The organism is Collinsella aerofaciens, from assembly GCF_009876115.1.
Lineage (GTDB): Bacteria > Actinomycetota > Coriobacteriia > Coriobacteriales > Coriobacteriaceae > Collinsella > Collinsella aerofaciens_N.
Genome location: NZ_WWSY01000009.1, coordinates 1 through 89,661 on the forward strand (window position 1 = coordinate 1; position 89,661 = coordinate 89,661).

General features: G+C 60.4%; 75 protein-coding genes, 7 tRNA genes, 1 pseudogene and 1 riboswitch. Of the genes and pseudogenes, 16 read left to right on the top strand and 67 right to left on the bottom strand.

Going from position 1 to position 89,661, the window contains the following annotated elements; genetic code table 11:
* Positions 1–116: 116 nt before the first annotated feature.
* The 12 genes from rpsJ to GT571_RS06045 form a co-directional block, all read right to left on the bottom strand.
* Positions 117–425 (bottom strand): 30S ribosomal protein S10, encoded by a 309-nt coding sequence (gene rpsJ, locus GT571_RS05990; protein ID WP_022094184.1) that lies wholly within the window; start codon positions 423–425, stop codon positions 117–119.
* 60 nt (positions 426–485) lie between these two features.
* Entirely contained in the window at positions 486–2,585 is a 2,100-nt protein-coding gene (gene fusA, locus GT571_RS05995) for an elongation factor G (protein ID WP_022094183.1), read from the bottom strand.
* 19 nt (positions 2,586–2,604) lie between these two features.
* Positions 2,605–3,078, bottom strand: coding sequence for a 30S ribosomal protein S7 (gene rpsG, locus GT571_RS06000; protein ID WP_006235013.1), 474 nt, complete (start codon positions 3,076–3,078; stop codon positions 2,605–2,607).
* A 73-nt stretch (positions 3,079–3,151) separates the two neighbouring features.
* Positions 3,152–3,529, bottom strand: a complete 378-nt coding sequence (rpsL, locus tag GT571_RS06005; protein ID WP_006235012.1) for a 30S ribosomal protein S12 — start codon at positions 3,527–3,529, stop codon at positions 3,152–3,154.
* A gap of 543 nt (positions 3,530–4,072) precedes the next feature.
* Positions 4,073–5,149, bottom strand: a complete 1,077-nt coding sequence (locus GT571_RS06010; protein ID WP_161156073.1) for a DUF4179 domain-containing protein — start codon at positions 5,147–5,149, stop codon at positions 4,073–4,075.
* Entirely contained in the window at positions 5,100–5,618 is a 519-nt protein-coding gene (locus tag GT571_RS06015; protein ID WP_192934655.1) for an RNA polymerase sigma factor, read from the bottom strand. Before GT571_RS06015 ends, GT571_RS06010 begins: the two co-directional genes overlap by 50 nt.
* Positions 5,619–5,928: 310 nt before the next feature.
* Positions 5,929–10,407, bottom strand: coding sequence for a DNA-directed RNA polymerase subunit beta' (locus GT571_RS06020; protein ID WP_338400645.1), 4,479 nt, complete (start codon positions 10,405–10,407; stop codon positions 5,929–5,931).
* 6 nt (positions 10,408–10,413) lie between these two features.
* Positions 10,414–13,905, bottom strand: coding sequence for a DNA-directed RNA polymerase subunit beta (rpoB, locus tag GT571_RS06025; RefSeq protein WP_199584270.1), 3,492 nt, complete (start codon positions 13,903–13,905; stop codon positions 10,414–10,416).
* A gap of 287 nt (positions 13,906–14,192) precedes the next feature.
* On the bottom strand, positions 14,193–15,101 hold the full coding sequence (locus GT571_RS06030; RefSeq protein WP_089572499.1) for a UTP--glucose-1-phosphate uridylyltransferase: 909 nt from the start codon (positions 15,099–15,101) through the stop codon (positions 14,193–14,195).
* 313 nt (positions 15,102–15,414) lie between these two features.
* The gene (rplL, locus tag GT571_RS06035) at positions 15,415–15,792 is read right to left on the bottom strand and encodes a 50S ribosomal protein L7/L12 (RefSeq protein WP_006235005.1); all 378 of its coding nucleotides are present in this window, start codon (positions 15,790–15,792) and stop codon (positions 15,415–15,417) included.
* Positions 15,793–15,894: 102 nt separating this feature from the next.
* Positions 15,895–16,416 (bottom strand): 50S ribosomal protein L10, encoded by a 522-nt coding sequence (gene rplJ / locus GT571_RS06040; protein ID WP_161156078.1) that lies wholly within the window; start codon positions 16,414–16,416, stop codon positions 15,895–15,897.
* Positions 16,417–16,923: 507 nt separating this feature from the next.
* Positions 16,924–18,060, bottom strand: coding sequence for a pyridoxal phosphate-dependent aminotransferase (locus GT571_RS06045; protein WP_161156080.1), 1,137 nt, complete (start codon positions 18,058–18,060; stop codon positions 16,924–16,926).
* A gap of 93 nt (positions 18,061–18,153) precedes the next feature.
* Between GT571_RS06045 and GT571_RS06050 the strand changes: the two genes are divergently transcribed.
* Complete coding sequence (locus GT571_RS06050; RefSeq protein WP_161156081.1) at positions 18,154–18,816, top strand: hypothetical protein; 663 nt, start codon at positions 18,154–18,156, stop codon at positions 18,814–18,816.
* Between the two features lies 1 nt (position 18,817).
* On the opposite strand, the gene GT571_RS06055 is transcribed toward GT571_RS06050, so the two are convergent.
* From GT571_RS06055 to GT571_RS06080, 6 genes are all read right to left on the bottom strand, one after another.
* Entirely contained in the window at positions 18,818–19,381 is a 564-nt protein-coding gene (locus tag GT571_RS06055; RefSeq protein WP_161156083.1) for a DNA-deoxyinosine glycosylase, read from the bottom strand.
* A 3-nt stretch (positions 19,382–19,384) separates the two neighbouring features.
* Positions 19,385–20,761, bottom strand: coding sequence for an alpha-amylase family glycosyl hydrolase (locus GT571_RS06060; RefSeq protein WP_161156085.1), 1,377 nt, complete (start codon positions 20,759–20,761; stop codon positions 19,385–19,387).
* A gap of 153 nt (positions 20,762–20,914) precedes the next feature.
* A complete protein-coding gene (locus tag GT571_RS06065; protein WP_161156087.1) occupies positions 20,915–22,111 on the bottom strand; it encodes an MFS transporter in 1,197 nt (398 codons plus the stop codon).
* Between the two features lie 124 nt (positions 22,112–22,235).
* The gene (feoB, locus tag GT571_RS06070; protein ID WP_161156089.1) at positions 22,236–24,596 is read right to left on the bottom strand and encodes a ferrous iron transport protein B; all 2,361 of its coding nucleotides are present in this window, start codon (positions 24,594–24,596) and stop codon (positions 22,236–22,238) included.
* 121 nt (positions 24,597–24,717) lie between these two features.
* Positions 24,718–25,038, bottom strand: coding sequence for a hypothetical protein (locus GT571_RS06075; protein ID WP_117786142.1), 321 nt, complete (start codon positions 25,036–25,038; stop codon positions 24,718–24,720).
* A gap of 47 nt (positions 25,039–25,085) precedes the next feature.
* Positions 25,086–25,985, bottom strand: coding sequence for an alpha/beta hydrolase (locus tag GT571_RS06080; RefSeq protein WP_161156091.1), 900 nt, complete (start codon positions 25,983–25,985; stop codon positions 25,086–25,088).
* 243 nt (positions 25,986–26,228) lie between these two features.
* Between GT571_RS06080 and GT571_RS06085 the strand changes: the two genes are divergently transcribed.
* The 6 genes from GT571_RS06085 to GT571_RS06110 all read left to right on the top strand — a co-directional run bounded on the left by GT571_RS06085 (position 26,229) and on the right by GT571_RS06110 (position 32,468).
* Complete coding sequence (locus GT571_RS06085) at positions 26,229–26,792, top strand: PTS sugar transporter subunit IIA (protein WP_229057941.1); 564 nt, start codon at positions 26,229–26,231, stop codon at positions 26,790–26,792.
* Positions 26,793–26,973: 181 nt separating this feature from the next.
* A complete protein-coding gene (asnS, locus tag GT571_RS06090) occupies positions 26,974–28,377 on the top strand; it encodes an asparagine--tRNA ligase (RefSeq protein WP_117862239.1) in 1,404 nt (467 codons plus the stop codon).
* Positions 28,378–28,626: 249 nt separating this feature from the next.
* On the top strand, positions 28,627–29,412 hold the full coding sequence (locus tag GT571_RS06095; RefSeq protein ID WP_161156093.1) for a hypothetical protein: 786 nt from the start codon (positions 28,627–28,629) through the stop codon (positions 29,410–29,412).
* A 160-nt stretch (positions 29,413–29,572) separates the two neighbouring features.
* Entirely contained in the window at positions 29,573–30,553 is a 981-nt protein-coding gene (locus GT571_RS06100; protein WP_161156095.1) for an ABC transporter substrate-binding protein, read from the top strand.
* A 204-nt stretch (positions 30,554–30,757) separates the two neighbouring features.
* On the top strand, positions 30,758–31,681 hold the full coding sequence (locus GT571_RS06105) for an ABC transporter permease (RefSeq protein ID WP_022093886.1): 924 nt from the start codon (positions 30,758–30,760) through the stop codon (positions 31,679–31,681).
* The gene (locus GT571_RS06110) at positions 31,674–32,468 is read left to right on the top strand and encodes an ABC transporter ATP-binding protein (protein WP_089572513.1); all 795 of its coding nucleotides are present in this window, start codon (positions 31,674–31,676) and stop codon (positions 32,466–32,468) included. The genes GT571_RS06105 and GT571_RS06110 overlap by 8 nt, the downstream gene beginning before the upstream one ends.
* Before the next feature lie 2 nt (positions 32,469–32,470).
* Here GT571_RS06110 and GT571_RS06115 read toward each other — a convergent pair whose 3' ends face one another.
* A complete protein-coding gene (locus GT571_RS06115) occupies positions 32,471–32,626 on the bottom strand; it encodes a hypothetical protein (RefSeq protein ID WP_161156097.1) in 156 nt (51 codons plus the stop codon).
* Between the two features lie 176 nt (positions 32,627–32,802).
* On the opposite strand from GT571_RS06115, the gene GT571_RS06120 reads away from it, so the two are divergent.
* The 5 genes from GT571_RS06120 to GT571_RS06140 all read left to right on the top strand — a co-directional run bounded on the left by GT571_RS06120 (position 32,803) and on the right by GT571_RS06140 (position 38,198).
* Positions 32,803–33,570 (top strand): mechanosensitive ion channel family protein, encoded by a 768-nt coding sequence (locus GT571_RS06120; RefSeq protein WP_117635370.1) that lies wholly within the window; start codon positions 32,803–32,805, stop codon positions 33,568–33,570.
* Between the two features lie 94 nt (positions 33,571–33,664).
* Complete coding sequence (locus GT571_RS06125) at positions 33,665–35,587, top strand: BMP family ABC transporter substrate-binding protein (protein ID WP_161156099.1); 1,923 nt, start codon at positions 33,665–33,667, stop codon at positions 35,585–35,587.
* Complete coding sequence (locus tag GT571_RS06130) at positions 35,584–36,294, top strand: metallophosphoesterase family protein (RefSeq protein ID WP_117639531.1); 711 nt, start codon at positions 35,584–35,586, stop codon at positions 36,292–36,294. Before GT571_RS06125 ends, GT571_RS06130 begins: the two co-directional genes overlap by 4 nt.
* Before the next feature lie 232 nt (positions 36,295–36,526).
* Positions 36,527–37,087, top strand: a complete 561-nt coding sequence (locus GT571_RS06135; protein ID WP_161156101.1) for an RNA polymerase sigma factor — start codon at positions 36,527–36,529, stop codon at positions 37,085–37,087.
* Positions 37,068–38,198 carry a DUF4179 domain-containing protein gene (locus tag GT571_RS06140; RefSeq protein WP_117635373.1) on the top strand — a complete coding sequence of 377 codons (1,131 nt, stop codon included), beginning with the start codon at positions 37,068–37,070 and terminating at the stop codon, positions 38,196–38,198. The genes GT571_RS06135 and GT571_RS06140 overlap by 20 nt, the downstream gene beginning before the upstream one ends.
* 351 nt (positions 38,199–38,549) lie before the next feature.
* Here the strand turns inward: GT571_RS06140 and GT571_RS06145 are convergent, their stop codons facing one another.
* The 19 genes and pseudogenes from GT571_RS06145 to disA all read right to left on the bottom strand — a co-directional run bounded on the left by GT571_RS06145 (position 38,550) and on the right by disA (position 51,082).
* Positions 38,550–39,200 carry an isocitrate/isopropylmalate family dehydrogenase gene (locus GT571_RS06145; protein ID WP_233502585.1) on the bottom strand — a complete coding sequence of 217 codons (651 nt, stop codon included), beginning with the start codon at positions 39,198–39,200 and terminating at the stop codon, positions 38,550–38,552.
* A pseudogene (locus tag GT571_RS06150) lies at positions 39,124–39,690 on the bottom strand (hypothetical protein). The gene GT571_RS06145 and the pseudogene GT571_RS06150 overlap by 77 nt, the downstream one beginning before the upstream one ends.
* Before the next feature lie 463 nt (positions 39,691–40,153).
* Positions 40,154–40,861 (bottom strand): 50S ribosomal protein L1, encoded by a 708-nt coding sequence (gene rplA, locus GT571_RS06155; protein ID WP_089572518.1) that lies wholly within the window; start codon positions 40,859–40,861, stop codon positions 40,154–40,156.
* Between the two features lie 117 nt (positions 40,862–40,978).
* Positions 40,979–41,407, bottom strand: a complete 429-nt coding sequence (gene rplK, locus GT571_RS06160) for a 50S ribosomal protein L11 (protein ID WP_022093893.1) — start codon at positions 41,405–41,407, stop codon at positions 40,979–40,981.
* A 120-nt stretch (positions 41,408–41,527) separates the two neighbouring features.
* Positions 41,528–42,064 carry a transcription termination/antitermination protein NusG gene (gene nusG / locus GT571_RS06165; RefSeq protein ID WP_006234984.1) on the bottom strand — a complete coding sequence of 179 codons (537 nt, stop codon included), beginning with the start codon at positions 42,062–42,064 and terminating at the stop codon, positions 41,528–41,530.
* 3 nt (positions 42,065–42,067) lie between these two features.
* Complete coding sequence (gene secE / locus GT571_RS06170) at positions 42,068–42,406, bottom strand: preprotein translocase subunit SecE (protein ID WP_006234983.1); 339 nt, start codon at positions 42,404–42,406, stop codon at positions 42,068–42,070.
* A gap of 76 nt (positions 42,407–42,482) precedes the next feature.
* A tRNA-Trp gene (locus GT571_RS06175) sits at positions 42,483–42,558 on the bottom strand.
* Positions 42,559–42,571: 13 nt separating this feature from the next.
* A complete protein-coding gene (gene rpmG, locus GT571_RS06180; RefSeq protein ID WP_022093895.1) occupies positions 42,572–42,721 on the bottom strand; it encodes a 50S ribosomal protein L33 in 150 nt (49 codons plus the stop codon).
* A 279-nt stretch (positions 42,722–43,000) separates the two neighbouring features.
* Positions 43,001–44,191: an elongation factor Tu gene (gene tuf, locus GT571_RS06185; protein WP_117563790.1), complete on the bottom strand. Its 1,191-nt coding sequence runs from the start codon at positions 44,189–44,191 to the stop codon at positions 43,001–43,003.
* Between the two features lie 96 nt (positions 44,192–44,287).
* Positions 44,288–44,364 (bottom strand) — tRNA-Met (locus GT571_RS06190).
* Between the two features lie 3 nt (positions 44,365–44,367).
* Positions 44,368–44,443, bottom strand: a tRNA-Thr gene (locus GT571_RS06195).
* A gap of 10 nt (positions 44,444–44,453) precedes the next feature.
* Positions 44,454–44,535 (bottom strand) — tRNA-Tyr (locus GT571_RS06200).
* A 763-nt stretch (positions 44,536–45,298) separates the two neighbouring features.
* Positions 45,299–45,373: transfer RNA gene (locus tag GT571_RS06205), tRNA-Thr, on the bottom strand.
* 224 nt (positions 45,374–45,597) lie between these two features.
* Positions 45,598–46,275 carry an NYN domain-containing protein gene (locus tag GT571_RS06210; protein ID WP_006234978.1) on the bottom strand — a complete coding sequence of 226 codons (678 nt, stop codon included), beginning with the start codon at positions 46,273–46,275 and terminating at the stop codon, positions 45,598–45,600.
* Positions 46,276–46,278: 3 nt separating this feature from the next.
* A complete protein-coding gene (gene rlmB, locus GT571_RS06215) occupies positions 46,279–47,193 on the bottom strand; it encodes a 23S rRNA (guanosine(2251)-2'-O)-methyltransferase RlmB (RefSeq protein WP_161156103.1) in 915 nt (304 codons plus the stop codon).
* 166 nt (positions 47,194–47,359) lie between these two features.
* A complete protein-coding gene (gene cysS / locus GT571_RS06220) occupies positions 47,360–48,826 on the bottom strand; it encodes a cysteine--tRNA ligase (RefSeq protein WP_161156105.1) in 1,467 nt (488 codons plus the stop codon).
* 3 nt (positions 48,827–48,829) lie between these two features.
* Positions 48,830–49,324 (bottom strand): 2-C-methyl-D-erythritol 2,4-cyclodiphosphate synthase, encoded by a 495-nt coding sequence (gene ispF, locus GT571_RS06225; protein WP_006234975.1) that lies wholly within the window; start codon positions 49,322–49,324, stop codon positions 48,830–48,832.
* Entirely contained in the window at positions 49,314–50,042 is a 729-nt protein-coding gene (ispD, locus tag GT571_RS06230) for a 2-C-methyl-D-erythritol 4-phosphate cytidylyltransferase (protein WP_117655051.1), read from the bottom strand. The genes ispF and ispD overlap by 11 nt, the downstream gene beginning before the upstream one ends.
* Complete coding sequence (disA, locus tag GT571_RS06235) at positions 50,042–51,082, bottom strand: DNA integrity scanning diadenylate cyclase DisA (protein WP_006234973.1); 1,041 nt, start codon at positions 51,080–51,082, stop codon at positions 50,042–50,044. The genes ispD and disA overlap by 1 nt, the downstream gene beginning before the upstream one ends.
* A 374-nt stretch (positions 51,083–51,456) precedes the next feature.
* Here disA and GT571_RS06240 point away from each other — a divergent pair, with 374 nt between their 5' ends.
* From GT571_RS06240 to GT571_RS06250, 3 genes are all read left to right on the top strand, one after another.
* Positions 51,457–52,035 (top strand): manganese efflux pump MntP, encoded by a 579-nt coding sequence (locus tag GT571_RS06240; RefSeq protein WP_118094805.1) that lies wholly within the window; start codon positions 51,457–51,459, stop codon positions 52,033–52,035.
* Between the two features lie 127 nt (positions 52,036–52,162).
* On the top strand, positions 52,163–52,594 hold the full coding sequence (locus GT571_RS06245; RefSeq protein WP_158567717.1) for a helix-turn-helix domain-containing protein: 432 nt from the start codon (positions 52,163–52,165) through the stop codon (positions 52,592–52,594).
* A complete protein-coding gene (locus GT571_RS06250; protein WP_161156107.1) occupies positions 52,595–53,899 on the top strand; it encodes a type II toxin-antitoxin system HipA family toxin in 1,305 nt (434 codons plus the stop codon).
* Between the two features lie 125 nt (positions 53,900–54,024).
* Here the strand turns inward: GT571_RS06250 and GT571_RS06255 are convergent, their stop codons facing one another.
* The 19 genes from GT571_RS06255 to asnB form a co-directional block, all read right to left on the bottom strand.
* On the bottom strand, positions 54,025–55,482 hold the full coding sequence (locus tag GT571_RS06255) for an aminoacyl-histidine dipeptidase (protein ID WP_161156109.1): 1,458 nt from the start codon (positions 55,480–55,482) through the stop codon (positions 54,025–54,027).
* 213 nt (positions 55,483–55,695) lie between these two features.
* Positions 55,696–58,338, bottom strand: a complete 2,643-nt coding sequence (locus GT571_RS06260) for an ATP-dependent Clp protease ATP-binding subunit (protein ID WP_161156111.1) — start codon at positions 58,336–58,338, stop codon at positions 55,696–55,698.
* Between the two features lie 197 nt (positions 58,339–58,535).
* The gene (locus GT571_RS06265) at positions 58,536–59,225 is read right to left on the bottom strand and encodes a TetR/AcrR family transcriptional regulator (RefSeq protein WP_161156114.1); all 690 of its coding nucleotides are present in this window, start codon (positions 59,223–59,225) and stop codon (positions 58,536–58,538) included.
* Positions 59,209–63,648: an acyl-CoA dehydratase activase gene (locus GT571_RS06270; RefSeq protein WP_117876645.1), complete on the bottom strand. Its 4,440-nt coding sequence runs from the start codon at positions 63,646–63,648 to the stop codon at positions 59,209–59,211. Before GT571_RS06270 ends, GT571_RS06265 begins: the two co-directional genes overlap by 17 nt.
* 281 nt (positions 63,649–63,929) lie before the next feature.
* Positions 63,930–64,478, bottom strand: a complete 549-nt coding sequence (locus GT571_RS06275; protein WP_161156116.1) for a DUF2798 domain-containing protein — start codon at positions 64,476–64,478, stop codon at positions 63,930–63,932.
* Positions 64,479–64,789: 311 nt separating this feature from the next.
* Positions 64,790–66,358: a threonine/serine exporter family protein gene (locus tag GT571_RS06280; protein ID WP_225093848.1), complete on the bottom strand. Its 1,569-nt coding sequence runs from the start codon at positions 66,356–66,358 to the stop codon at positions 64,790–64,792.
* A 304-nt stretch (positions 66,359–66,662) separates the two neighbouring features.
* A complete protein-coding gene (gene lysS / locus GT571_RS06285; protein WP_161156120.1) occupies positions 66,663–68,627 on the bottom strand; it encodes a lysine--tRNA ligase in 1,965 nt (654 codons plus the stop codon).
* Between the two features lie 79 nt (positions 68,628–68,706).
* The gene (gene greA, locus GT571_RS06290) at positions 68,707–69,177 is read right to left on the bottom strand and encodes a transcription elongation factor GreA (protein ID WP_006234960.1); all 471 of its coding nucleotides are present in this window, start codon (positions 69,175–69,177) and stop codon (positions 68,707–68,709) included.
* A 106-nt stretch (positions 69,178–69,283) separates the two neighbouring features.
* A complete protein-coding gene (gene tatA, locus GT571_RS06295; protein ID WP_022094895.1) occupies positions 69,284–69,559 on the bottom strand; it encodes a twin-arginine translocase TatA/TatE family subunit in 276 nt (91 codons plus the stop codon).
* A 112-nt stretch (positions 69,560–69,671) separates the two neighbouring features.
* Positions 69,672–69,748, bottom strand: a tRNA-Pro gene (locus tag GT571_RS06300).
* Between the two features lie 49 nt (positions 69,749–69,797).
* Positions 69,798–70,694 carry a 4-(cytidine 5'-diphospho)-2-C-methyl-D-erythritol kinase gene (gene ispE / locus GT571_RS06305; protein ID WP_161156122.1) on the bottom strand — a complete coding sequence of 299 codons (897 nt, stop codon included), beginning with the start codon at positions 70,692–70,694 and terminating at the stop codon, positions 69,798–69,800.
* A gap of 2 nt (positions 70,695–70,696) precedes the next feature.
* A complete protein-coding gene (locus GT571_RS06310) occupies positions 70,697–70,993 on the bottom strand; it encodes a Veg family protein (RefSeq protein ID WP_006234957.1) in 297 nt (98 codons plus the stop codon).
* A 114-nt stretch (positions 70,994–71,107) separates the two neighbouring features.
* A complete protein-coding gene (gene dtd / locus GT571_RS06315) occupies positions 71,108–71,554 on the bottom strand; it encodes a D-aminoacyl-tRNA deacylase (RefSeq protein WP_138339581.1) in 447 nt (148 codons plus the stop codon).
* Positions 71,555–71,557: 3 nt separating this feature from the next.
* On the bottom strand, positions 71,558–72,199 hold the full coding sequence (rdgB, locus tag GT571_RS06320; RefSeq protein ID WP_138339580.1) for an RdgB/HAM1 family non-canonical purine NTP pyrophosphatase: 642 nt from the start codon (positions 72,197–72,199) through the stop codon (positions 71,558–71,560).
* 141 nt (positions 72,200–72,340) lie between these two features.
* Positions 72,341–73,066: a ribonuclease PH gene (rph, locus tag GT571_RS06325; protein WP_138339579.1), complete on the bottom strand. Its 726-nt coding sequence runs from the start codon at positions 73,064–73,066 to the stop codon at positions 72,341–72,343.
* A gap of 54 nt (positions 73,067–73,120) precedes the next feature.
* Positions 73,121–74,005 carry a glutamate racemase gene (murI, locus tag GT571_RS06330; RefSeq protein ID WP_117778584.1) on the bottom strand — a complete coding sequence of 295 codons (885 nt, stop codon included), beginning with the start codon at positions 74,003–74,005 and terminating at the stop codon, positions 73,121–73,123.
* A gap of 52 nt (positions 74,006–74,057) precedes the next feature.
* Positions 74,058–74,969 carry an HAD family hydrolase gene (locus tag GT571_RS06335; protein WP_161156124.1) on the bottom strand — a complete coding sequence of 304 codons (912 nt, stop codon included), beginning with the start codon at positions 74,967–74,969 and terminating at the stop codon, positions 74,058–74,060.
* 108 nt (positions 74,970–75,077) lie between these two features.
* Positions 75,078–76,640: a Mur ligase family protein gene (locus tag GT571_RS06340; protein ID WP_161156126.1), complete on the bottom strand. Its 1,563-nt coding sequence runs from the start codon at positions 76,638–76,640 to the stop codon at positions 75,078–75,080.
* A gap of 112 nt (positions 76,641–76,752) precedes the next feature.
* Entirely contained in the window at positions 76,753–78,633 is a 1,881-nt protein-coding gene (gene asnB / locus GT571_RS06345) for an asparagine synthase (glutamine-hydrolyzing) (RefSeq protein ID WP_117563808.1), read from the bottom strand.
* 187 nt (positions 78,634–78,820) lie between these two features.
* On the opposite strand from asnB, the gene GT571_RS06350 reads away from it, so the two are divergent.
* A tRNA-Val gene (locus tag GT571_RS06350) sits at positions 78,821–78,896 on the top strand.
* 798 nt (positions 78,897–79,694) lie between these two features.
* Here GT571_RS06350 and GT571_RS06355 read toward each other — a convergent pair.
* The 10 genes from GT571_RS06355 to GT571_RS10005 form a co-directional block, all read right to left on the bottom strand.
* On the bottom strand, positions 79,695–80,978 hold the full coding sequence (locus GT571_RS06355; protein ID WP_117635956.1) for an aminotransferase class III-fold pyridoxal phosphate-dependent enzyme: 1,284 nt from the start codon (positions 80,976–80,978) through the stop codon (positions 79,695–79,697).
* 69 nt (positions 80,979–81,047) lie between these two features.
* On the bottom strand, positions 81,048–82,028 hold the full coding sequence (gene argB, locus GT571_RS06360) for an acetylglutamate kinase (RefSeq protein WP_117583122.1): 981 nt from the start codon (positions 82,026–82,028) through the stop codon (positions 81,048–81,050).
* A gap of 81 nt (positions 82,029–82,109) precedes the next feature.
* Positions 82,110–83,378: a bifunctional glutamate N-acetyltransferase/amino-acid acetyltransferase ArgJ gene (argJ, locus tag GT571_RS06365; RefSeq protein ID WP_192934656.1), complete on the bottom strand. Its 1,269-nt coding sequence runs from the start codon at positions 83,376–83,378 to the stop codon at positions 82,110–82,112.
* 134 nt (positions 83,379–83,512) lie between these two features.
* A complete protein-coding gene (gene argC / locus GT571_RS06370; RefSeq protein WP_161156128.1) occupies positions 83,513–84,583 on the bottom strand; it encodes an N-acetyl-gamma-glutamyl-phosphate reductase in 1,071 nt (356 codons plus the stop codon).
* A 257-nt stretch (positions 84,584–84,840) separates the two neighbouring features.
* Positions 84,841–85,251: a pyridoxamine 5'-phosphate oxidase family protein gene (locus tag GT571_RS06375; protein ID WP_161156130.1), complete on the bottom strand. Its 411-nt coding sequence runs from the start codon at positions 85,249–85,251 to the stop codon at positions 84,841–84,843.
* Between the two features lie 51 nt (positions 85,252–85,302).
* Entirely contained in the window at positions 85,303–85,749 is a 447-nt protein-coding gene (locus GT571_RS06380) for a pyridoxamine 5'-phosphate oxidase family protein (RefSeq protein WP_161156132.1), read from the bottom strand.
* A 30-nt stretch (positions 85,750–85,779) separates the two neighbouring features.
* Complete coding sequence (locus GT571_RS06385) at positions 85,780–86,580, bottom strand: energy-coupling factor transporter transmembrane component T family protein (protein WP_161156134.1); 801 nt, start codon at positions 86,578–86,580, stop codon at positions 85,780–85,782.
* Entirely contained in the window at positions 86,580–88,484 is a 1,905-nt protein-coding gene (locus GT571_RS06390) for an energy-coupling factor transporter ATPase (RefSeq protein ID WP_161156136.1), read from the bottom strand. The genes GT571_RS06385 and GT571_RS06390 overlap by 1 nt, the downstream gene beginning before the upstream one ends.
* On the bottom strand, positions 88,481–89,071 hold the full coding sequence (locus GT571_RS06395) for an ECF transporter S component (protein WP_055252299.1): 591 nt from the start codon (positions 89,069–89,071) through the stop codon (positions 88,481–88,483). The genes GT571_RS06390 and GT571_RS06395 overlap by 4 nt, the downstream gene beginning before the upstream one ends.
* A gap of 5 nt (positions 89,072–89,076) precedes the next feature.
* Positions 89,077–89,269, bottom strand: a riboswitch (FMN riboswitch).
* A partial coding sequence (locus GT571_RS10005; protein ID WP_204987204.1) for a hypothetical protein occupies positions 89,229–89,661 on the bottom strand: 433 nt, incomplete at its 5' end. Its footprint overlaps the riboswitch before it by 41 nt.

Genomic DNA, 89,661 nt, shown 5'->3' on the forward strand with positions numbered 1-89,661 from the left:
TCCCGACGTCGTACAAAGCGTTTCCAGCCATAAAAAAGCCTCCCATTTCTTGTGTCCAAGAAATGGGAGGCAGTTCATAATGGCAGCGGGGCTCTGTAAGCTATGAGCGATATCGCTTAGAGCTTGATGTCGATGTCGACGCCAGCGGGGAGGTCGAGACGCATGAGCGAATCAACGGTGCCCGAGGTGGGGTCGAGGATGTCGATGAGGCGCTTGTGGGTGCGCATCTCGAACTGCTCACGGGAGTCCTTGTTCACGTGCGGCGAGCGGATAACCGTGTACAGGTTGCGCTCGGTGGGCAGGGGGACAGGACCGGAAACGCGAGCACCGGTCTTCTGAGCGGTCTCGACGATGAGCTTCGCGGACTGATCGACGACCTCGTGATCATAGCCCTTGAGGCGAATGCGGATCTTCTGGGTAGCCAACTTAAACCTCCAAAGAGTGCGAGAGATGTTCTCGCGGATTACGTAACAGGGAGCTCGAACTTAGGCGTTCTTGCTCATGACCTCGTCCACGATGGACTTGGGCGCGGGCTCATAAGAGTCGAACTGCATCGTGTAGGATGCACGGCCCTGGGTCTGGGAGCGAAGGTCGGTAGCGTAACCGAACATCTCGCCCAGCGGCACCTTGGCGCGGATGAGCTTGCTGTTCTTGCGATCCTCCATGCCCTCGATCTTGCCGCGGCGACCGGAGAGGTTGCCCATGACGTCGCCCATGTACTGCTCGGGGGTCTCGACCTCGACAGCCATGATCGGCTCGAGCAGCTGCGGGTCGGACTTCTTGAGGGCGTCCTTGATAGCCATGGAACCGGCGATCTTGAAGGCGGCCTCGGAGGAGTCGACCTCGTGGTAAGAACCGTCGAACAGGGTGACCTTAACGTCGAGGACCGGGAAGCCGGCGATAACACCGGTGTTCAGGGCCTCCTGGATGCCCTTGTCGATGGACGGGATGTACTCCTTGGGCACGACGCCGCCGACGATAGCGTTGACGAACTCGTAGCCGAAGCCCTCCTCCATCTTCTCGAGCTTGATGACGGCGTGGCCGTACTGACCGCGACCGCCGGACTGACGGACGAACTTGCCCTCAGCCTTCTCGACGTCGTGACCGGCGGTCTCGCGGTAGGCAACCTGGGGCTTACCGACGTTAGCGTCAACCTTGAACTCGCGGAGCAGACGGTCGACGATGATCTCGAGGTGCAGCTCGCCCATGCCGGCGATGATGGTCTGGCCGGTCTCGTGGTTGGTGGACACCTGGAAGGTCGGGTCCTCCTCGGCGAGCTTGGTCAGAGCCAGGGACATCTTGTCCTGCTCGGCCTTGGTCTTGGGCTCGATGGCAACGTCAATAACGGGCTTAGCGAACTCGATCTTCTCGAGGACGATCTCCTTGCCCTCGGCGCACAGGGTGTCACCGGTGGTGGAGTTCTTGAAGCCGACGCAAGCGACGATGTCGCCGGCGGCAGCGTCGTCACGGTCGATACGCTCGGCGGCGTTCATCTCGAGGATGCGGCCGAGGCGCTCGCGCTGACCGTTGGAAGCGTTGACCACGTAAGAGCCGGACTCGGCGCGGCCGGAGTAAACGCGGACATAGGTGAGCTTACCGACGAACGGGTCGGTCATGATCTTGAAGACCAGGCCGGAGAAGGGCTCGTCGAAGGAAGGATGACGCTGAATCTCCTCGCCGGTGTCCGGATCGGTACCGGTGACGGCCTCAACGTCGAGCGGGCTGGGCAGGTAGTCGACGACAGCGTCGAGCAGCTCCTGAACGCCCTTGTTCTTGTAGGCGGAACCCACGAAGACGAGGTTGAGCTCGTTGGCCAGAACGCCCTTGCGCAGAGCAGCCTTGAGCTCCTCGACGGTGAAGTCCTCCTCCATGAGGATCTTCTCCATGAGCTCGTCGTCAAAGCTGGCAGCAGCGTCAAGGAGCTCCTCGCGCTTGGTGGCAGCGATGTCGGCAAACTCAGCCGGGATCTCGTCCATCGGCTCGGGGTAGGTCATACCCTTCTCGTCGGCCTTGAAGTCCCATGCGGTCATGGTGACCAGGTCGATAACGCCCCAGAAGTTGTCCTCGGCGCCCATCGGGACCTGAGCGGCCACGGCGTTAGCGTCGAGACGATCCTTCATGGTCTCGATAGCGTTGAAGAAGTCAGCGCCCACGCGGTCATACTTGTTGATGAAGGCGATGCGAGGGACGTTGAAGGTAGAAGCCTGACGCCAAACGGTCTCAGACTGGGGCTGAACGCCGGCAACGGCGTCGAAGACGGCGACAGCGCCATCGAGGACGCGCAGGCAGCGCTCGACCTCGGCGGTGAAGTCAACGTGGCCCGGGGTGTCGATGATCTGGATGCGGTAGTCCTTACCGTCCTTGTTCCAGAAGCACGTGGTAGCAGCGGAGGTAATGGTTACGCCGCGCTCCTGCTCCTGAACCATCCAGTCCATGGTGGCAGCACCCTCATGGACCTCACCGATCTTGTGGGTCTTACCGGTGTAGTAAAGAATACGCTCGGTCGTGGTGGTCTTACCGGCATCGATGTGAGCCATGATGCCGATGTTACGGGTATCGGAAAGCTTGTACTTAGGCTTAGCCATGTTAGTTCCTTACCTTAACTTACCAACGATAGTGAGAGAACGCGCGGTTGGCCTCGGCCATCTTGAAGACGTCCTCACGCTTCTTGACGGAAGCGCCCAGGCCGTTGGAGGCGTCGAGGATCTCGTTGGCGAGACGCTCGGCCATGGTCTTCTCCTTGCGAGCGCGGGAGAAGTTGACGATCCAGCGGATACCCAGAGCGGTGGAACGACGGGAGTTGACCTCCATCGGGACCTGATAGGTAGCGCCACCGACACGCTTGGGCTTAACCTCGAGCGTGGGCTTGACGTTGTCCATAGCCTTCTTGAAGGTAGCGAGAGCGTCGCCACCCTCGGACTTCTCGGCAACGATCTCGAAAGCGGTGTAAACGATGCGCTCAGCGGTGGCCTTCTTGCCGTCAAGAAGGACCTTGTTGATGAGCTGAGTCACCAGGCGGTTGTTGTAAACGGCGTCAGGCTGAACCTCACGACGATTAGCTGCTGCACGACGCGGCATGTGAAATCTCCTTAAGTGTCTACCGTGCGGCCCTTAGGCGGCACACGGCGAAAGTATCAAAACGTTATCTGGCTTATTTAGCCTTGGGGCGCTTAGCACCGTACTTGGAACGGGCCTGCATACGGTTCTGGACCGGAGCAGCGTCGTAGGCGCCACGGATGACGTGATAACGGACACCAGGGAGGTCACGGACACGACCGCCGCGGACGAGCACGATGGAGTGCTCCTGCAGGTTGTGGCCCTCACCCGGGATGTAAGCAGTAACTTCGATGCCGTTGACAAGGCGAACACGGGCAACCTTACGAAGAGCCGAGTTCGGCTTCTTGGGGCTCGTGGTGAAGACGCGGGTGCACACGCCGCGCTTCTGGGAGTTGTGCTGCAGAGCAGCGTTCTTGGACTTCTTGGGCACGGAACGACGGCCCTGGCGAACCAGCTGGTTAATAGTAGGCAAAGCGTACTCCTTCTCGAATGATTCCAGCTTTCTGTAAAGTGCAACGGCTTGAATCGAGGGGTCAGCATCCCCCTACGAAACACGCAGTTCGATAGGATACGTGGCGTTAGCTGTGCCGTCAACAGACCACGCCGCCGGGCGTATCCCAAAAATGGCACATTTCCGCAAAGCCTACACAAAAGGAATCCCCTCCTGTGCGCGGTGGCGGATTCCCGGCCCGGACGGCGCGGGGGTTAAGTTTGCTGCTCTACAGTCCTGGCTCGCACGGAGAGCACATTAAGTGCTCTCCGGCTCGTGCGGAACTCGCGACAAACTTAACCCCGCGCCGTCCGGGCCGGGAATCCGACGTGCTCGTCGGGGCAACGTTACCTGCCAAAAAGGGACAGGTTTATTTTGGTCGGTTTTATCTGGGAAAACGCCGCTCTTCACGGTGATCCGCATCCATTTGCCACGTTCTTCCGATAATCAGACAAATAGCGTTCAATCTAACCATCCATATAACGCAAAATAGACCGCTTCCCCTCTTGGGAAGCGGCCTAGACCTTACGAATAGACGATAGTAAAGGGTACTTTCGTTTCGGTCTCCCCCGTTGATGTGTACCTCGTGCCCTCAAGGGTTACCGAGACCACTTGATCGACATTGATCAGTTTTGTCGGAACCCAGATGTTCTCTCCGCTATTGCGTGCCATCGAAACATAGAAATTGTACGCCCCTGCGTCGTCATCTTCGATAATCTGCTCTGACCCATCCTTGTAGCTGACGGTCAGTTTATGATCAACTGCTTCATAGCCCAGATCATCGATGTGCGTCTGGATGGAAAACGGGCTGATCTCGAGAGGCGAGTCGTCGGAGCGGAGCTCCTTTGTATCGACGTGCGCTCCGACGTTAAACTCTGGCGTCGATACCTCGATCACCTTCGCATCCTCACCTTTGCCCTCCGTCCAACTGATATTCCAGGTGACCGCATGTCGTAAATCTCGATCGCGATTCCAAGATGCAAAGTACATCGTGCCGTTAATGACCGTGTCGCTTGATGTGTCTTTATCAATGGTGCAGCGTGTATCAGCCCATTCCTCGCCGAAGTTCATGCTGGGTGTACTGACGCCCCCTTCTTCTTCACCATAGAGAACAAGTTCGCCAAGCTCTGCCGCCGGCTTGTAGTAGTTAACGCCATTCGGATTGGACAATGTAAACGTCACAGCACCGCAACCGTTTTTATCGATAGCCATATCATGAATGTCGAGTGTGTAGCCGTTGCCCTCGACGGACAGATTGACCTTCTGTACTGAACCCTCCAAGCTTTGGGGCGCGATACCATCACCAAACTCTCTGGTGTAGGTATATTTCGTCCCCGACGAGCCGCCATTTGTCCAGGTAACGGACTCTCCGTTGCCATGGTTTCCCCAGGCAGAGGCAAAATAACTGGAATTGACGACGGCGTAGGCGACCCCTCCGGTCGCCAGCACTCCGGCAAGACATCCGATCACGGCAACATACAGAGGCTTCGCGTGGCCCTTTCGATGAAGCGGCTCACCCGCAGCAGCATCAATAACACGGTCGGCAAGATCGCTATCGGCTTGGATGGACTCGAAGGCCTGCTTGATTTGATTGGATTTCACGGTCGCCCTCCTCTAGGATGAATTTGAGCTTCGATCGACCACGAGCTAAACGCGTTCGAACGGTCGCGGCTGGCACATGCAGCAACTCGGCAATCTCTGAAGTCGAGAAGCCCAGATAGTAATAGAGCACGATGGGAACACGGAATCGCTCCGGAAGTCGCATAACGTCTGATAGGACCGCCTTGGTCTCCTCCTGCGCCGTCGAAAGCGAATCGGCCAGGTTCTCAATATCCTCCACACGCCTCCACGGCTTTCGAAAGAGAGATTTGCATTCATTGATCGTGACCCGGATAAGCCATCGACGAAGATGCTCCCAGCCTTCAAAATGCGTATCGCTTTTGAGCAACTTAAGAAAGACGTCTTGTGCAACATCGTCGGCATCGGCGCGATCGCGCAGGTACGTCAACGCGATTCGAAACACGACATCCCGGTGATCTTCGACCGCCAGTCTAAATGCTTGTTCTTCCATAATCACCTCCCGGTGACGTTAATGGTTCTCGATGAGGCCCTCACCATAGATACGCTCTTGCCGGACTAAATGTTTCAAATTCAAGCAGGAAAAACCTACCAAAATTAATCCGTCCCTTTTTGGCAAGGGATCAACGGAACGCAACAGGTTGAGCATACGCAAGCGAGCGGCCCCCAGAGCGTACAAGGTGGCATGAAAAAGGCAGGGCATTGACCTTTTGGTCATGCCCTGCCTTTTGAATGACAGATTGTAGCTCTGGGGGCCGCGCAGCGACGGAGGTTGCCGCCGTTCGTTAGAACGGCGGAACTAGTTACTCCTCGTCGTTGTCCTTGGCCTCTTCGGCGTCGTCGGTGTCCACGAGCTGGTTGAGCAGCTCGTCGAGGGAAGCCATGTCCTCGTTGATGGCACCGTTGGCAGGAGCCTTTTTGTCGTCGATCGGGGCGCCCAGGAGCTCCTCGTCGGCGTCGGCGTGATGCGACGGCGTGGCGGAGGTGCCCAGCAGGATGTCGTCCGGACCGTCGGGGCTAAAGACCATCTGCAGCAGCTGCGAGAGGTCTTCCTCGTCGGCAACGTCGTCGTTGTTCTCGAGGATGTAGAGCAGGTCGTGGGCCTCCAGGCCGTCACGGAGCTCCTCGATCGCCTTGGCACCGATGCCATCGATGCGCAGCAGATCCTCCTCGGACTTGCCGACCAGGTCGCCGACCGTCTCGATGCCGATCTCACTGAACTTGTTGGTCCAGCGCTGCGACACGCCCAGGTCGTCGAACAGGTACAGGCGAGCCTTCTCGGCGGAGATGGTGTGGCCGTTGCGGGTGAACGACCCGTCAGCACCGCCGAACTCGTCGTAGCCGGCCCAATCGAGCTGCTGCGGGAGCTGCTCGTCCAGGTCCTTGAGCTCCACAGGAGCCCACTCGGGCAGCGACTTGGCGTTGGGCGAAGCCGGGCCGTCGATGTCGACATAGCCGTCGGCCGTGCGATACGTCAGCTTGGCGTTGGCGTACGGCTTGAGGCCAGTACCAGCCGGGATCTTCTTACCGACGATGACGTTGGACTTAAGGTCGAGCAGGTGGTCGACCTTGCCCTCGATGGCAGCCTCGGTAAGGACGCCGGCGGTGCGGATGAACGAAGCGCTCGACAGCCAGGAGTCGATGTTGGACGCGACCTTGAGCGTACCCAGGATGACGGGCTCGGCCACGGGAGCCTGACCGCCCAGACGGGCAACGCGCTCGACCTCGTCGGCGAACTCGTAGCGGTCGACGTACTGACCAAGCAGGTACTTGGAGTCGCCGGGGTTGGTGATCTGAACGCGACGCAGCATCTGACGTGCGAGTACCTCGATGTGCTTGTCGTTCAGGTCGACGCCCTGGCTGGTGTAGACGTCCTTGACGCTCTCGACGAAGGTGTGCATCGTCGACTCGATGTCGGTCAGCTTGCGCAGGTTGCGGAAGTTGACGAAGCCCTTGGTGATCTGGTCGCCGGCGCGAACCTCGCAGCCGTCCTCGATCTCGGGCATGAAGCGCACCGAAGCGGGGACGCGACGCTCGTCAAGGACACGGGTGTGATCCTCGGAGTCGGTGAGCGTCAGCACGTACTCGGACTTCTCGGGCTTAATCGAGAGGTGACCGGAGTACGGAGCCAGCTCGGCCTCGCGACCCAGAATCTTCTCGTTGACGTTGCCGACGATATCGAACATACGGCTGACCGTAGGCAGACCCTGCGTAATATCGTCGACGCCAGCGACGCCGCCGGAGTGAATGGTACGCATCGTAAGCTGCGTACCGGGCTCGCCGATGGACTGGGCGGCAATAATGCCGACTGCGGTACCGATAGCGACCGGACGACGGGTGGAAAGATCCCAGCCGTAGCACTTCTGGCACACGCCGTACTTGGAGCGGCAGGTGAGCAGCGCGCGGAGCTTAACCTTCTTGAGGCCCGCATCGACCATCTTCTGGATGTCGGCGACCTTCTCGATGTAGCCGTCCTGCTCAAAGAGCACGGTGCCATCGGGAGCCACGACGTCCTCGATGAAGCAACGGCCGACGAGGTCGGTGTTGAGGTCGGTGGTGCCGGGGATGATGAGGTTGTAGGTGACGCCCTCGTGCGTACCGCAGTCCTCCTCGCGGACGATGACGTCCTGGGCCACGTCGACCAGACGACGGGTCAGGTAACCAGAGTCCGAGGTGTGGGATGCGGTATCGACCAGGCCCTTACGGGCGCCGTAGGTCGAAATGAAGTACTCGAGCGGCAGCAGGCCCTCGCGGAAGTTCGCCTTAATGGGAAGGTCGATCGTCTCGCCGGACATGTCTGCCATCAGGCCACGCATGCCGCCGAGCTGACGCAGCTGGGTCTTAGAACCACGGGCGCCGGAGTCGGCCATCATGTACAGCGGGTTCTCCTCGTCGAACATGTCGAGCATGAGCGCTGCAACCTTATCGGTACAAGCGGTCCACTCGTTAACGACTTCGATGTGGCGCTCCGTCTCGTTGATGAAGCCCTCCTCGAAGTACTCGTTGATCTGGTCGACGTTGGCCTGGGCGCGGTCGAGCAGCTCCTGCTTCTCGGCAGGGATGAGAGCGTCCCACACCGAGATGGTGAGGCCGGCGCGGGTAGCGTAGTGGAAGCCGGAGTACTTGATGGCGTCGAGGATCGGGCCGACCTTGGCCTCGGGGTAACGATCGCAGCAGTCCGCAACCAGCTTGGCCACGTCGCCCTTGACCATCTTGTAGTTCATGAACTCGTAGTCTTCGGGCAGGCACTGACGGTTGAAGATAATGCGGCCGATAGAGGTCTCGAAGCGAGCGGTCTTGTTGCCGGTGACGTCGTAGTCGACGAACTCGTTCTTGCCGTTCTTGACGCGGAAGATACGGGTGCCGTCCTCGTTGATGACGTTGGCATCGGCAGCTGACACGCGAACCTGGATCTTGGCCTGCATGTCGACCTCGGAACGGCAGTCATAGGCGTGCAGCGCGTCGTCGAAGCTGGCGAACACGTGGTTCTCGCCCGGCAGACCGTCGCGGACCTGGGTCAGGTAGTACACACCGATGATCATATCCTGCGAGGGGATGTTGACCGGCTTGCCGGATGCCGGCGAGCGCAGGTTGTTCGCAGAGAGCATGAGCACGCGAGCCTCGGCCTGAGCCTGGCTGGACAGCGGCACGTGGACAGACATCTGGTCGCCGTCGAAGTCGGCGTTGAAGGGCGAGCAGACCAGCGGGTGCAGGTGGATAGCCTTGCCCTCGACCAGCACCGGCTCAAAGGCCTGGATGGACAGACGGTGCAGGGTCGGTGCGCGGTTGAGCAGCACGACGCGGCCGTCGATGACCTCTTCGAGGATGTCCCACACAAAGGTGGCACCGCGGTCGATAGCGCGCTTGGCGCCCTTGATGTTCTCGACCTTGCCAAGCTCGACCAGGCGCTTCATGACGAAGGGCTTGAAGAGCTCCAGCGCCATGGTCTTGGGCAGACCGCACTGGTGCAGCAGCAGCTTGGGGTCGGTAACGATTACCGAACGGCCGGAATAGTCGACACGCTTACCCAGCAGGTTCTGACGGAAGCGACCCTGCTTGCCCTTGAGGGCCTCGGCGAGCGACTTGAGCGGGCGACCGCCACGGCCAGAGACCGGGCGACCACGACGGCCGTTGTCGAACAGGGCGTCCACGGACTCCTGGAGCATGCGCTTCTCGTTGTTCACGATGATCGCAGGGGCGTCCAGGTCGAGCAGGCGCTTGAGTCGGTTGTTACGGTTGATCACGCGACGGTACAGGTCGTTGAGGTCGGACGCGGCGAAGCGGCCGCCGTCGAGCTGGACCATCGGGCGCAGATCGGGCGGAATGACCGGGATGACGTCCAGGATCATGTTCGCGGGGCTGTTGCCGCCCTTCAGGAAGGCGTCAACGACCTCGAGGCGCTTAACGGCCTTCTCGCGCTTCTGCTTCTGGGAGTCCTCGTCGGCGATGATGGCCTTGAGCTTCTCGGCCTCGGAGGGGAGGTCGATGGCAGCGAGCAGGTCGCGGACGGCCTCGGCACCCATGCCACCCTTGAAGTACATGGAGTAGTAGCGGGTCATCTCGCGGAACAGCGGCTCATCGGAGATGAGGTCGCGCTCGGTGAGCTTCATGAAGGCGTTGAAGGCGTCCGTACGGAGCTGCTTCTCGTCCTTGCACTCTTCCTCGATGTCAACGATGCCAGAGGCGATCTCCTCGGGGGTCAGCGGCTCCTCGTCAGAGAACTCGTCAAAGTTCTCGGGGTCGCCCTGCTCCTTGAGGGACTCGATCTGGCGGGCGCACTCGGCATCGATCTCTTCCAGATCGGCGGCGAGCTCCTCGCGCAGGTCGTCGGCGTCGGCCTCGCGGGCCTCATAGTCGACCTCGGTGATGATGTAGCTGGCAAAGTACAGAACCTTCTCGAGGTCCTTGGACTTGATGTCGAGCATACGGCTCATCGGGAAGCTCGTGGGGCTCTTGAAGTACCAGATGTGGGACACGGGAGCGGCGAGCTCGATGTGACCCATGCGGTCGCGACGCACCTTGGCCGAGGTGACCTCGACGCCGCAGCGCTCGCAGACGATGCCCTTAAAGCGGATGCCCTTGTACTTGCCGCAGGAGCACTCCCAGTCCTTGGCGGGACCGAAGATCTTCTCGCAGAACAGGCCGTCCTTCTCGGGCTTGAGGGTACGGTAATTGATGGTCTCCGGCTTCTTGACCTCACCGTGCGACCAGGAACGGATCTGGTCGGCGGAGGCAAGGGAGATCTTTACCGAGTCAAAATCAGTAGCTTCGAAATCTGCCACAGTCAACTACTCCTTATCAGTGGTCGTGGCGGCGACAGCCTCGGGTGCCTCGGCGGTCTCGGCATCCTCGGCCTCGACGTCGGCGTCAACGCCGGCGAGCGCAGCCAGGTCGTCGAGAGCGGAGGTCTCCTCGGCGGTCACAGGGGCGGAGGCGTCCTCGTCGGCATCGTGCATGGGCTCGATGTCCAGTGCGAGGGAGCGGATCTCCTTGACGAGAACCTTGAAGGACTCGGGGATACCCGGGACAGGAACGTTCTCGCCCTTGACGATGGACTCGTAGGTCTTGACGCGGCCCACGGTATCGTCGGACTTGACGGTCAGGATCTCCTGCAGGACGTTGGAAGCACCGTAAGCGTACAGTGCCCAAACTTCCATCTCGCCGAAGCGCTGGCCGCCGAACTGAGCCTTGCCGCCCAGAGGCTGCTGGGTAACCAGGCTGTAAGGGCCGGTCGAACGAGCGTGGATCTTGTCGTCGACCATGTGGCCGAGCTTGAGGATGTAGGACGTACCCACGGTAATGGGCTCGCGGAACTCCTCGCCGGTGCGGCCGTCGAACAGACGGGTCTTGCCGCGCTCGTCAAGCTGGGTGACGAACTCGGGGCGCATGTGATCGCCAAAGGCAGCGGTGGCCTTGTTGAGCATGTTCTTGTTGGCACGACGGATGACCTCGGCGATCTCGTCCTCCTTGGCGCCGTCGAAGACGGGCGTCGCGGTGAAGAACGGACCGGGGACGTACTTGTCGGAGTCGGCCTGCTCGGTATCCCAACCGCAGGCGGCAGCCCAGCCAAGGTGGCACTCGAGCAGCTGGCCGACGTTCATACGCGAAGGAACGCCCAGCGGGTTGAGGATAACGTCGATCGGGGTACCGTCAGCCATGTAGGGCATGTCCTCGACCGGCAGAACGTTACAGATAACACCCTTGTTGCCGTGGCGGCCGGCGATCTTATCGCCCTGCTGGATCTTACGACGCTGGGCGACGTAGACGCGCACCTGCTCGTTGACGCCGGGGGCCAGGTCGTCGCCGTTCTCGCGGCTAAAGCGGACGACGTCGATGACGCGGCCGTAAGCGCCGTGAGGCATCTTAAGGGAGGTATCGCGGACATCGTGGGCCTTGGCACCGAAGATGGCGCGCAGCAGGCGCTCCTCGGCGGTCAGAGCGCTCTCGCCCTTAGGCGTGACCTTGCCGACCAGGATGTCGCCAGGGCCGACCTCGGCGCCGATGCGGATGATGCCGTCCTCGTCGAGGTTGGCAAGCATGTCCTCGGAGAGGTTCGGGATCTCGCGGGTGATCTCCTCGGGGCCGAGCTTGGTGTCGCGGGCGTCGATCTCGTGACGGGTAATGTTGATGGTCGTCAGCAGGTCCTCGGCCACCAGGCGCTCGGACACGACGATACCGTCCTCGTAGTTAAAGCCTTCCCACGGCATGTAGGCCACGGTGAGGTTCTGGCCCAGTGCGAGCTCGCCGTGATCGGTCGAAGGACCGTCGGCCAGAGGCTCGCCCTGCTCAACGGTGTCACCGACGCGCACGAGCGGACGGTGGTTGATGCAGGTGGACTGGTTGGAGCGCTGGTACTTGGCCAGGTGATACTCGTCCATGCCGCCGGCATGCTTAACGATGATCTTGGCGGCGTCGGCAAAGATGACCTCGCCGGCGTTCTTGGCCAAGGTGACCTCGCCGGAGTCCAGAGCGGCGCGACGCTCCATGCCGGTACCGACATAGGGAGCGGCGGGGTGAACCAGCGGCACGGCCTGACGCTGCATGTTAGCGCCCATCAGCGTACGCTTGGCGTCGTCGTGCTCAAGGAACGGGATCAGCGTGGCTGCGACGGAGAGCATCTGACGCGGCGAGACGTCCATGTAGTCGACGTCCTCGACGGGCACGTCGGCGGGAGCGCCGAAGGAGCCGTCGAAGTCGCGAGTACGGGCGATCACGGCGTGCGGACGGACGATCTTGCCCTCAGCATCGGTCGTGATGAACTCGTTGGTCTTGGGATCGAGCGGCGTGTTGGCCGGCGCGATGACGTGCTTCTCTTCCTCGTCAGCGGTCATCCAGTCGATCTGGTCGGTGGCAACGCCGTTCTCGACACGACGGAACGGGGCCTCGATGAAGCCATACTCGTTGACGCGGGCGTAGAGGGCGAGCGAGCCGATCAGGCCGATGTTGGGGCCTTCGGGGGTCTCGATCGGGCACATGCGGCTGTAGTGCGAGTTGTGAACGTCGCGGACGGCCGTCGGCACGTTGGTGCGGCGGCTGGAGCCGGACTTGTGGCCGGCAAGACCACCAGGGCCGAGTGCGGACAGACGGCGCTTGTGGGTCAGACCGGTCAGGGGGTTCGCCTGGTCCATGAACTGCGAGAGCTGCGAGGAACCGAAGAACTCCTTGATGGAGGCCACGATCGGGCGGATGTTGATGAGCGACTGCGGGGTGATCTCGTCGATGTCCTGGGAGCTCATGCGCTCACGGACGACGCGCTCCATACGGCTCATGCCGATACGGAACTGGTTGGCGACGAGCTCGCCGACGGTACGGATGCGGCGGTTGCCGAAGTGGTCGATGTCGTCGACCTTGAAACCCTGCTCGCCGGCAGCGAGGGACAGGAGGTAGCGCAGCGTCGCGACGATATCCTCGTCGGTGAGCACCGTGACCTCTTCCTCGGTGGTGAGGTTGAGCTTCTTGTTGACCTTGTAACGACCGACGCGGGCCAGGTCGTAGCGCTGCGGGTTGAAGAGCAGACCCTCGAGCAGGCTGCGGGAAGCGTCCACGGTGGGAGGCTCGCCCGGGCGCAGGCGACGGTAGATCTCGATGAGGGCGTCCTCGCGAGTGAGGGCGGTGTCGCGCTCCAGGGTGCGCTTGATCACATCGGAGTTGCCGAGCAGCTCGATGATGTCGTCGTTGGTGACGGCGATGCCAAGGGCGCGCAGGAACATCGTGGCGCTCTGCTTGCGCTTACGGTCGATAGAGACCATGAGCTGGTCGCGCTTGTCGACCTCAAACTCAAGCCAGGCACCGCGGGACGGGATAATCTGGGCCTTGTAGATCTGCTTGCCCGAATCCATCTCGGAGCTGTAGTACACGCCCGGGGAGCGGACGAGCTGCGAGACGACGATACGCTCGGTACCGTTGATGATGAAGGTGCCCTGATCGGTCATCATGGGGAAGTCGCCCATGAAGACGAGCTGCTCCTTGATCTCGCCGGTCTCCTTGTTGGTGAGACGGACGTCGGTCAGAAGCGGAGCCTGATAGGTCATATCCTTCTCGCGGCACTCCTCGACGGTGTGCGCGGGGTCGCCGAACTGATGCTCGCCGAAGGTAACCTCGAGAACATGGTTCTGACTCTGGATGGGGCTGGATTCCTTGAACGCCTCACGAAGGCCCTCGTCCTTAAAACGCTCAAAGGATTCCCTCTGAACAGAGATAAGGTTGGGGAGCTCCATGGCCTCCGGGATTTTCCCGAAGCTGACGCGCTTGCGCTCAGTGGCAGTGTATGCGTAGGTCACCAGGTTTTTCCTCCTTCACGGAAATGCTCGGTGGGTTGGCGAGGCATAGCTTCGCCAGTTATCGCAACCTAATAGTTTATCAGGTACCGACCGTTGGGCAAGAAAAGCCTTGACGCGATTGAGTTTTTGGAGTAGCAAAGTTTTTCGACAGAAAATGCGCAGGTAGATAGGTGTACATCGAACACCTGTTCATATATTTTCTGTGAACAGAGAGCCGACAATCGCAGCTCTTATAAAAAACGGGTGCAGACCGAAGTCTGCACCCGTAAATGTCGATGCTCGAAGGCTTATTTGCGCATCAAGCCGCCGCGCTCGTCGATGGCGTCCCAGAAGGCGCTGGCAAAGCGAGGATCGCTTGCGGCCATGAGGGCGTTGGTGGCCATCCAGCCAGACGGGGTGCCGGTGTCGTAGCCCGAAAGCGGGTCGATGACGACAGCGTACATGGCCTCACGATCGAGCGAACGTGCCATGGCGTCGGTCAGCTGGATCTCGCCGCCCTTGCCAGCCTGCTGATCGGCGAGCAGGTCCATGACCAGCGGGCTCAGCAGGTAACGGCCGACGATGTACAGGTTGGACGGAGCCGCCTCGGGAGCAGGCTTCTCGACCAGACCGCCGATGCGCCAGACAGCGCCCGGCTCGGCATCGGCAACGCCCTCGGCGCCCTCGAGCGAACCGACGCGCTCGCCGGCGATAACGCCGTAGCGACTGACTTCCTCGGGCGAGCAAGCAGCGACGGCGATAACCGAAGCGCCACCGTGCTCCTTGGAAACGGCGAGCATCTTGTCGCAGATGTCGCGGTTAGGCACAACGTAGTCGCCCAGAAGAACCAGGAAGTTCTCCCCTGCCACGGCGTCGGCAGCAGAGCGGATAGCATGGCCGAGGCCCTTGGGCTCGTACTGATAGCGGAAGTCGACCGGCATACCGCCAGCGTGGGCGACGGCATCGGCATAGGCGTTCTTGCCGCGCTCGCGCAGCAGGTTCTCGAGCGAGCGATCGGGCTGGAAGTAGCTCAGCAGCTCGGGCTTACCAGGAGAGGTAACGATGATGGCATCGTCGACCTCCTCGGGGTCGAGTGCCTCCTCGACGACATACTGAATGACCGGCTTGTCGAGCACCGGCAGCATCTCTTTGGGCGTGCACTTAGTGCCAGGCAGAAAACGCGTGCCAAGACCGGCGGCGGGGATGATTGCCTTCATGTTATTCAAGGATCCTTTCGCAGGCGCAGAATGCGCCCTATGCGTGCGGCACAGCGGCCGCAGACCAAATTGCGATACCGAAGTATCTTACCGCCGGAGACATACGTCGCCGTAAGGCAAACGCAATTCTTCAGCAGGTCAACGCAAATTATTGCTCGAATGGTGCAATTTTACGCCCCAGCGGTAACGGGATTGGCATGACGAAGACAGCGGTGTTCTGCGTGCCGAGCAATGGAAATGAGGGGCCAAAACAAAAAAGACGGGGCTCGCAATGCGAACCCCGTCTGTAAAGAAATCTGACGAGAAAGCCTGATTACTTGAGGGTGACAGCAGCGCCAGCAGCCTCGAGCTTCTCCTTGGCAGCCTCGGCGTCCTCCTTCTTGGCACCCTCGAGAACAGCCTTGGGAGCGCCCTCGACGACCTCCTTGGCCTCCTTCAGGCCAAGGTTGGTGAGCTCACGGACGGCCTTGATGACCTGGATCTTGTTGTCGCCGAAGCCCTCGAGCACGACGTCAAACTCGGTCTTCTCCTCGGCCTCAGCAGCGCCAGCAGCAGGAGCGGCGACAACAGCGGCAGGAGCAGCGGCGGAAACGCCGAAGGTGTCCTCGATAGCCTTGACGAGCTCGGAAGCCTCGAGAAGGGTCATTTCCTTAAGAGCATCGATGATCTCATCGGTGGTAAGCTTAGCCATTTCTAAGTCCTTTCGGTTTCCGTGTCTGTGCACGGAGATCAGTTAAAACACGGCGCGAATGCGCCAGGGGTGCGGCGTTGCCGCCGCGGGTGAAAACAGCGACTAGGCTGCCTTCTGCTCGGAAACCTGCTGGATCGAACGAGCGAGACCAGAGGAAACGCCGTTGACGCAGACAGCGATGTCGCGAGCGAAACCGGAGATGAGACCGGCGATCTGGCCGAGAAGCTGATCCTTGGTGGGCAGCTCGGCGATAGCCTTAACATCATCAGCGGAAACGACCTTGCCGTCGGAGATACCGCCCTTGATCTCAAGGACGCCCTTGGACTGAGCGGAGAAGTCCTTAAGGGCCTTAGCGGCCTCGACCGGCTCGGACTCGTAGAACACATAAGCGACGGGGCCGGCGAGGATCTCGTCGAGCTCGGGCTGCTCCTGGTTCTTGAGAGCGATCTTGACCAGGTTGTTCTTGTAGACCTTCATCTCGGCGCCGCACTCGCGAAGCTGATGACGCAGCTCCTGAGCCTGCTTAACCGTCAGACCGTTGTAGTTGACGACGAACAGACCGGCGTTCTCGGCGATACGGGACTCGATCTCTGCAACCTTGTCGATTTTGTACTGCTGGGGCATGAATTACACCTCCTCGAATTCTTTCCGGGCACGGTCCGCCACAAGGACGTGACGGGGGCATGTCCAAAAAGAAAGCCCCCGCGCTGCATGAGCGACGGGGGCGAGAAGACATATCTACTCGACCACCTCGGCTGGCGGGATGTCCCATTAAGCTCGCAGGCAAAGCCCGTTTGCGCCGGCTGTCTCTGGCAGCGGATTCGTGCGTGAACCGAAAGTATTATGGCGGGGACCCCGGCGTCGGTCAACGGAAAACCGGGCTGCACACAATTCCACCATCCGGCATGCGCCGCCGAAGGGCAGGCGCAAGGTTTCCGCTCGGTCAGGTCCTGGGCTCGCTCGGAAAGCACATTAAGTGCTTTCCGGCTCGTGCGGAATCTACGGAAACCTTGCGCCTGCCCTTCGGCGGCGCGTGCCTGCGTCAACTATGGGACAGCCCGGGTTTCTGTTGAGCGACGCCCCCACGCATAACCCTTATGTCGGTGGGCTGATGTGTTGCGTCCCTGATGGCTATAGGGTTGAGACGAAGGTGGATAGGCGGTGGAGGCCTTCGTCCAGGTTTTCGTCGGAGACGCAGTAGCTTAGGCGGATGTGGCCTTCGGTGCCGAAACAGTCGCCCGGGACTAGAGCTACGTTTGCCTCTTTGATGGCTTTGATGCAGAAGTCTTCGCTTGTTAGGCCAAACTTTTTGATGCTCGGGAAAGCGTAGAAGGCTCCTGCGGGCTCTACTGCGTCGAGGCCCATGGCGTTTAAGGCTGCGAGCACGCGTTTGCGGCGGGCTCGGTAGACTTCGAGCATGGGGGTGGGGTCGACGGTGAGGGCTCGCTTTGCGGCGTCCATCTCAAATGAAACGGCGCTCGATACTAGGTATTGGTGGGCCTTTGCGATCTCGGCGATGACGGGGGCTGCGGCAGCGAGCCAGCCCAAGCGCCAGCCGGTCATGGCCCAGGGCTTGGAGAAGCTCTCGATGATCACCGTCTGCTCGCGCAGCTCCGGGTGTCGCTGGGCAAAGCGCTCGTAGCCGTCCACATAGACGAGGCGGTTGTATACGTCGTCGCAGACTACGTAGATACCCGCCTGCTCCGTTACGCGCGCCACGGCGTCGAGCGATGCCGCGTTGAGAATGCAGCCCGTGGGATTGTTGGGCGAGCAGATAACGATGGCCTTGGTCGCCGGGGTTACGCAGGCACGAAGCACGTCCTCGTCAATCTGAAATTGCGCGGGCTCCGTATCCAAAAAGACTGCTTTGGCGTGATTGGCTACGACGATGCTCTCGTACAGGCCAAAGGCCGGCGTGGGGATAATGACCTCGTCGCCGGGGTTGAGCATAGCCATGAATGTTGCCGACAGGGCCTCGGTCGCGCCGTCGGTCAGGATGACCTCATCGGTGGAAAACGCCAGGCCCGCGTCGCCCATATATGCGGACAGCGCCTCGCGCAGGGCAGGGCGGCCGTTGTTGGGCGGATAATGCGTGTCACCGCGGTCCAGCGCGGAGGTCACCTCGGCGCTAATCACGTCGGGCGTGGAAAAATCAGGCTCGCCGAGCGCAAGCGCAATACATCCCGGATGCTGGGCGGCGAGCGCGTTGATTCGGCGGATGCCGGAGGGCTTGAGCGTGGCAAGCGAGGTATTCATGGGCAGGCGCATGGCGTTCCTTTCGTAAGGGTTGCACTAGGATAGCGCGGCGAGGCACCGCCAGACGGTGTAACCTAAACGGAAACGGACTGGAAAGGAGATGACATGGAGGCGATCGCACGCGGCGATAAACCCAAAACGCTGCAGACCATTGCATATATCAGTATTCCCGAGAGCGCCGATCTTGAGTTTTTGCTCTGGGACCTGCAGGATGCCATCGCCGCCTATGCCCGACTTTCTGGTACTTCGCTCCCCCGTCTGGTCGCCCTGGGGACGGATGATGGCGGCAGCGTTGCGGACGGCATTGTATTCGCTGTTGAGAATGCGCTCAATAACGAGGCGATGAGCGTCGTTGAGCGGGCGCTTGATTGCCTTGGGGGCACGGAAGCGCGCGTCTATGTCGTTGTTCAAGCCGGCTGCGGGAGTCCCGAGCGGGCGCACACGGTCGTTGGCCATCTGCGCGAAGCGTGCGAGCGTCGGGGGTTGTCGTGGTGCGGTGGCATTGTCGTCTGCACCGGCACCGGCATCGCAGCGCTTTGCCGCTCCCCACGCATGGGCCTCTTGCGCCGACCGTTTTCCGAAGCCATGGACAAGCTCGTGGGTGCGGTGCGTATGGGTTGCTCGGTTGAGCATGCGCAGCGACTCGGCGGCGGCAGTGCCGAGGACGTCGACACCAATGGCATGGTTTTTGCCGAGCCAGCCGTGCCGGCGCCAATCTGGCAAGCCGTTATAAAACGCCTTGGCGCTCACGCTCAATCAAATATTTAAACTAACGAGCGCCCCAATCAACGGCATCGCGCCAGCGCTCAACAAGGCGTTCCAGGCGCCATGCCGCATTGGCGGGACTTGTCGACGGCAGAACGATAGCCGGCAGCCCTGTGCGCTCTTGCAGGTAGCGCTTGTAGAGCCGCCCTGCTGTGCCGCCGTTACATATCACCTGTTCAATGGGAGCTGCACCGGTAATGCGCTCGACATGCGCCGGAACGACGTTTTTGATGCTCGCGTCGCTTGAGCCCTTGATGTCACAGCTCTCGATCACGTCCCACAGGGCCACACCGCCGTTGAGCAGCATAGCCCGCTTGGCAGCAACCGAGGCGTCGAGCGTCGCGGACTCGCCGCTCGCCAAAGAGTCTCCCTCGTTGGGCGGCACGGACGCACCAAGGCACGCGGCCATCACGCGCCAAAAGCGGTTCTGGGGATTACCGTAATAGAAGGCGTTGGCGCGCGAGAGCACCGAGGGAAACGAGCCCAACACCAAAACGCGCGAGCGCTCGTCAAACACGGGCTCAAACCCATGCTCAATATGTTGATAGCCCTCGTCGGACGCAGCCATGGCCTAGGCCCTCAACAGATAGCGCACCTCGTAGGGTGCAAGCTCAAGGGTACCCGTCAGCTCGACCGTGGACGCATCGTCAACAAGCAGGTCGACGAAGGAGCCGTTGAGTTCGCCGGCTCCAAAGGTGTAGGGCTCGTTCACGGCATTGACCGCCACGAGCACCGTCGCGTCGTCGCAGGCGCGCTCGAACAGCAGCTGCTTGTTCTGAATCACCACGTTGCGATAGGCACCGTAGTTGAGGGCACGAGCCGCCGCGTCGTTTGCCGAGCGCAGGTGCGCGAGCTGCTTGATGAAGGCCGTCAGCTCGTTGGGCGCAGGCTCATCGAGCGCAGGACGCAGCGCCCAATCGCCATCGGAACCGCCCTTTTCGCCGGCAATCCCCCACTCGCTGCCATAGTAGACGCACGGAATGCCCGGCATGCCAAACAGCATGCCATAGGCGGGGCGCAGGCAGGACTTGTCGGTAAGGATGCTCGCCAGGCGCGGCACATCGTGATTGTCGACAAACGACAGCAGATGCTTGCCGCGATAAATGCACCACGGGTCACCGCCAAACTGGCGATGCAGCGAGTGGGCAATCTCGAACATGTTGACCGAGTTAAAGCTGGAGTACAAGCCCTTGTAGCACTCGTAGTTGGTGCAGGAGTCGAGCATCTCGTCGTTGACGATCTGGTTGTAGTCGCCGTGGAGCGTCTCGCCGATCAGCACAAAGTCGGGCTTGAGCTCACGGGTAAAGGCGTGCAGGCGGCGCATGAAGTCGCGGTCGAGCATATAGGCAACGTCCAAGCGCAGGCCGTCGACGCCAAAGACCTCGGCCCAGCGACGCACGGACTCGAGCAGGTAATCGACCACGGCGGGGTTTTGCAGGTTGAGCTTCACAAGCTCAAAATGGCCCTCCCAGCCCTCGTACCAAAAGCCGTCGCCGTAGCACGAGTCGCCGTCAAAGCTGATGTGGAACCAATCCTTGTACGGCGAATCCCACTTGCGCTCCTGCACATCGCGGAAGGCCCAAAAGCCGCGACCGACGTGGTTGAAGACGGCATCGAGCATCACACGGATGCCATGGGCGTGCAGCGTCTCGCACACGGCGGTAAAATCGGCATCCCCACCCAGACGACGGTCGATATGGCGCAGACTGCGCGTGTCGTAACCGTGGCTATCAGACTCGAGCGGCGGGTTAATGAGCACAGCACCGATGCCGAGCTCTTGCAGGTAGTCGGCCCATTGGGCGATTTTCATAATCGGAGCATCGGGGTTGGGCGCGGCGTTGGCGGCCTGGGCGAGCTCATCCTCGGCAACGGGCGCGGCGTTTTCGCGCGGGGCTCCGCAAAAGCCCAGCGGATAGATCTGATAGAACGTCGTCTCGTATGCCCACATAGCAACCTCCCGGTAAGCTCAACACAACGACATCCATTGTATGCCCGGCTTGTATCCTCTTCCCCAAAATAAGTTGCGGTGGAATAGTTCCTGCTTGGGCCTTCAGAGGCCTTAAACAGGAACTATTCCACCGCAACTGATAAGGGGATGTGGTTAGGCAACGGGTTTGGCACGGCGGATGGCCGGGAACAGCACCGTGATGGCAAGGATGACGCCCACGACTGCAATCGCCCCGCCCGCGAAGCCGATCCAAGCGATGCCGGGACCCGAAACCACGGCGCCGCCGATTGCGGTGCCCGTGCCGATACCGAGATTAAACAGGCCCGAGAAGATCGACATGGCGACGGCCGATGAATCCGCCGGCGTGTACTTGATGAGCTCGGCCTGAAACGCCACGTTAAAGGCCGTGGCGCAGCAGCCCCACAGCGCGCAAACGGTAAGCACTGCCGCGAGCGACGATGCAACCGGACCCATGAGCAGCAGGGCCACCGGCACGCCGGAGAGCGTAACTGCGAGAAACGGGAACCGGTGCCCGTCGAACAGACGGCCGAACAGCCAGCTTCCGAGCAGACCAGAGCAGCCGAACGCCGTCAGCGTCATAGTGATGGCGCCCGCGTCGACGTGCGCGACCTGTGCCAGGAACGGCTCGATATAGCTGTAACCCGCATAATAGCCGGTCGCCATAAAGACCGTGACCGCGTAGAGCGCGATCAGGAACGGGTTCTTGAGCAGCACGGGCAGCTGTTTGACGGTAAAGCGCTCACCCGCCGGCATGGCCGGGAACACCGCTGCCTGGTACACCACCGCGACGGCAGAAAAAGCCCCGACCACGGCAAACGTCATGCGCCAGCCCACGGCCAGGCCGATGGCGCGGCCGATCGGCAGGCCAAAGATCTGCGCGATGGACGAGCCCGTGGCGATCATGCTGATGGCGAGCGCTCCGTGGCGGGTGTCGACGAGGCGCGAAGCCATGATCGAGGCGACCGACCAGAACACGGCGTGCGCACAGGCGACCACCAGGCGCGCGCAGACCAGGATGGGATATGTCGGTGCCACAGCGGACAGGAACTGGCCGAGCGAGAACACGGCAAGCACGCCGAGCAGCATACGCTTGAACTCAAAGCGCGAGGCAAACACCATGAGCGGCAGCGACAGCAGCATGACGCCCCAGGCATAGACCGAGATCATGATGCCGGCTTGGGACTCGGTAAGCGAGAACGACGCGGCAATGTCGGTCAACAGGCCAATGGGCATGAACTCCGACGTGTTGAATACGAACGCGCAACAGGCGAGCCCGATAAGCGGGAGCCACTGCTTGAGTGAGATGCCATCTTGCCTTGCCTGAGTCATGTAGGAAACCTCTCCGATTGTCTTGAGCGGTGGGCGATTATATAGCAACGGCCCCGCATCCGTCAGCAACAGATGCGGGGCCGCAATCAACTCAATACACAGAGGTGGCGACGTCAATTAATAGCTAAGCCAACCCCAGCAATATGCCCGCCGAATGCACGACAAACGCCACGATCCAGGCGACCGTCACCTGAAACGCGAACACGGCAACGGCATAGCGCGCGCCCAGCTCACTCTTGACGGCGCCGATTGCCGCTACGCAGGGCGGGTACAGCAGCGTAAAGACCAGGAACACGTAAGCGGTAAACGGCGAAAACATGGTCGACAGTGCCGCGGGCGAGGTCGCGCCCAAAAGCACCGTGAGGGTCGAGATGACACTCTCCTTGGCGATAAGTCCGGTGACGAGCGCCGTGGATGCTCGCCAATCGCCAAACCCAAGCGGCGCCAGCGCCGGCGCGATGATGCTGCCGAGACCCGCAAGCAGGCTTTGCGACTGATCGGCGACCACATTAAAGCGAATGTCGAACGTCTGAAGGAACCAGATGACCACGGTAGCGGCAAAGATAATGGTAAAGGCCTTGGTAATAAAGTCCTTGGCCTTATCCCATGCCAGCATCACCGTCGTCTTGACGCTCGGCAGACGGTAATTGGGAAGCTCCATGATAAACGGCACCGGGTCGCCCTTAAATGCCGTGCGGTTGAGCACCAAAGCCGCGATGCAACCGATCGCAATGCCAATCAGATAGAGCGAGACCATGGCGGGAACCGTCGCCTGTGGGAAAAACGCCCCGCACAGCAGACCGTAGACCGGCAACTTGGCCGAACAGCTCATAAACGGCGTGAGCATGACCGTCATCTTGCGGTCGTGCTCGGATGGGAGCGTACGGGTCGACATGATAGCCGGCACGGTGCAGCCAAAACCGACGAGCATGGGCACGAAGCTGCGGCCCGACAGGCCAAAGCGACGCAGTACCTTATCCATGACAAAGGCAACGCGCGCCATGTAGCCCGAGTCTTCCAGAATGGAGAGGAACAAGAAGAGCACGACGATAATCGGCAGGAAGGTCAGCACGCTGCCCACGCCCGTAAGCACGCCGTCGACAGCCAGCGAGCGCACCACGTCGTTGGTGCCGAACGCCTTGAGACCCGCATCGGCCGAGGCGATGATGGCAGCGATGCCGTCCTCCATAAGTCCCTGCAACGCCGCGCCGATCACGCCAAACGTCAGCCAAAAGACGAGGCCCATGATCACCAGGAACGCCGGAATGGCTGTGTAACGACCTGTCAGGATGCGGTCAATCTTGACGGAGCGCACGTGCTCGCGGCTCTCGTGCGGCTTTACGACGCAGCGCCCGCACACGTCGCCGATAAAGCTAAAGCGCATATCGGCCAGCGCAGATAGACGGTCGGTGCCGGCCTCGCCCTCCATCTGGGTAATGATGTGCTCGATGGCGTCAAGCTCGTTTCGATCCAGATGAAGTGCCTCGGTCACCAGCTCGTCGCCCTCAACCAGCTTGGTCGCCGCAAAACGCACGGGAATGTGCGCCGTCGCGGCATGGTCCTCGATCAGGTTGGCAATGCCGTGGATGCAGCGATGCAGTGCACCGCCGTCTGGACCATCGGGCGCACAGAAGTCCAGGCGACCGGGGCGCTCACGGAACCGCGCCACGTGCAAGGCATGATCCACCAACTCGCCAATGCCCTCGTTGCGGGCAGCGCTAATGGGAACAACAGGCACGCCCAGCAGACTCTCGAGCAGGTTGACGTCTACGGCACCACCATTGGCGGTCACCTCGTCCATCATGTTGAGCGCGATGACCATGGGGCGGTCGAGCTCCATGAGCTGCAGTGTCAGGTACAGGTTACGCTCGATGTTGGTGGCGTCGATGATGTCGATGATGGCGTCGGGGTCTTCGTCCAAGATGAATTGGCGGCTGACGATTTCTTCGCCCGTGTACGGCGACAACGAGTAAATACCGGGCAAGTCGGTAACGCTCGCCTCGGGGTGGTTACGGATAGTGCCGTCCTTGCGGTCGACCGTCACGCCGGGAAAGTTACCGACATGCTGGTTGGAGCCCGTCAGCTGGTTGAATAACGTGGTCTTGCCGCAGTTTTGGTTGCCGGCGAGGGCAAAGTGCAGCGGCGCGCCCTCGGGCACGGCCGTCTTTGCCGCACGGGGCGAATACGTCCCCTCGCCCAGGGCCGGATGCTCCGTCGTGCCGATTGCGGCGTTAGCGCGCGGACCCGTATCGGTGTCGTGAATACCCACAAGCTCGATGCGAGCGGCATCGTCCTTGCGCAGTGTCAACTCGTAGCCACGCAGGCGGATCTCGAGCGGGTCGCCCATGGGGGCGTACTTCATCATGGTGACTTCGGTGCCCGGCGTTAGGCCCATGTCCAAAATATGCTGTCGGAGTGCCTGATCGTCCGATGCCACCGATGCGACAACGGCGTCCTTTCCAATCTCGAGTGTATCGAGCTTCACGCGCTCATCCTTTCGTTAGACGCGGTTAACCGTTTACCGGGGCTAACCAACTCGTAACGACAAATGATAGCGCTCTGAACTATTTTATAAAGTCAAATACCGATGTTTACCTGCGCAAACTTTATGCGGTGCGCCCCGAAAGCTCTTTGCGCATACCGCTCAGCGAGATCGAAATGGAACCCGACCGCGCGGTAGCAGTGAGTCGATCACCCTCAACCGACCCCGTGCATGTAAAGGGCGCCTTGCCCATCAAGACGTGGGAGATAGTACCCGAGAGCTCAAAGAAATCGCACTCAGCGCGGGCACCCGAGAGAGCGATATTGAGACCCCTGACGTTTAGTACTGCCCTGAGCGCGCCGTTCACCCCATGTGAAAACGTCACCTCGCCGCGCTTGCTCCCCACCGGCGTCTGGGCCAAAACCACATACGTACCCTCAAGCATGGCTCCTCCTCTAAGCAGACTTTTTGAAACGGGCAAGTAGTCTACTTTTACATATGGCGCTCCAGGAAACGGAAGGCCAGGCGGATCCAAGGACGGACTGCCACCTGCTTGTCCTCGTTGTCGACCGCGGTGTTGGCGTTGCCGAGCGAAAGGCCGTGACCGCCCTGGTCAAAGACGTGCATCTCGCAAGCGACGCCCTCCTCGGCCATGCGCTGCGCAAACGGATAGACCTGTGCGATCGGCGCTGTCTTGTCGTCGGACACGCCCCACACAAAGGTCGGCGGCATCTGGCGCGAAACATGCGTGGTAGGGCAAATGTCGGTCAGGTGCTCATCGGTCGCCTCGCCGCCCGTCACCATCGACAGATAGTCGTTGAGCAAATCGCGCCCTGTCTTGCCACCCGTCTTGGGCACGCGCAGGTCGATGCGCGGGTCACGCGTCTGCATATCGCGCACATAGGCAAGGTCGAGCAACGGATAGCCCAGCACCACGGCGTCGGGACGAATGTCGTCCGGACGCGCCCCGGCAAGTGCCGCGAAGGGGCCGGTCTTCCACTGCGTTGCCAGCGAGGCGCAAATCATGCCGCCAGCAGAAAAGCCCACGACGCACACGCGCTTGGGATCGACATGCCACTCGTCGGCATTCGCACGCACCGTGGCGACCATCTTGGCAAGATCTGCCTGGGGGTGCGGAAAGCTCACGTCACCCGTAGAACTTGTGACATAGTTGAGCACAAAGGCCTGGTAACCGTGATCCAAAAACGCAAACGCCACGGGATCCTGCTCATGCGGAGCGATATGCGTAAACGCACCTCCGCCGCAGATAATCACGGCAGGGCGGCGGCCATTCGGCTTATCGGGCAGCGGCTCGGCACCCAAATACGTAAACGTCGCCGGATACTCCTCGGTCGGCTCCTCGCCCCACAGCGCATGGTTCTCGACAATCATATGTGCTCCCTTCGCGCAGATTATGCGCCCTTGTTTTTCGCGTCTAAGCGTACCCCACTTGAGCCCGTGGCGAAGAAACACTCCAGCAATAAGTTTCCCTTCAACTGATATATCACATAATCCCAGTTCAGAGGTATCGTTGAGCAGCGTAAAATAGGGGCGTTGACCAAGCCGCGAAACACATATGAAACGTTTCCGGCAAACCAAGCGCGCGATATGCGCCTATTTAAGTTGGAGGCAACTATGGGTCTGCTCGATTCGCTTAAGTCCACCTTCACCTCGACGGGCGAGGCATCCGTTCCGCCCGCAGCAAGCTTCGCCACCCGCGAAGGCGTCATCTACGCCCCCGTCAACGGCGTGCTCGTCAACCTCGATGAGGTTCCCGATGAGACCATCGCCTCGGGTATGCTCGGTCAGGGCTACGGCATCGAGCCCATTACCGGCACCATCTATGCGCCCGCCAACGGCCGCATCGGCGCCACCACCGTCACCAACCACTCCATCGGCATGATCACCGAGGACGGTCTTCGCGTGTTCATCCATGTTGGCCTGGGCACCGTGGAAATGAACGGCAAAGGTTTTGCCCGCTTTGTCGAGATGGGTGACACGGTCAAGGCAGGCCAGCCGCTCATCAGTTTCGACCGCGAGGCCATCAAGGCCGCCGGTCACGAGGACATCGTGACCGTCATCGTCTCCGAGCTCGATCGTCTTAAGAGCATCGACCATGTCGGCGAGTCCGGCACGCTTATCGGCGGCAACCCGCTCGTCAAGCTGGGCGACCCGCTGCTGGTAGCCAAGACCAAGTAGCCAGGCCCCGCGCCACACAGCCAAAAGGCACCTCGTCAAGCGCCCGCGACCATTTGGCCGCAGGCGCTTTTCGTTTGAAAAACCATCCCGCCAATGCCTTATCCGTATAGCCCAAATGAGCCGAGCTGCTAGAATATCGAACTGTATGGATAACTATCATTCAACCGTTATGGGAGGATACGTGAACCGCACCAAAATCGCGCAGCTTTACGCCGATGCCGAGTCGCTTGGCGGCCAGACCGTCACCGTCGCCGGCTGGGTCAAGTCCATCCGCGACATGAAGAACTTTGGCTTTGTTACGCTCAACGACGGCAGCTGCTTCCGCGACCTGCAGGTCGTCATGAACCGCGAGGCACTCGACAACTACGACGAGATCGCCCATCAAAACGTCTCGGCCGCACTCATTTGCACCGGCACCGTCAAGCTGACCCCCGATGCGCCCCAGCCTTTCGAGCTTTCTGCCACCTCCATTGAGGTCGAGGGCGTCAGCGCCCCGGATTACCCGCTGCAGAAGAAGCGCGCAACCGTCGAGTTCCTGCGCACCCAGCAGCACCTGCGCCCGCGCACCAACCTGTTCCGCGCCGTGTTCCGCATCCGTTCTGTCGCGGCTGCCGCCATCCACCGCTTCTTCCAGGAGCAGGGCTTTGTCTACGTCAACACCCCCATCATCACCACGAGTGACTGCGAGGGCGCCGGCGAGATGTTCCGCGTGACCACGCTCGACCCCAAAAATCCGCCCCTCACCGAGTCCGGCGAGGTCGACTGGAGCCAGGACTTCTTTGGCAAGCACGCGAGCCTTACCGTGTCCGGCCAGCTCAATGCCGAGAACTTTGCCATGGCCTTTGGCGACGTGTACACCTTTGGCCCCACCTTCCGCGCCGAAAACTCCAACACCACGCGCCACGCCGCCGAGTTTTGGATGATCGAGCCCGAGATGGCCTTTGCCGACCTGAACGACTACATGGATAACGCCGAGGCCATGCTCAAGTACGTCCTTAAGGACGTTATGGCCACCTGCCCCGACGAGCTCAATATGCTCAACAAGTTTGTGGACAAGGGCCTGATCGAGCGCCTGGACCATGTGGCAAACTCCGACTTTGCCCGCGTTACCTACACCGAGGCCGTCGAAATCCTGGAGCAGGCCGTCGCCGCCGGTCACAAGTTTGACTATCCCGTGAGCTGGGGCATCGACCTGCAGACCGAGCACGAGCGCTTCCTGACCGAGGAGCACTTTAAGCGACCGACTTTTGTGACCGACTACCCGGCCGAGATCAAGGCGTTCTACATGCGCATGAACGAGGACGGCAAGACCGTCGCCGCCGCCGACTGCCTGGTGCCGGGCATCGGCGAGATTATCGGCGGCTCCCAGCGCGAGGAGCGCCTGGATCTGCTCGAGGCCCGCATCAAGGATCTGGGCATGAATCCCGAGCAGTACAAGTACTACCTTGACCTGCGCCGCTACGGTTCCTGCAAGCACGCCGGCTACGGTCTGGGCTTCGAGCGCTTGGTGATGTACCTCACCGGCGTGGGCAACATCCGCGACGTCCTGCCGCACCCGCGCACCGTGGGCAACGCCGACTTCTAATCGCCACAGCGCCACCAAACGCGTTCCAGCGCATCACGCCAGCGCCTCTCGGCAAGCCGAGGGGCGCTTTTTTCAACAGCATCCGTCAAGCTTTTGGCAAGTTTTTGGTCAGTTGGGCAGGGCTGTTGAAAACTCGACCCGCCGCTTGCCGACGGCCACCGACCGCCCAGAGTGCTCTGCGCCCCTGGGAAAGCCCCGCGTCCTAGGCTCCATACCGTCGCCACCCAAAACGGAAAGGACGTGGGCGCCATGACCGAAACCGCTGTTGAAACTTACGAGACCACGACGAGGGGCGCCGCCTCGATGGCAGCCTATCGCGCCGTTCGCATCCTGCAACTATTAAGCGAAAACACCGGCGAGGACAAGGCCATGCTTTCCGATGAGTTGATCCGGCGCCTCGCCCATCCCGACGACCCCGCCCGCATGCCCATCTCGGCGGCGCGGCGCAGCATCTACACCGCCATCTCCGCACTTCGCCATGCCGGATACGAAATTGAGTACAAGCGCTGCGTGGGCTATCGACTCTTGACCCGTCCGCTCACCGACGAAGAGATCATCCGGCTCCACGGCATGGTCATGCGCAACCGCTCCACGCCCATCGCCATTCGAAAGAGCATGGCGCAGCACCTGGTCGCCATGGCGAGTGCCGACGTTCGCGGCTACCTCGATGCACCCGAGCCTGCTCCAAGCGCAGGCGACAAATCCACCAAGGCCACACGCACGCCCGTCAAGCGCATCGATGCCTGCGAGCTCATCGAGCAGGCCATCGACCACGGAACCACGGTGAGTTTTGATATTTCGAGTGTCACGGCACGCGGAGAGGTCGAAGTGGCACGGATGACACTCCGGCCCTTTGCCATCAAGCAACGAGACGGCATCTCGTATTTGCTGGGAACGGTCTATGACGCGCGAGGCGCCGACGACACGCTGCGTACCGTTGAGATCGGCCGCATGAGAAACGTCACCACACGTCTCCTTGACGGCAAGAAGCTCTTCGCCGTCCTGGACGAGGACGATGCCTCCTCCGCCGCATAAGACCCTCCGCCGCCCATTCGACTACCCGTACCGCCCATCCGATTCTGTATTAAAAAACCCGCCAGGCTGTTGTAAAAATGGACATCAGCGCTACTATAGTTCCACTTGCACTTTGTCCCAGTGCAGTGTTTCCAGCCATTTTTATACTGGGGGTAATGATATGAAGGACATCACCATCAGCCGCAGGAGCCTTCTGGTCTCCGCCGGTCTGCTCGCGCTCGCCCCGCTCGCCGGATGCGGCGGCAACTCTGGTTCCGGCTCCGCTGCCGCCGGTTCCGACTACACCATCGGCGTTCTGCAGCTCACCGAGCACTCCGCGCTCGATGCCGCCAACGACGGCTTCGTCAAGGCCATCAAGAAGAGCGGTCTCAAGGTCAAGATCGACCAGAAGAACGCCCAGAACGACCAGTCCACGTGTAAGTCCATTGCCGACAAGTTCGTAGGCGACGGCGTCAACCTGATCTATGCCATCGCTACGCCCGCCGCGCAGGCTGCCGCCGGCGCCACCGCTGATATCCCCATCGTTGGCTGCGCCATCACCGACTACGCCGCTTCCGGCCTGGTCCAGGACAACGACAAGCCCGGCACCAACGTCACGGGCGCTTCCGACCTCACCCCGGTCGCCGAGCAGCTCGAGATGATGCAGAAGGTCCTGCCCGACGTTAAGAAGGTCGGCCTGCTCTACTGCACCGCCGAGTCCAACTCCGACGTCCAGATCAAGGCCGCCAAGAAGGAACTCGACAAGCTGGGCCTCGAGTACACTGACTTCACCGTCTCGAGCTCCAACGAGATTCAGTCCGTCGTCGAGTCTGCCGTGGGCAAGGTCGACGCGCTGTACTCCCCCACCGACAACACCATCGCCGCGGGTGCCTCGCAGGTCGGCCAGATCTGCAAGGAGAACAAGCTCCCCTTCGTGACTGGCGAGGAGGGCATGTGCAAGGCCGGCGGTCTGTTCACCCTCTCCATCAACTACGAGGACCTGGGCTACGCTGCAGGCGAGATGGCCGTCAAGATCTTGAAGGGCGAGGCCAAGCCCGAGGATATGCCGATCAAGCATCTCTCGAGCAAGGACCTGGTCGTCGTCAAAAACGAAGAGATGGCCGAGGCTCTGGGTATCGACCTTTCCGCCCTGGACGCGTAGCGCCATGCGCGGTAACGCGTCTAGGGCCCGCACGCGCGCCACTGCTGCGTTATTCAATATCTGAGTCATTGGGGCGAACGCTAAAGACCGGCGTTCGCCCTGCTTGTTTCAGGTAAAACAAAACATCTGTCCACCGCTCTTTTATGCATTGGTACCGCTATTATGGAAAATCACGTGTCCACCCTATCCTAGGAGGTATGAAGCATGCTCATTGCATTGCAGGGCGCCGTTTCGCAGGGCGTCCTCTGGGGCATTATGGTGCTTGGCGTGTTTATCACGTTCCGCCTGCTCGACATCCCCGATATGACCTGCGACGGCAGCTTTGCCCTCGGCGGCTGTGTCTGCGCCGTGCTCATCGTCAACAATAACGTCGACCCCTTGCTCGCCGTGCTGGCCGGCATGTGCGCCGGCGCCATCGCGGGCGCCGTCACGGGCATCTTGACCACCGTCTTTGAGATTCCCGCAATCCTCGCCGGAATCCTCACCCAGATCAGCCTGTGGTCCATCAACCTGCGCATCATGGGCAAGTCCAATACGCCCATCCTTGCCAAGGGCACCATCTTCTCATCCGTCAGCCACATGACGGGCCTGCCGCAGTCCACTGTTGCCATTATCCTGGGCATTGTGCTGGCCGTGGCCATCGTCGCCATCCTGTACTGGTTCTTTGGCACCGAGATCGGCTCGGCGCTGCGTGCCACCGGCAACAACGAGTACATGATCCGCGCCCTGGGCGTCAACACCAACTCCACCAAGATGATCGCCCTCGTGCTCTCCAACGCCCTTATCGGCCTTTCGGGTGCGCTCATCTGCCAGAGCCAGAAGTACGCTGACATTGGCATGGGCACCGGCGCCATCGTTATCGGTCTTGCCGCCATTGTTATCGGCGAGGTGCTCGGTCGCCTGCTGCCCGGCGGTCTGACGCAGTTTAGCGTCCGTCTTGCCTCTGCCGTCTTTGGCTCCGTGGTCTACTTCCTCATCCGCGCCATCGTGCTGCAGCTGGGCATGGACGCCAACGACATGAAGCTGCTCTCCGCCGTGATCGTCGCCGTGGCCCTGTGCGTGCCCGTGGTTTGGGAGCGCTATAAGCTCCGCAGCTCCTACACGAAGGGAGATGAGGCAGATGCTTAAGCTCTCGCACGTCAAGAAGACCTTTAACAAGGGCACCGTCACCGAGAAGCGCGCGCTCACCGGCGTCGACCTCACCCTCAACGATGGCGACTTTGTAACCGTGATTGGCGGCAACGGCGCCGGCAAGTCCACGCTGCTCAATATGATCGCCGGCGTGTATCCGCTCGATTCGGGTGTTATCGAGCTCGACGGCACCGACATCTCGCGTCTGAGCGAGTCGCAGCGCGCCAAGTACCTGGGCCGTGTGTTCCAGGACCCCATGCGCGGCACCGCAGCCGACATGCAAATTGCCGAAAACCTGGCCCTCGCCAAGCGCCGCGGCCAGCGTCGCGGTCTTTCGTGGGGCGTCACCAAGGCCGAGAAGGACGAGTACGTTGAACTGCTCAAGCGTCTGGACCTTGGTCTGGACACGCGCCTCAACGCCAAGGTCGGCCTGCTCTCGGGCGGCCAGCGCCAGGCACTCACCCTGCTGATGGCCACGCTCACCAAGCCGCGTCTGCTGCTGCTCGACGAGCACACGGCGGCCCTCGACCCCAAGACGGCCTCTAAGGTGCTCAACCTGACCGAGGAGATCGTCGACGAGAACCGCCTGACCACGCTCATGGTCACGCACAACATGAACGACGCCATCCGTCTGGGTAACCGTCTGATCATGATGCACGAGGGCCACGTGATCTACGACGTGGCGGGCGACGAGAAAAAGTCGCTCACCGTGGCCGACCTGCTTCAGAAGTTTGAGGAGGTCTCGGGCGGCGAGCTCGCCAACGACCGCATGCTGCTGAGCTAAACCTACCAAAAAGGGACAGGTTCATTTTGGCAGGTTTTATCTGCACAAACGTCAAAACCGCCGCAAAGGAACAGATACCTTTGCGACGGTTTTCGCATATCATGTCGATAATCCAGCGTCAGCAGGAACCACTGGTTAAGAACTAAGGAAACTGCCATGAGAAGACTCCTTCCCCGTCTTGCTTGACCGCCGCACTCCTTGCCGGCGTGCTCGCCGGCGGCCCAGCTTACGCCACCGCGGCCACCCCATCTCAAGTTATCGGCCCGTCCGATGTGATCGGACGGGCTTTTTGGTGGGTATCATGGTTGAATGATCATTAGGAGGTTTTCCCTACATGGAATTGTTTGAACCGATTCTTCATTTCTTTGAGCAGCGCTGGGTCCACAACATCATCTGGGCCGTCATCTTGGTAATAGTCACCGCCATCGCCGCCAAGGTGGCATCCAAGACCCTGCGCCACCTACTCAACCGAGACGACAACCCGCTTCCCGCATCGAGCATCTTCATCAACATCGCGCGTGCCGTCATTTGGATGATCGGCGGCAGCTTTATCCTCGACAACTGCTTTGGCATTAACGCAAACGCGCTCGTCGCCGCTCTTGGCGTCGGCGGCATCGCCATCTCGCTCGGCTTTCAGGACACGCTATCAAACCTTATCGGCGGCATGCAAGTGACCTTTATGGGCATCATCAAGCCCGGCGACAATATCGAGGTCGGCGGCGTGTCGGGCGTGGTCCAGGACATCACTTGGCGCCACACGACCATCGAGGACGCCTGCGGACAGACCATCATCGTCCCCAACTCCAACATCTCCAAGAACACACTCGTGCACCTCATGCCCTTTGGACGCGTTGTCGTTCCCGTCGCGGTGAAGGACACGTCAAAGTGGGACTCGCTCGATGCGCTGGCAGACGAGCTCGCCTGTGCCACCAAGGTCGCCGTTTCACCCATCTCGGGCTTTGACAAGGAACCCTACGTGCTCTTTAGCGAGATCGGCGACTTTGGCATTAAGGGTAAGATCATCTTTATCGTCAGTGACGACAGCACCACCTTTACAGCAGCCGACGCCTGCATCCGCGCCATCGCCCCCATCATCGCCTAAAACCACCGCAAAGGGGACAGGCACCTTTGTGGTGGTTTCGCATCGTGGTACCATGGTTCATATCGTTGTTTAAACGACTAAGGGAGTAGGCACCATGGAAGAGGCCTATCGTCAAGCGCGCAAGCGCGGCGAACAGGGACGCCGTCGCGCCATCAGCCAAAGCGAGCATCCATATCTTACGGACCTCGACAGCTTGGTCGCCCAGCTTCCCTGCGGGCAGCGCGAGAACATCGGCCTGCGGGACATTCCGCTCGAAATGGTCGTCGGCACGGTTACCAAAGGTCGCCAGTCCGCCTTTTCGTGTAACTTTATGCCGCTGCTCCCCTGGAATACCGAATTCGCCCGCAAATGGTCCAACCTCTACGATATCCAAATCTCCGAGGGCTACCGCGACCCCATCATCGTCACCGAGTTCATGCACCGCTTTTACGTCCAAGAGGGCAACAAGCGTGTCAGCGTCCTCAAATTCCTTGACGCTCCGACGGTTTCGGCCAAGGTGACGCGTCTGTACCCCGGTAAGTGGGATTCCGTCGAGAGCCGCCTGTACGGTGAGTTTTGCGCCTTTTGGTACGTATGCCCCCTGTACGAGATTGAGTTTTCGCGCGAGGGCAGCTACGAGATGCTTGCCAAAATGCTCGGCCAAGATCTTGTCGAAAAATGGCCTCAAAAGAAGGTCGACTACCTACGTCACACCTTCCTGCTCTTTAAGCGCGCCTATCTTCGCGCGGGCGGCGACCACTTGGACATTACGCCTGCCGATGCCATGCTCGTCTACCTCAACGTCTACAACCAGGACCGTCTGCTGGATACGCCGACGGATATCGTCGTCAACCGTCTGTGCAAGATTTGGCGCGAGCTTGTCATTGCCGGCAAAAGCGACGAGGACAAAGTCGATCTTGTCGAAGCGCCGCAGCCCAACGAGAAAGAGGGCGCACCGACAAAAGCTACCTCGGGCGTGCTCAACTTCTTTATGAGCAAGACCGTCTACTCCACTGCCAATCCCATGCGAATCGCCTTTATCCACGAGTTTCCCTGTGCCACGTCGAGCTGGGACAGCCTACACGACCAGGGCCGCCGGTATCTTGATGAGCACTTTGGCGGCATCGTGCGCACCGAGGCGTTCGAGGACTGCCACGATTCGGACGTGTTCTACGCCGCCGTCGAGACAGCCGTAAAGCACGGGGCGAACGTCATCTTCTCGACCTCACACCGGCTCATGGAATACACGCTCAGGGCGTCAGTCGAGTATCCCCAGGTGCGGTTCCTTAACTGCTCAATCGGCCTTCCCCACCAAAGCGTCCGCTCGTACTTTGGAAAGATGTACGAGGCCAAGTTCCTACTGGGCGCCCTTGCCGCCAGCATGGCCGACAACCACCGTATTGGCTACCATGCGTCGGTCTTCGCCTCGGGCGCGCTGAGCGAAATCAACGCCTTCGCTATCGGTGCCTCGCTGCTCGACCCTCGTGCGCAGATTATCCTCACTTGGGGAGATGTTCCCGCCGGCGGTCTTGCCGAAGCCATGTGTCGCGAGGACGTGAGCGTCATGACCGGCGCCGATATGTCCAAGTCTCTCGAGGACCCCACCGCCTACGGGCTTCACCGTCTGGCAAACGGCAAGGAAGTTACCGGTATTGCTATGCCGGTATGGAACTGGGGCCGTTACTACGAACTCATCGTACGCAGCCTACTGCACGGCACATGGGACGAGACCGCCGATGACCAGCAGGTGCGCGCCGTCAACTACTGGTACGGTATGAGCTCCGGCGTCATCGATATTCGCTACGCTCCGGGCCTACCCTATCAGACGCGTAAACTTGTGCAGCTGCTTCGCAACGGCATTGTCGAGGGCTCCATCAACCCATTTGGCGGCGAGCTCCACAGCCAGGACGGCGTGGTTCAGATTGAGGGCTTCCCTCCCCTGCCGAGTACGCAGATTGTCGAGATGAACTGGCTGGCTGACAACGTTATAGGCTCGATTCCGCAGCTCGATAACGAGCCGGAGGTCCGTGCCCTATGAATATCCTAGCCATTGCCGATGTAGAGGAGCGCTGCCTGTGGGAATGTTTTCGCAAGGAGCGCTTTGAGGACGTTGACCTGATTCTATCCGCAGGCGACCTGGATCCGGACTATCTTGAGTTTTTGGTCACTGTCATCAACAAACCGCTTGTGTACGTTCGTGGCAACCACGACGACCGCTACGCGCGCCATGCACCGGGCGGGTGCATTTGTGTTGAGGACAGCGTATATGTGTACCGAGGTATTCGCATTGCGGGTCTGGGCGGTTCCATGCGCTACCGCGACGGCGCGAACATGTATACCGAGCGCGAGATGGCAAAACGCATGCGCAAGCTATCGCGAAAAATCGCACTGGTAGACGGATGCGATATTCTACTTACCCATGCACCCGTCGCAGGCATGGGCGACCTGGACGACCTGCCGCATCGAGGATTCGAGTGCTTTAATGCGGCTCTTGAGTCTTGGGGTCCCGACTATATGATTCACGGGCATGTGCACCAAAGCTACGGCCCCAACTTTCAACGCGAGCGCCAACACCCATGCGGAACGAAGATTGTCAACGCCTGCGGCTATACCAAGATCGAAATTGACGAGGCGCGCTACCCCACGCGCGGTTGGAAGGCCGCTTGGCTCAACTCGCAAACCATGCGCCGCGAGCTCAAACGCCACGAAGCAATCGAGTCTTCAACCGCCAGAACCCCCTGGTAACTGCCAACAACCACCACGAAGGGGATAGGCACCTTTATGGTGGTTTTGCTGACTCGTCCGACCTGTCCATCACGGTGCTTGTGTAATTAACGAGAACACTCATTGTTTTGTAAGGACGGCGCTCACGTGCCGTCTTTTTTTGTCAACTTATGCAGTCTCGACCGTGTTGTATGTAGAGGGACCTCGCGAGACGCCTTCCCTATATCCATCACGACCAATTGGAGGTGACACTATGCCTGCACGCCGTAACCGCAATAGCACGCTCCGATGCGATGCCGGTCAGATCGAGCGGAAAGCAAAGCGCTTGGTCGACACGTATTCCGACCTCATCCTTCGATTGTGCTATTCGGCCCTTGGATCCGCTGACGACGCTCAAGACATCTGCCAGGACACGCTGATCAAGATTCTCCAACGCACTCAACCGTTCGACTCGCTCGAACACGAACGTGCTTGGGTGATCCGAGTCGCACTGAACGCATGTCGCGATATCGGCCGTACGCACGCGAATCACCCGGTTGTCGACCTCGATTCGCTCCCCGATTTCTGCGCACCCGTAACACATACCGAGCAAGAATTCGCGCAACGCGACTGCGCCATTCTTTCCGCTGTCACGGCCCTGCCTCAAGCACAGCGCATCGCCATCTTTTTGCACTACTACGCAGGCATGAGCATCAGGGAAATCGCAGACGCCGTTCACGCGACGCCAGCTGCAACCGCCCAGCACCTTAGCCGCGGACGTGCGTCACTTCGGCTTTCCTTGAAAGGAGACCACAATGACTACGAATTCGAATGACTATCGCCACGCCCTGGAGCACATTTCGTTTACCGATAATGCGAAGCAGCACATGGCAAACTCGATTGCTCAGTCCGTCGCCTCAAGCGATGCGGCGACCGCTCAAAGCAACTTTAATGGCACGCGACGCAAGCCGCGCATCGCCCGCCATCCCGTAAGAACAGTCGCTCGCATTGCCGCTGTAACGGCAGTCCTCGCTATCGTCATTGGAGGCGCTGGCACGGCTATGGCAACAGGCGTCCTGCCGCTTCCTTCTGACATGCTTTCCGACATCTTTGACGGACCTGCTTCTCAAACCGAGATCATCGACCGTATTGGCCGGCCCGTCGGTGCTAGCTGCTCCAACAACGGAGTCACCGTGACCGCCGACGCCATCATGGGCGACAAGGATATGGTTACCATCGCCTATACGCTTACGTTCGACGATCCCGCTGCCCTGAAAAAGCTTTCCGAGCCGGGCGAGAACGGAACTATCGCCGGAAGTGTCGATGGAAACGTATACGTTGATGGCGAGCATGGCGGCCAAGGCCAATCATGGCTCATTGACAAGAACCCCAATGACTCCAGCATTCAATACTTTGCACAGTTCAGCGTTGAATCACCCGGCCTTATGGGCAGGACCGTCCGCACGCATATCAACTCTCTCGTTGTGCCACGTGCTGGCAAAGAGCTTCCCGAGTATAAGAAAATACTTACGGGCCCATGGGATCTTAAGTTCCAGCTGAATTACGAAGATACATCCGTTACGATTCCCGCGCCCAAATCGGTCAACTTTAACGGCACCAAGGCGACGATTCAAGAGGCCACCGTATCCTGCGTTGGCGTTTCAGTCCGCTACAACATAGATCGTTCCATCGAACACGACAACAACAGCGGCAAGATGTCTCAAAACATGGAGGAGTCTATGGATGCCGTTGGCAACATACCCCTCATCGTGACGTTCAAAGACGGTCATGTTGAGGACGCAACCAGCCACAGCGGCTATTTCGCAAATAAACTGGATAACGGCACCACTGATGTCCACAAGACCTGGCCGTTCTCGCAAGTTTGTGACACAGACAAGATTGCAAGCGTACAAATTGGCGATACGGTCATTCCCATGAATTCGTAACGCTACGCGGCTCGTATATGCACCCGGTTCCGCACTTCGCGTCTAAAGATGCGCTGTCATCGAGCAGCGTGAGCGCAAGGCCGCCCGTATGGTCGGCTGGGAACACCTCGTTGCGCTAAAAATTACCACGAAGGGGACCGGCACCTTTGTGGTGGTTTTGCTGACTCGTCCGACCTGTCCCAACGGTTTGTCTCAATCTGTAACAGGTAGGGCCCAAATAATCGGTTAGCTGTTACAGATCGAGACAGACCACGGATGCTCAGCCGAAAATCTCAATCTGTAACAGGTAGGAACGATTTTGCCCCTTAGATGTTACAGATTGAGATATTTGACAGCTTGAATCGGCATCGCCTACAGCGCGGCGACGACCTTGTCGCCCATCGTCGTGGTGCCGAGGATCTTATCTGCCGGGGTGTTGACATCGGCGATGTCACGGGTGCGCCAGCCCTCGTCGAGCACGCGCGCCACGGCGCTCTCGATCCACGCGGCTTGCTCGCCCATGTCGAGCGCGTAGGTCAGCAGCATCGCCACTGACAAGATTTGAGCCAGCGGATTGGCCACGCCGAGCCCCGCGATGTCAGGAGCGCTGCCAGCGCTCGGCCCAAACAGCGATACGCCATCATCCAGCGAGGCAGAGGCAAGCATACCGAGCGATCCGGTAATCTGAGCCGCCTCATCGGACAGGATGTCGCCGAACATGTTCTCCGTCACCACGACGTCAAAGTCTGCCGGTCGACTGATGAGCTGCATGGCGGCGTTGTCGACGAGCAGGTCCTCAAGCTCCACGTCGGAGTACTCCTCGTCTTGCACGCGATGCACGATCTCGCGCCACATGCGGCTCGTCTCCAGCACGTTGCGCTTATCAACGCTCGTCACCTTGCCGCGACGTTTGCGCGCCGCCTCAAATGCCTGGCGCGCAATGCGCTCAATCTCGTACTCGCGATACTCCATCACGTCGACCGCACGCTGACCGGCCGCACCCGCAGCGCCCGCGCAGGTCACGGATGCGGGCGCCAAAGTCCCACGGCATGTTGTAGCCCATCGTATCGGGGATGTTCACGACCGTGGCACCGGCCCTTACGGCCGCCTCGATAATGCGCACCAGAAACTCCTGATCGGAGCGGCCGGCATCCTCGGCATAGAACTCAACATCGTCAACGAACTTGCGAGCATGTTTGACGGCATGGATCGCTCACTCAATTGCCCTTTCCTCAGTCATATGGAGCTTGTCGCGCAGGTGACTGGTGCTCACACCCAGCCCTGTATGGATACGGGGCCTCTGGGCCGTTTTGAGCGCCTCTGCAGCCACTTCGATATCCCTGTCGACAGCGCGCGTCAGGCCGCATACCGTGCATCGGTCGCCCGCAATCTTGCCAATCTCCTGTACGGAGCGAAAGTCACCAGGACTCGAGATGGGAAAGCCCGCCTCGATAACGTCCACGTTCATGCGCACCAGCTGGCGGGCGATGAAGAGCTTTTCCTCGGTATTCATGCTGGCGCCCGGCGACTGCTCACCGTCGCACAGGGTGGCGTCAAAGATTGTGATTTTGCGGCTTATATGTTCCTCCTGATTGACCGTTTTATGACAGATGGCTTTCAGGAGAGAGAAGGCCTAGAGATAGAAAAATACCCGTGTCGCTCATCACGCCTGAAAGCGGCAGACGATAGCGCACCCGGGTACAACAAATCGTTATAGCGAGATTACAACCCTAGCGCGCTATCCAATCTAGTAGCGCTAGGCCTAGGAGCTGTTGCGTGTTCTTAAACATGTTGGGCTCCCTTCGGCCTCGGGTAGTACTACATCGCGCTAAAGTACAACACAAGTAAAACCACCACAAGGGTGCCTGTCCCCTTCGTGGTGGTTTCGTTGACTCAAAAGCAAGAGACCCGGTCCTGCACGAGGCAGAACCGGGTCTCTTTAGCAATGCTTGCTTTGCTCAGGCAGTAACTGTTAGTTACTCAGCCAGGAAGTCGCGCTGGATAGCGGGATCGACCTTGACGCCAGGGCCCATGGTGGAAGACACGGAGATGGACTTGACGTACTTGCCCTTAGCAGAAGAGGGCTTGACGCGCAGGATCTCGGTGTACAGGGCAGCGTAGTTCTCGACGAGCTGCTGCTCAGAGAAGGACTTCTTGCCCAGGGGCACGTGGCAGATGCCGTAGCGGTCGGCGCGGTACTCAACGCGGCCAGCCTTGAGCTCGGAGACCATCTTGGCGACGTCCATGGTCACGGTGCCGAGCTTGGGGTTCGGCATGAGGCCACGGGGACCAAGGATCTTACCGATGCGGCCAACCTTGGCCATCATGTTCGGCGTAGCGATAGCGGCGTCGAAGTTGATCTCGCCCTTCTGAATCTGGGCGACAAGCTCGTCGGAACCGATGATGTCGGCGCCGGCAGCCTCAGCCTCGCGGGCCTTCTCGCCCTCGGCGAAGACGGCAACACGAACGGTCTTGCCGGTGCCGTGGGGCAGGGAGATGGAACCACGGATGTTCTGGTCAGCCTTACGAGTATCGATGCCCAGACGGAAGTGGGCCTCGACGGTCTCGTCGAACTTGGCGGTGTCGAGCTCCTTAATGAGCTTGGCAGCCTGAAGGGGGGTGTAGAGCGTGGCGCGGTCGATCTTCTCGGCAGCGGCGTTATAGCTCTTACCATGCTTAGCCATGTGCATTACCTCCTGTGGTTAAACGGGCGTGAGCCCTCCCACATCGTATCGTGTGCCCTATTGCACACATTTAACGGGCGCCCCGGTCGGAGCACCCGTCATTACCTAAAGAAATCGCTACTCAGCGATGGTGACGCCCATGGAACGGGCGGTACCGGCGATGATCTTCTTGGCGGCGTCAATGTCGTTGGCATTGAGGTCCGGCATCTTGATCTCGGCGATCTTGGTGAGCTGCTCCTGGGAGAGCTGACCGACCTTGTCGGCCTGGGGCTTAGCGGAACCAGACTTGAGGTTCAGCTCCTTCTTGATGAGGTGAGCCGCCGGCGGGGTCTTGGTGATGAAGGAGAAGGACTTGTCCTCGTAGACAGAGATCTCAACGGGGATGATGTCGCCCTTCTTGTCCTGCGTCTCGGCGTTAAAGGCCTGGCAGAACTGCATGATGTTCACGCCAGCAGCGCCCAGGGCGGGGCCGACGGGAGGAGCGGGGTTAGCTGCACCAGCAGGAATCTGGAGCTTAATGACGTTGGCAACCTTCTTCTCAGCCATGGTCATTCCTTTCGAATCACGAGTGTGAAGTACTTGCTATATCGTAAGCACGCACGTGTTAGAAGCACTCCTGAGATGAGCAGTCACAGAAGAAGCACGCTCGCGCGAACGGACGAAAACTTAAGCGATGACAGCGACCTGGTTAAAGTCGAGCTCGACCGGCGTCTCGCGGCCAAAGATCATCAGCGTGACCTTGAGCTTGCCGGCCTCGGTGTTAACCTCGGAGACCTTGCCATCAAAGTCGGTAAGCGGGCCATCGGTGACGCGGACGGACGTGCCGACCTGAATATCAACCGAGGTGCGCTTGGGCGAATCGCCCTTACCGGGACGACGAGTCATCTTGTTGTACTCGTCACGGGAAAGCGGAGCGGGCTTGCCGTTGCCGCCTAGGAAACCGGTGACGCCGGGCGTGTTGCGAACACACGTCCAAGCATCGTCATCCATCTCCATGCGGACCAGGACATAACCCGGGAAGATCTTGGAATCCTTGGTCTCGCGCTTGCCACCCTCTTTGATCTCGGTGACGCGCTCCATAGGAATCTCGATATCAAAGATACGGTCCTGCATGCCCATGGTCTCGATGCGATGCTCGAGATCGGACTTAACGCGGTTCTCGTATCCAGAGTAAGTGTGAACGACGTACCAACGCTTAGACATGGTTTAGCCCCTCAATCCAGAGAACAGAGCAAGAGCCTCGCCAAAGCCAGCATCGAGCAGAGCGATGACGACGCCGACGACGATCAGAGAAGCGCAAACGACGACCGAGTAGTTCACGAGCTCCTTCTTATCGGGCCACGTGACACGCTTCATCTCGGACTTCACCGAAGCGAAATACTTCTTGGTGCGGGCGAAGAAACCAGGCTTCTCGTTCTTCTTGGACTTCGCAGCCTTCTCGTTCTTCTTGGCAACGGCCTTCTTGGCCTCAACCTTGGAGTTGGCGGCAGCGTTGTTGGCAGGCGCCTGCTGCTGAGCCTTCTTCTTGTTCTTCTTGTTGGCCATTTGGGTTACCTCCGCGCAATGCGCTTATACATGAGTAAACCGTAAGCCCCCAATTGGGAGCTTACGGAATAATGACTGGCACGCCAGGAAGGACTCGAACCCTCAACACTCGGTTTTGGAGACCGATGCTCTACCAATTGAACTACTGGCGTATGTGACTAGAGACTAGCGAGTCTCTTTGTGCAGCGTGTGGTGACGGCACCAGGGGCAATACTTCTTGATCTCCATACGATCAGGCATGGTCGACTTGTTCTTGGTGGTCGTATAGTTGCGGCGCTTGCACTCAGTGCACGCAAGAGTAACTAGAGTACGCATGTATCCTGAACCTTTCATTTCCGCCCCGTACGGGCACGAGTTATTACTTTATCAGCTCCACGTAAGTGCTGTCAATGAAAACCTCGAGTCAATTGGTTCTCGGTGGATCCATTCATATTTGGAACACATCAATGAAGCCATCGAGAGCTAATCGACGGTGCATCCAGGACCATTATCGATCCTCTCGACACCAGCAACGGCTCAACATCCATTGCAGAAAAGAACCCGGCACCCATATAAGTGCCGGGTTCTCTAAGTCAGCTATATCAAAGAGCTAATTTACTCAATGATCGTGGAGACGATGCCCGAACCGACGGTGTGGCCACCCTCGCGGATAGCGAAGCGCAGGCCCTCCTCCATGGCGATCGGGTGGATGAGGTCGCCCTCGATGGTGATGTGGTCACCAGGCATAGCCATCTCGGTGCCCTCGGGGAGCTTGACCGTACCGGTAACGTCGGTGGTACGGAAGTAGAACTGAGGACGATAACCATCGAAGAACGGGGTGTGACGGCCGCCCTCCTCCTTGGTCAGAACGTAGATCTCACCGGTGAACTTGGTGTGCGGGGTAACCGAACCGGGCTTGCAGAGAACCTGGCCGCGCTCGATGTCCTCGCGCTTGATGCCGCGGAGCAGCAGACCGACGTTGTCGCCAGCCTCGCAGAAGTCCATGGACTTACGGAACATCTCGATACCGGTAACGACGGTGTTCTGGGTATCCTTGATGCCGACAATCTCGACGGGCTCGTTGAGCTTGAGCTCACCGCGCTCGACACGGCCGGTAGCAACGGTACCACGGCCGGAGATGGTCATAACGTCCTCAACGGCCATCAGGAACGGGAGGTCGTTGTTACGAGCAGGCGTCGGGATGTACTCGTCGACAGCGTTCATGAGCTCGCGAATGGCGTCCATCCACTTGGCGTCGCCCTCGAGAGCGCCCAGAGCGGAACCACGGATGACGGGGATGTCGTCGCCGGGGAAATCGTACTCGGAGAGGAGCTCGCGGGTCTCCATCTCGACGAGGTCGATGAGCTCGTCATCGTCGACCATGTCGCACTTGTTCAGGAAGACGACGATGTAGGGAACGCCGACCTGACGGGCGAGCAGGATGTGCTCGCGGGTCTGAGCCATGGGGCCGTCGGTAGCAGCGATGACCAGGATAGCGCCGTCCATCTGAGCAGCACCGGAGATCATGTTCTTGACGTAGTCAGCGTGGCCCGGGCAGTCAACGTGAGCGTAGTGACGGGCAGCAGTCTCGTACTCGACGTGGGAGACGGAGATCGTAATGCCGCGCTCGCGCTCCTCGGGAGCCTTGTCGATGTTCTCGAACGCAGTGAAGTCAGCCTTGCAGCCCTCGGTCTCGGAGAGAACCTTGGTGATGGCAGCGGTCAGCGTGGTCTTGCCGTGGTCGACGTGACCAATGGTGCCGATGTTAACATGCGGCTTAGTGCGCTCAAACTTCTCTTTGGCCATAAAGCCCTCCTCTAAACAGGTCGTCCCCGGACGGGACTTTGCCTTTATACCATAGTGGCCTCTCAACATACTATTGAGAAGCCACCGTGTTACCTATGGTAGCGGTGACTGGATTCGAACCAGTGACGCCACGGGTATGAACCGTGTGCTCTAACCAACTGAGCTACACCGCCGGATGGAGCCTGCAACCAGACTTGAACTGGTGACCTCTTCGTTACCAACGAAGTGCTCTACCGACTGAGCTATACAGGCACTTGACGGGTGGGAGCTATAGGATTCGAACCTATGTAGGCAGAGCCAACGGGTTTACAGCCCGTCCCCATTAACCACTCGGGCAAACTCCCAATCGTTCAAGTATCCGCAGGTTCTTTGGTCTTTTGGACCGCCGCCCCCGCGAACGAAAAAGATAATACGATGCAACCTTGGGGGCTGTCAACGAAAACCTCTAGATACACGGTTCCGGGCGTATCTATATAGCCGTGACCTGCGGTTTTGTTGAGTTTGGATGTGAAGGACAGTGGTTTTGGATACAGAGGTGACATTTCCCAAGGTAACACTTTGGCGTAGTGGAGTACACCTTCAGGATCGAACTTCGATAACAGCCTATTTGCACCTATATATAGGTCGAGATCGGGCTTCCGTGGCAGATTCGAGCGTGGATTATCTTCCGTTTGAAATCGAGCGTGGATAATCTCCCACTTTTGGCGTGTCCCCAAGGCCAAAGTGGCAGATTTTCCACGCTCGTTCGTCCGATAATCCACGCTCAGGGGGGGGCAGCCGAGCTCGACACGGCTTTTGTCTCGATCTGTAACATATAGAGAACATTTTCTCCCCTATCTGTTACAGGTCGAGATATTACGCAGAGACCTCCGCTTACGTCTCATTCTGTAACAGTAAGAACGGTTTTCAGCTTCTTCGTGTTACAGATCGAGATGTTGTCGGCCGTCCCTTGGCAATGTCTCGATCTGTAACTATAAGGAGGGTTTTCAGCCCGCCCGTGTTATAGATCGAGACAAACCTGAAGCTTGGTGGGAGTCAAACCCGCTGACATGTCAACATAAATAGAAACGGGCCTGTCCCACAAGGGAACAGAGCCCGAAACTCTCATGGAGCCAGTGACAGGAATCGAACCTGCAACCCACTGATTACAAATCAGTTGCGCTACCGTTGCGCCACACTGGCACACTTGGCGCTTTCGCGCGAAGCCTGTTAAGAATAAAGGAATTGCAGACGAGGCGCAACAGACCCTTTGACCGACCATATCTCAAAACTATTCGCCAGAACGAATAGTTTCGTCTGTTCGCCAAAACAAAAAACTATTCGTTTTGGCGATGGCAAGTCCACAATCCAATAACTACAAGCCAGTGAATTGACCAGCCGAGTAGCTGGTCTCTACAGATACTCCCCTACCGGCCACGAAGGGCCTTGAGCTTGGCCAGGGCATCGGGGCTCAGGCGACTGCCCAGAGTCATCTTGATCTGCGGAGCTTCCTCTGCCTCGTGAACGTCGTTATCGATCTGTTTGATCTCGTCCACCAGCATACGGCTCGAGATGCGCGTGACGCCCTTGCCCATGACGACGGCCTGGATCGTGCCGTCGCTCGACACCACGGAGCACGCGCGGCCTTCCTCGCGCGCCTCGATGCAGAGCTTCTGCACCACGGTATCGGCGGAGACGCCCGTCGGCGAAAACTCGATACGCACGCCACGGGCCGGCAGGTTGGGGCGCTCGCTGGAGATATTGCCCGCACCGTCGAACACGATCACGGCCTCGTAGCGGCCCTGGGCAAACGCCGCCACGTCGTTAATGAGGGCGGTGCGCGCCATATCGTGGACGTCGCTGGAATACGGATCGTCGGAATGGTCGTAGACGAGCTTTTCGTAGCGCGGCGTGCAGTGAATCACGTTGTAGCCGTCAACCACCAGTAGCTCGGGCTTATTGGAGTGCACCGTCGAGACCGGGTCGGCGATGGCCTGCGCAAACGCATTGCCGCCCACACCGTAGGTCGCGGCCGAGACAATCGGCTTGGCCGAGCCTTCGCCAAAGCGCTTGGCCTTGGACTTGGCGCGGTTCTTCTTGGACATGCGCTACTCCTCCCCCATGAGCTCGCCGGCGTTGCGGCGTAGCCACTCAAAGCACAGCGCCGTGGTCGCCTGGGCAACATTGAGGCTCTCGGTCATGCCGCGCTGGGGAAGCTTGGTCAAAAAGTCGCATTTCTCGAGCACCAGACGCGAGATGCCGTCGCCCTCGGAGCCCATGACGAGCGTCACGCGGCCCTCGAAGGGAGCATCCCAGCAACTACCTTCGGCGTGCTCGGAGGCACCGCCCACCCAAAAGCCAGCGGCCTTAAGATCGTCGAGCGCACGGGCGATGTTGGGCACCTGTGCGATAGGCAGATGCATGACGGCGCCGGCAGAGGTCTTGTAGCTGCCGACGGTCACACCGGCGGCGCGCTTGTTGGCAATGATGACGCCCGCCGCGCCCACGACCTCGGCGGAGCGCACGATGGCGCCAAAGTTACCGTCGTCGGTCACGTGGTCGAGCACGACGACGAGCGCCGGTCCGTCGCCCGCGCGGTCGAGGATATCGGCAACATCGGCATAGGGGAAATTACCCACCTCGAGCGCAATGCCCTGGTGAGCGCCATGGCTCGACAGCGCATCGAGCTGCGCGCGCGGCACATACTTAATGCGGACACCCGCGGCGTTGAGGTCATCGACCAGACGAGACAAAGCAGCATCGCGCTCCCCGCCCTCGGCGATGAGCGCGCACTTGACGGGAAAGCCGGTGCGCAGGGCCTCGGCGGCAGCACGGCGACCTTCGATAAACTCGCCCTTGGGGACCTGAATGTTGTCGCGGTTGCGATCACGCTGCGGACGGGTGGCTTGGGAGCGCTCGCGCTGCCCCCTGGGGGCAGCGGCGCGGTCATTGCGGCGAATCGGACGCGAGCCAGAAGCAGCCTGTTTGCCACCACGAGGCGCACGCTTGCGATTGTCGGCCATAAAGCGACCTCCTAAATACAACTATCAAACGAAACAAATAGACCGACCGCCCGAGGTGCGGCAGATTGCCTTGAAAGAGGAGGGCATAGACCTTGAGGTCTGCCCGACGATTGAAAGACAAGGTGCCGTGGCTCGGGCGGTCGGGTGCTTGGGAAACCCGCAGGGATTAGAGAGTCTTAATACGGGTGCCGGCGGCAGTATCCTCGATCGTCAGGCCCAGGTCCTTGAGCTGGTCGCGGATGGCGTCGGCCAGATCCCAGTTCTTGGCGGCGCGGGCCTCGGCGCGGGCCTCGAGAATCTTGGCAGCGGCCTCGTCCACATCGTCGCCCGTGTAGGCGACCAGGCCGGCGGCAACGCCTAGCAGACCCAGCGGCAGCTCGACCTTGGGCTCGGGGAGCTCAACGCCAAACGTATCGAGCAGCTCGACCAGCGTATCGGCGGCGGCAAGCGCGGCGGCCTTGTCGGCAGCGTCGCCCGTCTGCTCCAGGTACTGGTTGCACTCGGTCACAAAGCCAAAGACGGCACCCATGGCACCAGCGGTGTTAAAGTCGTCGTCCATGCACTCCTTAAAGGTGGCACGGGTCTCGGCGGCCTTGGCGGCAAACGCCTCGGATGCTGCCTCATCGGCATCGGCCGTCGCATGGTTCGCAGCCCAGCGCAGGTTCTCGACCGTACCGGCGATACGCGTGAGCGAGTTCTCGGCACCCTCCAGGCGCTCCCAAGAAAAATCGAGCGGCGAGCGATAGCTCGTCTGCAGCATCAGCAGGCGCAGGGCAGCAGCGGAGTGCTGCTCGAGGACCTCGGCCAGCGTAAAGAAGTTGCCGAGCGACTTGGACATCTTTTCACCATCGACCAGCAGCATGCCCGTGTGCATCCAGGTGTTGGAGAAGCCCTGGTGCCAGGCGCAGGTGGCCTGAGCGCACTCGTTCTCGTGATGCGGGAAGGCAAGGTCGGAGCCGCCGCCGTGGATGTCGATCGGAGTGCCCAGGTAGCGATGCACCATGGCGGCGCACTCGGTGTGCCAACCGGGACGGCCCTTGCCCCAGGGGCTCGGCCAGCTGGGCTCGCCGGGCTTGGCGGCCTTCCACAGGGCAAAGTCGAGCGGGTCGTTCTTGTCCTCGTTCTCCTCGATGCGCGCGCCAACCATAAGGTCGTCGATGTTGCGGCCCGAGACCTGACCATAGTTGGGATCGCTGCGCACGGCAAAGTACACATCGCCGTTATCGGCTGCGTAAGCGTGGCCCTGCTCGATAAGCGTCTTGATCATGGCGATCATGGGGCCGATCTCCTTGGTGGCGCGGGGGCGCACATCGGGATCGAGCACGTTGGCGGCGCGCATGACGCCGATAAACTTGTCGGAGAACTCCGTCGCGACCTCGGCGGCCGTTCGGCCCTGCTCGTTGGCGCGCTTGATGATCTTGTCATCGACATCGGTGAGGTTCTGGGCGAACGTGACCTCGTAGCCGCTCGCGATGAGCCAGCGACGAATCACGTCAAAGCTGATGAACGTGCGGGCATTGCCGATGTGGATGTTGTCGTAGACCGTGGGGCCGCACACGTACATGCGGACCTTGCCGGACTCGATGGGCTGGAACTCTTCCTTTTTATGGGTAGCGCTGTTGTAGATACGCATTCGTTACTCCTTAACGGTTTTCTGTAGCAGGCAGACGGCCCAGGCACCGATTCCCTCGCCCTGGCCTTCCCAACCGAGCTTTTCGGTCGTAGTGGCGGCGACGCCCACGTTTTCGACGTCGACGCCCAGGGCATGGGCAAGGTTGGCGCGCATGGCATCGCGGTGCGGGGTGATCTTGGGTTGCTGACAGGCAATGGTGCAATCGGCATCGACAAACTCAAAGCCAAGCTCGCGCGCATAGTCCATCACGCGAGCGAGCAGCACCATCGAATCGGCACCCTCGTAGGCGGGATCGGTGTCGGGGAATAGCTTGCCGATGTCTCCCCCGCGGCAGGCGCCCAGAATGGCGTCGGCCAAGGCGTGCGCGAGCACATCGGCATCCGAGTGGCCCAGCAGGCCGCGCTCGTAGGGGATGTCGACCCCGCCGATGATACATCGACGCCCCTCCACCAAACGGTGGACGTCGTAGCCGTGGCCAATGCGCAGGTTACTGAACATGGGGAAGGTCCTCTCCCTCGGCCATGCGACCGAGCAGAATCGCGGTTACGGGACGCAGGTCCTCGGGCACCGTCACCTTAAGGTTATCGCGCGGACTCTGGACACAGCGGACGCGCCCGCCCATGCGCTCGACCAGCGATGAATCGTCGGTACCGATAAAGCCCTCGGCGATAGCAGCGGCGTGAGCGCGCTTCATGGCGTCGACGCTAAAGATCTGCGGCGTCTGCGCGGCCCAGTACAGCTCGCGCGGCGGCGTCTCGACGATGTTGTCGCCATCGACGATTTTGAGTGTGTCGATGGCAGGCTGGCCGCACACGACACCGTCGAGGGCACGGTCGCTCACGAGCACGTCGATAGCGTGGTCGATAGCCTCGGTCGTAATGAGCGGACGGGCGCCATCGTGGATGGCGACATATTCGAAACCCGCCGGCACCGCGTGCACGCCGGCGCGGGTGGAATCCTGGCGGGTCTCGCCGGCATCGGCAAAGCTGATGGGCGTGCTATACGAATACGGGCTGATGGCCAGGCGGCGCATCTCGGCACGACGCTCGGCAGGGCAAACCACGACGATGTGGCCGACCTTATTGCTACGGTCAAATGCGCGGATGGACCAGCTCATAAGTGGACGGCCCGCTACATTGACGAGCTGCTTACCACCGGGGTTACCAAAGCGCTGGCCGCTGCCACCGGCAACGACCACGGCGCATACGGGCGCCATTATGCGTTCCCCTGTTTGGTGCCCTTCATGCGGTACAGGGAGTCCGCAAGAATGGCAGGGTTGTTGACGCCAAAGTCGCCCAGGCGCTCCGGATCTTCGCTGATGTCGTCCATGAGCTCCTGCAGCGATCCATACTCGTCGACGATCTTCTCGGCCACGCCGTCACGCACGACGGACACGCGAGAAAGCGTGCGCAGGCCCAGCGGCGTCATGACGGAGTCCTCGTCCAGGTCGTCGTAACCCAGAACCGCCGCCACATGCTGCGGGTCGGACAAGTCCTTGGGCGTCATACGGGCAAGCTCAGCGCGAATCTTCTCGGCGTTTGCCTCGGAAGAATCACTTGCGTAGTCGCGGATCATCAGGTCGTACTCGGTATCCATGCTGGAGCCCGCGAGCTGCTCGAGCTGCATCTGCACGAGCTTGCCCTGGTTGCCCAGCTTGACAATGCAATCCTTAAGCTCAGTCTTTGCCTGCTGCATGATCTCGAAACTCGAGAAAATGCCGGTGATGTCGGCGAGCGTAACGTAGTCGTCGAGTTCAAGGGCTGTCAGGCGCAGCAAGGAGCGGTCGAGCGACTGACGGGTGGTCTGAAGCGTGGCGACGAGCTGGTTGACCGAGCTCATGATGGTGGTGACAGGCTGGATCTCGTAGCTCTTACCGTGGACGTACACGTTGACGACGGCACGACGAGCCGAAACCGAGATCACGATGGCGTCGGTGAGCACCGACATGCGAGCGGCAGTACGGTGACGCATGCCCGTCTCACTCGTGGCGAGTGAGGGATCGGGATTGAGGTGGAAGTTGGCGCGCAGGATCTGGGTGAGGTCGCCATCGATAACGATAGCGCCGTCCATCTTGGAAAGCTCGAACAGGCGGTTCGAGGTAAACGAAATGTTGAGCGGGAAGCCGTCGTTACCAGCAGCGAGCACGTTTTCGGTGTCGCCGACGCAGATAAGGGCGCCCAGGTGACCAGCAATGATCATGTCGAGGGCGGTGCGAATCGGCTGACCGGGGGCAGTCAGGCGAATAGCCTGTTCCATACGCTTTTGCAGCTCGTTCTTATCCAAGGCATCGCTCCCATCGTATACGCTCCATAAACGTCAATAAGTTTCTCACGGTTTGCCCCTGTGACGCCCGCAAAATCCGATGCTTACAGAATGAGCGAACACAGCTGAGAGCCCCAATCCAAATGAGCTGCTTATGTGGTAGCATCGGGATTCGCATAAATGAGGGAGTAGTCGCGTGATCGGGTTCGCCTCCGGTGGCGCGGCAAGTCAACACACTGGCCGATGCGGCCTGGCTTGCCTTAATGAACGAGACTCGTGGCTGTGCGCGCAACGCGTACGCCACGGGTCTTTTTTGTTACTCCCCCAAGAGGTACACGCGGGCCCGCCCGCAGAGAGGGAGCCAGACTATGGGACTCGCAGAGCTCGTGTTGCTCGCCGTTGGCCTTTCGATGGACGCCTTTGCTGTTTCCATTTGCAAGGGCCTTGGCATGAAGAAGATCAACCTTAAAGTCGCCGTGGTGCTCGGCCTGTTCTTTGGCGGCTTTCAGGCCGGCATGCCCGTAATCGGATGGGCGCTCGGCAGTCAATTCATGGGCATCATCGGACCCATCGACCATTGGATCGCCTTTATCCTTTTGGCCTTCATCGGCGGCAAAATGCTGTGGGAAGCCTTTACCGAGGACGAGGATGAAGGCGACGGCAAGGATGCCGAAAAGATTGACCTGGGCGAGTACCTGATCCTCGCCATCGCCACCTCAATCGACGCCCTAGCCGTAGGCATCTCATTTGCGGCGCTCTCGGTTGACATCGTTCCCGCTGTATCGCTTATCGGCGTCACAACGTTTATCTTCTCCGTCGCCGGCGTAGCGATCGGCCACACCTTTGGCGCGCGCTACGAAAAACCTGCCACCATCGTGGGCGGCATCGTGCTCATCCTCATCGGACTTAAGATCTTGCTTGAGCATCTGGGGATTTTGGCGCTGTAACGCCAAACACAATCGCTCAAAACTCAACGCCAGTACAAGGCCTCATGCAAAGTTTTGCATGAGACCTTTTCGTGCAGACTTTTGCATGTCATACTGATATGCAAAAGTCTGCATGTTGGAGATCGCCATGGATACCCTTCCCATCACCACACCACGCCAAGCTGGCATCTATGTGCGTCAGGCACGCGAGTCGCAGGAAATCACCCGTGCGGCCCTCGCTAAAAAAGCCGGCGTTTCGGAGCGCCTGCTCGCATCGCTCGAGCTAGGAGACGCCACGGGTATTCGGCTCGACAAGTTACTGACCGTCTTTAACGCACTCGGCATAGGTCTCTTTGCGCAAAGCGATAACGACTCCATCGCATCGCCCTCCGAACATCCGACGACGATAGCGGACTTCCCTATCGCGAACTCGAATGCCCTGCCAAAGCCAAGCGTAGGCAGACGACCCGCCCGACAAGGAACGCCATCTTCCTATGGTGCCCTGCTGGCCCAAATCGCAGCCGAGCAAGGCCTTTCCGACACTTCAGACCTCTCCTTTGGCTGTAAGGTTGTGAAATAAATGGCAGAGATGGAGCTTGCGACCCTCATTTGTGGCGAAATCGCAGGCACTCTCCGGCAAGACGAGCATGGACTCTGCAGCTTTGTATACGCCCCAACCTATCGCGGAGCACCACTATCGCTTACAATGCCGCTTTCCAATCGCACGTATGGCCATAACATCGTCCGCCCGTTCCTATTTGGCCTTTTGCCCGACAGCCAAGAGCAGCGTCGCGCTATTGCCGCCGAGCATGACGTTGCATCCAACAACCCCGTCGCCCTCTTGTGCCATATCGGTCTTGACTGCGCGGGGGCCGTTCAGTTTTGTCGAACCGATCAATTAGGCGCCGCCCGCGGCAGGGTCTCGGCATACCGCCCGCTTACCAATTCTCAAATCGCTCACAAGCTCAAAGCAATTCGCGATGACGAAAGAGAGACATGGATGGGCTCCAACGAAAGCTGGTCCCTGGGCGGCAACCAAGGCAAATTTGCACTAGCTTGGCATGATGGCCAATGGTGCGAATGTCTAGGGTCATCCCCCACTACCCATATCTTCAAAAATGGTGTCGTTGGGTTCAAACATCAGGCCTTAAACGAATTCGTCTGCATGAAAACGGCTCGGCGTGTTGGCATTCCAACTGCCAACGTCTCCTATTGCACATTTGAAGACGAAGCCGCGCTCGTCGTTGAACGGTACGACAGAATGGTCAATAGCAGCGGAAATATCGAAAGGCTGCATCAGGAGGACTTTTGCCAGGCGCTCGGTGTATTGCCAAGCCAGAAATACACCGCCGACGGAGGACCAACCACGCGAGACATCCAAGAACGACTGATTAACACAGTCCCCCACCACATGAATCTTGTGCTTTTTACCTATATGTTGTTCTATAACGCCATTATCGGAGCGCCTGACGCACACGCTAAAAACTACTCGCTCATCCTAGGCAAAGGCGCAAACGCAGCGCTCGCACCCATGTACGATGTCGCATCGGGCTTGGCGTACGAGCGTATGCGCCGCCGGGCGCGCCTTGCCATGAGCGTTGGCGGCGAAAATCGAGTGGGGCGCATCGGTCCAGGCGCTATCCGCCGATACCACGGTATGGGCGACCCCGCGCTGGAGGCGGCGCTCACCGATGCCGGGCTATCCGAGAAGTTTTGCTTTGCGACCATGATGGACCTCGCCTACGAGGTGCCCATTTGCATGGAAGAGATCATGGACGAATACGCCGACCTGCCCGGCATGGCGGACCTGCGCGAGCACATGCTCGGCCCCGTCCGCGAAAACTGCCAGCGCACCCTCGACCTCATCAAGGCGGATATGGGCTAGGCGCCAATCAATCCACATTTCTTAAAAGAAGAGGGGGGCACCCGTCGCAAAAGTTCGGATGCCCCCTCTCGTAATGTCATTTGCAATCCGCTAGCACGTGGCTCGAACTGCTGCTAGCGCGACCTTTACGCAGCGAGGCGCTTGAGGACGTCGATGAGCAGCTCGTAGAAGCGCTCGGCAGAAGCGAGCTCCATGCTCTCGTCCGGGGTGTGGACATCGGAGAGCGTCGGGCCCACGGCGATGGCGTCCAGGCCGTGCAGGGCCTCGGCAAACAGGCCGCACTCAAGGCCGGCGTGAATGGACTCGATGCGCAGATCGGAGCCAAAGAGCTCGCGATAGCTCTCGACAAAGACGTCGCGGACCGGCGAATGCTCGGCATAGCTCCAGCCGGGATACTCGAACTCGAACTTGGCGTCGAAGCCCAGGACATCGGCCAGCGTCTGGAGGCGGTCCTTGAACTCGTTCTGCAGCGAGGTGATCGAGGAGCGCGGGGACAGCATGATCTTGACCTCGTCGTCAGAAGTGGCAACCACACCGATGTTGGAGGAAACCTCGACGGAGCCGTCGGTGGCGACGTTGCGGCGAATCACACCATTGGGGGCAAGACGCAGAGCGCGAATGAGGGCAAGTGCGGACTTCTCGTCCATGGCCTCGACCTCGGCGTCGTCGGCAATCTCGACGGTGCAGGTAAAGCCGGGGTCGAAGACCTCGAGCTCGGCAGTGACGTCGGCGATGATGCCCTTTGCAATCTGGGCCGCGGCCTCGGCGGCAGCGTGGTCGGCGTAGACCAGAACAGCCTTGCACTCACGGTTGATGGCGTTGTCCTTGGTGCCGCCGTTAAAGCTAACGATGGCGAGCTCGCCGGCAACCATCAGGCGGTCGATGATGCGGGCCATGATGAGGTTGCCGTTGCCGCGCTCCAGGTGGATATCGCTGCCGGAGTGACCGCCCAGCAGGCCGGAGATGTCGAGCGTGAGGGTGCTACCGGTCTTGTGCTCGCGCGCGATCGGGCAGGTGTAGGTAACGACGACGCCGCCGGCGCAGCTGACGGTGGCAACGCCCTCTTCCTCGGAGTCGAGATTAATCATGGTGCGGGCGCTAATCTGGGACTTGTCGAGCGTCTCGGCGCCGACCAGGCCAGTCTCCTCGTCGGTGGTGAATACGCACTCGAGGGCGGGGTGAACGATCGAATCGTCATCGAGAACAGTGAGCATCAGAGCGACGGCGATACCGTTGTCGGCACCCAGGGTGGTACCGTTGGCAGTGAGGACGCCGTCCTTGACGACCAAGTCGATACCGTCGGTCGTAAAGTCGTGCTCAACGGAGCCCAACTTGTCGCACACCATATCGATGTGGCCTTGCAGCATGACGGTCGGGGCATTCTCGGCGCCGGCAGATGCGGGCTTGCGAATGATGACGTTGTAGACCTCGTCCTGATACACATCGAGACCGCGCTCCTTGGCAAACGCGACCAGGAAATCGCTGATGCCCTTCTCGTTGCCAGACCCACGGGGGATCGCGCTGACCTCCTCAAAGAAATGGAACAGCTGGGCGGGCTCGTAGCCGGTAATCTTGTAGTCCATGGTGCCTCCTTGGCGCAACTGGTTAGACAGTAAGACATGCGACTTGTATATTCCCAGACTTTGCGTGCATAAACCAGTCGAAAACGCCGAGCGCCCTTGCATCATCGGCTAACGGTGGACCGCATGGCGTAACGGTCACAACTTCGCAGCTCTACAAATCGAGGCGCCCTTGGCAGAGCGCCTCGATTGCACAGATCAAATTGTCGCCACGCCCTACAGCGCGCCGGAACCGGCTTGCATCATACCGCCGGGACCCGAGGTCACACCGCCGCTCACGGGCGCGGCGTTTCCGGTGTGCGGCGCCGCCGGAGCGGTATCGCCCCCGAGTGCACCCGCCGGACGCGGCGCCGGAATCTCACCCGTGCCGTGGCTAAAGACAAACTTGCCGTCGACCACGTCGCACAGGACGGTATCGCCCTCGCCCCATTCGCCGGCCAGAAGCTCCTCGGACAGCGGGTCCTCGATAAGCTTTTGGATGGCACGGCGCAGCGGACGCGCGCCATTGGTAAGGTCGGTACCCTCGGCCACGATCTTGTCATAGGCCGCATCGGTGAGCTTGATGTTCATGCCGTTGGCAATCAGGCGCTGACGCAGGTCGTCCACCAGCAGGTGCGCGATCTTGGTCAGGTTCTCGCCCGAGAGCTTCTGGAACACCACGATGTCGTCGATACGGTTGAGCAGCTCGGGACGGAACAGGCGCTTGAGCTCGCCCATCGCACGACCCTTGATCTCACTCGAGGTGAGGCCCTGCTCGCCGGTGGTGCCAAAGCCAACGCTCGCATCCTGCGCGATCTCGCGGGCGCCCACGTTGGACGTCATGATGATCACGGTGTTGCGGAAGTCGACCGTCTTGCCCTGGCTATCAGTCAGGCGGCCCTCCTCCAGCACCTGTAGCAAGATGTTGAAGATATCAGGGTGCGCCTTCTCGATCTCGTCGAACAGCACGACCGAGTACGGGTGGCGACGAACGGCCTTGGTGAGCTGGCCGCCCTCGTCGTGACCGACGTAGCCCGGAGGGCTACCGATGAGCTTGGAGACCTCGAACTCGCTACCGAACTCGGACATGTCGAAGCTGATGAGCGCGTCCTTGCTGCCAAAGAGATACTCGGCGAGCGTCTTGGCGAGCTCGGTCTTGCCCGTGCCGGTGGGACCCAGGAAGATAAAGCTGCCGCCGGGACGACGCGGGTCCTTGAGCGGCGAGCGGCTGCGGCGCACGGCCTTGGCGACGGCCTCGACGGCCTCGTCCTGGCCGATAATGCGGGTCTTGAGCACGCTTTCGGTCTGCAGCAGGCGACGGCTCTCGCTCTCGGTGAGCGAGGAAACCGGCACGCCAGAGGTCACGGACACGATGTCGGCAATCTGACTCACGTCGATGGTGAGCGGGCTGGCGTCGAGCTCGGCGGTCCAGGCGGCCTTGGCTTCGGCGAGTTCAATCTCGGCGGCCTTCTGCTGCTCGGTGATCTCGGCGGCCTTGTTCATGTCATCGCTCTCGGTGGCCTCCTGCGCGGCGGCCTTGAGCTCCTCTATACGATGCTCGGCCTCGCGCACCGGCTCGGGCGCGCGATTCGCGGCGATGCGAGCGCGGGCACCGGCCTCGTCGATGAGGTCGATGGCCTTATCGGGCAGGAAGCGATCCTGGATGTAGCGGTTGGAAAGGTTCGCGGCGGCCTCGATAGCACCCTGCGTATAGCGCACATGGTGGTGCTCCTCGTAGCGCGGCTTGAGCGCGGTCAGGATCTTGACCGTGTCCTCGACGCTCGGCTCCTCGACATCGATGGTCTGGAAGCGACGCTCGAAGGCCGGATCCTTGGTGAGGTACTTGCGGAATTCCTCGGCCGTGGTGGCGCCGATAATCTGGAAGGCACCGCGCGCGAGTACGGGCTTGAGCATGGAGCTCGCATCGATGGAGCCCTCGGCAGAACCGGCACCGATGATGGTGTGCATCTCATCGATAAACAGGATGACGTCGTCGGCTTCGGTGGCCTCCTGGATCACGTTCTTGAGGCGCTCCTCAAACTCACCGCGATACTTGGCACCCGCGACAAGACCCGGCAGATCGAGCGTCCAGATATTCTGGTTCATAAGATTCTCGGGCACATTGCCAGCAGCAATCTGCTGCGCCAGGCCCTCGACGATAGCCGTCTTGCCCACGCCGGGATCGCCCAGGATAAGCGGATTGTTCTTGGTGCGGCGCGAAAGAATTTCCATCATACGCTGGACTTCCTTTTCGCGGCCGATCACCGGATCGAGTTCGCCGTCGCGCGCCTTTTGCGTGAGGTTGGTGGCGAACTGCTTGAGCGTGTCGGTGCCGCTCCCCTTTTGCTGAGAGGCATCCGAGCCGCTAAAGAACGGCAGGCCCGCACCGGGACGACCAGCGCCAGCGCCAGCGAGCGGACGCTTCTTGTCCTGATCCTTGGCAGTGAGCTTTTCGATGGCCTTTTTAATGGAAGCAGACGACACGCCCAGGCGCATGAGGATGTCCATGGCCATGCCGTTGCCCTCTTCGACGATGCCGATCAGCAAGTGCTCGGTCGAAACGTAGGTCTGGTTGTTCTCGCGTGCCACGCGGAAGGAGCGCTCCATCACGCTGATGACGAGCGGCGTAAAGGCGAGCTTGGCAGCCTCGGTCTCCTCGCTGGGCTCGGGAACCGTGGTCTGGACCTCTTTGAGGGTATCCATGATGTCATCATAGGAGATGTCGAGCGAACGCAGCGCCTCGGCGGCAATGCCCTCGTCCTCCTTGGCAAGCGCGAGCAGCAGGTGCTCGGTGCCCACCTTATTTGAATGAAGATCGAGCGCTTCTTGCTTGGCCATGGACATGACCTTACGCGCACGATCGGTAAAACGGTCTAACATGCTAGTTCCTCTTAGACGAGCTAGTTTTTTCAAACGCAAAGCGCCGCCCCGCGGCAGCGCTTTGGTCTCTTTACCCATATGGAGTATATGTTAACAGCTGGAGGAATATCTATAAACCCGGCTCACATGAATGCAGGTTATGACCGCATCGCGGGACTCACCGCGCGATGCGCGACGGGCGCCCCGCAAGAGAAACCCTAGACGTCTTTCACCACGTCGGGACTCGTCGCACGCGATGCGCGATAGGCATCGGCCTCCTTGGAGACGCGTTCGAGCAGCTCGGATGTATCGACGCCCTCGACTTGCGCGACCGTTTCAACCGTCTGCATGGCGACCGCCCTCAGGTACGCGCACGCGCTGTCCCCCAGCTGCTCGAGGTCTATCTCCTCGCCGCCCTCCCGGGCAAAGCCGACCGCCATCACAAAGCCCATGATGCCCGAGACCAGAAAGCCCACCGCAAAGCTCGAATCTGCCTTGAGCTCTTCTCCGTCGGGGTGGACGATCTCTCTCACGCGGTCGATGATGATCGTATGGATGCCCTGCTCGACCTGCTCGGCGGCACCCTCCCTCATGGTGATGACGATGCGCCGCAGCAGGCAGCGGACGTCGCGCCGGTCGAACGCCGAAAGGTCGCCCTCGCTCGAAAAATGCCAGAGGGCATCGGTGATGAGCTCGTTATCCTGCAGCAGCTGGGCTATGGCGATGGCGACGAGTTCATCGAAATCGTGAAAATAGTAGTAAAACGTTCCGCGATTGCACTGGGCGGCGCGGGTCACCTCGCCAACCGACAGCTCGAAGATGCTGTTGTTCTCGATGAGCTCCCAAAACGCCTCGATGATACGGGTGCGTGCATCGGGCGCATCGGCGTCCTTACGCGGTCTCGCCATGCGCCTCACCGCACCCCTGCGCCTTGGCGTTCATGATGAGCATCTGAAGACGGTTCTCCACGTTGGCGAAGCTCACGTCGGGATCGTAGTCGAGCGGCAGGAACTGCGCCGTGGGATACTGCTCCTTGAGCGCATGGATGAGCCCGCGCCCCACGACATGGTTGGGCAGACACCCGAACGGCTGCAGGATCACGAAGTTGCGGCAGCCGCGCTTGGCGTGCTCGAGGATCTCCGCCGGAATCAGCACGCCCTCGCCCGCATCGAACGTATGGTGCAGGATCTTATCGCTCGCGCGCACGAGCTCGGGCATGCGCGTCGGCGGCTCGTAGAGCGGGCTCGCCGCGCCCAGGCGGTCGCAACGGTCGTGCGCGAGCTCGAACAGGTTGTCCGCCGTGGCGTACCAGGCCTTTTCGGGCAGCGACAGGTCGACGTGGAACTCGCGCGACTGCGCATGCTTGTAGAAATAGGTCTTGCGGATCACGTCGGTCATGCGCGCCTCGATGACCTCGAGCCCGTTGTCCTCGAGGTAGCGCTCGATCTCGTGGTTGGCGCCGAGATGGAAATTGAGCAGGTACTCGCCCACGATGAGAACGGTCGGATGCGGGTTCGAGCGGTCGTACGGAACGGCGTCCATGATCGCAAGCGCGCGTTTGAAGCCCGTCGCCTGGCCTCTCAGCCCCGAGCGCTCCATGCCCTCGATAACCTCATCGAGCGCGCGGTCGAACGCAGCGTCCGCCGCGCCCTTCTCGAGCTCATAGGGACGGATGCGCCTAAGCATGGCCTCGAGGGCATCGATCATGGGAAGACCGTAGGCGATCTGGATGCTCGGGCCAAGGCCGAGCTTGAAGCCCGGATGCGCATTGTGGGCATCGACGTCGTCGTTGGTGAGCACCGGGACATAGTCGTATCCCGCGTCGTCGAGCGCGCGGCGCAGCAGGGGCATGTAGTGCGTCAGGCGGCAGTCGCCGATATACTTGCCAGTCACCACGGCGACGTCGTGCGGGTCGTACTTACCGCTCTTGAGTGCCGCGAGCGCCTCGCCGATCACGATTTGCGCGGGGAAGCAGATGTCGTTGTGCACATAGCGTTTGCCCAGGCGGATGGCATCCTCGCGCCCGATATCAAGGGCCTCGGCGCGCACGCCCTGATTGCGCATCGCCGCGGTCATGAGCCTGCAGAACGCATGGGAGGTGTTGGGGACCAGCGCGATCTTGTCGTGCCGGTCGCGCTTGGTGTACTTGACCTTATACGGGTCGTCGAGCGGATGGACCGCGTGCACCCGGGCGCCCTCGGCACGCTCCTCCGCGCGACGACGGTTGACCGACTCGATAAACGAACGCACGCGAATGCCCATGGGACCGGCGACGTCGCTCTCATCGAGCTTGATCATCATCGGAACCTTGGAGCCCATCTCGCCCATCATGCGCGCGATCTCGTCGGTGAGATACGCATCGTGGCCGCAGCCGAAGCTGCCCATCTGCACGAGCTCGAGCTCGGGCGTCGATGCGACGATGACCGCGCACGACAGCATGCGCGCATGGTAGTTGTTCACGATGTCGATGCGGCTGTTGGAAAGATCGACGTTGCAGACCCCCGGCACCGCATCGGGCGTCAGCACGGGGATGCCGCGCTCAGAGAAGAGCTTGGGCAGCCCGTGGTTGACCAGCGGGTCGTTGTGGTACGGGCGCGAAGCGATCACCACCGCGTAGCCGCCGTCCTCGCGCACGTTCTCGAGCACCTGCCTGCCGCGCAGCTGCAGCTGGTTCTCAAACGTCTCCTGCGCGCGGTCCGCCTGCTCGGTCGCCTTGGCAACCAGGTCGGCATCGATATCGAAGGTCTCCTTGCACCACGCCTTGAGCTGGCGGTTTCGGTCGCCCTCGTCGTACCAGTGGAACAGCGGCGTATCGAACGGAACGCCGAAACGCTCCTCCGGGTTATCGGAATTGCGCATCACGTAGGGGTATCCCTTTACGACGGCGCACATCCACTCGCTGGTAGAGGCGGTGTTTTCGGTGGGCACCGTCGTGATGATGGGCATGAAGATGCGGTCGACGCCGGCGTCGACGAGATTGCGGATGTGCCCGTGGACGAGCTTGGCCGGGAAGCACACGGTGTCGGATGTGACGTGCGCCAGACCGCGCTCGTACATCGCCTTGGTGCTGCGTCCCGAGACGCGCACCTTAAAGCCGAGCGTGCTGAAGAACGTCGACCAGAACGGCATGGTGTCCCAGAACTCGAGCACACGGGGAATGCCGATCGTGACATCGCGCCCCCCGCAGACGGGAACCGTGGGGTACGACTCGAACAGCAGCTTCTCGCGGTCGACAAAGAGATTGGGGGCAGCCGCGGTCCGGTCGCGCCCCGTGCCGGGTGCCTGTGCCTCGCAAGCACCCTGCGGACGCAGCTCCTCCGCCGCGGGAACCTCGCGCACGAGCTCATCCCATGAGATGGCGCCGCCGCGCGGGCAGCGATTGCCCGTGACGTAAAGCGAGCCGTCGCCAAATGCCACGACCGCGCGCTGGCAGCGGTTGTTGCACCGACGGCAGGTAACGCCGCCGAACTCGCGATGCTCGAAGCGCTCCACGGCATCGAGCCCGATAAACGACGTGCCGGCGTCGCCCTTGCGGCATTCCTCGCGCGCGAGCAGGGCGATACCGATAGCGCCCATCAGCCCCGGGTGGGGCGCACGCGTGACGGGTTTGCCCAGATACTGCTCGAATGCGCGCAGCACCGCGTCGTTTCGGAACGTGCCGCCCTGGACGACGACTTTGTCGCCCAGACGGTTGAGATTTGAAACGCGAATGACCTTGGTGAACACGTTCTCGATAATCGAACGGCAGAGACCGGCCATGATGTCGCCCGGACCCTTACCGCGCCGCTGCTCGGAAACGACGCTGCTGTTCATGAACACCGTGCAGCGGCTGCCGAGAACGGCGGGGGCTTTGGACGAAAATGCCTCGGTCGCGATATCCTCAACGGCTATTCCGAGGTTTTTGGCAAAACCCTCGAGGAACGAGCCGCAGCCCGCAGAGCACGCCTCGTTGACGACGATATCGGTCAGCACGCCGTGGTTGAGCCAGATGGCCTTCATATCCTGTCCGCCGATGTCGAGCACGAAGGTCGCATCGGGAACGCATGCGCACGCGGCGCGGGCGTGCGCGACCGTCTCGACCGTATGGTAGTCGGCGTGGAACGCGCGCGCGAAAAGCTCCTCGCCGTATCCCGTGGTGCCCACGGCATCGATCGCAAGCGTGACTCCCGCTGTCTCCCAGCGGTTCTTCAAGCTGACAAGACCCTGTTGGGCGACGTCGAGCGGTCTGCCGTTATTAGACGCGTAGAACGAATCGACAAGCTCACCCGCCTCATCGACCAGGGCGAACTTGGTCGTCGTGCTCCCCGAATCGATACCGAGCGCCACACGCACCGTCTCTCCGGGCGCATACGCATCCGGACCCTTTGCCGGCGTCTCTTTGCCATGGCGTGCCGTAAAATCCGCCTGCTCGGCAGGTGTGGCAAAAAAGGGCTGGGCAAGACGTCCCTCCCCGCTTGCGGGCGCGACCGTCTCGAGCTTATCCAGCCGGACAAAAGCGTCGGGAAGGTCGATCGGTTGGGACGATGCGAACATGTCGGTCAGCGACAGGGCGGCACCGCGCGCGACCATGATCTGCGGATCGCGCGGGACGATAACCTGATCGTCCGATAGATTCAGTTGCTCCCGGAACACGCGGACCAGTGTGGGGTTGTAGGCGAGCGTACCGCCCTCGAAGATTACCGGCGGCTCGATGTCGATACCCTGGGCCAGACCGCCGATCGTTTGGCGGGCGACCGCGTGAAGCGCCGAAAGCGCCAGGTCGGTGGCAGGAATGCCCTCGTTGAGCAGCGGCTGGATATCGGTCTTTGCGTACACGCCGCAGCGGCCCGAGACCTCGTGGACGGTCGTTCCCCGGCTTGCGAGCTGCTCGAACTCGCCCGATTCGGTGCCGACCCCCATGAGCTTTGCCATCTCGTCGATAAATGCACCGGTACCGCCTGCGCACGAGCCGTTCATGCGCATGTCGGCAACCTCGATGTCTCCCTTATCGTTGGTGCGGAAGAAGATCATCTTGGCGTCTTGGCCGCCCAGCTCGATGGCGCAGCGCGTCTGCGGATAGAACCTGCTGATCGCGAGCGCGTTGGCGACCACCTCCTGAACGTACGAGGCGCCCAGCGCGGTCGCGATATCGCGCGCACCCGAGCCGGTCACCGCAACGCGCAGCGACTCATGGGGAAAGCGCTCGGCGAGCTCGCCGAGCATGGCGCGCACGCTCGCTGTCTGACACGCCCCGTGGCGGCGATATCCCCACCACGCCTCGGTCATATCCTCGTGCATCGCGTAAACTTTGGTCGTCGTCGACCCTACGTCCAGTCCTACTAGCAACGCCATAATGCTCCGTCTCTCGCATTTTTCCCGCTAGAGATATACCACTCTACGTAATACAACAGACTGTTGTATTTAAACTCCGTATAAAAAGCGGCTGCCGAAACGCTTCAGCAGCCGCCGAATGCACCAACAGATTGTTCTGCGCGCTAGCACGTCGGGCAACGGAGCAGCACGGGCCCTCCGGTCATGCGCACCGCTCACGCCCGCGATGTCGCCGAGAGAGCTATCCACGCTTAGGGCTCCAACCAAGCAAGTCGCCCGCGCTCAGCAGATCCCTAAGCGAGCTACTCGCACTCAGGAGCCATAGCCTGCTCCAAGAGCTCGGCATGCTCCTCCTCGAAAACCGTCCCCACAGGGAAGGCGCGACGGAAGACGAAGCGGGAAATCGGACCGGCTACCAAAAGGTTCCACGGCAGCGCCATCACAAAATTATGCGGGATGTTGATCATCCAGATCGCGGGCACGGAATACAGGTTCGCAAGGATGCCGCCGGGCATGTGCGTCAGACCCTCACAGGCACCGTACAGCGACATGATGATGACCATGGGAACGACCATGCAGGAGCTGACGGCGAGCGTCATGGCAAGTGGCGAGCTCTTGCCCGGCGTGACCAAGTACTTAAAGGCGAAACCCTTGGCGAGCGGGCTGGCGACGAACCAGTCGCAGCGCATGGCAAAAATGTAGGCAACGGGGAAGCCGAGCCACGCAGTGGCAACGACCTCGCCGTTGATGGCCCCGTGCTGCAGGGCAACGTTGTAGATGCTCATCCAGAGCACCATGCAAAAGCACATGATAAAGGTGAACAGCAGGCTCTCTCGTTTGTTGATAGGCATAAAGGGCAGATTCCTCTCTGTGTTGTACCGCGGCGCCACGCAACAAAAACGGGCGGGCAAGATGGAGCTGTTGGGACTTCATCTCGCCCGCCCGTGTTACGCGCGTCTGTGACTACTTATGTGGTGGAACTACCCTAACACGAACGGCGCGCGCTTCGTAAGCGTTGAGTTTGTGGAGATGCAGGGCACCAAAACCCCCGACCCCATAAGTTGCGGTGGAATACGGACTGTTTTGACCCTTTAAGCAACAATTCAGTCCCTATTTCACCGCAACTCATTTGGTGCAAAGTAACCTGTCCCCCTTGTACCAATTAGCTGGTGTGGCGCCAGCGAGGGTCGGTGAGCGTACGCGCCACACCCAGTCCAACGGGCAGAAACGCTACGATGAGCACTGCGCGCACAAACCAGCCGAGCATATTGACCGTGTCGAAGGTGCACATGTAATACATCGAGCGATACAGATACAAGCCCGGCACCATAATGACAATCGAAGGCACCGTGAGGGCGATGCGCGGGTAGGTGAGCTTGACTTCAGCCAAGCTTGCGAGCAGCCCCGATACCAGCGCGCCGATAAACGCTGCTGCCTCGGGAGGCATTCCCGTGCTGAGGCCCAGGAAGGGAATCATCGTCGGCGCATCGACAAGGGTCAGACGCAGGGTATTGGACACGGCGCCGATCAACCCAGCTGCCGCGGCCATCTTTACCGGGCTGTTGAACATCACCGAGAAGCCGAATACGCCAACGAAGCTCATCACCACGCGCAGGAGCGTAAGGGCAAGCGGCGAAAGGCCCAGTGGGGCAAAGTCGTCCGGCGCCAGGCCAACACACTCGGCAACCATCCAACCTACGAGGGTCGCCATCACAATAATCGATACGGCATATGAAAGGCGCTCGATACCGCTTCGCATGTCGAGCTTAGCGATGTCGAGGCCTGCCGTAATGAGTGGAAAGCCGGGAATCACAAAGAGCATGGCGCCGATATAGCCTTCTTGGTGCGACATTGCCCCCGGTATGACCTGGCCAAGGCCGAGCAATGCCAGCAGATACGAAACGCAAGCGAGCGCAACGCCGGTCGTCAGCGCGCTGAACTGACCAAGGCCTTGCTTGAGAATATGGGAGCGGGCAAAGTTGCCGACACCCGCGCCCACGAACGCGCAGGCCATCTCGATAGGGCCGCCGCCGAGCAAAAAGACGAAGGCGCCGCAAGCACAGGCTGCCGCAAGGCCCTGTTGCCAGGGAGAGTAATCAGGCTTTGAGCTCTCAACGGTCCTGAGCATCTCGTGATACTCGTGTACCGTGAAGCGACGACCATAGGTCTCGATTTCCTTGAGGAAACTCTCCATCATCCAAATGCGATGGGTATTGACTCCCGTTGTGGGCAGGCTGACAACCTCGTTAAAGCAGTGGCCATCTTCGATGCAAGTGCACTCAAACGACAGAAGACTCAGGTCGACGTGAATCGTGACGCCGAGTACGGCAGCAACACGATTCATGGTATCGCGCACGCGCCAGGCACCTGTTCCGCTTGCCAGCATAAGCATGCCGGTGCGGCAGATGATGGATGACTTATCGGTGAGTGGCGCATCGACGGCAAGCTCATCGCCTGCCGTCACGATCTGGTGCCAGTCAGTTTTCATATGGAGCGCGCCGGCACGAACGCCGTGGTGCATGGGGGCTCTCGAAAGCAGCGAGTCAAGGCGCGAAGGCTGTGGGGGCTCCGCTGATCCGACCTCGTCCTCGTCGGGCTCTTCATCAATAAGGTCGAAAGTATCGAGCGCCGCCGGCTCGCGACGGTCGATCAATTCCTCGTCCTCATCATCAAAGTAGTTGAACTGATCGAGCATGTCCTCTTCGATTGCACGCTCGCTCGCGTCGTCCATCCCGGTGCTCCCTTCCTGTCGACTAACCCCCATCCTAGGCAGCAACGGCTAAAGGAAACATAAAAGAGACGACTGTCATGCGAGCCATGTGCGCAATATCCGTTGGGTAGTCGTTTAAGAACGTCCCCAATGACTACATCGATGTATTGGCAACGTCAGCGAGCGGGCCGCATTTGAGACAAGGTGACGTGAAACGAAAGGGCGCTGACCTTCTGGTCGCGCCCTTGAAGTTGAACGTCAGATTGTCCAAATGCGGCCCGCGCAGCGTCGAGCCGTTACGCGGTTCGTAGAACCGCGTAACTAGTTAGTACATCTTTGCGCCGGCGGGGATGGAGGCGTCGAGCTGGATCAGGTTGAGGCGCTCCTCGCCCTCCTCCTCGTGGATAGCGCTGATGAGCATGCCGCAGCTGGGAATGCCCATCATCTTGCGCGGAGGCAGGTTGGTGATGGCGAGCAGGGTCTTGCCGACGAGGTCCTCGGGCTCGTAGTACTCGTGAATGCCGGAGAGGATGGTGCGGTCGGTGCCGGTGCCGTCGTCGAGCGTAAAGTTCAGCAGCTTCTTGGACTTCTTGACGGCCTCGCATGCCTTGACCTTCACGGCGCGGAAATCGCTCTTGGAGAAGGTATCGAAGTCGACGAACTCCTCAAACAGCGGCTCAACGGCGATCTTGGAGTAATCGAGCGTGGGCTTAAGCGACTTAACGAACGGGCTCGCAGCGTTGCCGGCCTCGGCAGCCTTGGCGGCAGCGGCACCAGACTGGAAACCCTTCTCGGGCTTCATGTGCGGGAACAGCAGCACGTCGCGGATAGAAGCCTGGTTGGTGAGCAGCATGACCACACGGTCGATGCCGATGCCGATGCCGCCCGCAGGAGGCATACCGTACTCGAGGGCGCGCACGTAGTCCTCGTCGTACTCCATGGCCTCGTCGTCACCGCCGGCCTTCTCGGCCATCTGAGCGGCAAAGCGCTCGGCCTGGTCGACCGGGTCATTGAGCTCGGAGAACGCGTTGGCGTACTCGTGACCGGCAATAACCAGCTCAAAGCGGTGCGTCAGGCGCGGGTCGTCCTCAAAGCGCTTGGCAAGCGGGCTGACCTCGATGGGGTAATCGCACACGAACGTGGGGTTGACGATGGTGTCCTCGCCCAGCTCATCGTAGATCTCGGCGATAATCTTGCCGGCGGTCCACTCGGGCTTAATCTCCAGGCCCTTCTCGCGCGCGGCGGCAGCAAGCTCCTCGACCGGCGTGTCGATGGTGACCTGCTTGCCGAGCACGTCGGAGACGATGTCGGTCATGGGACGGCTGGCCCACTCACCAGAAAGGTCGATGGTCTGGCCCTGGTACTCGATAACCTCGGGGTTGCCGATGGCCTTGTTGGCCGCCTTGATGACACCCTGGGCGAGCGCCTTCATGCCCTCGAGGTCGGAGAAGGCACGGTATGCCTCCATCGTGGTGAACTCGGGGTTGTGGGTAAGGTCCATGCCCTCGTTACGGAAGATACGGCCGATCTCGAACACGCGCTCAAAACCGCCGACGATGCAGCGCTTGAGGTGCAGCTCGGTGGCAATACGCAGGTAGCACTCCTGATCGAGCGCGTTGAAGTGGGTAATGAACGGCTTGGCCGTGGCACCACCCTGGATAGTCTGCAGGATGGGGGTCTCGACCTCCATGTAGCCGTCGGACTCCATAAAGCGACGGAAGGTGGAGAGAATCTGCGAACGCTTACGGAAGGTCTCGCGAACGTCGTCGTTGGCGATCAGGTCGACATAGCGCTGGCGATAGCGGGTCTCCTTGTCGGAAAGACCGTGGAACTTCTCGGGCAGCGGACGAACGGCCTTGGAAAGCAGGGTCGCACTCTTGGGGGCAACGGAAAGCTGGCCGCGCTGGGTGCGCACAACCACGCCGGTCACACCCAGGATGTCGCCCAAGTCGAGGGCCTTGAGCGTATTCCAGGCAGCCTCGTCCATGTCGTTGATGCGGCAGAACAGTTGAATCTCGGCAGTCGCATCGCGCACGACGATGAACATGATCTTGCCCTGACCGCGCTTGGCGACCACACGGCCGGCGATCTTCACGACATCCTCGGTGTCCTCACCATCGGCAAGATCGGCGTACTTAGTCTCGATATCGGCGACGTAGTCCTCAAGCTCAGAGTGCTCAGGATAGGGGTTCTGGCCCGCCTCGAACAGGGCGGCGCGCTTGGCCAGGCGGGTGGCGCGCTCGTCGTTGAGCGTCGATGCCTGATCGGCGGCGTTCTGGTTCTCTGCCATAAGTTAGCTCCTCAAACTAAAACGCTCCCCAGGATTCGGTCCCAGGGAGCGAAAACATACCTTTACGCGGGACCGTGGTCTAGCGTGCGATCTTGGCGATGGTGTAGACGCGAGTCTTGCCGGAAGGCGTAACGACCTCGACGGAGTCGCCCTCGCCGTGACCAATGATGGCGTGACCGACCGGAGACTCGTTGGAAATCTTGTGCTCGAGCGAGTTGGTCTCGGTGGTACCGACGAGCGTGACTTCCATGACCTCGCCGTTGGGGTCAATCAGCGAAACGGTGGAACCGATGGAGACGGTCAGGTCGCCCGTGGTGGCAGCAACCTGAGCGTTGGCGAGGATGGCCTGGATCTCGGCAATACGAGCGGCGTTCTGGGCCTGCTTGTCCTTAGCGGCGTCGTACTCGGAGTTCTCCGAAAGGTCGCCGAACGCGCGGGCTTCCTTGATGTCCTCGACGATCTCCTTGGCGTAATCGCCCTCACGCCAAGCGAGCTCCTCGACGAGCTTCTGGCGGCCCTCAGCGGTCAGTACGATCTGGCTTGCGTCCATACGGATATCTCCCCAACTCTGATCAAACAATCAACTGTCAACAAAACGAAAAAGACCGGCTAGCCTGCGGGCAAGCCGGTCAGGTGCTCACCCCAAAGGGATGGGACTACTCTGCGTCCGCGTCGCTGTCCTCTGCCTGCTTCTTCTTGGCAGCAGCGAGCTTGGCCTCGAGCTCAGCGATCTCCTTGTCCTCCTCGGACTGCTCGACCACGACCTCCTCGGCCTGCTTGGTCTCGGCCTTATCGTCGCCCTCCATACCCTCACGGATATTCTTGACGGTAGAGCCGAGGGACTTGCCGAGCTTCGGCAGGTTCTTGGGCCCGAAGATAATCAGGACAACGACGAGAATAATGATGAGCTCAGGAGCCCTCAGTCCAAACATGTAGACCTCCACAATACAGCGAGACAAGCTCGAATGAGTATACCGCGGGTATCGCGGTATCACAACAATAGCTAAAAAAAGGGACCGCAAGAAGCGGTCCCTCCTCATGCTCTGGTCGGGTTGACTGGATTTGAACCAGCGACCCCTGCGTCCCGAACGCAGTGCTCTACCAAACTGAGCCACAACCCGTTAGCTCGACTATAGTAACAAAGATTTTCGCCGCGTGCTAGAGAAATTTTTATTTCTTTGGCGCGTCGATTTGAACCGTGTTGGGAATGAGCTCCGTCGCGCAGGACCACCAGCCGTTTTGCAGGGCAGCGTCGGCAAGCCTTTCGGCTGTGGCGGCGGTGTCGCAAATGGCAAACGAGCAGGCGCCCGATCCGCACACATCTACAGCAACGGTGCCGTCCTGTTTACGCAGCCAATCGAGAACCGTTTGAATCTGCGGCTCCATCTGTGCGGAAATGACACCCAGGTTGTTATGGATGAGCGCATATGCCGTCTCGGCATCACCAGCACGCAAGGCAGAAGCTATCGCGCCGGGCTTGTCTGCAGGCACCGGGGCCTCGTCAAAACGTCGATAGGCTTCAATTGTCGAAACACTTGCCTCGCGCGGCTTGACCAACACGACGGGCGTTGCGGGCAGCGCGGGATACTCAGTTGCCAGCACGTCTCCCCCACCTACGTAGAACGCAGGGCTCGCGTGCAAAAAGAACGGGACGTCAGCACCAATACCCCGCGCAATGTCGTCGAGCGCGGGGTCGGTGCGATCAATTCCCCAGAGCTCCGCCAAGGCGACAATGCCCGCGGCCGCATCCGTCGAGGGGCCGCCCAAGCCGGCGCACAATGGAATGCGCTTCTCAATCGTCACGCAGATGTTTGCCTCGCGACCATAATGCTCGGCCATAGCAACCGCAGCCCGATACGCCGTATTCTTTTGCATGGGAAAATCTGATGCCGGAACCGTCTGGACGGTCAGCGCCTGTGCCGGCGTAACCGTCACGGTATCGGAAAGACCGACAGCTGCCATCAGGGAATCGACCCTGTGGTAGCCGCGGTCATCGCGCTCGGTATGAACCCCCAGGTAGAGGTTAATCTTTGCCGGCGCGGTAAGGGTGAGGGACCGATCGGTCACCACTAGTGCTCCTCGAGCTGGTTGCCGAGCGGGGTAAAGATATGCTCGCCGCTCTCGGGGTCAAACAGTTCGACCTGCCCGGTGAGGACATCGATATACTGGTAGGACTGACGCGACTTGCGGCCGCGGCGCTCGTCAACCTCGACGATAAAGACTGCCGGATGGACGCTCTTGATGGTGCCCATGCGCTCGACGACGCGGGTGCGGCCCATGTTGGCCTTCACCTTGACGCGATCGCCCACCATATCGGTCAGCTTCTCGTGGATGTCGTCGACGTGATTGACTTCCATCTCTTCCATGAACAGGGCCTCCAGAAGGTGCAATTCAAAAAGGGGATAATACCCCTAAGATAGACAAAACTCTAATACTATAGCACCCTGTTGCGACCACGCGCAAGTGGCTAATTTGGCTACTTACAGATTGTCGGTATCGAGGACGATGGTGAATGGGCCGTCGTTGACGAGGTCGACTTTCATATCGGCGCCAAAGATGCCATGCGCCACGTGTTCGACGTCCTCGCGCACAAGCGTCAAGAAGTACTCGTAGAGCTCGTTGGCGACATCGGGGGCGCCGGCATCCGTAAACGATGGGCGGCGGCCGTGACGGCAGTCGGCAAACAGCGTGAACTGCGACACCACGAGAACCTCGCCGTCGACATCGGCAAGTGCCAGGTTGGTCTTGCCGTTCTCGTCCTCGTTAATGCGCAAGCCCCGAAGCTTGCCCCACAGCTTATCGGCCTCGGCGCGCGTGTCGCCGTGGCCCACGCCCAGCAGCACCAGATAGCCGCGCCCAATTTTGCCCACGCACTCGCCATCGACCGTCACGCCGGCGTTGAGCACGCGCTGCACCACCGCGCGCACGGCCTACTCCTCGCCCGTCAGTTTGGCGGATAGGTGCTCGAGCGCATGGAATCGATGGCTGATGGCGTTCTTCTCGTCCGCCGTCAGCTCGGCCATGGTCTTGCCCGGCGTGTCGACCGGCAGGAACAGCGGGTCGTAGCCAAAGCCGTGATCGCCGCGGCCCTCGTGTGCGATAGCGCCCTCGCAGGCGCCCTCACCATAGGTGACCAAACCGTCCGTGTCGATGAGCGCAACGACGCTTATAAAACGCGCGGTGCGATCCTCGTCTGCCACGCCTTCCAGGTTAACGAGCAGCTTGGCGTTGTTGGCGGCATCGTCGCCATGCACGCCCGCATAGCGCGCGCTATACACGCCCGGCTCGCCGTCCAGGGCATCAACGACCAAGCCCGAATCGTCGGCAATGGCCATGAGCCCCGTCTCTTCGACGGCAGCCTGCGCCTTGATGATCGCGTTCTCCAAAAACGTTGTGCCGTTTTCCTCGGGGTCCTCAAAATCGCCCAGCTGACCGAGCGCCACAAAGCGTACCTCGGGCATGACCTTGCCCAAAATGGCCTCAATCTCGGTGAGCTTATGGGCGTTGCCGGTTGCCACGACGATAGTTGCAGCCGGGTCGAGAGTGTCGATGTCGATCTTCTCAAGTGCCATAACTGGCCTCCTTGTCTCTATAGCAAGCTGCGTGAGGGGCGTTCGGGCACTTGGCCTCTCCCCTCTCAGGCAATCAGACCTTTCAACGCAGCATTTCCGCAGATAAAACCTACCAAAATAAACCTGTCCCTATTTGGCAGGTTAGGCGATGGCTTGGCGCTGAAGCTCGATGAGCTCGGCGATACCCTTGTCGCCCAGGTCGAGCAGGGCGTTGAGGCGTTTGCGGTCGAAGGGCGCCTGCTCGCCGGTGCCCTGGAGCTCGATCATCTCACCGGTTTCGGTGGCGACGAGGTTCATGTCGACCTCGGCATGGCTGTCCTCGGAATAATCGAGGTCAAGCAGCGTATTGCCGTCGACAACGCCCATGGAGATGGCAGCCACCTGGCCGATAAGCGGGATGCGTTCGATCTTGCCCGCCTCGACCCACATGGCGAGGGCGTCGTGCAGCGCCACCCAGGCGCCGGTGATGCTCGCTGTACGCGTGCCGCCATCGGCCTGAATCACATCGCAGTCGACGGTGACGGTGTACTCGCCGAGCGCCTTCATGTTGACGACGGTACGCAGGCTGCGGCCAATGAGGCGCTCGATCTCCATGGAGCGACCCTTGCGGTTGGCATGCTCGCGCTTGCAGCGCTTGCCGGTCGACGTCGGCAGCATGGCGTATTCCGCGGTCACCCAGCCGGCCTTAGCTCCCTTTCGCCAGCCCGGCACGCCCTCCTCGATAGTGGCGGCGCACAGCACGCGCGTGTCGCCGAACTCGGCCAAACACGAGCCGTGGGCGTGCTTCATGACGCCACGGGTGAGCTTAACGGGGCGCAACTCGTTGGCGGCGCGACCGTTGGCGCGGTTGACCTGCATGTACTCCATAGAAATATCCTTTCGGCAAAAGATGTGGCGAAGGCTTTGGCGGCTGCCTTACATCTATTTCAGCTCATCGATATCGATATGTTCGATGCTCTTGAGCGGCTGACCAAAGATAAAGCTGCCCGCCACCGCAAACTCGGCAATGTTATCGGCCGTCGTGGCAAAACGATGCTGCGGCTCGGCGGCGTCGCCCGCCAGCTGCTCGCGGCGCGTGAGGATATCGGTCAGCTCGCGTGTGGTCTCCTCGGCGGAACTCACGACGCGCACCCCAGGCCCCAGCGCATGGCGGATAGGTCCCACCAACAGCGGAAAATGCGTACAGCCGAGCACCACGGTATCGATACCGTGGTCGCGCAGCGGCTCAACCGTGGCACCCACCAGCGCACGCACGGCAGGCGTATCGAAGATGTCCTCGTTCTCAAGCCACTGTTCCTGCAGATGCGCACCCGAGGCGAGCTCGTGTTCGACAACCTCGACAAAGCTCGAGGCAGGACAGCCGTATACATCGACGCCGGCATCCAGGTCCTGAATGGCGCGCGTGTAGGCGCCCGAGCGAATGGTGAGGTTGGTGGCGAGCACGCCCACGCGACGCGTACGCGTGCTGTTGATTGCCGCACGGGCACCCGGCGCGATCACACCGATCACGGGAACGTCGAGCACCTGCTGGGCCAGACGCAAGGCCGCAGCGGTCGCCGTGTTGCAGGCGATGACCATAATCTTGACGTCGTGCTTCGAAAGCCAACGACCCGCCTGCAACGCAAACGAGCGCACCTCATCCTCGGTGCGGGTGCCGTAGGGGCAGCGCTTGGTGTCGCCAAAGTAGTAGACGGACTCGTGCGGCAGCGCCGTCGCGATTGCGCGCGCGACCGTCAAGCCGCCTAGGCCCGAGTCGAACACGCCGATCGGGCGCGTGTCCCCGGCCAGATTCTCGATATCGGACATTACCTCACCAGATTCTCTCTCAAAAAAATGTGGCCACGCGTGATGCGTCGGGCTACGAACGGGCTGCGACCAGCAACTCAGCCGTTGCCACCCAGCCGTCGATAATCTTGCCGCGCGTGACGAAGGCGTTGTCGCAGGCGTCCAGGAACTCAGGCGCGCCGGCGCTCGTCAGGCCATTCTCGACCAGGCAGAACGTGCCCACGTGGTCGGCCATGTAGAAATCGGACTCGGAATCGCCGAGCGCCAGCGTCTCGTCACGCTCGATACCCAGATGCTCGCAGAAGCGCGCAACCGCCACGCCCTTGTCGAGGCCCGCCGGGTTGATGTTAAAGGCGCGACCGTCCTCGACGCGATCAAGCTCGAGCGTCGTCGGCTTGGACAGATGCGTCAGGTGGCCGTTGCAGGCCCAGACCAGACCGCAACTCGCCTCGTCAAGGATGGCCTGAGCCTCGTCATCGGGAATATCGCCGCGCATGCCGACGGTGACCTCGCGATACTTGTAGCCGGTCGACATGTCGTTGTGGTACTCGATCTTGTGCGGCCAGCGAGCCAGAATCTTCTCGCACACGCCGGTCTGCTCGATCACCTGGTGCGGCGTGAGGCCGCAGGCGGGGTCGTAAGGCATGTCGCCGGTCAGGTACTCCCAATCGTTGGCCTTGAGGTCGTACATGACCAGACCACCCATCTCGCCAATGTAGGAGTTGAGGCCGAGCACGCGCGCGTCCTCGTGGATCATGGTACGGTTGCGGCCCGAGGTGGGAACCACCTGAATACCAGCGCGAGCGAGCGCCACGACGGCCTCGACGAGTTTGGTCGAGGGGTTGCCGTCGTTGTCGCGCAGCACGCACGAGCCGGGTGCGAGCATCGTGGCATCCAGGTCGGTAAAGACGTACTTGACCTTGGCCAAGCGCTCGCGCATCTCGCCCGAAAGCTCGGCAACGGTCGGCAGGATGTTGTGGGACATAGTCACTCCGTTTACGTAGAAGGGGTTTGGACTTGGACGGCGCGTTTTGCTAAAGGAAACACGCCTACAACGGCAGCATGCTCAGGGCATCACCGTCATCGCAGCTCATTAGTCAAACTGGGTAACATCGATTAGGCGATTGGCCAGCGAAAGGTCGCTCTCGATGGGCACGAACTCGTCGCCCACGTGCATGAGTTCCTCGTCACCCTTTGCCAGCAGCAAGACAATGGTGGGAGCATCGGGGTTGACGTACTCCTCGCGCGCCGCCTTGAACGCCGCATGCACAGCGGCTTCGCGGTCGAGGATGATCTTGTTCGGCGTATCGTCGGGAACATGCTCGGCAAGCTCGCGACAGACCTTCATCGGGTCCTCGTGAGCTGGATCCTCGTTGGCAAAGATCATCAGGTCGGAATAAGGTGCGGCCTCGCGCGGAAGCTGCTCGCGGCGCTCCTGCGCCTTGCCGCCGGCAGCGCCAAACAGCGCAATGACGGGGCTAGCGGGAAACGCGCGCTTAACCGACGAGAAAAGCGAGCGGAACGAAAGCTGGTTGTGCGCGTAGTCGACGACACAAATCACGCGGCCGTCCTTCGACTCCACGACCTCCATACGGCCCGGCACACGCAGTTTGGAGAGGCCCTTCTTGATGGCATCGATACCGATGCCGATCTCGCGCGCAGCGGCGATAGCGACCAGCGCGTTTTCCACGTTAAAGTCTCCCGCGATACCCAGCAGGACCTTCTCCCCCGCCTCGGACTCGTCGGCACACAGGCCATGCAAGTTGAACTCGATGCTAAAGCCGACCATGCGTACGTCGCTCGCCCACAGGCTTGCCTCGGGGTGCTCGACGCCAACGGTCACCAAGCGCTCGGCCGTCGACGCTGCCTCCAGCACACGGTCAACCTCTTCGGTGCCCAGATTCACCACGGCGGTCTTTGCCTGGTCAAAGATCCTGAGCTTGCTCTCAAAATAATCCTCAAACGTGGGGTGTTCGATCGGCGAGATGTGGTCGCGGCCGATGTTGAGGAAGCACGCCACGTCAAACGGCAGATTCTCGACGCGTTGGTACTTGAGCGCCTGACTCGAAACCTCCATGACCATGGACTGGCGACCGGACGTGCGGCAGTTGGCGATATGGCGCCAGACCTCGGGGGCCTCGGGCGTAGTATTAGTGCTCTCGTAGCACTCGATGCCATCGTCGGTACTCACTGAGCCGATCATGCCGCAGGACTCGCCCGCCGCTTTGATAATCGACTGGAGCATAAAAGCGGCCGTGGTCTTTCCCTTGGTGCCGGTGATGCCCACGATCTTGACGTCGTGGTCGGGACGGTCGTAGACCTCCGGCGGCAACAGGGCCATGGCCGTGCGAACACTATCAACAACCAGCATCGCAGCACCGCTCTCCTTCGCCAGCGGCTCCAGAGACTCGACCAGCGACTCCTCGCACACAAATGCGACGGCGCCCGCATCGAGCGCCATGTTCAAAAACGCGGGCTTAAAGGCAGCACCTTTACAAAAGAATACGTCACCTGCCGAGACCGCGCGCGAATCAAACGAGCAGCCGGTCACGGTACGCTCGTCAACCTGCTCTGATGCGCGCAGCTCGCCGCACACATCGAGAAGCTTGGCAAGCGTATCGACCGTGGTCACGGTCGCGGAATCCGAATGGTGCATCTTTCACCTTTCTCAGCCATTTGGCAGGGACGGTTTTTATAGTAACTGAAACGCACCCACGCAAAAACGGCTCCCGGAGGAGCCGTTACGCGCAGGCGTTCGTAAGCCGAGGCTAGGCAGCCTGAACAGCGGGCTGGTCCTCGTCGATAAAGAAGCGCTTGTACCACACCAGGAACACGAGCGGCGTATAGATCTTGCGCTGGAAATCGCCCTTGCCCGCAAAGTGCAGATCGAGCAGGTGCATGAGCTCGTCGGTATCGAAGAACTCGCTTGCCCACGGCGCGGTAAAGTACTCCTTGACATAGTCGTACCACTTTTGCTCGCGCAGCCAGTAGACAATCGGCACCGGGAAGCCCACCTTGGGACGGGTGGCCCACTCATCGGGCAGCGACTTGTTGGCAGCGTGGCGGAGTACCTGTTTGTTGCCGTTCTCGTTGATGCGGTAGCGGTCGGGAATGTGCTCGGCGAACTCCATGACTTTGCGGTCCAGGAAGGGCACGCGCAGCTCCAGCGAGTGCGCCATGCACATCTTGTCGGCCTTGAGCAGAATGTCGCCCGGGAGCCACATGTTCATGTCCAGGTACTGCTTCTTAACCAGCTCGGGCTGACCCTTCACGCGCGCATAGATGGGAGCGGCAAGCTCGAAGGCGCCATCGCCGGTGTTGTACTCGGGCTTGAGCACGCCGTCGACCTCGCGCTCCGGCCATACCAGAGCCTGTCCCAGGAACGACTTCTCGGGGATCTCGGCACCCTTGACCAGGAAGTTATGTCCCTTGAAGTACGGCATATGCAGCGCCAGGTTACCGAGCGCGCGACGGATGGGCAGCGGCACCATCTTTTTGTACTTGCGCACCGGGACCGTATCCTCGTAGTAGGCGTAGCCGCCAAAGAGTTCGTCGGCGCCTTCGCCCGAAAGCACGACGGTAACGTCCTTGCGGGCCATCTCGGCCAAGAACCACAGCGGCACGGAAGACAGGTTGGACTGCGGCTCGTCCATGTGATACTGGATGTCCTCGAGCGCACCGAAGAACTCATCGGCGGTAATCATCTTGCGAACATTCTCGACGCCGAGCTTGTCAGAAAGTTCCTTGGCGTAGTTGGTCTCGTTGAAATTCTTGTAATCGAAGCCCACCGAGAAGGTCTTGTCGGGCATGAGGCAAGCGGCGATGTAGCTGGAGTCGACGCCGCCGGAGAGGAACGACGCGACCTTGACGTCGGCGATGCGATGGGCCTCGACGCTCTCGTGCACGACCTCGTCCAGCTCGTCGACGTACTCCTCGAACGGCTTCTCGACGGCAGAGTAATCGCAATCCCAGTAGCGCTCGATGTTCATCTTGCCGGTCGGGATATCGACGGTAAAGTAGTGCGCCGGCGGCAGCTTGTAGACACCCTCGAAGAAGGTCTCCTCGGTTGCCGAATACTGCAGCGTCATGTACGGACGCAGGGCCTTTTTGTTGACCGCCTTGTGGAAGTGCGGGTAGTCCAGGAAGCTCTTGATCTCGGAACCAAAGAGCACGCCCGGAGCGCCGTCGCCCGCATCGGCCATGGGATAGTAGTAGAGCGGCTTGATGCCAAAGATATCGCGGGCGCCAAAAAGTTTGTTCTTCTTCTTGTCCCAGATGACGAAGGCGTACATACCGCGCAAGCGATCGAGTACTGCCTCGCCCCACTCCTCATAGCCGTGCAGGAGGCTCTCGGTGTCGGCGCCGCAGTGGAACTTGTAGCCCTTGGCCTCGAGCTCGGAACGGAGTTCTTGGAAGTTGTAAATCTCGCCGTTGAAGACAATGACGACGCTACCGTCCTCGTTGGCCATGGGTTGGGCGCCGGCCTCGGTCAGGTCGAGGATCGACAGGCGGCGGAAGCCCAGGGCAACGCGGCCGTCGATAAACTGACCGCCCATGTCGGGGCCGCGATGGACGATGCGGTCCATCATCTTGGTGAGCACCTCGGATTGGTTATCCGTCCCACCGACAAAACCGACAAAACCGCACATATACTATCCCCTCTGCTGTTGCTGGGCATCAAATCGAATCAGTAGCTTTTGAGTATACCCGAGGGCGTAAAGAGGGGCGGAATGTTCAGGCAATCTCAACTGAATCAGCTCCGCTGTGACACGCGCCAGTTACCTTTAATGGATATGAGGTGAATGAGGCGATTGTTTTGCTATACTCTCTCCGCACGGGCGATTGGCGCAACGGTTAGCGCAGGTGCTTTACACGCACAAGGCTGGGGGTTCGAATCCCTCATCGCCCACCACTGATTTGATAGGCTCCCAGCAATGGGAGCCTTTCTTTTTTGGGCCCAGTGCATGGGATTCGAACCCGACAGGGTGCGGAGCTGAGGAAACGCGAAGCGTTTTCCAGCACAGCACGCGAGGAGCGGAGCGACGAAGCAGGGCGCGGGCGGCGCCAGCCGCACGCGGACATCCCTCATCGCCCACCACTGATTTGATAGGCTCCCAGCTATGGGGGCCTTTCTTTTTTGGGCCCAGCGCAGAGGGATTCGAACCCGCAAGGGTGCGGAGCTGAGGAAACGCGAAGCGTTTTCCAGCGCAGCACGCGAGGGCCGTAGGCCCGAAGCGAGAGCGGGCGGCGTCAGCCGCACGCGACATCCCTCATCGCCCACCACTGATTTGATAGGCTCCCAGCTATGGGGGCCTTTCTTTTTTGGGCCCAGCGCAGAGGGATTCGAACCCGCCAGCACGTCCGTCACAAAGGCCGTGGCCAAAAAATGGCAAAAATGAGTACTGTTACTAATTTTGTAGCAGCGATTTTTGGGTTTCGCTGGGTAAATCTAGCCCTGAATCAGCGATTTGAAGCCTTTGCTAGCTGTTTCCCCATTAACATAACTGAACATGTGTGGTCTAACTAATCCTAGATAGTCGGTTTCATATGAGATTCAGCTGGTAACAGTACTCATATTTGATGTTTTTTGACCAGCAGGTCTCCCCGCCTTAGCAAATCTAAGGCAAAACGGGCTCCAGACCGCTGAATCATGCCACATAGGGCACGTCCGCAGTCCGGAACCCGGTCAAAGTTAAGTTATTTCGCTGTGTTAGGCCAAAACGTCCGACAGGATCTCGATCAGACTGTCCACGTCGGATTCCTCGCAGACGAGCGGCGGCAGGAAACGCAGCGTATGAGCACCTGTAGCGTTAATCACGGCACCGGCGGCCAGCGCGCGGGCAACAATATCATGCGCGTCGCCCGCGGCATCATCCAAATCACAGCCGAGCATCAAGCCGCGGCCACGCACCTCGGTCACGTTCGGCAGCTTGGCGAGCTTTGCCTCCATATAGGCGCCTACCTTGGCAGCATGGTCGGCATAATCGCCGCGCACGAGCGCGGAGAGCGTCGCGGCGCACGCCGCGACAGCCAAGCAGCTACCGCCAAAGGTCGAGCCGTGGTCGCCCGGCTTAAACACGTCGGCAATCTCCTTCTTTGCTACGACGGCACCCATGGGCACGCCATCGGCAATGCCCTTGGCAAGGCTCATGATGTCGGGTTCCACGCCATAGGTTTGGAATGCAAACGGCTTGCCGGAGCGGAAGATGCCGCACTGGACCTCGTCGGCTATAAGCACGGCGCCCACTTCGTGTGCCAGGTCGCGCGCTGCCGCCATAAACTCCTCGGTCATGGGGTGCACGCCACTCTCACCCTGGATCGGCTCGAGCATCACGGCACATATTTCGCTCCCCAGCTGCTTAAAGATCGCACGCAGTTCATTGATATCGTTGGGCGTACAGGCCACAAAGCCACCCGGCAGCGGGCGGAAACTATCCTGCAGCCAATCCTGCATGGTGGCGGCAATGGTCTCGAGCGTACGGCCGTGGAAGCCGCCGCGCATGCACACGATAGTGTTGCCGCCGTTACCGGCACGCTTGGCGTACAGGCGCGCGAGCTTCATCGAGCCCTCGTTGGCCTCGGCGCCGGAGTTGGCAAAGAAGGTCTCCCAAACCTGCTCATCCGCAGCCGGGGCACCAAGAGCAGCTGCCGTGGTCTCATCGCCGGCGGCAATGGCATCGGCAAGCACGCGTGCACCATCTAAGTCGTCGTTGGCAAGCTTGGACAGCAGCGCCGCGACCTGTCCACGCTGCTCGATGTAGAAGTAATTGGAGACATGCATGAGCTTTTTGGTCTGTGCCTCGAGCGCCGAGAGCACAGCCGGGTCGCCATGACCTAGGCTGCACACGCCGATGCCGGCAAGAAAGTCGAGGTACTCACGACCATCGTCGCCGGTGAGCTTCATGCCGTGACCCTCGACAAACTCGACCGGAGAGCGGCCAAAGGTATGCATAACGTAATGGGATTCAAGCGATTGCTGAGCTGCAAGTGACATGGGATGCCTTTCGTTGAGCGCCGGACGGCGCAGGCCTATGGGTGCAGAAATGGGGCGGCTGCGGGTCAGTTAGACCGTCTGAAGCTTCTCGACCTCGTCGAGGTTCTCGGTCAGACGCGCAGCAAACGTCGAAAGCGGATGCGGATGCGTATCGAACTCGTAAGCCGTCTCGGTGGAATGGATCACGGTGCCGACGCCGGCATCGGTCAGCAGCTCCAGCAGCAGCGAATGCGGCGTGGTGCCGTTGATGATGTGAGCGCGAAATACGCCGCCGGCAAGCGCATCGACGGCCGCGCGCAGCTTGGGAATCATGCCCTTATCGACCTCGCCGCCGTAGAGCATTTCGTTAACCTCGTCGAGTGTTAGGTTGGAGATGAGTGAGTCTTTATCGCTAAAGTCCTTGTACAGGCCGTCGACGTCGGTCAAAAAGATCGCCTTGTGCGCGTGGAGCGCTGCCGCAACGGCACCGGCGGCGGTATCGGCGTTGATGTTGAAGAAACCGCCGTCCTCCCCCGCCGCGACGGTAGCGATAACGGGGATGTACTCGCTATCGAGTAAGCGCTCGATATAGTCGGTGTTAACGTGCGTCACTTTGCCCACGCGACCGAGCTCGGGGTCGAGCGGCTCGGCGATGAGCGTGCCAGCATCGCTGCCCGACACGCCCACGGCCAGGTTGCCGTGGTGGTTGATGGCGGCAACCAGCTCCTGGTTAACCTTGCCGCCCAGCACCTCGCGCACGATATCCATAGTCGCCGGCGTGGTCACGCGCTGGCCGTTCTTAAACTCGACGGGGATGTCGTAGTGGCTCAGCGCCTCGTTGATGGCCTTGCCGCCACCGTGCACGATAACAGGGCGCATGCCGATGATCTTGAGCAGCACGATGTCGCTCATCACGTCGCGGCGCAGCTGCTCATCAACCATGGCGGCTCCGCCATATTTGATAACAACCGTCTTACCGGTCAGGTTCTTAATCCACGGCAGCGCTTCGAACAGCAGCTGCGCGGTTGCTTCGTTGGATTCGCTCGAACGACAATCGCGTGCGAATTTCATAATCTGCCTCGTCTTTCGTATCGTTATCGCGCCGCGCTCCGCTGTCCGCAATCGCGGCAAGATGCGCAGCGTGCCCGGAATCTAGGAACGGTAATCGCCGTTGATGGAGATGTACTCATGCGTGAAGTCGCAGGTCCACACGGTCGTTGCCGCGTCGCCTGCGCCCAGGTCGGCCGAGATCACGATCTCGGGCGCCTCGAAACGTCGTAGAGCCTCGTCCTCGTCAAAGGGAACAGTCAGACCGTCGCGACAGACAGGCATGCCCATCATGTCGATGGAAACGTCTTCCTGATTAAACTTCACGCCGCACTTGCCAAGCGCCATAGCAACGCGGCCCCAGTTGCAGTCGTGGCCGGCGATGCAGGTCTTAACGAGCGGCGAGTTGGCAACGGCACGGGCGGCGATATCGGCTTCCTCGTCGTTGGCGGCGCCGGTAACGTTGACCGTAACAAGCTTGGATGCGCCCTCACCGTCGGCGGCGATATTGCGCGCCAGGCTCTCGCACACCTCGTGCACGGCAAATGCCAACTCGTCAAAAGCATCGGAGCCCTCGACGATCGGCTCGGCATCTGTGGCAGCGGCACCGGAGGCAAGCATGATGCAGGTGTCGTTGGTCGAGGTGTCGGAATCGATCGTTACCTTGTTAAAGGTCTGCTTGACGGTCGAGAGCAGCAGGGCATGAAGTGCCGCAGGCTCGACGGGGGCATCGGTGGTGATAACTGCGATCATGGTGGCCATGTTGGGCATGATCATGCCCGAGCCCTTGCACATTCCGCCTACCGTATAGACATTGCCCGCATGACCCGCAGCCTCACTGACGTAGGACACGGCGTACTCCTTGGAGTGCGTGTCGGTCGTCATGATGGCGCGAGCGGCATCGGCGCCACCGTGGGCGGAGAGCGCCTCGTAGACAGCAGGAATGGCGGTCTCAAACGTGTCGATCGGCAGAATCTGTCCGATCACGCCCGTGGATGCGACTAGGATCTGCTGGGGTTCACAGCCGATGACTTGCGAAGCGATGTTGCACGTCTCGCGCGCGCAGGCAAGGCCGGTCTCGCCCGTGGCGGCATTCGCGTTGCCGGAGTTGATTGAAACACCGGCGATAATGCCATAGCCCTTGTCCGCACCGCCCAGGTTGGCACGACTCACCTGCACGGGCGCCGCGCAAAAGCGGTTGGTCGTAAACACGCCGGCGCTGGGACAGGGCTTATCGGGCACGACGAGTGCATAGTCCAAGCGCTCGGGATTCTTCCGGAATCCCGCATGGATGCCTGCAGCCTTAAAGCCGGCAGCTGCCGTAACGCCACCCTCAACGGCGCGAATCTTGATATCATTCAGGTCGGTATTCATCGTCTTTATGACTCCTTATGTCAAACAAAAAACGGACATCGGTTGGTGCGCCATGCCAGTCCTGATCATGAGACCAGCTTAAGAGTGGCGCCCCGCTCGATGCCCGACTACCAAATCGTTAACAATCGAATGTGCTACACCGGGCACGCCACTGTGGGCAAGCCTCGTCGCTCGTCAAAGCCAAAGACGATATTGGCGCACTGGACCGCTTGGCCCGCAGCGCCCTTGCACAGATTGTCGATAGCGCCCGTCGCCACCAGCACGCCCGCACGCTTGTTGAGCGCAAGGCCGATCTGGGCGGCATTGGTACCGACGACCGAAGCCGTCTTGGGCTGCTGGCCGGCATCGAGCACGCGCACAAAGGTGCGACCGGCGTAGAACTTCTTGTAATGGTCGACGACGTCCTCAAGGGTCAACGTGTCGAGTGCCTGCGGCGCGAGCGGCAGCGTCACCGTAGAGAGCAAGCCGCGCTTGAGCGGTGCCAGGTGCGGAGTAAAGACAATGCGGTCGGTCAGGCCCAGAATTTGCTCGATTTCGGGCGTGTGACGATGCTTACCCACGCCGTAGGCCTCCAAGTTCTCATCGGCGCTGCAAAAATGGGTGCGGGCGTTGCAGGACTTACCGGCGCCCGTCACGCCGCTAATGGCATCGACAATCACGGGACCGTTCTCGGCCACCCAGCCCGCACGCACGGCAGGAGCGGCAGCAAGGCTCGTTGCGGTGGGATAGCAGCCGGCGCAGGCGACCACAACGGGCTTTCCGGCGGCATGGCTGGAAGCAGCGGTCTCTAAGTCCTGGCAGAACAGCTCGGGCAGGCCAAAAGCGCGGGTCTTGAGCAGCTCGGGGCTCGTGTGCTCGGCGGCATACCATGCCTCAAAGACGGACGGGTCGCTCAGACGGTAATCGGCCGAAAGATCAAAGCAGGAGACGCCCGATGCAAGCAGCGCGGGCACCTGTGCCATGGCAGCCGTGTGCGGCACGGCAAGAAAAACCGCATCGCAGCTCTTAAGCTCGGGGGCGTCATGCGTGGTGAAAACCAGATCGCTCACGCCAGCAAAGCTCGGATACACCGCGGGCAGCGGCTGGCCGGCATCGGCGTTGGACGTAATGGCAACAAGTTCAAACTCGGGATGGCCGAGCACGAGGCGAATGAGCTCGGCTCCGGCATATCCAGCCGCGCCGACGATTCCAACCTTCAATGACATATCAGACTCCTTGTCTGCGATTTATGCACCGATGCGCATTTCGCAGTGGTCGTTATGAAGTGGGTTGAAACTTTAGCACCAAAAGATGCATGAACACGTAAATGGCTTGCATATTCATGCATTGAAACATTCCCGACACATTCGCTTGAAGGAATTGACAAATGGAGCGGGCCCCGTATTGACCGGCGCTCCTAACGGCGCCGGGCAATACGGGGCCCGCCCATGCGAAAACCAAGTTGTTAGGATGAGCCAGCTGGCTAAAGCTCGACCGGCACCCATTCGTCATGATTGCAGATAAAAGCCTCGGGATCCTCGACGCTAAAGAAGACGAGCGTGGGGTCGTTAGACCCCTCATAGTGCTCGCCCAGGCGCTCTAGATGCTTCCACCCGGCTTCGCGCATTTCGTCTAAAGCCCGGTCATCCAAGCCGGCACGCCCGCGCAAGATAAGCCAGCCATGGCCCGGCCACCAACTCGTGGCCTCAAAGCGCTGATTTTGCAGCAGTTCCTGCCACACATCTTTGGTGCGCGCTGTTACAAACCACAGCTTGCCATCCTGGATCTGCGCAAACGAAAACGGACGCACATGAGGCTGTCCGTCAACGCTCGTCGCCAAATACCATGCCGGCACCGACGTCAGATACTCCAACACCGTATTCAATCCGTCCATGTGTCCTCCTGGCGCTAGCTAATTCGGAACGGGTAGTTAATTTGAGACGCGCTAGAGCTCCAGGAGCTCCTCGCTGCCGTCGATATCACAGAAGCGCGCGGCAATGTTGCGGACCGAAAAGAAAGCAAGGCGGCCGTCGTTGGCACTGTCGTGTTCCTCGCCAATGCCCACCATGTGCTTAAAACCCGCTTGACGCACCTTGTCGCTCGCAACTGCGTCGTCCTCAAGTGCGGCTTCGCCGGTCAATACGATCCAACATTCCCCCGGCTTCCAGCCCGAGAGCTCAAACTTGGGATTCGCACTCAGCTCCGCCCACACGTCCTTGTCGCGCGACGTGCAAAACCACAACTTACCGTCATCGACCATGGCAAACGAAAACGGCCTCACGCGAGGCTGATGCCCGTCGGCCACATCGGTCGTGGCCAGATACCACGCCGGAATGCGCCTGAGATATGAACAGGCGCGCTCAAGCTGAGCCGTGCGGTCGTTGTCGGTCATAGGGGCCCCTTTCTTGCGCTCGAATCGCGCCTAAACAAGTTGAAGGTTGATGACGATGACACACGCGAGCAGCAGCGCCGTCACCACCGCTGCCAACGCATCGCCGCGGCCAAATGCAAGCGCATGCAGGCGCGTGCGGCCCTGCTCGCCGTGATAACAGCGTGCATCCATGGCGGCAGACAACGTCTCGGCATGACGGAACACGCCCGTGAACAGCGGAATCGCCACACTGCCGAGCATACGCACGCCGCCGAGCGGGCCTCCCGTCACGCGCGCACCGCGGCTCGCCTGCGCATCGGCCGTCTGTTTCATCTCAGTGGCAAACTGCGGCATAAAGCGCAGCGCGATACCCATAATCATGCCGAGCTCGTGCGCAGGAAGTCCCACACGCGCAAACGGCGCGAGCAGGCGCTCAAAGCCCGCGGTGAGGTCGAGTGTCGGTGTGGTGAGCGTAATGGCGCTCATGCCGGCCATCATCAAGCTCAGGCGGCACGCCATAAAGGCGGCAGAACGCAGCGAGCCCTCGCTTATCTGCAGAAAGCCGAGCTGCCACAGAATGCGCCCGCTCTGGTCGGAAAACAGGTTGAGCACTGCGACCACCACGACAATCGCCAGCAATGGTGCCATCGATGATAGGACCCGGCGCAACGGCACCCGGGACACGGTATAGATCAGGACAACGAAGATTGCGACCGGGGCCAGTCCGCGGAAGCTGCTGACTGTGAGCGTCGTGATCAGAAACACAAAGCCCAAGAGCAACTTAGTTCGCGGGTCCAGGCAGTGGATCGCACTATCGCCGGGATAGTAGCTGCCAAACGAAAACGCCTCCATCAGCGACCCTCCTCTCGCGCAACCGTCTTGGATTTAGCAATGTCCGCGACGTTAGAAGGACCGCCCGAGCGACCGATTAGCAGGTCCACCAACTCGTCTGCCAGCGACTCAACCGTATAGAGGCCGTCAAAGCGCAGCGGCACGCCTGCCTTCGCAAGCGCCAGCGCCATGCGCTGGGCAGCGGGAACACCCAAGCCGATTGATTTAAGCTCATCCGCATGCGCAAAAACCTGAGCGGGCGTGCCCTCGGCAAACACCGCGCCCTCGTTCATCACGACAATACGGTCGCAGCAATTGGCCAGGTCATCCATGCTGTGCGAAACCATGACAACGGTCAGGCCCTCGCGATGGAGTCGATCGATAAGCTCAAGGAAATCCCTGCGCGCAGCCGGATCGAGCCCCGCCATGGGCTCATCGAGCACCAGGACTTCGGGCTCCATGGCGAGTACGCCGGCGAATGCCACACGCCGTTGCTGACCGCCCGAAAGCTCAAAGGGACTCTTGTCGCCGACCGTGGAAAGGTCGAGACCCACGCGTGAGATCGATGACTCGACACGACGGTCGACTTCATCTTGCGGCAAGCCAAGGTTATGCGGACCAAACGCCACGTCCTGCGCCACGGTTTCGGCAAACAGCTGACGCTCGGGATATTGAAACACCACGCCGACCTTGGCCTTAACCGCGGCGGCGTCTTTCTTGTTTGACAGATCGAGCCCCAGTGCGCGAACGGATCCCTCCTGGGGGCGAATCAAACCGTTGAGATGCTGGACCAGCGTCGACTTACCCGAACCGGTATGACCCGCCAAGCCCAGGAACTCGCCGCGACGCACCGTCAGCGATACATCGCGCAGCGCCCACGGGCTGCTGGGGTCGTTTCCCCAGAGAGCCTGTTTGCTCGATTTGCCCGCAGTGGCCGAGCGCTTATGCCAGCGGCGGCGCTCGCGGGCGCTCAGCGAGTAACTATGCGAGAGGTGCGAAATCTCGATGACGGGCTCCGACGCGGCTGTCCCGTCGGTTGCAGAGGAGGCGTTGTCGAGCACACGAGAATCGGATGCAGAAGGCCGCCCTGCGGTGTCTTCCCCACTCCGGTCGGCATATGTCTGCGCAATCTCGGCGACCATATCCACCTCGCGCACCTGCGCATGAACGGGCACGCCCTTCGCACGAAGCGCCGTGCCCAAGCAGCACGACGCCGGCATATCCAAGTTGAACTGCGCAAGTTCGTCCGCCCGTGTCAAGATTTCCTCGGGCGTACCGAGCATGGCAACGCGCCCCGCCCGAAACACCGCGACACGATCGGCCTCGGCGGCCTCTTCCATAAAGTGCGTAATCATCACGATGGTCATGCCACGATCATGCAACGCGCGGCAAGCCTTCATGAGGCCCTTGCGTCCACGCGGATCGAGCATCGAGGAAGCCTCATCCAAGATGAGCACGCGCGGTTCCATGGCAAGCACGCCAGCAAGCGCCACGCGTTGCTTTTGGCCACCCGAGAGCGCATGGGTCTCGTGGCGCTCAAAGCCCACCAGGCCCACGCCCTTCAGCGCCTCGCGTACGCGCTGCGCAATTTGCGCCGATGGAACGCCAAGGTTTTCGGGACCGAACGCAACGTCATCTTCGACAAGCGTTGCCACCAGCTGGTCGTCGGGATTCTGGAACACCATGCCTGCGGTCGAACGAATGTCGTAGACCAGCTCGGGATCGGACGCATCCATACCGTTGATACGTACCGTGCCCGTATCGGGCTGCAGCAGCGCATTCAGATGCTTGGCAAACGTCGACTTGCCCGACCCATTGCCACCGAGGATGCAGAAAAACTCCCCGTCCTCGATGTTCAGATCGACACCGTCGAGCGCCGACACGGCACCGTCATAGCTAAAGGAAACGCCCCGACACTCAATCATGCGCGGCCTTTGACCTGGTCCTTTTTAGGCGTGATGAGGTTGGAGACTGCTTTATACACCGCTAGCGTCAACACCGAGTTAAGCACGGTCTTGATAAGGTTGAACGGCAGCACGGCGGGAATCATAAGCGGGGCGATCACATCGACCGAGCCATACCAGAACCATACGCCAATGGTAAGGTTTGCGACCATAGACAACGCCGTAGCGGCAATGACGCCGAGCACCAGACCAATCACGGCACCCTTATAGGTATGCATCTTCTGGTACACGATAGCCGCGGGCAGAATGTAGCCCAGCGTAGCAACCAGGTTCATAAGTGCGCCGACCCAATCGCCCGTGGTAAGCGCATGGATAACAATCGCCATAGCGGCAACAGCAGTACCGGCGCCAGGACCATACGCAAAACCGCACACCATCGCCGGCACCAGCGACGGGTCATACGTCAAAAACGGCGCCGAAGGAAGGATAGGCAGCTGCACGTACATAAACAGGGCGCCCAAGGCGCACATCAGCGCCATGGTAACGAGCTGTTTGGTGCTCCACCTATTCGTGTTCTCAAAATGGATATGCTGCGACTGTTCAGACATAAGATCACCTGCCTCTTTCATCCGGACTCTAACCGTTGGTACTGGGATCTCACCAGTTCAGCCGGCATGCGAACCAACGCACGCACGGGTCGCGGACTCATCGGCTCGGTCGCAGGCACTTTACCTGCGCCACGGCGTCCCTTTGACACCGCCCGATTTACCACCAGTGGGGAATTTCACCCCGCCCTGAAACAGCAATTGCAAGTGTAGCACGAGCAATCGTTCGCGCAAGTATGCCAAGGGTAATTTGTGGCGGGGACCAGTTGCCGCAACAACCACGTTCCCCACCCATCCCAAAGTAGCGCGCCTTTCGCGCAAAGCGCGAAACAGCGAAGGGGACAAGCCACTGCAACAACCACATCCTCCACTCGCCCCAAAGCGGCGCGCCTTTCGCGGCAAAGCCGCGAAACAGCGACCGGGACACGTATTCCCAACAACCAAGTCCTCCGCCCACGCCGACCTCAAGGCCGTAAACGCAGGGAATCCGGGGGCGTGACGGGGGCTTCTCTCCGGAACATTCCGCACTGATATTTTCTGTATTGAAGACGTCGATGATGCACCCGTATACCATTGACGTCGACACCATCAGA

Excerpts from the sequence above, each read along its gene's own strand:
- fusA (WP_022094183.1), bottom strand. The coding sequence starts at position 2,585 with ATGGCTAAGCCTAAGTACAAGCTTTCCGATACCCGTAACATCGGCATC.
- rpsG (WP_006235013.1), bottom strand. The coding sequence starts at position 3,078 with ATGCCGCGTCGTGCAGCAGCTAATCGTCGTGAGGTTCAGCCTGACGCC.
- GT571_RS06015 (WP_192934655.1), bottom strand. The coding sequence starts at position 5,618 with ATGGAAGAACAAGCATTTAGACTGGCGGTCGAAGATCACCGGGATGTC.
- GT571_RS06030 (WP_089572499.1), bottom strand. The coding sequence starts at position 15,101 with ATGAAGGCAATCATCCCCGCCGCCGGTCTTGGCACGCGTTTTCTGCCT.
- rplL (WP_006235005.1), bottom strand. The coding sequence starts at position 15,792 with ATGGCTAAGCTTACCACCGATGAGATCATCGATGCTCTTAAGGAAATG.
- rplJ (WP_161156078.1), bottom strand. The coding sequence starts at position 16,416 with ATGCCCCAGCAGTACAAAATCGACAAGGTTGCAGAGATCGAGTCCCGT.
- GT571_RS06045 (WP_161156080.1), bottom strand. The coding sequence starts at position 18,060 with ATGCGCCTGCCCATGAATACCTCGCTTGCCACGCTCAAGCCCTCCGGC.
- GT571_RS06050 (WP_161156081.1), top strand. The coding sequence starts at position 18,154 with ATGGAGGCGATCGCACGCGGCGATAAACCCAAAACGCTGCAGACCATT.
- GT571_RS06055 (WP_161156083.1), bottom strand. The coding sequence starts at position 19,381 with ATGGCTGCGTCCGACGAGGGCTATCAACATATTGAGCATGGGTTTGAG.
- GT571_RS06060 (WP_161156085.1), bottom strand. The coding sequence starts at position 20,761 with ATGTGGGCATACGAGACGACGTTCTATCAGATCTATCCGCTGGGCTTT.
- GT571_RS06065 (WP_161156087.1), bottom strand. The coding sequence starts at position 22,111 with ATGACTCAGGCAAGGCAAGATGGCATCTCACTCAAGCAGTGGCTCCCG.
- GT571_RS06075 (WP_117786142.1), bottom strand. The coding sequence starts at position 25,038 with ATGCTTGAGGGTACGTATGTGGTTTTGGCCCAGACGCCGGTGGGGAGC.
- GT571_RS06080 (WP_161156091.1), bottom strand. The coding sequence starts at position 25,985 with ATGATTGTCGAGAACCATGCGCTGTGGGGCGAGGAGCCGACCGAGGAG.
- GT571_RS06085 (WP_229057941.1), top strand. The coding sequence starts at position 26,229 with ATGGGTCTGCTCGATTCGCTTAAGTCCACCTTCACCTCGACGGGCGAG.
- GT571_RS06095 (WP_161156093.1), top strand. The coding sequence starts at position 28,627 with ATGACCGAAACCGCTGTTGAAACTTACGAGACCACGACGAGGGGCGCC.
- GT571_RS06100 (WP_161156095.1), top strand. The coding sequence starts at position 29,573 with ATGAAGGACATCACCATCAGCCGCAGGAGCCTTCTGGTCTCCGCCGGT.
- GT571_RS06105 (WP_022093886.1), top strand. The coding sequence starts at position 30,758 with ATGCTCATTGCATTGCAGGGCGCCGTTTCGCAGGGCGTCCTCTGGGGC.
- GT571_RS06110 (WP_089572513.1), top strand. The coding sequence starts at position 31,674 with ATGCTTAAGCTCTCGCACGTCAAGAAGACCTTTAACAAGGGCACCGTC.
- GT571_RS06115 (WP_161156097.1), bottom strand. The coding sequence starts at position 32,626 with ATGGCAGTTTCCTTAGTTCTTAACCAGTGGTTCCTGCTGACGCTGGAT.
- GT571_RS06120 (WP_117635370.1), top strand. The coding sequence starts at position 32,803 with ATGGAATTGTTTGAACCGATTCTTCATTTCTTTGAGCAGCGCTGGGTC.
- GT571_RS06125 (WP_161156099.1), top strand. The coding sequence starts at position 33,665 with ATGGAAGAGGCCTATCGTCAAGCGCGCAAGCGCGGCGAACAGGGACGC.
- GT571_RS06130 (WP_117639531.1), top strand. The coding sequence starts at position 35,584 with ATGAATATCCTAGCCATTGCCGATGTAGAGGAGCGCTGCCTGTGGGAA.
- GT571_RS06135 (WP_161156101.1), top strand. The coding sequence starts at position 36,527 with ATGCCTGCACGCCGTAACCGCAATAGCACGCTCCGATGCGATGCCGGT.
- GT571_RS06140 (WP_117635373.1), top strand. The coding sequence starts at position 37,068 with ATGACTACGAATTCGAATGACTATCGCCACGCCCTGGAGCACATTTCG.
- rplA (WP_089572518.1), bottom strand. The coding sequence starts at position 40,861 with ATGGCTAAGCATGGTAAGAGCTATAACGCCGCTGCCGAGAAGATCGAC.
- rplK (WP_022093893.1), bottom strand. The coding sequence starts at position 41,407 with ATGGCTGAGAAGAAGGTTGCCAACGTCATTAAGCTCCAGATTCCTGCT.
- nusG (WP_006234984.1), bottom strand. The coding sequence starts at position 42,064 with ATGTCTAAGCGTTGGTACGTCGTTCACACTTACTCTGGATACGAGAAC.
- secE (WP_006234983.1), bottom strand. The coding sequence starts at position 42,406 with ATGGCCAACAAGAAGAACAAGAAGAAGGCTCAGCAGCAGGCGCCTGCC.
- rpmG (WP_022093895.1), bottom strand. The coding sequence starts at position 42,721 with ATGCGTACTCTAGTTACTCTTGCGTGCACTGAGTGCAAGCGCCGCAAC.
- tuf (WP_117563790.1), bottom strand. The coding sequence starts at position 44,191 with ATGGCCAAAGAGAAGTTTGAGCGCACTAAGCCGCATGTTAACATCGGC.
- GT571_RS06210 (WP_006234978.1), bottom strand. The coding sequence starts at position 46,275 with ATGTCCAAGAAGAACCGCGCCAAGTCCAAGGCCAAGCGCTTTGGCGAA.
- rlmB (WP_161156103.1), bottom strand. The coding sequence starts at position 47,193 with ATGGCCGACAATCGCAAGCGTGCGCCTCGTGGTGGCAAACAGGCTGCT.
- cysS (WP_161156105.1), bottom strand. The coding sequence starts at position 48,826 with ATGCGTATCTACAACAGCGCTACCCATAAAAAGGAAGAGTTCCAGCCC.
- ispF (WP_006234975.1), bottom strand. The coding sequence starts at position 49,324 with ATGTTCAGTAACCTGCGCATTGGCCACGGCTACGACGTCCACCGTTTG.
- ispD (WP_117655051.1), bottom strand. The coding sequence starts at position 50,042 with ATGGCGCCCGTATGCGCCGTGGTCGTTGCCGGTGGCAGCGGCCAGCGC.
- disA (WP_006234973.1), bottom strand. The coding sequence starts at position 51,082 with ATGGAACAGGCTATTCGCCTGACTGCCCCCGGTCAGCCGATTCGCACC.
- GT571_RS06240 (WP_118094805.1), top strand. The coding sequence starts at position 51,457 with ATGGGACTCGCAGAGCTCGTGTTGCTCGCCGTTGGCCTTTCGATGGAC.
- GT571_RS06245 (WP_158567717.1), top strand. The coding sequence starts at position 52,163 with ATGGATACCCTTCCCATCACCACACCACGCCAAGCTGGCATCTATGTG.
- GT571_RS06250 (WP_161156107.1), top strand. The coding sequence starts at position 52,595 with ATGGCAGAGATGGAGCTTGCGACCCTCATTTGTGGCGAAATCGCAGGC.
- GT571_RS06255 (WP_161156109.1), bottom strand. The coding sequence starts at position 55,482 with ATGGACTACAAGATTACCGGCTACGAGCCCGCCCAGCTGTTCCATTTC.
- GT571_RS06260 (WP_161156111.1), bottom strand. The coding sequence starts at position 58,338 with ATGTTAGACCGTTTTACCGATCGTGCGCGTAAGGTCATGTCCATGGCC.
- GT571_RS06265 (WP_161156114.1), bottom strand. The coding sequence starts at position 59,225 with ATGGCGAGACCGCGTAAGGACGCCGATGCGCCCGATGCACGCACCCGT.
- GT571_RS06270 (WP_117876645.1), bottom strand. The coding sequence starts at position 63,648 with ATGGCGTTGCTAGTAGGACTGGACGTAGGGTCGACGACGACCAAAGTT.
- GT571_RS06275 (WP_161156116.1), bottom strand. The coding sequence starts at position 64,478 with ATGCCTATCAACAAACGAGAGAGCCTGCTGTTCACCTTTATCATGTGC.
- GT571_RS06280 (WP_225093848.1), bottom strand. The coding sequence starts at position 66,358 with ATGGACGACGCGAGCGAGCGTGCAATCGAAGAGGACATGCTCGATCAG.
- lysS (WP_161156120.1), bottom strand. The coding sequence starts at position 68,627 with ATGGCAGAGAACCAGAACGCCGCCGATCAGGCATCGACGCTCAACGAC.
- greA (WP_006234960.1), bottom strand. The coding sequence starts at position 69,177 with ATGGACGCAAGCCAGATCGTACTGACCGCTGAGGGCCGCCAGAAGCTC.
- tatA (WP_022094895.1), bottom strand. The coding sequence starts at position 69,559 with ATGTTTGGACTGAGGGCTCCTGAGCTCATCATTATTCTCGTCGTTGTC.
- GT571_RS06310 (WP_006234957.1), bottom strand. The coding sequence starts at position 70,993 with ATGGAAGAGATGGAAGTCAATCACGTCGACGACATCCACGAGAAGCTG.
- rdgB (WP_138339580.1), bottom strand. The coding sequence starts at position 72,199 with ATGGCACTTGAGAAGATCGACATCGACACTCTCGACCCGGCTGCAACT.
- rph (WP_138339579.1), bottom strand. The coding sequence starts at position 73,066 with ATGGAGTACATGCAGGTCAACCGCGCCAACGGTCGCGCCGCCAACGAG.
- murI (WP_117778584.1), bottom strand. The coding sequence starts at position 74,005 with ATGTCCGATATCGAGAATCTGGCCGGGGACACGCGCCCGATCGGCGTG.
- GT571_RS06335 (WP_161156124.1), bottom strand. The coding sequence starts at position 74,969 with ATGTCCCACAACATCCTGCCGACCGTTGCCGAGCTTTCGGGCGAGATG.
- GT571_RS06340 (WP_161156126.1), bottom strand. The coding sequence starts at position 76,640 with ATGCACCATTCGGATTCCGCGACCGTGACCACGGTCGATACGCTTGCC.
- asnB (WP_117563808.1), bottom strand. The coding sequence starts at position 78,633 with ATGTGCGGTTTTGTCGGTTTTGTCGGTGGGACGGATAACCAATCCGAG.
- GT571_RS06355 (WP_117635956.1), bottom strand. The coding sequence starts at position 80,978 with ATGTCACTTGCAGCTCAGCAATCGCTTGAATCCCATTACGTTATGCAT.
- argB (WP_117583122.1), bottom strand. The coding sequence starts at position 82,028 with ATGAAATTCGCACGCGATTGTCGTTCGAGCGAATCCAACGAAGCAACC.
- argJ (WP_192934656.1), bottom strand. The coding sequence starts at position 83,378 with ATGAATACCGACCTGAATGATATCAAGATTCGCGCCGTTGAGGGTGGC.
- argC (WP_161156128.1), bottom strand. The coding sequence starts at position 84,583 with ATGTCATTGAAGGTTGGAATCGTCGGCGCGGCTGGATATGCCGGAGCC.
- GT571_RS06375 (WP_161156130.1), bottom strand. The coding sequence starts at position 85,251 with ATGGACGGATTGAATACGGTGTTGGAGTATCTGACGTCGGTGCCGGCA.
- GT571_RS06380 (WP_161156132.1), bottom strand. The coding sequence starts at position 85,749 with ATGACCGACAACGACCGCACGGCTCAGCTTGAGCGCGCCTGTTCATAT.
- GT571_RS06385 (WP_161156134.1), bottom strand. The coding sequence starts at position 86,580 with ATGGAGGCGTTTTCGTTTGGCAGCTACTATCCCGGCGATAGTGCGATC.
- GT571_RS06390 (WP_161156136.1), bottom strand. The coding sequence starts at position 88,484 with ATGATTGAGTGTCGGGGCGTTTCCTTTAGCTATGACGGTGCCGTGTCG.
- GT571_RS06395 (WP_055252299.1), bottom strand. The coding sequence starts at position 89,071 with ATGTCTGAACAGTCGCAGCATATCCATTTTGAGAACACGAATAGGTGG.